This window comes from Prochlorococcus sp. MIT 1318 (assembly GCF_047304505.1).
Classification (GTDB): Bacteria; Cyanobacteriota; Cyanobacteriia; order PCC-6307; family Cyanobiaceae; genus Prochlorococcus; species Prochlorococcus marinus_D.
This window is the reverse complement of record NZ_CP138958.1, coordinates 2,451,542-2,566,884: the sequence shown is the minus strand read 5'-3', so window position 1 is coordinate 2,566,884 and position 115,343 is coordinate 2,451,542. Positions and strand designations below refer to the sequence as shown.

Below are 115,343 nucleotides of genomic sequence, written 5' to 3'. Positions count from 1 at the left end.
GCCTTGAGTCGTTTCTGACCAGTCATCCCAACCTCTGGCAGGGTGAGATGACGAAAAAAATGCTCTAACTCATCTGGGCTCAGGTCAACACATATCTATTGAGAGAAACATGCTATCTGATCATTGATGTTAATTCCATCTGGTTACCTACACTCAAAAAGCTTCTAAACAGCCCCACACCGGTGGCTATTGCTTGACGATCTCTATATCAGCCTGAATCTTGAACTGATTCCTAGCTGGTCTTTCTTCACCCCTTGCTACACAAACCATTCGATACTGCAGCAATGATCACGCGCTGAGTATATCTACCTAATTGCACTTATGGGTCTGGTGTAATTGCAGGCATGCTTAAAACGCACTGCAGCAAAAGCCAGCAGTACAGAGACCAGGCCCTGGCTAACCTATCCATCTAATCTCTGTCAAATCACTTCAATGTTCTGACGAGTTTCAAGCTCTGATAGCGACGAGAATATACATCTTGAATCTGTTTTAATGTAATATCGAGCTTTCTTGCCCTCACATGCTTTCTTTTGGGCAATAAGACCAGGCCAAGCCTTAAACACTCGCCCCTATTTGCTGATGGAGACAACAGCTTTTGTAACAGTTTGAACATTGACAGCTAACCAGCCCTGTCTATTTGGATTCTCCAGCGCGAACTGCTAAAGTTTGATAAAATAGAGATAAAAGCTATTGAGCTTCCCTTGGGAGAAAAAGGATGGCCGAATTCACTGCTAGTACAGCCTTTAAGCATGAAATAAAGGGCGATCGTTTGCTTGACAGGGACTTCATAGATATCGATGGGGATGGGGTTGATGACATAAAGATAGACCTAGGCTGGGCACCAGGACATCCACATAATAACGGAGACAGATACCCAAAACACGCCCCCCGACTTTCTGTCTCCGGGGGGGCGTGGTTTAGTACTAATGCACCTCAATATACACAATATACATATAAGTCATACGACGCTGATGTAAACTTATCCTCAGAGGATTGGAGCAACTACGACGAAAGTTTATTTGATGATTACGATTCATATGCTGCTTCGACAACTGATTGGCATACGGTGTATGCTACTCTTCCAAATAATGACGAATTTGGTAATAGTGTAAGCCAAGAAAATTATATTCTCTATTTTGCTAATCACGATAAATCCGTTGTCACAAGGTTTGTTGGTGACCATGGTTTTGGTGACAGCCATGATGCCGTACAGGTCGGTTACAACGCCCAAGGAGGAAAGGATACCCCCGAGCAAGCAACATACAACACTTGGACTATGTTAAGCGCTACAGAGTCTGGAGGAGAGAGCACTACTACACCCGCTTCACAGGGAAGTACAGAGTCTGGAGGAGAGAGCACTACTACACCCGCTTCACAGGGAAGCGACAAATTAGAAGTTAGCTATGAACTTAGGAAAGCAAAGCGAAAAGATGGGAGCAGCTCAACGGAAACTGACGGCATAGCGCTTGAGACAGATGTAGATACAACAATTAGAGAAGATCCTTTAAAAAGTACGGCCATCAAGGGTATTGGCGCTACAGATAATGATGCCTATATATTAGACATTTTAGCGAAAAATGTAGCCCAAGGTTATACACTTGAATCCACTGATATCACTTTAAAATTCAACACAGATCTTTTCGGCTCAATTGATAAAGATCAAATCCAATTATCCTCTCTATTTCCTGTCGCCAATGCGATACATATTGATAACACTAAAGGCGAAATACGTATCGCTGGTGCTGGTTTAAATCATCTCACCGATGCAGGCGCTGGCATAGCATCAGGTGAAAACAAGGTATTCGCTTCAATTGCTCTAAATTTTGACGAGACTGCGTTAGCCAAATACACAACAGGAAGTGCCACTGCTGGCAAATTGCTCACCTATGACGGGGCTGAATCCGGTGTGGATGCATTTGATGGAACATTAGAATTTGATCTTTCTGTTAATCGAGATTCTACTGTATTTTCCAAGAGCATTACAGAGACCAGCGGCCTTGAAAATGCAGAAATCAGTACCTTGCGAGACTTAAACGGTAGCGTCAAAGCAATCAAGGACTCGATAGCCCTCTATGAAGGCCAAGTTGACTTGAGTCAAACTGGTGACTTGACTTTCGCCTCCAATCGAACCATTGGCGTTGCATCAGGAGGAATTAAGACCAACCTGATACGAGCTGGTTCAACTGTTTACAGCGATGTCACTTGGAAAAATACTGGCAATGTAGCAGCTACAGATATCACAATCAAAAATCTTGCCACTGAGGATAGTGCTGTTGGCAAGGTGATTTCGTCGAAATCTGGATTCTTAAAAACAGCTACCACCACATCAACAGACTACAGTAAAAATGGAATCCTTGATCAAACAGCACTCGATCAGATTGATGCCACTAATAATAAACTTAAAGGTGGCAGCTTTGTTACTACATCGGCAGAAGAAGTTAATGGGCTGAAAATAGGAGACTACGATCCAAATAAACAAGAAGAAAAGACAGTCAGGATTGCTGTAGAAATTGGCGACGATCAAGCTGGGAAAGTGTTTAATGCCGGTAAAAATTTATACAGGATGGAAGTCACTAGGAAAGACCAACATGGTAAGGATCAAACGGATGAATACGATGTTGGTACTAACGTTGGATCAAAAAACCTGATTACATTTCAGGGTGATCTCAACTTTGACGGCACTGTAGGAATGAAAGACCTTGCATTCCTCAATGCAGGAGCAGCGCGTCAGACCCTTAAAGATGTAACCTCTGGGATGAAAGATAATTTGGGCAATGATATAGGCACTCAGACCAAGCAAGCAGAAGCTAACACTTATGCCAGTGATGTCGATGCTGATTTCAATGGAGTCATCGATATCGCTGATCTCAAGATATTAGATAAAGATTGGGGCAGAACCCTTCATCTAAGTGATAAAGATTTTCATGGAATGTCGAATGGAACAACTGTAGGGGACAACCAAATGTCATGGACAGAGCTAAATGCACAAAATGGTATTAATGAGTCCTGGGATAATACATCATTTGAGAAGCAGAATACCCTCGAAGCCTTAGCCTCGTCTGGTGGATATGATGCTCCTCTAGAACATGTGCAAAATACGAATACTTCCAATTCAAATATAGATTCTGATAATGCACCTCGGGACGAAGTGGTTACAGGAGGAACAAATAACCCTAATCCGTCAGTATCAGGTGGGGGAGGTAATTACACAGAGGACATTACAGGCACCGGCCTGAATGATGACATCATCGGTGGGTCAAGTACTTAATCAACTAATCGATTATAGTATCGCAGATCATAGTAAATATTAACGCTTAGAACTAATGAGCTAAATATCAAAATACTGTTTTCCGTGACTTTAAACTTTGGAGAAGGGCCATTTTTTCTACTGTGACCACTCTTTCGTCATTCTTTTGTTATTGTGTGTGAGTAACTTCATTTCTTTCGCCTATTCTCTTATGAATAAGCTCAGATTTGGGCAGTATCTAGCTCTGCTGATATAATTTTTGTCTATTAGTTTTTTGATTTTATAGGCGAGGACCTTTCGCCTTTATTTGTGACTCTATAATTGATTCTAAATGTGATTTTCTGCTCTTTTTAGTCTGTAGTATCCGATTTTCTCGGTTCAAGTTTCTCTACGCTCTTTACTAATAGGCCAACTTTAACCCCTCTTTTTTTGGTCAGGCGAAGTCAGAAGTTTTTAGCCTCCTTTAGTAAGTTTGCTAATAATGTATTCATTTGTTAGAGCCTTTTCTCGTTGTCTCCCAAGGTCTTTTGTGGAAATCATTTTACCCTAGTGAAGGTGTGTCTTTGTCTTAAAGAGGTCTTGGTTTTTTTTGATTCATTCTCGCAGGTTTGATTTTAGTTGATAACCATCTCGTGACTTTTGCCTATGAATAAGTCATCGTTAACTTTGAGATAACTCCCGTTTGCATTGCCTTGTACAGGATTGAATGTTCATTTCTTGACTGTTGAGACTTTTGTCTTAGTTCAGAACAGGGCTGACAATGGAATGCTTAATAATCACATTGTCTGTCTAATGATTCTGATGGTTGAATCGCAGGCGACTTTAGAACAGATTAAATATTCTTCGTAATTTCTCTATTTTTATGTACTTTCTTATATCGCTGCCGGTAAAGAAGATGTGATCAAAGGGTTGCTTGATCAGTGCTGCAGCAATGGCCCCATCCCCCTCGATCACCTGTATGACCTCGCTGGAGAAATGTTGAGGGATCAAATGGGCGATCAGTTGAGAGGTGGCAGGTGCATGCTCGGAAGGTTTGAGCACTGCTGTATTGCTGCTGCCAGAGCACTAATCAGTGGTTGGAGGGTTAGAGAGAAGGGGTAATTCCAGGGGCCGATGATCAGAACGCAACCCAGGGGGTCGAGGATCACCTCGGCTTGACCTGGCTGATGGGCTAAAGGCACTTGTACGTGCCTGGCTTGCATCCAGCGGCTTAGCTGCCGTTGAGCCAGTTTGAGCTCCCCACGCAGAGCGATCAGCTCAAACAATGCCTCGGTTGGTGGTTTGCCTAGATCCGTTGCCAGGGCATCAAGCACTTCTTCTTGGTGCTTTTCGATTAGGGCCTCAATTTGCTTGAGTTGCTGTCTGCGCCAGGCTTCTGGTCTTGTGAGGCCCGAAATGACTGGGTTGCGCAGTTCACTTAGTAGAAAGTTTTCAGGAAGCAAGGTCTGACAGGATTGTTACTCGTGTCTAGGTGTCTAGCAGTGGTGCCGGCGCTGTTGGCGGATGGGCACAAGCGTTGGCGATCGGTTGACCTGCGGGGTTGATGACGGCCGCCCTGGAGCTGCTGGTGCCCTGAGTGTGAGCCAGGCTAAGGAGCTGATCATCCATGGCTGTTCTCTTGTTCAAGTGCTAGCGGTGGGAACTTGGTATGCAATGGGGCATGCACCAGATCGATGGGCTGACCAACACTCCCCGCTGGGTTGCCCAGGCGGTGGTGTATCAGATCTTCCCTGATCGTTTTCGTTGCAGTGGCCGTGTCTTAGCTCATCAGCATTTGGCTTTGCGCTGCTGGGGCAGTGATCCTTCTGAGCAGGGTTTTCAGGGGGGAGATCTCTACGGGGTGATCGAGGCCCTTGATCATCTCCAGACGCTTGGTATTAGCTGCCTTTACTTGACACCCGTCTTTAGCTCTGCCGCTAACCATCGCTATCACGCTTATGACTACTTGCAGGTGGATCCGCTTCTCGGTGGCAATGCAGCGTTAGAGGCTTTGATTGAGGCGGTGCATCGCCGCGGGATGCGCATCATTTTGGATGGCGTGTTTAATCACTGTGGTCGGGGTTTCTGGGCGTTTCATCATCTTTTGGAAAATGGTGAGGCTTCGCCCTATCGCGATTGGTTTGTGGTGCGGCAATGGCCGCTTCATCCCTATCCACGGCGTGGGCAGGATTGTGGTTACAGCTGCTGGTGGAACGATCCAGCCTTGCCAAAGTTCAATCATGCCCATGCTCCTGTGCGTGAGTATCTGATTGCGGTGGCGCGTCATTGGCTCGAGCAAGGAATCGATGGTTGGCGGCTGGATGTGGCTGATGAGGTGCCTGCTGATTTTTGGCTGGAGTTTCGGCACATGGTTAAGGCAGTGAATCCAGACGCTTGGATCTTGGCTGAGATCTGGGGTGATGCGAGATCGTGGCTACAGGGGCAGCACTTTGATGGGGTGATGAATTATCGGATCGGTTGGAGCAGCCTTTGCTGGGTTGCTGGTAAGCGTTTACGCCGTCGGTATCGCAATCCTGCCTATCCCCTTGACCCTCTGAGTGGGGAGGCTTTTGTGGAGCTATTGGCAACAACGCTGGGTTGGTATCGACCTGAGGTGAACCGCAGCCAGTTGAACCTGCTTGATAGCCACGATGTGCCGAGAGCTCTGCACACACTTCAGGGTGATCTTGCGGCGTTGAAGTTGGCCTTGCTGTTGATGTTTTTGCAACCGGGGGCGCCTTGCATCTACTACGGCACAGAGGCGGGTTTGCAGGGTGGCCCTGAACCAGGTTGCCGCGAAGGGTTCCCTTGGCATACGCCTTGGCCTGCAGATCTGCGCGATTTCATTCAGTCGTTGAGTGATCTGCGCCAACGTTGCCCAGCGTTGGCTGATGGCGGTTTGCAATGGCAACCCATTGGAGCTGATGCACTTCATGCTTGCTGGATGCAGCCCGAGCCAGCCACAACGCAAAAGGAGACGTCGATTCATGTGTGGGTCAATCGCAGTCGCAGGTCATGGTTGCCGATGAAAGGCTCATCGACAGACCCTCTTTGGCTGGAAGGAGCATTTGAATGCAATGGCCGGGGATTAGGCCCTCAATCAGCAGTGTTGTTGAGCTGATCAAGATCACCTCTACGTTTAGCCCTCTTCAAATTGGTAGTTTTTGGAGAGGCGGAAGACAGTGCCTGAGAGTAATACCAGTGCAATCAAGTTAGGAATCGCCATCAGCCCATTAAGTGTGTCAGCTACGTCCCACACCACGCCGCGATTGCCCGCAACAGCACCGATCACAACCACAGCGACCCACACCAGGCGGAAGGGAAGAATGGCTTGCACACCAAAGAGATATTCAGTGCAGCGTTCGCTGTAAAAGCCCCAGCCAAGCACTGTTGTTAGCGCAAACACCACGAGGCCAGCTGTCACGACCCAACCTGAGCCTGCAAGGCCACTGTTGAAGGCAGCGATTGATAGATCAGATCCTGACTCACCACTCTGATAGGCACCGGTGGTGATGATCACCAGAGCCGTCATTGTGCAGATGACCAAAGTATCGATGAAGGTTCCAAGCATGGCGATAGTGCCCTGACGAACTGGGTCATTGGTGTTGGCGGCAGCGTGAGCGATAGGCGCACTACCGAGACCAGCCTCATTGGAGAAGATGCCGCGCTTGAAGCCCATCAGGATCACTTGGGTCAACGTGCCGCTGGCAGCGGCTTCTCCTGTGAAGGCATTGGAGAAGATCGTTGAGAACGCTGCTGGCACTGCGCTGATGTTGCTGAGAATGATCACCAGGCAAGCAATCACATAAAACAACGACATCAAAGGAACGATGGCGGATGCAGCCTGGGCGATGCGTTTAATGCCGCCAATGATGACTCCAAAGACAAGCACTCCAAGCACGACACCCGTTAAAAGCCGAGGGATGCCGATCGTGGCTAAGGCACTGGAGACCTCAAACGATTGCACTCCATTGCCAATGCCAAAGCCCGCCAGCATTCCAAACAGGGCAAAGAATCCGCCCAGCCAGGCCCAGTTTGGACCTAGGCCATTGCGGATGTAGTACATCGGACCTCCGACATGATTGCCGAGGGGGTCCACTTCGCGGAAGTGAACTGCAAGTAGGGCTTCGGCGTATTTGGTGGCAATGCCAAAAATGGCAATTAGCCACATCCAGAACACCGCCCCAGGGCCGCCCATGGCGATCGCAACAGCGACACCGGCGATGTTGCCCGTGCCGATCGTGGCCGCCATCGAGGTCATCAGTGCCTGGAATGGACTGATTTCGCCCTCGCTAGAGGAGGTTGGATTGCGAAGCAGCATGCGCAGGCCATAGGGGATGCGCAGTAAGGGCATAAAGCCCAGCCCAACCATCAGCAAGATGCCGGTGCCTGCAATCAGGATCACTGTGGGCCAACCCCAGGCAAAGCCGTTAATCGGATTATTGATGGCTTCGACTGCGTCTTCCAGTCCGCTTGGGAACTGTCCGAGTTGTAAGGATAAATTCGTCAAGAGCGACGCTGGAAACATATCCATTTTGGCAAAGGCTCCCAAAGATGGTCTCAGAGGCTTCTGCTGAGGGCAATGTTCGTATCAGCTTGCCTTTGAGGTTGTTACATCAGCAGTAGAAAGCGTTGTTTAAAAGTTGGTCCTTTTAGTCTTGCTTTGGAGTGTGGTGGTGAGCACAGTATTGAGTTGTGGTCCATCCCAGGTTCTTTCCTTTTGTGGCTTCAGCTATAAGAGTGACTTAGATTCTTCCCCATGCCTATTGAAGGACAGAGCAGTGCTTGACGGTTGATACACACTGTTCCCACTATCGGTTGCGGCGATGTCGAGGGAGCTTGTACCGGTAATGGAGTCATAACTGTCGCTGCTGTCTGAATCTTGCTCAAGACTGCTTGCAGCAGAGTTATTTTCAATAGAGCGACTTGTCAGCAGAGCTGGAGCTATCAAGGCTTAAATCTGTAGAGGTTGCTGCGATAGACGCTGCTGCTGAAGGTGTTGTTGTCGTTGCAGGATTGTCTAGTGGCATTGCAGTAGACGTTGTTGCTGCTTCCAGCCTTTCTAGATCGGCGTAGTGGTGTGATTGAATTTTCAAAGAAATGATCAATGCCTACGTGCTTGGTTGCGATATCTAAATTAATGTCGACGTTTATTGAGGAGACGGCGATCGAGAAGGGGCTGATCGCTAGAGGCGTGCATGCGCATGGCTGCGCATGAAATGTTGTTTGTAGCTGATGGATTCAATGTTTGGCCGATGTGACATCTTGCGCCAACTTTGCGCTTGAAAGTCAGTTAAGGCTTTGCTAGGTGCATCTTCTGGCAGCTGTTGTGATCGGGGGGTTCTCTCGTCTTGTTTGCTTCTTCTATGACCGTCAGCTCAGATAAGTTTGAGCAATCGAACAATGAAACATTGGAACAATGAAAAAATTGAACAATAGAACAATGTGACAACGCTTGCATATTGATCGGGTTCCATAGGTTGGGCGCCGCCTTAAAAAAGACCTCCTCGCTTTCTTAAGCTGGCATTGACTTCCCCGGGCCAATGAAATGGAGACACTGAAAAGCGTTGTGCTTCCTGTTGTTACGGCAGCTGCTCTGCTAATAGCTGCTTTGTCTCTTGCTTTTATTGGCTTCAGTTTGGCGCCTGTCGCGCACTGGGCAAATAATCAAAACATCTGTGTTGAACAAGAAATCACGAAGTCGAAGGCTCCTATCTCGTGGGGTGTGAGGAAGTGCAATGGCCGCTCAAAGGTTTATCAAGTGCAGCCAACTTGATTTTGCGGGGGCCTGTGGAAAGGCCCCCTGAGCCACAACGGGTCTCCATCGTGCCCGTATCCCAGTTGTGCAAGATGAGATCTAGTGGCTTTCCCTAGCAATAACCCAAGGCTTTTGGGATGTCATTGGGGTGAACCAGACAGTGCTTTTACTTGACTTGGTTGATTGTCAAAAGTCTTTTGAGCGAACTAGCAAGGCTGGGCTCGCCTGTTGATTGCTGCCCTTGAGGTTGCATCGCAAGAGGTATTGGGTAGAAAGCAGATCAGCATGCAGTCCAGTCACCATGTCTTTGATCGAGCGTTGGGATGCGATGAGCGACGAAACAAAGACAATCGTCAAGAAATTCGGTGCGTTCTCTCTGCTTCTCTTTGCCGCTCTCTCGGTTCTTAGAGCTCTTGTGCCTTTGGCGATCATTGCCGCGGGTGGCTATTGGGCTTACAAGGAGCTGGCAAAGAGGGCTTGACACACTCCCTGCTCCTGAAGTAATACATACTTACTACTGAGGGGTTCTATGGGTGGCAGTTCAGCATGTGAGCCAGAAGGTTGGTTGATTGATCCAAACAAGCACTGGTCCCTTCGTTTTCATCGCGATCAAAAGTCTTGGAGGAATGATCTATTTGTGTTTATGGATAAAGGGCGAGCAATGCCTGACGGGTCTCCTGCTTTGCTCAAAAGCAGGAGGCACTTAGCGAAGCGTGATGCCGTTGAGATCTGGAACAAGTTGAGGGCAGATGGATGGCACCGTGTGGAGCCGCAATGGGGGGTTGGCTTAGACCCTTGACTCATCAAGAAAAGACCTGAACACTTCGCCCTAAAAACCAGCAAAAAACCAAGCCATCCTTTTGCTTGTTTGAAAGGTCTTGAAAACAGGAGAGGGGTTTTATTTCAGGAGAGGGGTTTTATTTCTTTCAATCGCCTGCATCGGCACAAAAAAAGAGACTTTGGCCGTCTCTTGACCGCTCTTGGATTTCCTTCGTCTTCGGGTTCAATGCCCTCGCCGGGATTTGAACCCGGGACCTCTCCCTTACCAAGGGAGTGCTCTACCACTGAGCTACAAGGGCATGTGGAAGGTGGGCCGGGTTGGATTTGAACCAACGTAGGCAGAGCCAGCGGATTTACAGTCCGCCCCCATTAACCACTCGGGCACCGACCCGAACCACACCTGCAGACATTACCAGCAGATCGCACCTTTGTGGCTGAATGTCTGGGAAGGTCTTGTGGGGATCGATACGATCCTTTCACCCTCTTCATGCTTCAGGGCCATGCGACTGCTGCTGCTCAACGGCCCCAATCTCAACCTTCTGGGTCAACGAGAGCCTGGTGTTTATGGCGTAATGACGTTGAAAGCGATTGAGGCAGACCTGCTCGCTCAGGCGGAGGCAGAAGCGGTTCAGCTTGAGTGTTTCCAGAGCAACTTTGAAGGTGCTTTGGTGGATCGCATCCATCAAGCCATCGGCCAGGTGCAAGGAATTCTGATCAATGCTGGGGCCTATACCCATACCTCGATTGCTTTACGGGATGCTCTGCTCGGAGCAGCGATTCCATACGTGGAGTTGCATCTCAGCAATACCCATGCCCGTGAGGGCTTCCGGCATCACTCTTATCTCGCTGATCGCGCTGTGGGTGTGGTGAGCGGTTTTGGTGCATTGAGCTATCGCCTTGCTTTGGAAGGGCTGTTGGCTCATTTGCGTCAGCCGCAGCAGGCCCTATGAGTGCTCTTGCTGCTGCTAAGACGTCAAACGCCACGATCAAATGGCTGGCTGCTCCCACCAGTGATGCTTGGTTGGAGCAGGCGATTGCTCATCCGCTCGAGCTGCTGATTGATCACGCTCATTGCGAGCGCAAGGCGGCGGGTGCCGTCGTGCAATTGATGTTTCGCTACTTGTGTGAGCCTGGGCTTGGAGAAGTTCTCAGCCCCTTAGCAAGAGAAGAGCTGGAGCATTTTGAGCGTGTGCTCACGTTGCTTAAGGCCAGAGGGCGTTACCTGGAGCCTCTGGCAGCACCCCCTTATGGAGCAGTGTTGGCCAAACAGATCCGTAGGGATGAACCGCAGCGCATGCTCGATAGTTTTTTGGTGGCAGGGCTGATTGAAGCCCGTAGCCATGAACGCATGTCGTTGCTTGCCACCCACCTAGCTGATCTGGAGTTGCGTCAGCTCTATGCAGATCTCCTGGCGAGTGAGGCGCGTCATTTCGGCCTCTATTGGAGGCTCTGTGAGCAGCGCTTTCAGCGTGAGCTGATCATTGTTCGTTTGCAGGAGTTGGCAGCTGTGGAGGCAGGGATCCTCGCCAACTTGCATCCTGAGCCACGCATGCATAGCTGAAGCCGACTTCAGCCTCATGGCAGCTTGGCGAATCTCTCGGCGATCACATCCCCTGTGAAGTTTGCAATCCAGCCTTCTGGGTTATCGAAGAATCGCACAGCACAAAACTGTGGCTTGCTGCCCATATCGAACCAATGGCGAGTTCCGGCAGGCACGTTGATGCAGTCGTTTTGTTCGCAGAGCACTTGCAGCACTTCCGCGCCGATGTGTAAGCAGAACAAACCACGGCCTTCTACAAAGAAGCGAACTTCGTCTTCGGCATGGGTGTGTTCGGCTAAGAATTTTTGGCGCAGCGCTTCACGATCAGGGTGGTCTGGCGTGATTCGGATTGCATCCACCGTGGGGTAACGGCCATCAGCCTGCACTCGGGCGATCTCGACGGCATAGGCCGCAAGGATGTCGGACTCGCTTGAGTTCTGATTGAGCTTGACTTTGGCTGGCCAACGCTGGAATTCAATGCCCCGTTTGGCCAGCTCGGCTTTGATCACTGCAGGATCATCGCTCTCCAATAAGGGTTCCGCCGGGCTTGTTGCGTTGGTGCTGCCTTCGGGGTGGATGCTGAGGCGACTCATTCCCAGAGGTTGAAGGGGTCTTTGCAGCCATCTTGATCGTGGCGTCTTAGAACGACGGCTGAATGTTTCGTTCGGCTTTGTCGAGCCCTGCTGTTTCAACTACAGCTCTCACCTTGGTCGGGGTGGGCCCTGGTGATCCTGCCCTGTTGACCCTGGCTGCCATTGAGGCGATTGAAGCGGCCACTGTTGTGGCCTATCCCGTGGCACAGCAAGGGGGCAAAGGGATGGCGGCGAGCATTTCCTCGCGATGGATTCGTGCTGAGCAACGCCAACTGCCATTGCTGTTTCCGATGGTGGCTGCCGCTGAACCGCGCCAGCAGGCTTGGCGAGAGGCCAGTGATCAACTGGCAACTGCCGTTGCTGCAGGAGAGCGAGTGGTGGTGCTTTGTCAGGGTGATGTGTCTCTGTTTGCCACAAGCTCTTACATCTTGCTGGCTCTCAAGAAGCATCATCCTGATTGCCAGGTTCGGCTGATCCCAGGAGTCACGGCCGTTGCCGCCGCCGCTGCTGCAGGTAACTGGCCCTTGGCGATGCAGCAGGAACAACTTTTGCTTTTGCCGACCCCAGATCAATCCAGCGAGCTCGAGGTTCTACTAGAGGATGCTGTTGGTTCTGGGCGTGTGCTGGCGTTGCTCAAGTTGGCGCACCGCTGGGCCTGGGTGAGACCCTTGCTCGAAGAGCGGAATTTATTGCAATCAGCACTCTTTGCCCAGAATTTGGGCTGGCCCGATCAGCAGGTGTTGCAGGCCAGCGAGGTGCCCGCAACAGCTAAGCCCTATTTTTCGTTGTTGTTGGTGCGCCAAGGCTGGCCGGAGGTGATGCCCTGATGTCTAGTGCTCTCTCTTTGACCGCCCTGCAGTGGTTTGGCTTGTTGCACCCCGTGCTGATCATTTTGTTTGTCTATCCAGTGGTGGGTGCCACGATTCGGCTTGGCACTTTGGCTCGCGAGCGGCGCTTGCAGATCAATCCGCTGCCTGCCTCGGTGCCTGTTGAACATGCCGAGCATGGCCGCTGGGTTGCTGGAGGGGTGTTGGTGGCAGTGTTGATCGCCTTTTTTCATAGCTATTTGTCCGCTTGGTTCGAGGCGGCGCCCGGGGGCTTGGCTGGGGTTGGTCGACTCGTGGCCTTGGCCCTTGCCGAGTTGGGTACTGTGGTGATCTACATCCGTCTCCTCAAGGTGAGGCGCCCTGCTGCGCGTGCGTTGTTGGGCCTCGCTTGCTGGTTGGCATTGCTACTGCTGGGAGCACAACCGGAGATCAATCGTCTCACAGACAACCCTTTCGATGCAGACTTTTGGCGTTCCCACTACTGGAGCGGTGTGTTGCTGAGCGGGTTGTTGCTCGCATCGGTGGCAGCCAAACCTGAGATTGCTCGTCATCTCTCGATGCGACGACTGCATGTTTACGCCAACGTGTTGGTTGCTGTATTGCTTGCAGTGCAGGCGATCACAGGCACACGTAATCTCTTAGCAGCTTGAGCAGGCCATTGATCGCAACTGGATGATGAGCCGTTGAGTTGATGACGGCGATTGATTAGTGATATTGGCTGGGTGATTGGATGTGGCTTGGTAGCGGATTGATCGCAACTTGAGGCTGGATTAGGCGTTGGTCGCTTCAGGCCATGCCGTTATGAGTTCTGCGCTGGCTTGCTCTAACAGTGAGATGGCTTCCGTTGGCGTTGGTGCACGCATCAGGGCATGGCGCAGTTTTGATGCGCCCGGGAAGCCGCTACAAGTCCATCCCATGTGTTTACGGGCAATTAAGAGGCCATGTGCCCCCTTTGCTTGAACCAGCGCTTCAAGTTGTTCACGAGCAATGGTGAGTCGCTCTGCCGCTCCAGGCGTTGCAGGCACTGGGCGGCCGGATAGTGCTGCATCGATTTGGCCCACAAGCCATGGCGCTCCCAGCGAGCCTCTGCCCACCATCACGCCATCGGCTCCAGTGATCGCCAGGCAGCGCTTGGCATCCATGTCGCTCTTGACATCGCCATTGGCAATCACGGGGATTTGTAGTGCGCTTTTGACGGCAGCGATGGCGTGCCAATCAGCTGAGCCTTTGAAGCCTTGCTCTCGAGTTCGAGCATGCAATGTCAACATCTTGGCGCCGGCCTGCTCGAGTGATTGGCACCATTCAATTGGTTTTGCATCGCTGCCACACCAGCCCAGCCTTGTCTTCACGGTGACTGGGATTTTGACCGCTGCAGCAACAGTGCTCACGATTTTTGCCGCCAGTTGTGGGTCACGGATCAGACCAGAGCCACCGCCCTTGCGTGCAATCTTGCGCACAGGACAGCCCATGTTGATGTCGATCAGGAAGGCACCAGCAGCCTCTGCTCGCTGTGCAGCATCGGCCATTGCTTCTGGGCGGTGATCGAACAATTGCACGCCAATGGGCCCGGCTTCATTGGAGAGTTCGTCGATTTTCTGTAGGCCGTGGCCCAGCTCCAGGCTGGTGGCATTGACCATTTCTGTGAATAACAATGCATCTGGCGCCCAGCGCCGAACCAGGCTTCGGAAGATCTGATCACTCACGCCTGCAAGGGGCGATTGCAGCACTCTGCAGCGCAGTGCCCTTGTTGTTCCCCTGCCGGGCAGGCTGAGTTCAGGCAAAGCTTGGTAGATCACTTCCGTCCGATCAACAGCTTAAAGAGCTAGACCTGTTCTTCAGCGCAAGGGTTGACTGGCCGAAGAAGACAACATCTTGTTGGTGCTTTTATTGCTGATGGTGAGTTGAATGAGGAAGAAAGGGATTGAGATCAACATCATCATTCATGGATTGCCTTCAAGGAGATCGAGGATCTGATGCCTATTGCCTTAGCAGTAGTAGAGATATGATTGAATCCTTTGCCTTGGAGATCTATTGAGAGATTTAGAGATCTGATGTGGTTTCAATAGAACCATGAGCTACATTTTAAATCCCTGTGGAGTAACAATAGGGCTTACTTCTCCTAATGTTGTGATCGAGCTATAGACAACGGGATTTGTGTCTTGTGATTTGGGATGCTCTACCGGCTGCACCTGCAGTTGAGAGACAACCCCTACAATTGGAAAGGATGAGTAGAGATCCCTTACAAGCCCTTCATTGAGAACTTCCCAATATTCATCTTGCGGATGTGAGGGTCGAACGCGCAGAAAGTTCACAGCAGCAGTACGAACTTTTGCCCAGTCTGGGTATTCTGTGGAAGCTAGATCTTGGCGATAGCGATAGCGAAGCAAAAGATTGATTTTTCTTCCCTCTTGTCTTGGTGTTTGGTGATTGATGACTTGAAATTGAAACTCTTGTACGACCGGTGCTTGAACAGGCTTTTCAGTGATCTGGTTGGAACAGCCTCCCACAAGGCCTAGTAATAGGACTGCAGCCGTTGGGCGAATAGCCCATCGAACATGGGCTAAATGGAATAATTTGCATGACGTCAACCGATTCATGGAGCAATAAATGGTTGGTTGATTGTATCCAGGATACTCTTCTAGATCCACTTGTCTTTGCAGTAGTACTTCTAATATTCTTGCTTCTATTCTAAGTAGATCAATCCTTGTCTTTAAATAGTATTTTGCATGCCAGATGTTGCATGTTGGCGATTGAATGGCATTGGTGAATTTGATTAACGAACTCAGCTCTCAATGAATAAAAGAAAAGACCTGCTTCAGGCCCAGAAAGCTTTAATTTAACTTACTCTTATGCTTGAATAATCTCATCTTCTCGAGGCTTGTTTCTTGATCAGGTTCGAAGAGATTGATTTGCTAGATCATTTTTACCAATTTGTAAAATCCTGCACCTTTTGCTAATCATGACCGCAAGCTATCCTGGTCAATGCTTTTTGAGCCTCAGAACACACCACTAGCTAAGACGAGTTGCTTTCTTGAGTTAAATAATCTTGCAGGCATGCCTATGCTATAATCATTACAAGAATATGTAGCCTTTGTGACATGTCTGAGCTGGTAATTAAGTCATTAAAGGATCTCGATGGTCTCCGTTCGGCTCCTGATCTTGATGCGACACAATCGAAGCATTTGCTTGATCAGCTTTGTGCCTCTATGGACGATGCTGATTGGTTCACAGTGGGAATCATGGCCCCTTCCTCTAGCTTGGCAATTTTTGTTTTAAGAGAGATGGAATCACATTTTAATTGGTCTGCCATGAATGTCGTTGATAAGCCTGCTGGCGAAGGGCCTGTCTTTCTTAAGGCGAATCAAAAGACCGGTGATATCCATGTACGCATCGAGCATGGTTTAGGTGAAGGTGTCCTGCTCAGTTGCCAACATAACAATGAAGAAAAAGAAGCAGATACCCTAGGCCCTTTCCCATTAGACTTTTTTAAAATTAAGGATTGAACTTGTTCTCATGTTGAATTAAATTCCTTCGGTTTCATGATCAACAGAAGGGATGCACGATTAGCAAATTAGAGGAATTAGCCATTATAATTTGTCTAAACGTTTTTTGTAATGCCTCTTCCCTTCTTTTTCGATGTCCCAGTTTCGTATTTTTACTATCTATTGGCGGGTACGCTGCTGGGCTTTGTCTTATTAATTGCTTTTATCTTCTTTAAAATCAATCAAACTCGTTCCTGAACGCTGTATTTGTGATTACTGCCCTTTTTCTTTGCTGCTGCTAAAACTTGATCTGGCATTCATCCATTCATTTCTTTTCTATAGCCACTTCTAAAATATCCACGCTCATCATTTGAAATCTCTGTGCCTGAGTAGTCACAGATGCCTTTCTCTAAATCTTCCATCGTTACCGTATATCCAGCAGCTTTGGCAAGCATTAATACATCCGTTCCTTCAGCTTTGAGCTTCTGCTCTAATGATGGGCACGCACGCAGCATGGTCATGAATGCTTTGAGATGTGCTTCAGACATACCGTCTTTTGGTAGTTAAGCTGCATCATCATATCGACGAATTTAAATTGATCAAGTGCCAATAGTGGAGCTTTTGGCTTTGCCGATGTTGGCTGTGGCGAGCGATTGATTTGGTTGATGAATCCTTATTTCTCGCGTAGGTCTTCCCGATTTTGCCGATGGCTTGACTCTTAACCTCGATTACTCTTGACAGTAAACCTAAAATAAAATTTATGCTTAGTTCTCTTAACGCTTCTACCCTGCTTGTCGTTGGTGGGATGGCAACCTTGATGCTGCTTTATTGTGGTTTCATCCTGCTTAAGATACGGCAGCGCACTCCTTAGCAAGCATCTCTAGCCTTGATTTGAGCTAATATGGATTGCGACCGTAAGGTTGCGACTTTCAATTCGGTGATGACACCTTTATAAAGGTGATCGTGGATCTAATGCCTACAAGCTGAGTCGTGGTAATGATCTGATTATCGGTTTTTCAGTCGCTGAAAATGATCGCATCTCTGTAGCAGAGCGAGTTGAGCTTTCTTTGACGCAAATCGGAGATGATTTAGTGATCACAGCAGATGGCATTCACACCACATTGCTGGATGTTGACAAGGGTGAGCTTCTCGCTGCTGATGTGATTGACTACATCTGATAGAAGAAACCTTGGCCTGGTTCCACATACACTTATTGTGACCGGTGAAATTGGCTTTGCTTCTCATTTAAGTCTTGAATTGCTCTTAAATTTCTTTGCAGCAACCCTCTCTAACTTGGCCTCTTAGTCGCGCCTTATTAATCCAGATTCTCGAAGATCGTCTGAGCGATCGGTTTGTTGCCGAATTGATCTGGGAGCGGCTTGGCTATCAACCCAGTGCTGATTCAGCGTCTGTTTGGTCTGCCGGGCCCCAAACACCTCAGCTCTGGCGTGATGCCTTCCCCACTGCCCCGCCTGTGATTGCGCAGCGGCCGGCAGCTGTACAGCTCACCCGCTCGATCGCAAAAGAACACAAACAGCTGTTAAAGCAGCAGCTTGATTTCGCTGGCTATCGCATTGATGAGCTCTACCCTCGTCGCACCCGTCGTGCCACGGCTGTGAATTGGTTGCTGGCCTGGTTGGCGCAACGGGGAGACGCTCTTCCCGCCGAAGGCCCCTTGCCGCAACCTCTTGACCCTCCGCTTGACCCCGTTAAAGGGCATCCTGGCGATCCGATTGTTGAGTGAACCCTGATTGCAGAGCTGCATCACCCCGTCTCGGTTTGATGCCTCTGTAGGGTCGAGAATGATTGCAAGGATTCAGCCAAGTGGCGCGTCCGATTGTCGCCATTATCGGTCGCCCCAACGTCGGTAAGTCCACGCTGGTGAATCGACTTTGTCGCAGTCGCGAGGCGATTGTTGATGACAAGCCTGGCGTCACCCGCGATCGCACCTATCAGGATGGTTTTTGGGGAGATCGTGAGTTCAAGGTGGTCGACACCGGTGGCTTGGTCTTCGATGACGACAGTGAGTTTTTGCCCGAGATTCGCGAACAGGCCAACTTGGCTCTGGCGGAAGCCTCTGTAGCACTGGTGATTGTTGATGGCCAGCAGGGTGTTACGGCTGCAGATGAGTCGATCGCTGAATGGTTGCGCACGCAACCATGCCCCACGCTGGTGGCAGTAAATAAGTGCGAATCGCCAGATCAGGGTTTGGCGATGGCGGCCGAGTTTTGGCGTCTTGGCCTGGGAGAGCCTTTCCCGATTTCTGCAATCCATGGGGCTGGCACAGGTGATCTGCTCGATCGTGTGCTTTCTCTTCTGCCGCCAAAGCATGAGGAGCCAGAAGAGGATGAACCGATTCAGATGGCCATCATTGGCAGGCCCAATGTGGGTAAATCAAGCCTGCTCAATGCCATTTGTGGTGAGCCACGCGCGATTGTTAGCCCGATTCGTGGCACCACCCGCGACACCATCGATACACGTCTTGAACGTGAAGGCCATCCTTGGAGACTGATCGATACAGCTGGCATACGCCGACGGCGCAGTGTGAATTACGGCCCTGAGTTTTTTGGTATCAACCGGAGTTTTAAGGCGATTGAACGCAGCGATGTGTGTGTGTTGGTGATTGATGCCCTTGATGGGGTCACAGAACAGGATCAGCGCTTGGCCGGCAGGATTGAAGATGATGGCCGCGCATGCGTGCTGGTGGTGAACAAATGGGATGCGGTTGAGAAAGATAGTCACACCATGCCGATGGTTGAAAAAGAGCTGCGCGCCAAGCTTTACTTTCTCGATTGGGCCACGATGTTGTTCACTTCTGCACTCACTGGGCAGCGGGTCGAAAGTATCTTTGCTTTGGCCTCCTTGGCAGTTGAGCAGCACCGTCGTCGGGTGAGCACCTCGGTGGTGAATGAGGTGTTGAAGGAAGCCTTGAGTTGGCGTAGTCCACCCACGTCCCGTGGGGGTCGCCAGGGACGCCTTTATTACGGCACTCAAGTGGCGAGCAGGCCGCCTAGTTTCACCTTGTTTGTCAATGACCCGAAGTTGTTTGGCGATACGTACCGCCGCTATGTGGAACGGCAGTTACGAGAAGGGCTTGGTTTTGATGGCACTCCCTTGAAGCTGTTTTGGCGCGGTAAACAGCAACGGGCTGCCGAACGCGAGCTAGCTCGTCAGCAGAACCGTTTGGGATAGGTCATGGACTGGTTGCGTCAGCTTCCGATCGGGCAGTACGTGGCTGGCAACTCCGGTTGGTTGCGTCGTCTTGATCCCCGTTTGAAGCTGGCCTGGGTGTTGATGTTCCTGCTCACGCCAGTACTGGCTGGCTCGTTGTGGCGGATTGGTTTGGTTGTTGCGCTTCTCTTGATCACCTTGGCCAGTGGTCTGCCGGTGCGGATCTGGTGGCGATCGTTGCTGCTGTTGCTGTTTCTGGGCGCTCTTGTGGGCTTGTTCGCCATGATGTTGCCGACGGGGGAAACCGCTGCCACCCTTGCTGTGCGCTCGCCGCAAGAACTGCCGGGGGCGAGTGTGACCAGTCTGTCTTGGGAGTTGCTGCGGCTTGGTCCCCTGCGCCTTGGTCCTTTGGCATTGGGGCCCTTTGTGGTGAGTCGTCGTTCTGCTGAGTTGGGATTAAACACCTCCACTCTCATCTTCACTGTGGTGCATAGCGTCAACTTGATGTTGCTCACCACCCAGCCGGAAGATTTGGTTTGGGCTCTGAGCTGGTGCCTGGCACCGCTGGCCTTGATTGGTGTACCTGTCGATCGGCTTAGCTTTCAGTTACTGCTTGCCTTGCGCTTTCTACCCCTGGTGCAGGAGGAGTTACAGAACCTCTTACGGTCTCTCGCTAGCCGAGCCGTGAACTTGCGGCAGTTGGGTTTCAAGGCCTCCTTTGCTTTGATTCTCTCAGTGGGCGAACGCCTTTTAGCCAACATCCTCTTGCGAGCTGAACAAGGAGCAGAAGCTTTGCTCGCTCGTGGAGGTCTTTTGTTGCCGCCCGATCAGTTCCGCCCTCAGGTGGTATTGACTGGAGCGTCCCTTTGGCTCAACATCGCTTCGGCAATGTTGCTGCTATTTGTGCTTGGCTTGCGTGGGAAGTACGGTGCTTTGTAGATGATGAACTGTTGCAGGTGAGCGCCGAGCGCTATCTCAATCACCCCACGTTCGGAATGCTCTATCTCGTGGCCCCCGCCGGCGATGGTCGAGACGTTTACGCCACGCTCTATGCCCAGAGGATGTTTTTTCTCGTCACCCTGCAACCTCGAGGGGCACAGTTTGAGGTGATTCCCTATCAAGACGCGCGCCATTACGCCGAACTTCATCTGACCCATTGTCGGCGTGATCGCTCCCCTGAGTACGAGAGTTGGCAGCAGTTGTTTGCTCAGACCTTTATCTGAGGTTGATGTGACGTTGTCTGCTCGTTGGCACGATCTGGTTGATCGGCTTGCTGATGGAGTTCATCTTTTGGCTGTGAGTAAGGGGCATCCCGCAACTTTGATCCGCCAACTTGCCGAGCTTGGTCAGCAGGATTTTGGCGAGAGTCGCTTGCAGGAGGCTTTGCCCAAGTTGGAGGCCTTGGCTGATCTCAAAGGTCTGCGTTGGCATTTCATTGGACGTCTACAGGCGAACAAGGTGCGGGGAGTGGTGAGATCCTTTGCCGTGATCCATTCCGTGGATTCTCTGGCTTTGGCAGAACGCATTTCCAGAATTGCTGCTGAAGAGCAGTGCTGCCCGCAGGTGATGTTGCAGGTCAAATTTCGCGATGATCCCTCTAAGGGTGGTTTCTCTCAAGAGCAGCTCAAGCAGGCCTGGCCCGATCTGATCCAGTTGTCTCATTTGCAGTTGATTGGTCTGATGACAATGGCTCCGATAGGGCTTTCACTCGAGCAACGTCATGAGCTTTTTGGGCAGTGTCGTGAACTTGCCGATCAGCTTGGTTTGCCTGATTGCTCGATGGGAATGAGCGGTGATTGGCTTGAAGCTATGCATGCGGGGGCTACCTGGTTACGGCTGGGGTCAAGTCTCTTTGGCGCGCGTTCAATGGCTAAGTCTTCTTCCGTAGATGACATTAATGCTGTCTAAACCCTTGCCCCGGCCTGCTTAGAGCGCTATTTAGGTGTCAGGTTAAGCAGTCTTCCTCTAAGGGGAACTTACCTTCAGTCGGTTTTAAGCCGATTTACGTTCACATCATCGCGAGAGGATCCCAACGGTGTCGCTTATTTCCCGTCTTCGTGCTGTCGTCGCTGGTGATGACTATCTCGATAGCGATTACGACGACCTCGATTACGACACCGATGACCATATGGATGCTGATCACAGAAGTGATCATGCCAGTGGCGGTGCTTTGGCGACGCCATCAGACTCCAGCCCTTTTGATTTAGGTGGGGGTTTCTCCGGTTCCAATGTGATTGGTATGCCAGGGGTTGGTTCGGCTGCTGCTGAGGTGAACCTGATGGAACCAAGGAGTTTTGATGAAATGCCTCGTGCCATTCAGGCCCTGCGAGAACGCAAGACTGTGATCCTTAATCTCACGATGATGGAACCTGATCAGGCGCAGCGTGCGGTGGATTTTGTTGCTGGTGGCACCTTTGCGATTGATGGTCACCAAGAGCGGGTAGGAGAGAGCATTTTTCTCTTTGCTCCTAGTTGTGTCACGGTTTCTAATACCAGTTATGAGGAGGCTTCTGCACAATCGATGGTGAGTCAGAATCACGATTCGGTTCCGTCATCGTCTCAACAAGCTGGTGCGGCGCCTGTTCCGGCCTGGGAGGCCACCAGCGCTGGTGGCCTCTAATCACTCCATGCCCTGCTCTTTGGGGGTAATCGGCCTGGGTCGAATGGCTCAGGCTCTTGTTTTGCCGCTGTTGAAGCAGGGTGAGCTTTCTCCGCAGCAGGTTGTTGCGGTGGTAGGCCGTGCCGCAAGTGTCGAACGTCTCGCAGACCAGCTGCCAATCGGTCTGCCTTTGAAAGCTGCAGATGATCCCACTGCGGCAGAGGCATGGATGGCGCCCATTCAATTGCTAGCGGTGAAACCGCAGCAGCTTGATCAGATAGCGGCTTCAGCAGCTCGTCTTAAGCAAACTGCTGATAGGCCGCAACTGTTGATTTCTGTGCTTGCTGGCGTGAGCTTGGCTCGTTTGCAGCAGGCTTTCCCCGCTCATGCCTGTGTGCGTGCCGTTCCAAATACCCCTGCCTTGGTAGGAGCTGGGCTCACTGGATTGTCTTGGGGAGAGGGAGTCACGCCAGAGCAACGCCTATCGGTTGAGCGATTGTTTTTGCCGGTGAGCGAGGTGCTGGAATTGCCGGAGTCGCAGCTGGATGCTTTTTTGGCATTGACGTCATCCGGCCCTGCCTATGTGGCACTGGTGGCTGAGGCGATGGCTGATGGTGCGGTAGCGGCAGGCCTGCCGCGGTCCTTGGCCCATCATCTTGCCCATCGCACCCTTGCTGGCACAGCAGCCTTGCTTAAGGAGCAGAAACTGCATCCTGCGGAGCTTAAGGACATGGTGACCTCTCCGGGTGGCACCACGATTGCTGCACTGCGCAAGCTTGAGAGGGCCGGGGTTCGTTCTGCTTTGATTGAGGCGGTTGTTGCAGCTGCTCAACGTAGCCGTGAACTGGCTTGAGTTAGGCCGCCATCTTTGTCGCTCCTAATAAGCCGCGGTAGAGCGTTTCCAGGTCATTGATGTTGCGGGTGATGGTGTATCGCTCCAGCACGCGCATACGGGCGCGGCGGCCCAGTTCGGCTGTTAGTACGGGCTGATCGCGGAGCACCGGCAGCAGGGTGCGCAATTGGCTGGTGACACCCTGTGTGCTTAAGACGATGCCCGCACCGCCATCCAACACTTCCCCATCAGCCCCGGCGTCAGTGGCCACGCAGGCTGTACCTGTTGCCATCGCCTCTAGCAGTGCCAGAGATAGACCTTCGACCAGGCTTGGTAGGAGGAAGACTTCAGCGCATTGCAGTAGGGCCACCTTGGTATTGAGATCTGACTCATAGCCCCACCAGAGCACGTCGTTTTCTTTTGTTGGGGTTGAGTTGTTTTGCAGGGTCGAACGCAGAGGGCCATCGCCAACGATGACCAGTCGGCAGCCCTTGGTCTCTATAAGCCGCCAAGCGCGCAGCAGTGCCTCCACATTTTTTTCTGCTGCGATGCGTCCCATATAGAGGAAAATTCGTTCATTTCCCACACGTCCAAGCACCTCTTGCTGCATTGGGTTGGTGCATTGTGGACTTGTTGGTGCCCAACATTCAGGATCGACGCCATTGGGGATCACGGCGAGTCGTTGTTCCTGTACTCCAAGTTTGGTCAGTACCTCAGCTTGCAGCTCGGAGAAGACGATCACCTTGTCATAGCGAGCCAGGGCAGGGGCGTAGAGCTGATACGTGAGCTGTTGTGTGCCAGCTGTGAGGTGGCGCATGCCGCTATCAAATGGTGGGTGGAAGGTTGCCACCAATGGCACACCGATTTGTTCGCAGAGTTCTGGCAGTCGGAAGTCGAGGGGGGAAAGGGTGAGGCTGGCGTGAACGAGATCGGGTTGTAGTCTTTCTAATGATTCCCTGAGTTCTCGCTGCGCTCCTGGGAAGGGAATGGTGTAAACCTGAGACTTAACCAGGTATGGCAGGCTCACTTCTGGGTCATTGGCCAACAGTGCGCTTTCGCCGTTGCTAAGGCCGCCTGGATTGTCGAAGTGAATAAAACTGGTCTGATGGCCGCGTTGTCTTAGGGCCTCAGTCGTGTTGAGACCGTAGGTGACGTTGCCGCAGAACGGTGTTTTTTTGCCTAGCCAGGCAATGTGAGCCACCTGCTGCAATCCTCCTGCCGAATGTGAAAGCTAGCAGCGCTGCCAAGGGCGCTCTAATAAAGCTGCTATTAGGGCCAGTGCAGCAAGCAACCACAGCACTGGCACGAGCCCATAGCTGCTAACCAGAGCGCCAGCCAGCACAAGAGGCAGACTCAGGGTGATATTGATGAGGTTGTTTTGTAGACCAAACACCTTGCCGCGCTGTGCTTCTGGCGTGTCTTCTTGAATGGTGGTTTGGGCTGGAATCGCCACAAGGGCTGCTCCCACGCCCAGCAAGCCGCATAGCAAAAGAGTTGGTCCCAGAGAACCAAGCACTCCCCCAAGCAGCACCAGGGTGCAGGCGATTGTGCCTAGGCCGGTTGCGCACAAGTTGCGGCGGTTGAAGCGGTGGCCGGTTTGGGCCATCACCACAGCCCCCAGGGCCATCCCAATCCCACTCATCGCCAAGATCATGCCGAAACCAGTTGGCCCCAAACCTTTGATCGAACCTGCCAAGGTGATCGACAGCACGTACATGGCGGCTAGCAGGCTATAGATCACAACAAGGTGGAGCATGGCCCCTCGCACAGCAGTCTGTTGATGAAGCACCTGCAGACCATCGCCGATTTCCTTCCAGACACTTTCTCTAGAGCTGTCGCGGTGCTGCTCCTGCATGTGGATCGTGCTGAGGCTGATCGCTGCCATGCCGTAGCAGGCCGGTAGGAGCAGAAATTCCCCTCCATTTAGTCCGAGGGAGAGGAAGGCTTGTTTGAGTAGACGCAGGATTGGATCACCAAGGGCAAAGCCCACAATCGTGGCGCCCATGCTGGTTGCTTGATACAGGGAATTGGCAGCTAGGAGATGTTCCTTTGGTACCAGTTGAGGGATGGTTGCTTGCTCGGCTGGCGCGAAGAATTGGGTGAGAACTGACTCCAGCAAGGTCATCACCAGCAGTGCCCAGTACCCCCAGCTCAGACCCATCCAATGGGGACCTGGCAAGAGACAAACTGGGGCCAAGAGCACCAGCAGAGCACGCAGCGCGTTGGAGGCCACCATCACGCGACGTTTCGGCCAGCGATCAGCCCAGACACCCGCCACGGTTCCCAGCAACATTGCTGGAATGGTGTTGGCGACATAAATGCCTGTGGCAAGCAGGGTGATCTTTTGGGCGCGGGTTTCGAAATCCATCCGAATCGCCGCCGCCACCTCTGCAAGCGCCTCATTGCTTTGAGGGGTACTGCTCACCCAGTACTGGGCAATCAGGTACACCATCAAAACGATGTAGAACTTGTCGGCCAGTTGTGAGAAGATCTGACCGATCCACAGCCGGCGAAAGCCATCCAGCTTGATCACCGCTGCCAATCCGCGGCGTCCTTCTGGATTCGAGCCGGTTGGGAGGGCCGGTTCGGGGCTGTTTAGAGTTGGACCGCTCAAGATGCTTGTGGTGCCGCGGTTATGATCGCCCATCGCCTGAGCTGATGATGGCCTCGCGCAACATCCCTAGAGCTCGCATGTGATGTGGCAGATGGGTGCGGGTCCAGCACTCCACTACCGCGAGCAACCGCAGCCACACCTCTGGCGGACCCATTAACTCGCCATCGCGTCGCATGGGCAGGGCAGGGCGAAGCAGCCGCTGCAATAGGGCTAGCTCTGAGGGATTCAGTTGAAGTGCTGCGCCGGGTAGGGCGCCGATTGCAAAACCCTCTTCTGGCATCAAACTGCAGCGCCATTCCCATTGGCCCAGGGGTGGCTCCAGCGCTGTGCCGTTGCGACAGCATTCCTGTACTGGCAGGCCATAGCCGCCTAGAGCAAGCAAATGCACGCACGCTTGCACGCTGCAGGCCAGGGTTGTGTTTGGCTGCGCTGGCTGGGCTTGGCTGAGGGCCTCGAGTCGTTCGAGATGCATCAGCAGTGTGTTGAGCAGTCCAGGGAGAGGATCGTTGCCTGCTACCAACATCAGGCTGAGCTCTGCAAGGGCCTGGGCAGCCGCCAGTGTCTCTAGTTGCTTCCCCACACTGTTAAAGCTGCGCAATACCTTGAGTTGCCGCACCCTTGCTAGGCCTCGGCGTCCTGCCACTTGCAGCTCCAGCAAGCTGAGTGGCACTGCTGCCGCAAGGCTGCTGCGTGGTCGTCGCGCCCCAGGTACGGCAAGACGGGTCACTCCTTCTTGATCGCTGAGCAGAGTGAGAAGTCGATCATGTTCCCCGAGCGGTCCCACCTTCAAAGAGAGGCCGTTGAGGCGTCGTTCTCCACTCACGTTTGGCCACGGCGTAGTGCCTGCATGAGAGCTGGGCCTTGGCTGGTGCCAAGACGGGTTGCGCCTGCTTCCACCATGTCGAGGGCTTGCTCGAGAGTGTGTAACCCCCCGGCCGCTTTGATTCCGCAACGGCCACGGGCCAGGTTTGCTAGCAGACGAATATCAGCTGCAGTTACTGCTGGGCCGAAACCATTCCCACTTTGCAGCCCGCTGACATCAGCATCGATGGCGGCGTCGACGGCCAAGCTCAGGCGATCCGCCGGCAGGCGGGCCATGTTGAGGATGACGTGGACAGGCAGCCCTAGTGCACAGATCTCGGCGAGTTCTTCGGCAAAGAGTTCTGCTCTGCCTTGGCTGAGGGCCCAGAAGTCTGGAACCACATCGAGCTCTTCAGCTCCATGATCGGCGGCCCATTCCGCTTCAGCTTGTTTGAGCGTGCTTGGTATGGCACCGAAGGGAAAAGCGATCACGGTAATCAGCCGCGTTGGACCTGGTGGACCGAGTCGTTCGCGCGCCGCCTGCAGGCGATTGAGGTTGGTGCATACACCTGCAAAGCCGAAGTGGCGTGCTGCATCACAGGTCTGCTGCAGGACGTCTTGATCAAGGTGGGGATCGAGCAGTGCCTGATTGATCAGTGGTGCTAGATCCGGTAATTCACGCTGCTGGGAGGGTCCAGGCATCAAGATTGCCCACGCTTAATCGCGAGCCTGTATGACCCCGTAGCCGCCATGGTTACGTCGGTAGATCACCTGCAATTGGCCACTTTCTTGTTCGCGGAACAGGTAGAAGTCGTGGTCGATCAGATCTAATTGATGCCGGGCTTGTTCGATGCTCATTGGCGGCATGGCGAAGTATTTGCGCCTAACGCCTGGGCTGGGGAGGTGGGCCTCTTTGCCATCGAGTAGTGAACCGTCGATCGGGGCTTCATCGATCACCGCTTCAGTGGTTGGCGTTGACGAGGCTCGATGCCCGGGGCTGTGGTGGTGATCGCTGTGGCGTTCCTTGTAGCGGCGTAGCTGACGGCAGAGCTTGCTGGCTACCAGATCAATGCTGGCGTAAAGGTTTTCACTGCGTTCTTGAGCGCGGATCACCGTGCCGTTAGCAAAAACGGTGACCTCGGCAGTTTGTTGAGGCACGCTCGGGTTTCGGGCGACTGAAAGGTGCACATCAGCTTCCTTCACCATGTCTTCAAAATGTTGAATCGCCCGTTCCAGTTTCGATTGTGTGTATTCGCGTAGGGCAGGCGTTAGTTCAAGATTGCGACCATGGATCAGCAGCTTCATGGCATCCCTCCGGTGCCGATTGATATCGGCAAGTTAGGTACTACCTCTACATCGGCACAATCCCAATCGACTTTTCTGTTTGAGTGCAGTGAGCCAGTGCCCTTCGAGATGGCTTGGCTTTGGCAGCAGCAGTGGCAGCAACAGTTGTTTGCCAACCCCCTTGCTCCGCAGGCGGTTTGGCTGTTGCAGCATCAGGCTTGCTACACCCTCGGTCGCGGTGCAAGCGAGGCCAATCTGCTTTTTGATGTCAACAATCCGCCTGCTGCGTTGCATCGCATTGATCGGGGTGGTGAGGTGACTCACCATTTGCCTGGGCAGTTGGTGGTCTATCCCGTGTTGGATCTTCGGCGCTATCAAACCGATCTGCATTGGTATCTGCGTCAGCTTGAGCAGGTATTGATTGATGTTTTGGCTGTTTTGGGATTGGCAGGTGAGCGCTTGCAGGGACTCACCGGGCTATGGCTGGAAGGTCGCAAGGTGGCTGCGATTGGCGTGGGGTGTCGTCGCTGGATTACTCAACATGGTTTGGCTCTCAACGTGGATTGTGATCTTGAGAGCTTTTCCGCCGTTGTCCCCTGCGGCCTGATGGGTCACCCGGTGGGTCGGCTGAATCAATGGATCCCTGGGCTCACGGTGGCGGAGGTTCAACCTCTGATGCGTCAGAGCCTTAGTGACCGCTTCGGTTTGGTATGGCAGATCCCAGAGCCTCTAGCCAAGCCAGGGGCATTTGCGTCCGATGCTTAGCGCTCTTAGCCCTGTTTGCATTGAAGATGTCAGATGAGGTAGCAGCAGGTAGCAGGTTGAAAGACGACAACCATGAGGGTTCTCTTGCTAAGGCGGTTTGGCGCCCTTCTCCACATGAAGAAGATGGATTAGCGCATCAGGGTCATGTCGCCCAGATGGGCCGCGTTGATCAGATATGGCTTTGGTTGGCGCAGAAGCATGGCCAAATCCTGGCGGTTGATGCTCCTCATGCGACTCATCCTGAACGCTTTCGCTATGGAGAGCTTGCTGAGCAGATCGCTTTGGCTGCTGCTGCGTTCAGCCATCTCGGCATCGGCGCTGGAGATGTGGTCGCGTTTTTTGCTGAAAACAGCCCCCGTTGGTTGATTGCGGATCAAGGCTTGATGCGCACTGGTGCTGCTAATGCAGTGCGAGGAGCGACTGCTCCATTGGAAGAGCTGCGCTACATCCTCGCGGATTCAGGCGCTGTTGCCTTGGTGGTACAGAACGCCGAGTTGTGGCACAAGCTTGCCCTTACCGATGCGCAGCGCAGGCCTTTGCGCTTGGTTTTACAGCTTGAAGGTGAGCCCGCTGATGGCGTGATGGGGTGGCAGGAACTGCTTGCTGCAGGAGCGGGTCAGCCTGCACCAGATCCGTTGAAGGATCGCGATTCGGGCTCAGCGGCAACAGTGACGGCCACGATTCTCTACACCTCTGGAACAACAGGGCAGCCAAAGGGTGTGCCCCTTAGCCACGCCAATCTCCTCCATCAGATGAGGTGCTTGGCTTGTGTAGCTTTCCCCTCTCCGGGTGCGCCGGTGTTGAGTGTGTTGCCGATTTGGCATGCCTACGAACGCAGCGCGGAGTATTACTTCTTTTCGTGTGCATGTACCCAGAGCTACACCACGATCAAGCAATTGAAGCGGGATCTACCGCGGGTTAGACCGATCGTGATGGCGACGGTGCCGCGGCTTTGGGAGGCGATTCAGGCGGGCTTTGATGAAGCGGTTAAGGGTATGCCAACAGGACGGCAACGCTTGCTGCGGATGGCCCTTGCTAACAGTGGCTCGCAACGAAAGGCTTGGCGTAGGTCTCGAAATCTGCTGCTGGAGCCGCTGCCTTTGACCACCCGTACGCTTGCTTTGCTTGAGGCAACGCTGCGCTGGCCTTTGCATGGTCTGGCGGGTGCTCTGCTCTGGCCCAAGGTGCTGAATCAGCTCTGTGGGGGGCGGCTACGTTTTCCCATTAATGGTGGTGGAGCGATTGCACCCCATGTGGATGCCTTCTTTGAGGCGGTTGGGCTGGAGCTGCTGGTGGGCTACGGCCTCACTGAGACAAGCCCAGTCGTCAGTTGCCGAAGGCCTTGGCGCAACATTCGTGGCAGTTCAGGACCGCCTCTGCCTGATACTGAGTTTCGGATCGTGGACCCTGAAAGCGGCGTGGACTTGATGTTCCGTCAACGTGGTCGTGTGTTGGTACGGGGGCCTCAAGTGATGGCGGGTTACTTGAGGAAACCAGAGGCCACAGCCAAGGTGCTTGATGGGCAGGGTTGGTTCGATACCGGTGATTTGGGAATGCTGTTGCCCGATGGCTCCTTGGTGCTGACTGGTCGCGCTAAAGACACGATCGTGCTCAGTAGTGGCGAGAACATCGAGCCTGGTCCGTTGGAGGCGGCATTAGTGGCGAGTCCACTGTTGGAACAGGTGATGCTTGTGGGCCAGGACGAGCGGCAGCTTGCTGCACTGGTGGTGCCCAGGGAGGAGGAAATGCTGGCTTGGGCAGAGGATCAGGGATTGTCGATGCAGGCTGGCCTGAGTGGATCTCCTGGGGATGAGGCGTTGCGGCGCTTGCTGCGCGGCGAACTCAATCGATTGCTGGCTCAGCGCTCAGGGTCTCGGGCGGATGAACGCTTGGCGGGTGTCGCTCTGGTGGAGGCGTTCACGATCGAGAACGGTTTGCTGACTCAGACTCTCAAGCAGCGGCGCGATCGGATCACGCTCCGAGATGGGGCATTGATTGCCGCCCTTTATGGTCGCAGTTGATTTTGTTTTCAGCCGGCAGTTGACCTCATGGTCACAGGCTGAGACCCTTAGCCCTTACTCATCACTTTCATGTCCGAAGGCACGACCCTGTCGATTAAGCGCTCGATTACCGTTCGCGCGGTAGTTACACCAAATTGGAAGGAGGAGGCTGAGCGTGAGCTCAGCAACGCCATTGCTACCACCGATCAGCAGTTGGCCCAGTTGGAGCAGGAAGGTCAGCAGGTGGTTGATGAGGTCCGTCGCCAGAGTGCTAATCCCCTCGACCCACGCGTGCAGGAGCAGGTGGCCCAGGTGCAGCAACAGGTGGCTGGCAAGCGTAGTGAGTTGGAGGAACAGAAGCGCAACCTGCTTCAGCAGCAGGCGCAGGTGCGCGAACTAGAGATGGAGCAGATTGTTGAGCAGGGTCAGATTGAAAGCTTTTGTGACCTGAGCGTGGGTGACAACCTGGTGAAGAAGATGCAGGTGTCTGTGGTTGTACGCGACGGTGTTGTGGAGGAGATAGAGGGGGCCTGACCTCCTTTGAAACTGGGCTTAAGTGTTGAAAATAATGTTAGATATAAACTTTGGAGTTAACTCAAGCCCCCTTTGCCTTAGGCCATAGGTCTTTGGATTGGATTGGATTTTTTCAGATACGTCTTGTCTGAATTTTGATGATTTAATGCCTAAGAGCTACTTCAAGCAATTGCCTCTCAATTGTGAGGCATTCCTTCCTTAATTGCTTATGTGCATCGGTAATATATTGATCTAAGGATTAAAAGTCTGATAGAATTATTGATGCCTTCTGCATATCTGATGATGGGTGGATGTTGTTTTTGCGAGGTGAATTTTAGTAAATGCGTCGCACTTCACTCCTTGCTGGCTACACACATTGCATATCATTTAGCGTCTGGATACAGTGCAAGTATGTTGCAGGAAATGCTGAGAACTCTCAGACAGAGTTCTGGAGAACATGCTAATGCTTGGCCAATATTCTTGATTCAGTAGAAAAGCACTTTTATCTTTTGCCCTTATTGTCTATTGCGGCACAGGCAGCTGCTTGGCTTGTTAACCATTTTATTCCGCCTTCATGACCAAGAGATGCGGCTATGCTTATTGGCTTGCATGATGAAGCATTTTGTACTCTTCGAGCCCATTAGATGCATGATATGGCTCTTTTTTGAACGTCCGTATTCTAAATATACTTTATGATCAAATTCCAAGCTTCCTTTTAGGGAAGGTTGCTGCCGCTTAAGTATTGGCTTTAGAGGTTCTTTTTTGCTTGTCTTAATCAAGCCTCTTTTCTTAAATAGGAGAGCTTATATTGAGTAGGCTTGGTCTTGCCAGGAAACTGATGCTCCTGAAAAATCGGAAGGCGACTATTCTTTACTTGCTAATTATATGCTGCGCATTTGTTTCAGTTCCATGGGTGATGAATAGAACAAATAGCCTCGAAGAAGGCCGCAGCTGGAGATTGTCTAGAAAAGATCAATTAAAAGAAGACCGTGCATCAGAGATAGACAGCGTCTTAAACGGAGAAGTCTCAAATAGCAATATCCATAAGTTGCTTAGAATGGATCCGACGCCTTTGATCTTTGCCCAATCACTTGTTCTTAGTGGCCCTGCACGTGAGCTGGGTAGAAATTTTATAAAAGGCATTGACCTTTATCTTAAAAAGGTCAATGATCAAGGTGGTATAGACGGTCGCCCGATCATGATATGGAGATTAGACGATGGCTATGAACCAGAAAATGCTTATAATAATACAAGTCAATTTGTTAGTTACTCGCAACTACTTGGATTATTTGGTTATATCGGCACACCAACGACAAAAGCTTCACTCCCACTAGCTAAGGCTGCTGGAATTGATATTATTTCACCATTCACTGGAGCAAGTGTATTGCGTGGAGAAAATAATTCCTACACAATTCATCATCGCGCTAGTTATGCGGATGAAGCGAAAAGGATTGTTGATTATTTGGTTAATGATGGATTTGTGCGCATCGCAATAGGATATCAAAATGATTCTTATGGCAAAGATGTATTAAATAGTCTTCTAAATGAATTGGCTGATACTCATCGGCTATCGCCAGTGATAAGTGTTCCTCTCGTAAGAAATTCAAGAGACACGAGTAATGCAGCAAAAGAAATTAAAGCTCATAATCCCGATGCTCTTATTGCGATTTCAACTTACCAGACAGTCGCCAGTCTTATTCAGAATCTTAATTCACAAGGTAGCGACCCCCAAGTTATGACGATTTCATTCACAGGTACGAAGTCACTAATCAAAGAGTTGCCCCGTCATACTTCATTTGGGATAGGCGTTACACAAGTCGTTCCTTTCCCATGGGACCTTAGCAATCCCATAGTGCGAGACTATCAACATGATCTACGTCATGTTGATTCAGATGCTGAATTTGATTTTGTGAGCCTGGAAGGCTATCTGATCGCGAGGAAGCTTGTATCGGCCTTGCGAAAAGCTTCGCCTGCCATCAATCGATCAAGCCTGAGAGAAGCATTGCTGGAGGAAAATGATGGTCTTATTTCTGGGGGTGTAGAAGTAGACTTGGTATTTCTTGGCACCGATCCATGGCAACCATGATAAACAGCTAGATTTAGTTATTGATGGCAATCCAACAAATTGCCATGGATATTAATAGCACTAATAGAGAGACTGGAGGCCAGCTTCTTTCTAGTAATGTGAGTCTTTTTGCAATCCTTAGGCTAGTCTCCTGGTTTGATTCCTTCATTCTAACTCTGCAATCTTGTGTATATAGAACAAGTGCAAAGCTAAGAAGTGAAGCGATATAGCAGAGTACAAAGATCTGATCTAAGTAAGTTAAATAAGGAAGTTCAGGTAGTCCAGAACGATAACCTTCCTGCATAAAAACAAGAGTTAGTAGCACGGCCAGGGGTATTTCTAGGTTGTATTCTGATTTAACACGAGTAATTAAAATAATTGATGCCATAACAACTAGCAATGGCTGTATTAATTTCCAGAAGGATGACCAGGGTGATTTTCCATAGGTAACATCAAAAATTAATTGGCTATATTCCGCACTACTTTTGTTTTTGCTTCCGAAGCTCGTGGCTAAATGATGACGGTATTCTCCAATTGACCATCCATCTAAATGCCAGCCTATTACATTCGAATATCCTCCGATTCCACTGTCTCTTATGTCAGGGATTAGGCGTAAGCTATCATAAGTAAGTCTTCCATCTGGGTCATCAGTCTCAAGTACTATTGGCAAGCTTAGTGCGTCAAAAGGGTAGCGTGAAATATTAAAGTTATCGATATAGAATTCTCCTGTGTAAGAAAAAGTTTGGCCGTAGTTTCCATCTTCAAGTCTTGTCGGAGCTGCATCTCCTTTGGGGGCGATCTCAGTAATCTCTGGATTGATATCGTTTTTGAATTTGATTATACTTAAGATTGACATGTCCTCCGATTCTAAATACTGTTGCAGCTCCTTATTCCAATTCATAAAGATATAGCCCTTGCTTGAGAAGCCTGGAGTTGTTAAATCGATGTCATAATTATTCACTACGTATACCCCTGCGTTGATTTGATATTTGGTTTTGGCCAGTAATTCAGCGTCATTAATCACTTCTAAACCACTAAGAGGTTTGCCACGATTCAAGGATGGCTTTGATAAGTTGACGATATGTGGAGAACTTGTAAGCCTGAGTACCTCACGAGTGGATACGGCTTGTTCTTCTGAATTTAAAAATAAAGTAACTAATATTACGGCAATGAGAAAGCCTGAGATGAGAACTGAGTTCCAGCTATATTTTTTTTCCCATAAGCGAAGTGTCCAGGGGTGTCTTCTGGTTAAGTGGCGAATCAGTCTTATCAGCATTTAAACTTTCGCAAGAATAACAAATTGTTTTTGAGCTTAGCAAGCTAGACTCTTGAGATCCTCACCGTTAAACTTTAGCATTTCTAGCATGCTTTGCATTAACGACTTTTTCTTATATACAATCTAACTGCACAAACAGCTCCTAGAGCTTTTGAAAATATAACTAGTAGAATGAAAAAGTAGATTTATGAGAGGTCCCATGTGACCATCAATTGAACGTCTGATTGCATGGCTTCTTGCAGGATTGGCTTGAGATTATGATTGTTGGCTATCACCAGCAGGCCAACTTATGCAGTACATCTCCGGCGATCCAGGAGCATAATTCTATTCGTTTACTTCATAAAACTCATGCGACTTTGATTGAAATGTTCAGCAATTGGTTGTTGGTTGTGTAGCATCTATTTGATTGGCCTTTGGATTATTCGTTTTACAAATAAATATTTCGCCCCCCAGCGGTGACGCTGAAACATTGCATTAATCTAATACTAGAAATCGCTTCAGCCTTTCTGAATTAGTCAGCTTTTGTAGAATGATGTGTTCATACTTGCATGGCTTTTGAGTATTTGCCTATCCCTAATACTCGTTCGCAATCCATGATTCTGTCGAATGCATCACCGATAGCGTAATCAGTTTTCTCGCCCTGCTCTTCCAGTCTCTTGATTTTTTTCTCTAGTTCAAGCAGAGGGCTTTGCGCCTTGATGCTTTCAGTTGGGCCATGACTTTTGGCTTCAGGCTCTAAAGCAGCATGATTGAAAAGGATCGATCCCTCTGATTGCAGATATAACGTTGCCAATTGTTCCAGGACCTTTGTGTATTTTTCACCCTTCTGCTTACAGCGTGATCTGAATGCATCCAGCAAATCGGGATGAAAGTTTGCCGAGAATTGCCCTGCTCTCACGATCGATTGACTGTGTATGGGCAAATTTAACAGGCTTGCCTATACATAGTGGCTCTTTTGTATAGGCGAGGCTGCCGCGAGGGATCCTTCGCTTTAAAATTTTGATTGATGAACCTCAGCCAACTCCTGATATTTGCCTTAGGAGCGTTGCAACGAGGTTTGAGCACCCCTCAAAATTCAAGTCGAGGACAGGACTATCGCAACTCACGACATTTTCATGCCTGCTCTGAGCTCAACGATGACGGAGGGCAAGATCGTTGAGTGGCTTAAGCAACCTGGCGACAAGGTTGGGCGTGGTGAGTCGGTGCTTGTGGTGGAGTCAGATAAAGCGGATATGGATGTTGAGTCATTTCAAGATGGCTACTTGGCCGCGGTCTTGATGCCTGCTGGTCGTTCGGCTCCAGTCGGCGAAACGATTGGTTTGATCGTTGAAAGTGAGGCCGAAATCGCGGCTGTTCAGGCCAATGCCCCTGCTGCGCCAGCGTCTGACTCTGCCCCTCTCAAGACTGCTGCAAAAGTTGTCGATGACCCTGCCCCAGCATCTACTCCAGCGCCCGTCGTGGAGAGCCCCCCTGTTGCTGCTCCGCCGCCTGTTGCCAGCCAAGCAGTAGACACTGACAAACGCATCGTTGCTTCACCGCGGGCTAAAAAACTTGCTGCGCAGATGGGTGTTGATCTGGCCAAGTTGAGGGGTAGCGGACCCAATGGCCGTATCCAGGCTGAAGACGTGCAGCTGGCTGCAGGTCAGCCGATCATTGTGCCTCAGGTTGCTGAAGGAAACGCTTCTTTCGCAACGACGCATGCAACTTCTGCAGGCGTTGCTCATGCAGTGTCATCTCCTGTAGGTCAGAGCTTTGGGGCCCCGGGAGAAACCGCAGCCTTCAACAACCTCCAACAAGCGGTCAACCGCAATATGGAGGCCAGTTTGGCCTTCCCCTGCTTCAGGGTTGGCTACACGATCACGACTGATCAGTTGGATGCTTTTTACAAGCAGGTGAAGCCTAAGGGCGTCACGATGACAGCCCTTCTGGCCAAAGCCGTGGCCTTGACGCTAGTGCGTCATCCCCAGGTGAATGCTGCCTACAGCACCGCTGGGATGGTGTATCCAGAGCAGGTGAATGTTGCTATTGCAGTGGCGATGGACGATGGCGGTCTGATTACACCGGTTTTGCAGAACGCTGATCGCACCGATCTCTATGAGATGTCGCGGCAGTGGGCCGATCTTGTGAAGCGGTCACGCAGCAAGCAGCTGCAACCCGAGGAATACAGCACTGGTACTTTCACACTCTCCAATCTGGGCATGTTTGGCGTGGATCGCTTTGATGCAATCTTGCCCCCTGGCACGGGCGCAATTTTGGCGGTAGCTGCATCGCGGCCTGCTGTGGTGGCAGGAAAGGATGGCTCGATTGCGGTCAAGCGCCAGATGCAGGTGAACCTCACTGCCGACCATCGCGTGATTTATGGCGCCGATGGGGCCGCCTTCCTCAAGGATCTGTCAGAGCTGATTGAAACTCGGGTAGAGAGTTTGGCGCTTTAAACAGGATTCAGATCCAGGTTTGACAATCTTTTGCCGCTCGCCAAAAAGTGATAGCGAGCGGCCTTGATTTTATTCAGGACGCCTAACCACACCGAGTAGAGGGTTCTTGACCGGGCCGGCGACCCCGTAGGTCACCACGAACCCTTGACCACCAGCAAACGTCGACGTCCGACCTAAATTACTTTTGTTGATGACGGCATTTTCGTCATACCAGTTGTTCGCACTCCAGATATTACCGGCATCATCGATAATCACATCGGTGTTCATTTGAATAACACCACTCTGATAATCATGAATCACATCACCTGTCGTTTTCCCCTCAGGGCAATTTGATGTATTGGTTCCACAGATGTGCATCAAGCTGCTACCAAAAAGATTTGCAACCCATACATTGTCATTGCCATCGATGCTTACCCCCCAGGGAATATAGACATTTCCTTTCGCAATGTCTGATTTAATCATCTTCAAATCAGGTGAGATCAGCGCAATCATTCCAGAGCTTGTTTGCTGCGGATTTGCTTTTGCATATTCAAGCCCTTGCATGAACTCCTGCATGATTGTTGTTGGGCGTGGAGGTGCCTTGCTGACCCCAGGTGGTAAAACTAGCGTTGCTGAATCAGTTTGCTGGGCGACCCAAGCATTGCCTTTGGAATCGATTGCTACACCTCTTGCGCCTAAAGCGATATCAATCGTTTTCACTGCCTCAGGGTTTCCTCCAGGGAAGATGGTGAGTTTATTGTTGTAGCTGCTGGTTACCCAGACTCTATTTTGCTGGTCAACAGCAATGCCGAAAGGAGCTTGTAATCCTTTGATTGTTAATCGCTCGCCATTCTTATAGTCACCATTGGGGAAGCGAATCATGTGATCCTTGGTGTTATCCGCGATCCATACATCTCCATTCGCTGCGGTTGTTACTGCCTGCAGTTGGCCGATCTCGCCATCAACAGTCGCGGGGCCAAGTGGTTTGCCATCTTCAAGATCAAAGACCCCAATCTTGTTGTTAAAAGTGCCTACCCAGGCATAATCTTTCGAGACTCCTGTTCCCCAGCCCACGCCATTCAGCCCTTGTCCGTTGTACCCCTGGGGAGAGGGAGATAAGGCTTCTCCGCTGGCGTTGAACCTGGTGAGGCCTCCGCCAATGGAGTTGATGACACCAGATTGGGAACCAGGCATCCAGTTGGCACCACTCCACATATTGGCGTTGTCGTCAAACATCATTTTCCCGAGTGCCATGGCGCCGCCACCCTCTAGACGGATCGAGAGTGAAAAACTCTTGGGTTCAAATAACAGGTAGGGAAGGGTTGCGCCTTCACGAATTTGTGCTGCCTTGTTGAGTGGATATTGTTGAGTGAACAGTTTGTAGAGCTCACTGGCTTTTGCCCACGGCTCTTTGGCGATAGAAATCAGTGCGTTGAGGCTGTTATCTGAATTGGTTAGATTGAGGAACTGACTACAGCCATCGGCTGTATTGCTATTGCCACAAAGGGCCAATAGGTTGGAAAGAACGTTGAGACGAACCATCGTCTCGGAGTTGGGTAGGTTTAAGCCATTCAGAAGTGTTTCGCCATATTTGCCATTGCTTGTATTGACTAGGTGCCTTACATGCCCCGAACCAATGGCTAAAGCTGTTTTGCTGCCATTGATCTTATTTCCGTTGATCAGTTGAGCATTGGGCCACACTGATCCCACGGATGTCAGTTCGTTGATGACGACAGACTTGTTGGAATTTGAGTCAAGAACACTGAGCATTTTCAAGTTGCCAGTATCTTGCCCATCGATACTTCCTCCTTCGGAAATTAAATAACTAACCTTATCCTTATTGCGGGGTATGGACAATTTGAACGCCCCATCTTTAGAGGTTTTGGTCTCAACGATTTTCTTCGCTCCATCCTTGGCGGAAGACTGCCAGAGCAAAACCTTGGCTTCACTAACGGGCTTTCCTAATACGGAAACCCTTCCTGAGAACCTTGACGCATTACCCGTGATGCTGGAGACCTCGCAGGAGGCAAGCAAGACCGATAGCGAGCCCAGCAATGCACCTCCAAGGATGGGAAAGGAAATGGGTTTCATCGCTTCAGATCGTTCTGTTGGTTCTTCTAGTTGTAGTACGTAAGTAGTGCAAGCTCTTCAGTTCTCGGTGTTACGTCATAGACCTGTGAAAGTGCCGTTTGCTTCCTTGCGTGCATCCTGAAGAAAACGATTCCAAGACGACTTGAGCTTTTTCCAGAAACTTCTTGGGCATCCACTCCTCCGCAATAAGGTTGACGATGAGCGGCTGCCCAGTGTTCAGGCTTTGCCGATCCTCTCTTCGGACGCCTTGTCGTCAGTGGCTTATGCCACTGAAGCTGCACTTGGTGTTCTGATTCTTGGCGGCAGCGGTGCCCTTGGCCTTTCTGTGCCGATCACCCTGGCGATTATTGCTCTGGTTGCCATCGTTGTGCTCTCCTACCGCCAGGCGATTGAGGCTTATCCGAAAGGGGGCGGCTCCTACGTCGTGGCACGCGACAACCTTGGCCGCAACGTTGGTTTGATCGCAGCTGCGGCATTGCTGATCGATTACACCCTTACCGCGGGGGTGAGCTTGATGGCTGGCACTCAGGCTCTCTCCTCCCTAGTGCCATCGATGCTCGATCACGAGGTTTCGCTCGCCTTGCTTTTGTTGGCGCTGATCGGCTGGGCCAACCTGCGAGGCCTCAAAGAGACTGGACGTCTTTTTTCTTTGCCCACCTATGCCTTTGTGGCGATGGTGGCTTTGTTGATCCTTGCCGGTTTGAAGGATCTGATTTTTGAGCATGGCTTCGTGCCGGATATGCCACCAGCTGTGCAAGCCGTTCAGCCGTTGGGGTGGTTTTTGATCCTGCGGGCCTTCAGCTCAGGTTGTTCAGCGATGACTGGTATTGAGTCCATTGCCAATGGCGTGAAAGTTTTTCAGGAACCTGCGGTGGTCAATGCCCGACGCACGTTGTTGGTGATGGGTGTGTTGCTAACCGCCATGTTTTTGGCGGTTAGTGGGCTGGGTTACATGTATGGCATCGCTCCGAATGATCGGGTCACTGTGTTGGCTCAAATCGGTTCGCGGGCTTTTGGTTCGGGCAGTGTTCTGCTTTGGGCTCTGCAGCTTTCCACTCTCTTGATCCTTGTTTTGGCGGCCAACACCGCCTTTGCAGGTTTCCCTCGTTTAGCGGCGATGTTGGCAGAAGATCATTGCCTGCCACGGCAGTTGAGCTGGATTGGTGATCGCTTGGTCTACCAGAACGGTATTGGCGTTCTTTTGCTGGTCACGGCGCTGATCATCGTGATCTGCAAAGGCGATACCACTGTTGCTGTGAACCTTTATGCCCTGGGGGTCTTCACTGCCTTCACCCTTTCTCAGCTGGGATTGGTCCGTCGTTGGTGGCGGTTGCGGGGGAATGGTTGGCAGGGTCGACTGTTGATGAATGCTCTTGGTGCAGTCACCACTTTTGTGGTGCTTGTGGTGATCGTGGTGAGCAAATTCCAGGAGGGTGCCTGGACTGTGGTGATTGCCATCCCTGCATTGGTATGGGGTCTGGCGCAGATTCGACGCCGCTATCGAAAGGCTTATGCAGCGCTCGCTTTGGAGCCTGACTTTGGCCCATTGCAGGTGGCGCCTCGCCAACCTCCTTTGGGTAATCACTGCATCGTTTGGATTCCGGGTTTGTGGCGTGCCTCCATGGAAGCGTTGCGTTATGGATGTTCCATTGCTGATTCCGTGACGGCTGTCTTTGTGCTTGGCGATGATGATGATCCAGACGCAATTCGTACCGCCTGGGACAGACTTGTTGGTGATCATCCCGGTGAACTCGAGCTCCGCCTTTTGGAGAGTCGCTTTAGTTCTGTGATTGATCCTTTTTGTGATTATGTCGTGGAGCAGGAAGAGCTTCATCCGGAGCGCACGACCACTGTGGTGATGGCGTTAGTGATCACTCGCGATTGGCTCGATCAGACGCTTCTCAATCAGCGGGCTGTCTATTTGTTTAAGGCCCTGTCTGGCGACTACAGCCGAGTCTTTTGCGTGGTGCGTTATTACCTAGCGGGATAGTTGATCAGAGACGTCGTTTGGGTTGACAACCTTTCTCTACACACTTTGGCGTTTCAGCTTGAAAGAGGGCGTAGAGGGCTTTTGGGAAAACATCATCGCATTGCTGCTATCTATTCGCTCCTGCAGTAGGCCTGAGGCTCAAATGAGAGCACCACAATTGCACTTGCCATCCATGGATCATGAGAAGGGAACTAGAGATTGGATGGGCGACTGAGGTTTTCTAAAGGTCAGAATTGAGTTGACGTAGAGCAACACACTCAAGCAAGCATTAAAGATCTCCCATTCCACCCATTACACATCTCCCTTGCGTACAACTCTTCTTCACCCATCCCTCTTTTGTGCAACTGAATAGTCCATTGGTTGATGTTGCTCTCTCGAGAGATTCATTCCTGCAGAAAAAAAGTTCCCTTTCGTGTTTGCATGACTTCATCACTAATCCGTTGCCACTTGCCAAGATTGATGTAGGTTTTCTTCTCGCAATCTTCAGGAAATCTTGACATGCAGGGATCAAATTTATAGCCATCCTTGTCAGCATAAGCCCCAGCATCCCCAGGACTCCATGGAGAGTAGTAATAATAGTTATTGGTGATACCTTTACTTGGCTGTGCTTTAATTGATTGAGGCAAGGATGCAGCGAGAATGAAAAGAAAACAAGCAGTGAAGAGATTTATGCCTTTAGTCATTTTTAATCGTGTGCTATTAAAAAATACTAGATTAAAGGGTGAAACTGGTCGGGCGATGCAATTGATCCTGTTAATGCCCATGCCCATGCCCATGCCCATGCCCATGCCCATACAAATATTTTGAACTCTGTATTTCCACCTACAATTCTATTGCCTATCAATAGTGAGCGTAGATGGGAAAGAGTCGAGTGCACAATATTCAACTTGGCGGTTTGTTTCTATAAGGGATCTGATGCAAGAAATGACAAGATATTATTTCTCCTAAGAGTGATAGGTAGGGATCGATTTTGTCAAGATCATGATTTTAAATTTGTATTCAGATGTAGTCCTCCGGAAATCGTTGAATACACCCATGAATTGCGTCTTGGGTCACACAAGTTTTTGCTTAATCCCAATAGAGGCAGGCTTTTGTATGATTTTTGTGAGAGAAAACTTCGAGCTTTAAATCAATAGTTTTCACTCTATTCACTTTAATCTGAGCAGTATCAAGTGCATGGTGCCGCAATGTGCGATGAGGATGATCCTGAGCGCTCTCAGCAGAGAAGATTGAAAACCTATGCTGATTCCCAGGGGATTTGCTTTGGTTTGCTCCCACCCCTTTTGCAAGGGCTGCTGAACTGACGCTCTGCTCGGGTGGATGCTCTTCTCTGCTCGAGCATTAAAATGGATAGGGATAACCAACGGACCAACAAAATTGGTGGTTTGTAAACCAAGAACTTTTTGAACGGTTTTTTGAACGTCACTCATAAAGCAATCCCTAAAGAATGGTTCTAGATCCAAGAGATTCTCTGCTCAGTTCTTATGACTATCCGCTTGATCCTGAGCGCATAGCTCAGCGGCCTGTGGAGCCAAGGCATGCGGCGCGGCTTTTGATTGTGCAGCCATTGGGGATGAAGCCTCCCATCGCTCGACATGCCGAGGTTTGGGATTGGCAGGAGGAATTGCGCGCTGGTGATCTGCTTGTCATCAATGACACTCGCGTTCTTAAGGCTCGGCTGCGGGTGCGGCGATCAGGTGGTGGATTGGCTGAGTTGTTGGTGCTTGAGCCGCGTGGTGAGGGTCGCTGGCTGTGTTTGGGCCGGCCTGCTAAACGTTTGCGCCCAGCTGATCAGCTTTGGCTCGAGGCTCTAGGAGAGGAGCCCATTGCTTTGCAGGTGATTAGCAAAGACAGCGATAGTGGCGGACGGATTGTGCAGTTCCCGAGCCATTACGCCAATGCCGAGCAGCTTGAGTTGCTGCTTGAGCGCTACGGCGAAGTGCCATTGCCGCCTTATATCCAACGTCATGATCCAAGTGATAGCGAGCGTTATCAGACCCGTTATGCATCTCGCCCCGGTGCCGTTGCGGCGCCAACGGCTGGGCTTCATCTTAGTGATGAGTTATTGGAGGCTCTCAAGCAGCGGGGAGTGATACTGACCAGTGTCACCTTGCATGTGGGCTTAGGCACGTTTCGACCTCTTGAAACTGAGGATCTGAGGCATTTGCAGCTTCACAGCGAGTGGGTGGAGGTTCGCGACGAAGTTGTTGAGGCGGTGATGGCTTGTCGAGCACGAGCAGGCCGGGTGATTGCTGTGGGAACCACCAGCGTCAGGGCCCTTGAAGGTGCTGCTTTGGCAGGTGGCGGATTCCTGCAGTCGTTTTGTGGACCAGTGGATTTGGTGATTCAGCCGGGTTACCGCTTTGCCGTGGTGGATGGACTGCTCACCAACTTCCATTTGCCCAAAAGCTCTCTATTGCTGTTGGTGAGTGCCATGGTTGGTCGTGAACGGCTGCTGGCGTTATATGCCGAGGCCATTGAGCACCAATATCGCTTTTTCTCTTATGGCGATGCGATGTGGATTGATCCAGAGGCGGTGTTGCCAGCGGCCCGCCCCTGTTGATCAGTTTCTAGCTGGAGGCGATTTAGGCAGCTACAGGGGCCTGAATGATGCCTGTGGGCACACTCTCAAACATCACTGAGGAGAGATAACGCTCGGCCATGTCTGGCAGCACTACCACGATGGTTTTGCCCGCAAATTCGGGTTGTTCTGCCAGACGAATAGCCGCTGCAACTGCCGCACCACTGGAGATGCCCACCAGTAGACCTTCTTCATTTGCCAAGCGCAGGGCCATGGCGATGGATTCATCATTGCTGACCTGCTCAACACGATCCACTAAAGAAAGATCGAGGTTTTTGGGAATGAAGCCGGCTCCAATGCCCTGGATTTTGTGAGGACCAGGTTTGACCTCTTCCCCGTTGAGGGTTTGGCTGATGACCGGGCTATGGGTTGGTTCGACGGCTACAGAAATGATGGCTTTGCCTTTCTCCTGCTTGATGTAACGGGAGACACCTGTGATCGTGCCGCCGGTGCCTACGCCAGACACGAGCACATCAATGGCGCCATCACAGTCGTTCCAGATTTCTGGACCGGTTGTTTTGCTGTGGATGTCGGGATTGGCCGGATTCTCAAACTGACCGGGCATGAAGTATTTCTGGGGATCGCTTTCGGCGATCTCTTTTGCCTTGGCAATGGCGCCTGGCATTCCCTTGGCGGCTTCTGTGAGAATGAGTTCTGCACCAAGCACTGCCATCACCCGCCGCCGTTCTAGCGACATTGATTCGGGCATGGTGAGGATCAGTTTGTAGCCGCGGGCTGCTGCTGTGTAGGCCAGAGCGATGCCGGTGTTACCAGAGGTGGGCTCAATGATCGTGCGCTCTTTGCTCAGTAAACCGCGCTTTTCGGCATCCCAGATCATGTTGGCGCCAATGCGGCATTTCACGCTGTAGGCGGGATTGCGGCCTTCAATCTTTGCGAGAACAGTTGCCTTGGCGTTTTTGCTGACGGCGTGCAGTTTGACCAGTGGAGTGTTGCCGATTGCCTGGCTGTTGTCTTCGTAAATGCGGGACATGCGTGCATATGAATCGACCACATCATTAGCTGGAATTTGGCTTGATTGGTGAGGACGATGATCTGTTGTGACGACCATGTGATGGGTTGCTTACGGTTAGGCCTTCAACGCCATCTCAAAGCGTTGCCAAAGGTTATCGGGATCTTCAAGCCCTACGGATACGCGCAGCAGATGGCTGGGCACTCCACAGGATTCTGCCCAGCTCAGTTCGTTGTAATGGGCGAGCAGTACATAGGGGCACACCAGCGTGAAGCTTGTGCCGAGACTTGGCCCTTTGCAGACCTGCAGGGCGTCATACACCCGCTTGGCTTGCTCTATCCCCCTCCATAGCTCAAACGAGAGCAGGCAGCCGTGGCCGGCGCCAGGGCGCATCAGGGATTGGAAGTTGGTGCATTGGCCTGGGTGGTGTACTCGAGCAATAGAGGGATGACAGGCCAGCTTGTCTGCCAACCTTTGGCAGGCGTTGTTGAGCTGCGGCAGCCGCTGGGCCACATCTCGGCTGGCTTGTTCTAAGGCGATGGCATCAGCATCCCCCAGGGGAGCAAGGGCAGTCGAGAGCTCTCTGGACAGCTCCTCTCGCCAGGGGGAGCTAGTGCTGACGACGAGAGAACCCGCCAGGATGTCACCACGGCCGGCGAAGCTTTTGGTGAGGGAGCTAAATACCAGATCTGCATGGGGCAGAGCATCAAGATTGAGCGGTGAGCCGATGGTGTCATCAGCGATCACGGGGATACCTCGAGCCTTTGCTAGGCGGGCTACCGCTGGCAGATCGACGCACTGCAGCATGGGGTTGCTAGGGAGCTCAACGATCACAGCGGCTGGTTGTCTGCGATCGAGTTCCAGGGCCAATCGGTTCAGATCTGTTGTCAGTAGAAGGTCGCAACCTTCAAACACCACCTCAGGCAGCTTGAGCACATCCACATAGGGGAAGCCAAGCTGCAAACAGGGTTTGCCGGGGCGTAGCGCCGTAATCGCTTGCAGGGCTTTGGAGAGAGCAGCCATCCCTGAGGGATGGAGCTGCACGAGCTCTGGATCGCAGCCATAGATCTCTGCGAGCCGTCGTCTTAGCAACGTCTGGGCGTCAGCGCTGGCTTGCAGTGAGGGGAATGGTTCGTGCCCAAGTGCGCTAGCAGCCTGACGTGAGGATGCACCAAGGCCGCTGTGTTGCCAGAAGGCCTTTGCAGCGCTGCAGCCTTTTGCGTCGGTGAGCAAACATGGCAGGCCCAGTACGGTTTTGATGCTTGTTTTTGCCATCGGCTCACTGCGCTGGCAATGAAACTTGGCTCGTTCAGCGGCTGCAGCAGTGGGATAGGGCCAGGCACTGCCATCTGCACAGCCATGCTCTTCTCGTGCTTTTTGGGCGATCTCTGCCACCAGTGGATGGAAGCCGAAACGGGGGTAGATGGCCTGCAGGGCCTTAAGACAAGCAGGGTCTTTCTCCTCATAGGCGACCACGTCTTGCCAGCGGGGTAGGGCTACCGAAACGGCATGGGGACTATCTGGTAGAGCTTTGCCGAGGTCATCAGCGTGCCAGCAGGGATCCTGCAGTAGGTCGCGTGGGCTCACTGCAGCTGTTTGAGGGCCTGATCTAAATCTGTGCTGAGATCAGCGAGGTCTTCGCAGCCCACGGAGAAGCGCACCAGGCCATCATCGATGCCAAGTTTTCGCTTGACCTCTGGATCGACTGAGGCATGGGTCATGGTGGCGGGATGACAAACGAGACTTTCAACACCTCCAAGGCTTTCGGCCATGGTGAAATAGCGCAGGCTCTTGCAGAAGGAGTAAGTCTGGCTTTGGTCAGCGTCGAGACTGACCGTGACAATTGCACCACCACCACTCATCTGCTTGCGGGCTACAGCCTGCTGGGGATGGTCTGAACGCAATGGATAGCGCAGCCAGTGCATGCGTGGATGACTGGCCAGTTGATCAGCGATGGCGGCAGCATTAGCGATTTGGCGTTCCAGCCTGAGTGGCAGGGTTTTGATGCCGCGAGTAATCAACCAGGCGTCAAATGGGGAAGGTTGTAATCCCAAGGCCTTTTGTGCGAACACCATCTTTTGATGCCAGTGCGGGTCGTCGCTGCAGACCACACCGCCGAGAGCATCGGAATGGCCGTTGATGTATTTGGTGGTGCTGGTCAGTGAGAGGGTGGCGCCCAGCTGCAGTGGTTGTTGCAGTAGGCCTGTGGCAAACGTGTTGTCGACGACAACTGGGATTTTTTCTGCTGCAGCGGCATCACACACGGCCGCCAGATCGATCACTTTGAGCAGGGGATTGGTTGGACTCTCCAGCCAGATCATTGCGGGTTTTTGAATTGCAATGGCATCAAGAGCTGATGGATTGGTGAAATCCAGCCAGGCAGTTTGTACACCAAAACGACTAAAAACCTGCTCGAATAAGCGCACGGTGCAGCCGTAGAGATTTTCCTCACAGAGCACCAGATCTCCTGCTTGCAGTGTGGAGGCGATGGCTGTGATGGCGCTCACCCCTGAAGCGAAGACAGTGGCAAATTGACAGCTTTCCACGGCTGCCAACACTGATTCGAGGATGCGGAAATTGGGATTGCCTGAACGGGTGTAGTCGAAGCCCTGAGGATTGCCGTGGGCAAAGGTTGAACTGGTGAAGATCGGTGGCATTACTGCGCCGGTCTCTGCTGCAAAGCTTTCGCCGTGGTGGATGGCGCGGGTACTGATCCCTGCAACCTGCTCTTGATCGCTTTGATCTGGGGCCAAGATCTAGAGAGAGCTTTGAGCAGGGTAGGCAACAGCAACAAAAAAAACTGCAAAGCAAGGGCCTGTTGAAGAAGGCATGGCTGATGTTGTTTCAAACCTTTCTGGAGTAGTATGGATTTTCCTTGAATATATAGTGATGCCAAGGGATTTACATTCTATAATCAAATAATCCACAATGTCTATACAATAATCGTCTATACTGTTTCAAGTCACCGAGGGATGGCTTGCCGAGGATTCACGTAAAAGAAAAGGTATTAGGTGGGAAAGGTGTGGTGTTCTCATACATTACCGATACAGAAAAGTTTTACTACCGTGAAATGGTAAAAGGGACGAATACTTATAGATATAAATTAATCAAGAATGCAAATACAATTGAATCAGCAGTTGAAAACTTCATAGATGCTTATACAGAACTTAGAGAAGAAATTAAAGCAATTGAAGTTGGAGTAGCATTCATAAAGAATACTAAAGATAGGGATGCTGAAAGTGATATAAGTAAATTAAACAAATATATAAAGAAACAACAGCAGAAATCTCGTGATATTAGTAATTGCATAGATGATTATCTTGGTGGGATTCGCAAGAAGGTTGATTCAGGACTAATAGTTGAAAAGACTTATAACGATAAACGTTTGATACTCCGAAATCAATTGATACCATACCTAGATTCGATTAAGATAACAAAAACAATACAGATAAATAACAACACATTTAATGGTTATCCATTTTGGAGAGATGCTGCAAAGTCTACTAGGAGATTGGAATTGATACATATTAAGGATTTTATTGTAAATTACTGTGCTCGTAATAACTTGATTGCTAGTGGAGTCGATTTGAAATCAATAACACCATTAATAAAAATAAATGAATCAGAACTTGATGCTAATCCTCCCTTAATTGAAGGAGAGAACTGGAATAATATATTGACTGGCCTAAAGGAACTGAAAAACAACAGTAAGTCTAAATCTAACATTCGAACTGATTATTTCAGTAAGATGTTTTATAGATGGTGTGTGATTGCTAAGAACAGTGGATTGAGGCCTAATAGAGAATTAAATCAATTAAGATGGTGTGACGTGAAACGAGAGAATGTGGGTAGGTGGTCGAAGACTGATCAAGTAACTAAGGATAAATGGGTTGCTGTTATTTATATTAAGAATAGGAAAACAGGTAAGCAACGAACCGTCCCTGCTAATGGGGTTGATAGTCAGCTGACTCAATGGCGAAAAGAACAGAAAGAACATATTGATAAACATTATCCTGGAATTGAAATCACAGATGAAACTTTAATCTTCGGCAATCCAGGTAATGGCATGAAACAATTTAGCTATAATAATTATAATAGATACTGGTATAAATTGATGGAAATACTAAAGGGTAAATTAAAAGCTTATGTTTTTAGTGATCGACAATATACAATCTATAGTCTCAGGAGCACATATATTTGTAATTTGATACTTCAGGGTAAGGACATATACACTACAGCAAAGCTAGCTGGTCACACAGTATCCGTTTGCGAAAGATATTATGCCAAACTTGATATGGGTTCGAAAGCTAAACAGGGAACAGACTTTCAATATGGGATTCAAGGTAGAAGGAAAACAGATACTGGCAGTTACATTGAAGATGATATAGAAGAAGGAATAACTAAACAGACGCAAAGCAATTAGAGGAATGATGATTCAAATTCATATAAACGATCTTCACGCAAAGATAGAGCTACCATTAACAGACGCCAAACAGTTACTGCTGAAGAACAGTCAATGTAAAAGCATTGTCAAAGGAGACAGAGCTGTTCTGATATACCCATTGGAGGAAATATAAACATTGAAGTCCTTACTTAATTACGACAGGCATCCAAATAAGTAGGCACAGTCATTGGCTTAGGTAGTAATGCTGTATCACTTGCAGAGGATGGTTGCTGCTAGTATCCTTTTACTAATATAATTGACTTGGCGATGACTGCAGCAACAGAAGATTGGGAGACAACAACAGCAATGGAGAGTAAAGGTAAAACGAAGAAGGTCAAAGCTGTAAAGATAAACAAGTGGGATGAAAAGCTAAATGAGGATACAATAGGAAAGGTTAAAGGCGCTTTGCTATCAATTAAGAATGCATATGTAGGGATGGTGAGACAAACCAGTGATGCATTCACCGAGATAAAAACAACAATTCCAGACGGGAACTGGATGGTATTTTGCAGGGACAATGAAACAGGAATTGCAGACAGGACGATAAGAGACTTAGTTGCTTGCAATGGCTGGCTGAAAGTAACATCAGCTACGGATGCACAGATTGCAGCTCATTCCGTAAGAACACTTGCAATAATTGCTGGAATTGATAATACTTCTGACAGAGAAAAGCTACAGCGAAAGATTGAGGCTGGAGAAAGGGTCAGCCAGGCAGAAGCATTTCAAGTCGCCAATAAAGGGAAGAAGCAATTAGAGAAGCCGAAGACGAAGAAAGAACTAGTTGGTGAAATACTTAAACTGCAGGACGACCTAGAGACAGTCAATAAAGGCAGGAAAGCTGCCAATCAAGAGGTCGAACAAATGCGGGACGAGATAGCTCTTTTAAATGGAAGGGTTGTAGAACAGCAAAGAATAATTGCAGCACTGACCAAGCTTGGTGCTACTGAATAGCATTGGACTGGCTAGTCCACGTATAGCAAGACAGCCGACTAACAACCCAGGGGCTTTAATTAAAAAAATATTTCAATGTGCTGGCTCTTAAGACCAATGGTAATTAACGAAAAAAGCTTTAGCTAGGCCTGGTCAGACTTGCATATCATGTGTTCGTGCGCGTCAATTTGGTTTATGATGCATTGAATTAATATTGACTAATTAGGCTCATACTGTTAAACTTTCTGCATTAACTTCAGCTTAGGGATTGCATTGGATAAGCTATAACCATATTACTAATCAAGCCTGGGTATGCATAAATGGTAATAAGCTCTGATTTGATAACTTGGCAATATGGCGTTAATCATCTAAACGCAAATCTAGCAGGCACAGAAACAGTTACTTATTATATCCATGATGCCACTTCTGATTACAACCTTTATCCGGTCGGAGGTGAATATATCAATACTTACTCCCATGACACTTTTGAAGAAGTTTATATAGAAGCTATATTCAGCTCTATAGACACGCACATTGATCTTGACTTCAAAAGAGTATATACAAATGATTCCTCAGCAATTGATATATATAAATCTTCTGGTTACGCATCATGGGCTAGTAATGTTGTAGGGAGCGCAACCACTAGAGGATCTGGTGCTTCTTCCTACTTTGACGTCGTATGGAAAGACAGGGAAAATTGGGACAGCGCTAAATATACAATCATTCATGAAATTGGACATTCGCTTGGCTTAGATCACCCAGGCGGTGTTGGTTTCAATCCCGCTTACAATACTGATGATACTGTGATGTCATATAATGTAAGCCTTTCTACTGGGTATCCAAGCGCCTGGACTCAGTCCGATATTAACGCATTGGTGAGCATTTGGGGAAGAGAGGATACACCTACCAATACTACTACAACTACACCAATCACTACAGTAAGTATTCCAAGCCCAACTAACTCAAATGACACCTTAACTGGTGATAGTGCAGCTAATATAATTAGTGCTCTCTACGGTGATGACAGTATTGATTCAGGTGCTGGTAATGACATTGTCTATGGAAACCAGGGCAATGATAGAATTACCGCGGGGACTGGAGCTGATTATCTCTATGGTGGTCAAGGTGGCGACACGCTATATGGAAATCAGGGTGCTGACAAGCTTTATGGAAACTTCCAGGATGATGTTTTATACGGAGGTAAAGATAATGACTGGCAACATGGTGGTAAGGGAGCTGATCGACTTTACGGTAATTTAGGAATAGATGAAATGTATGGAGGAAGGGATAATGATTGGCTACATGGGGGACAGGGCAATGACAAGCTATGGGGGAATCATGGAGCTGACAAATTCTGTCTCTCTAAGGGGCAAGATCAAGTGATGGATTTTAATGCTGCTGAAGGGGATTTGATATCTCTACAAGCTGGTACAGCATATAGCCTTGTTCAACAGGGGACAAATCTTTTATTAGATGCAGCCTTAGGAGATCTTCTTTTAGTAAATATATCTATAAACAGTTTTAATGCAGCCACCTCTATTGTTTTTGGGTAAATAAAGTATTGATCATCGTTATAGCAAAGTCAGGTTCGTAATATAGATTAAATCTTGCCAACAATATGCTATGCTCTACGTGTTCCCAGTACGGAATATAGTATTTCTACAATAGGTCAGCCATAATTTGCTTTAATTACTTATGAATCTTCTATTCATCTTAACTTGATCAGGCTATATAATTAGTGCGATATATAGACTATACATAATCCATTCTCTGTGTAATCATATAAAGTATTTGGAAGATTAACACGATGCAACTCCTAATGCACTTGCCTAATGTTACGTAATCATGTTAGATTTTATGTTATTAGCATTAATGTTTTACAGACTTTACTGCATGAGTCAATCGAACCGTAGCAACACGAACTAAATACACAACTACCACCTAGCATTAATAAGTAAATCAAGCAGATAAAAGTATAAGTAGCAAAGCTAACGAATAAAAAAGGACCCAACCGATTGTAGACTCAGTATCTAAAACCAAATCCACCCAACTTAGAAAGCCTACGTCAGCTGAACTTATAAAGCAGAAACAGAAAATGCTTGATTGGTTAAATAAGGTGAGTATTGGTTAATCTTCAACCGAGCCAAAGTCATGCCCGAGTTTATACAAATAGAATCAAAGAAAACGTAGACTAAATTTAATCAGTATTGGCTTATCTGCTAGTTATAAGCTTATAAAATCACCATTGGGTACCCCTTTTTGCCTGTTTCTTACTATTATAAAAGTTCTATAATCATCTTTTGTCATCCCAGAACCAGAACCTTCTGGTTTTGGAAAGAATGCTGGCTCATCAGAAATGGCAGACTTCGAGTCAACTTTGCTTAATTTTTGGAATGCTGGTTCATCAGATATGCCACCACTAACACTCTTCAACTCTTCAGTTGGGAGTTCCTCATTGATTCCTTCGTTTTCAGTTGGTTCAGTCATTAGGTGTAAATACTCTTCTTAAAGTATAGCCAATCTCTAAGAAATTACCGCAAATGTAATATTGGAAAATCTACATGAGATCAATCAAATAAACTTCTCTGACTAGATCTAGTTTTTATCTAAGCCAGAACTAAAAAGTATCTATTTTTTCATTCTCCGAGGGATTGCTTTTCTAAATTAAAACAACCTGTCATGATGAGGAATTACATGTTTTTTGTAATCAATTAGTCTGTAATGAGCTCTTAAATCCCTATTAAGTGTACTGGAAAGCATTGCCTGTATTTCTGGAGTTAGCTCTGGTTGCTTCTGTGGTGATTTTTGTTCCTCTTCAGCGATTCAAGGCAGTAAGGTAGGCAATATTAGAAGTAGGGGTATTTTAGTTCTATTTATCTTTAAATAGTATAGCTATCCTTGGATGATTTTTGAGAAATAATATTCGCAGATCTTGCTAAGCTTTTAGAACGCAAATGTCTGAGGTGAGATAACGTATGCAAAAGAAGCGATTTTCCCCCAACCTCTGGGCAATGAAAGCTATATACCCATAGAGAGGAGGTCAAGCTGTCCTCTATACAATAATTTCTTTAGGTCTATAGAATATTTGCATAAAACCTCTCGTATAATTGGACGAAAATATTACATATAGTATTGAATCACCAATTAAAAATCTATTTTCTCAATAAATCAAACTGTTGAGAACCAGTTGACCGTGAATTGTTGTCTGTATTGTTAGTTTTGAATAGACCTAGGGATAGGTGTTTCTACGCAAATCCAGAGGCCTATACAATATTACTACAATGTGATTCTCAAAAGCGAGAACCCTTCCAGTGGAATATATTTGGAGGAAACCTAAACCTTTCTGGAGTAGTACTCCACCACTAGCAGTTCGTTGATCTCAAGTGCGACCCATTCGCGTTCGCACTTGCTAATGATCTTGGCGCTCATTTTTGCTTTATCGAGCTCGATGTGTGGCGGCACATTGGCGAGTCCGGGGAACTCTAGGTTCGCTTCGGCCAGCTTTTTGCTGCCTTTGCGCTCTCGAATGGCAACCACATCACCGGCTTTGCATTGGTAACTAGCAATGTCGAGAACACGGCCGTTCACGGTGACATGGCCATGGTTCACCAGTTGACGAGCACCTGGAACTGTGGGCCCAAAACCGAGGCGGAAGCAGACGTTATCGAGTCTGTTCTCCAACAGCTTGAGCAGGTTGGTTCCTGTAGAGCCATCTTGGGCACGGGCTTTCTTCACGTAGCGCACAAGCTGCCGTTCGGAAATCCCGTAGTTGAAGCGGAGCTTCTGTTTTTCTTCGAGGCGGATCGCGTATTCGGAGCGCTTGCGACGGGCTTGGCCGTGCTGACCGGGGGGATGGGACCGCTTGGCGGCCTTCCGGGTGAGACCTGGTAGATCTCCCAAGCGCCGCGTGATCCTCAGTCGAGGGCCGCGGTATCGAGACATGAGTTAAGGCAGGTTGGATAGAATAGTTCGCGATCTAGATACGTCATGCTGGACCTCAAGGCCCAGCCTTCGGCTCGCCATGCGCGAATCAAATACTATATCTGGCGGCATCTTTGCAATGCTCAACAGAGCCATTGCTTCAGTGTTGCTGGCCTTGATTGGATTTTATCGAACCTGGCTTTCCCCTTTACTTGGGCCCCATTGCCGCTTCATTCCCAGTTGCAGTGCTTACGGGCTTGAAGCGATCCAGCGTCATGGACCATGGCGAGGTGGTTGGCTCACCCTGCGGCGCCTGTCTCGTTGCCATCCTTTTACCCCCTGTGGTTGCGACCCAGTGCCTGATTAATGCAGGCCTTGAAGTTGTTGCTTTACAGCCGCAATGGTTGTTGTCTCTGTGAGGGGCTTGAACAACGCCTGCGCGAGCTGGCTTTGGATCAACTCCAACCACCTTTAACGCTGCGTGTGATCGATATCGATGATGGTGCGACACCCGGCAGTATCCGCGACCATTACGACTTGCAGGTTCCTGTTTTGGTGTTGGTTGAACTGGATCAACAGTTTTCGCTAGAGCTGCCGCGGGTCTCGCCGCGGCTGGGGGGGGAAGGACTGTTCCTGTGGTTGCAACAGGCCTGCACCAAGGCGCTTGGATCGGACTAGAACGGCTCCATTCATGGGCGGGCCTGGAATGACCCAGATGCTCCATTCATTGTTGCGGGATGTAGGCCTACCTGTGCCGGAGGGATTGGCGAATCCCTGTCTAGCAATGGTTAGCTGTGATTCTCGTTCGGTTGCTCGAGGCTGTTTATTCCTTGGCTTACCTGGTGAACAGGTTGATGGCGGCAGCTTTTGGCGTCAGGCTTTGGCCGCTGGTGCAGAGGCGGCGGTGATTGGACCCGCAGCAGCAGCCTTGCAGCCGCCTGGGCCTACAGATGCGGTAGTGGTGGTACCAGAGCCGGTTGCAGCATGGGTTGGACAGCTGGCAGCGGCCTTTTGGCAGCAGCCCTCCTCGAGATTTGCTCTGATCGGGGTAACGGGGACGAATGGCAAAACCACCACCACCCATCTGATTGAGCATCTCAGTGTGGCTGTGGGCAGATCAACTGCCTTGTTTGGCACCCTCGTGAATCGCTGGCCTAACTACAGCGTTCCCGCAACGCATACCACGGCCTTTGCTGATCGCCTTCAGGCTCAGTTAGCGCAAGCGGTTGAGGCCGGTGCTGAGTTGGGAGCGATGGAGGTGAGCTCTCATGCCCTTGAACAGCAACGGGTGGCGGGATGTCGTTTCGCTGGTGCCGTGTTTACCAACCTGACTCAAGATCATCTTGACTATCACTCTTCGATGGAGGCTTACTTCGAGGCCAAGGCGCAGCTGTTTGCACCACCTTTGCTGGAATCTGGATCAGCCAAGGCGGTGGTGAATATTGATGGGCCCTGGGGTGCAAGATTGGCCCAGCGTCTCGGCGATACCTGTTGGCGCAGTTCTCTTGCAGAGGGTGTTTTGCAGCGAGCTGACGCTGAATTGACAATGACGGAGCTGACGATGAGCTCCGCTGGGGTGCAAGGTCGTCTGATCAGCCCTTGTGGTGAGGGCTGGTTTGACTCTCCATTACTGGGTCGCTTCAACTTGATGAACCTGCTTCAGGCGGTTGGGGTCTTGTTGCAACAGGGCTTGCCTTTGCCGTTGTTGTTGAAAGCGATCGCAGACTTCCGCGGCGTACCTGGGCGGATGGAGCGCGTGTTGATCCCTGCAGCTGATGCCAGTCAAGTGCCCACTGTGTTGGTGGATTACGCCCACACCCCGGATGGCCTGGAGAATGCCTTGAAGGCTTCGAGGCCGTTCACCAGTAAAAACTTGTGTTGCGTGTTTGGTTGTGGAGGAGACAGAGACCGTGGCAAGCGTTCTCAGATGGCTGCGATTGCAGCGCGGTTGGCCGATCGAGTGGTGGTGACCTCAGACAATCCCCGCACAGAAGATCCCCAGCAAATACTGGTTGATGTGGTGGCTGGAATCCCTCAAGGCACAGCCTTAACTGTGGAGGTTGACCGGGCGGTGGCGATTGCGCTTGCGATTGCCGAGGCTGCTCCTGGTGATGTGGTGTTGGTGGCAGGCAAGGGCCATGAGGATTATCAGATCCTCGGAACCAGCAAGGTGCATTTTGATGATCGCGAGGAATCTGAACGGGCGCTCAGATTGCGACTGCAAAGTTGATGCACCCTCTATCGAAAAGAGGGTGCTTGATGAGGCTTTGTTCTTAGTGTTACTAAAAAGTTCACACTAAGAACAAAACAAGGCCTTGACATTGTTGACCTTATTGTGACTCTTAAAGGGTCTAGTCATCGTTGGCTGAAGTCTTATATTTTGCATCATATGGACAACTGTTTGCTTTGTTTAAAATAGAAGACTTAATTTATAAGTAGCTTGTCTTTTAAGGAATTAATAGTGACCAGGCAAAAGCGGCTCCAATGCCGATCCAAATGCCTGCGACAATGTGTTGCCCGCCGTTGCCGATGCTATCAAGAAGGCGCTTTGAATATGTTGTGACAAGTAAAAGAATACTTCCCTGGCTAATGAACAATCCTAGGAAATAAGCTGTTAGTGGAGTTGGTTCGGCTCCTATGATTGCGCCACCTAATAGATACCCATGTAGGGAAATTAAAGGGACCAAAAGCAAGGGAGATGCTTTGCCTAAAGCCACAAGGCCAGCTACCAGAAGGCTCAGTGAGACAAGTGCTTCTGCATAAACAGAGAGAGTTTCTGGGAGGGGGATGAGTAGGGAGATCGCACTACCGAGAAGACCAGCTGCGAGTAATGGTGCCAGCCATTGGCGTGGTCTGTTCAAACCCACGAAACCAATCGCCAACAGAAACAAGAGGTGGTCTGGCCCCAGTAGTGGATGGCCAACCCCACTGATTAAACCCTGCAGGGCATTGAGATTTCCCGCTTCTGGCATTGCGAAGGGGTGATGGGCGAAAGCTGGACTCACCAGCATCGCTAGTAATGCTGGAGTGGACAGGATGGCTGCAATGAGCCAGCTGTCTCTGCGTAATAGTTTGGAAGGGTGCCGATGGGCAAGCTTGGTAGGAATGATTCGATCCTCGTCGATGGAAATTCGGCGGGTGTTCTGACTCGCGCAAGTGCCCTAAGAAGGGCGGTTGCGCTTTACAGCTGCGGGACAGCGCCGGACTTTCACCGAACTTTCCCCGTTTCCTTCAGTAGCTGATCCCTGCTGAAACCGATTTGACGATTCAATCATAGCAATTTTGAGATCATCGAAGATCTAGCGCTTTAACGGCTTGGGTAAGTGCTAATTAAGTGCTGAATAAATCCACCTCTCTTGTCTAAGTATCGGCTGTTTTTCCTTTTAAATCTATTTAATTAATGGCTTTATGATTTGATGCACATCAGGCATGCTCTTAGAAGGCTGGATTTGACTTTGCTTCTGATTCATAGGCTTGCTTTGTCGTCGATAATGGAACTTTTGAGATCGATTATTGATCTGCTTTTTGCAAAGAAGATAACTTGGCTAAAGATTAATTGCTTGGCTTCCCTTTGCTAGCTAGCTGCTTGAGTGCGGTTGTAAGTGTGTTGAGTTCTTGCTCTTCAGTGGTGATGTGCACGCAGGCACGTAGGCAAATTGGATCTTCGAGATGCCGAATCCAGAGCTGAGCGTTTCCTAATTGTTGAACCACATCAGGAGGCGGGGGGCCTTGGGGTAACTCAAAGCTGACAAGACCAGCTGCGGGGGCACTGTTGAGCAGTGCTTCAACGCCTTCGAGCTGTTGTAGTTGATTCCATAGTTGTTGGCTGCCTTGGCGAATCTGGCTCAGTCGTTCCTGCTGCGAACCTGCGGTTTCGAGCAGCTCCAACGAACAGCGCAGGCCTGCCATCAGCGGCACGCAGGAGGTTGCTACCTCAAAGCGGCGACTGTCGTGATGGAAGAGTTCGGCTAGGTTGTTTTGAAGATGGCCTTCGTTCTGCAAGCTGCGCCAGCCAATCAGGGTGGGATTCGCTTCGACGAGCACCCGTTCTGAAAGGGCGACTCCACCAAGCCCTTCAGGCCCGCAGGCCCATTTGTGCCCCGTAAAGGCATAGATATCTGAAGCGACAGCGGCTTCCTGTACCGGAATTTGGGCGAAGCTTTGTGCCGCATCGACGAGCAAGAAAGGCTGTTGTGGATGATGGCTGAGAGCTGTTGAAACAGCCGAGATCGGCATCAGTTGGCCTGTATTCCAAAGCAAATGGGAAAGCACCACCAGCCTTGTGCTTGGTTTGAGGTGTTGCTCAAGTCTTTCCAGCACAAGGCTGTCGCTAGTCGCTTGATCGTTAGCACCATGACGCAAGTTTTTTACAGGCAGCGTGTCTATTGCCAGGTGTTGTCTGCGGGCCAGTTCGATGCATGCAGCAACGATTCCCGGATGTTCACAGTCGCTAATGAGTAAGCGATCGCCTTCTGAGAAAGGCAGGCCACAGAGCGGTAAGACACAGCCAGTAGTGACATTTTCAGTGAGCGCAATGCGATGGGGAGCAACGCCGCAGAGCTTGGCTAAGTGTGAACGAGTGGCCTGGATTTCTTTTGCCACATAGGGCCATACGCTGTTGGTAAAAGGGCCTAGCTCCTGAATTCTCTGCCAGCTTGCGGTGATTGCTTCTAGTGATGGCGTTGGCAGTGGTCCTTGGCCGCCGTAGTTGAAGTAGGTCTTGTTGGCGAGTGCTGGGCAGAGATCTCTAAGCATCACTAGAATAGCGTTGGTATAGCTGTTGGTATAGGTGCCGTTCAGAAAGGTCCCGAACTACATCACTAAGGCTCGTCAAAGCTACGTGCTGCAACGGGCAGTTCCTATGGATTTGAGGAGCGTGATCGGCAAAGCAGTGTTTAAAGAGCCAGGAGGGAAGACTCTGCATGAGGCAAGAGCCCGCCAGAAGGCTTTCTTGCAGAGAACTGATGCGCTGATTGCGGAGGCACGGGGGCAAGCTGCCCTGACTACTGATGAGCTGTTAGAGGTTCTGCCTGGGCTGACTCCTCAGGCTGAGAAGGGTGATATGGCAGTCGGCCTTGAGATGTTGAGAGTTCAAGGCCTCTTAAGTAGTGAACAGGCCAAAAGAGGTTTTGATCTGCTCCAAGGCATCGAAAAGTCTGAGAGCTTGTTGATGCCAGAAGACTTGCTTGAGTTACGACGTCAGCAAAAAGAACCTGCCTCAAGAACCTACGTGCAGTGGGTCAAGGCTCTAGAAGCGTTCATGAGTTTTTGCCAAGTAGCGAGCCCTCTTTCGTGTACGCGCGAAATGGCTGAGGCCTACAAGCAAAAGTTGTTAGGCAGGGGATTAAGCAAGAACACTATAAAAGTGCAGCTGGCTTATCTCTCAGGCCTATGGACCAGCTTGAGTGAAGCACGAGGTGTAGCGCATATTTTTAAGGGTTTGCCAGCTTCAGTGCGATTGACTCCTGGAGAGGTTGCTAGGCAGTTGCAAAAGAAAGGTTCGTTTATTTGTCGGCCCATTAATGAGTGGGATCAAAGTAACAGTCAATATCTCCCGATCTTTCAAATCCTTTATTACAGTGGTTGCCGTCTTTCTGAAGTATGTGGTTTAAAAGGAGAAGATATCAATGATGATCGCTTCAATGTTACTTGGTCTGATGAGAGAAGTTTAAAGACCCATTATTCACAACGTCAAATCCCTTTGCATCCACAGATCTATGAATTAATGCAGGAACTGCGTAGAATTACTGGTCTGATATGGCCAAGTCTAAAAACGATTGATCGCAAAACAAATGAAATTCGTTGGGGGCATAATCTTTCAAAGCCATGCAAACAAATAACAGGTCTATCACCCAAGGATTTCAGAGATCGAGTAACTGCCCAGCTCGTTGAGCTGGACTATTCAGAAAAGGTCATAGGTTTGCTTCTAGGCCATAGCCCTCGATCTACGACACAAATGTATGGAGGCTCGGTATGGAAAAAGGTTGTTGAGGCAGTTCATTCGTTGTCTTGAAAAGAGACAGTCGATTTACTAAAAATATTTAAAGGTTAACTATGGACAACAATAACCGAAACAAGTTCAATACAACATCAAAGTCCAAGGCCTTCTTTCCCATCAAGCAGCATCGCTTTGACTCTTCAAAGCATCCAATTATTCAATCAACTCAAAAGTGTGCAGCACGCATGACAACGATGCTATCTGCGCAAGAAGGTCAAATGCTAGAAGGTCTGATTAACTCGCTTCAATGCAATCAAAGGGAAGCCATTCGCATCGCCTTGCACGAGGCATCTAGAAGCGGCTTTAAGGCTCTGCAAAGTACTTCTAGATGCGCAAGAGCGTCAGCAACAAGCAAGGGCCATGCAGGGCGCTCTAGGCCTCTCTCGGTGAGTCTTCCTAAAGCAGAAAAGCATCAGGCAATCTGCTTAGCCGATCAACTCGCACTTACAGACAAAGAAATCCTCAGGCTTGCAATCATCTGGCTAGCTAAAGCCATCAAAGATGAAACCATCACCAAGCTGCAAGACACTCCCAAGCTCTCTCAAGATTCATTAGCTAAGCAATGGAGCCAAACCCACAAAGGCGAGCCATCAAAACTCATAAAGCTCAAAGCATCAGCTAAAGCTGCTTACAGCAAAGCAGAAGCATTGGGCCAAGACAAAGACAAGCAGCTCTACGAGCAACGGGGTTTGATGATGCAGCAGCTTGGCGATCAAGCTGAGCTCTCAACCATCGACGCCATGCTGCAGCAAGAAGCAGACGAACTTATCGATCAGATCATCAATGACTTCAAAGACACAGAAGCTCTCAATCAAAAAGAAGAGCAGATCTTCCGCATCATGCTTTCTTACCAGATTTGGGATGAGCAGCTCGCAACTGAGATCTGGCAACAAGAGCAACAACGAAAACAAGCAGAAGCCTTAGAACCTGAAATGACAGATGACATGCTCGATCAATGGCTAAAGGGGATTAGAGAAGAGACTCAAGACAAAGCAAATCAACCAACGACTACTCCCTTACAGCTCACTCCTCAACAACCTCGAGAGCGCCTCACACCAGAAGAGCTAATCATCAAGCGCTTCTTTGATGCTCTTGACTGAAAACCCTTGCTAGCACTAGAAAAAGACACCTACCCCCCTACTCTAAGAGGAAAGACAACATAGACATACCAACACCATGACCACACTCACGACAGCCAAAGAAAAGCTTTGCCGCTCCATGCTCAGCAAAGTCGGCATCTACGAAAAGATGTTGCTAACAGCACAAGAAGAGAAAGACACAGAGACAATCAAACACCTCTACCTACATCACACTCATCTGATGAACAGGCTTGAGAGGTTGCTCTGCTCATAAGGACCACACACCATTTACTAAAGACACAACAGTTCCTTAGCTCCCTATTTCTGATGGTGAGGTGAACGAGCGAGCAAAGCGAGCGAGTGAACCCCCATCTTTAATACAACTTCCTTAACTAGCTCTTACTTGAACAGAAGGAGTTGACAAATGAAGATCTCACTTGGCTTAGCCACTGACGACAAACCAATTGCTGTAGTTGATGTGGGCTAGTTGCTGAAACCAGCAATTAAGCAGATAGTGAATGACCTTTTAAGCGTTCAATCCCAGTGCTGCGTTCCCTCCGCCTTCGTCTATCGCTTGCTGGTGCTGCGGGGCTTGCATTGGCTAGTGATGCAATGTAGCCAGGTGCTGTTATCAATAATGGTAGCTTTCTAAAAGGCTCCACTCTCCCAGTCTTGAGCGTTTAAGTATAAACACTCAAGTGTTCATACTTAAACGGATCCCTATTGTTTGAGTGTGTGTTCATTCAATTGAAGAAAAGGATTAATTCGGCTGGTTTTGATAAAATTGTACTAATAACTAGCTAAAGCTAGGCCTTATAGGTCTGAGGGAGCAGGGGCATGAGCAATCAGGCAGGCATAAAGCTAAATGCAGATGGAAATGTATACCTGAGAGGCGATAGCCTTTATGTGCTTAATTATATAGACCATCTTCGAGCGGAACATCCATCCTTAGCAACGGCTGCTAGCACTGCTTGGTTCTCATGGGATGCAGAGTCAAAAGAAAATTACAAACAAGATCATCTTCAATTAGCACAATCACTCGGCGGCAATTTAGCCTCTATTGACAATCAAGATGAGTTCATATTCCTGGCAGATAGTTTTGCAGAAAATGTAGATATCAGTGCATTCATCAAAGGAACATCTACAGATTATGGAGTTGCACTTATAAATAACCAGGGAATAGAGAACATTGCAAAAGGCTGGAATGACTGGAATGACGGAGATCAAAAATCTGGATATGCTCCAGAGTTTTCTATTGCCGAAATCCCAGTCATCCGGAATGGAGATTCTGCTTATGTAGTTGTTGAAGGCCCAAGCTGGAAAGAAGCAGAAGCTAATGCTCAGAAGTTAGGCGGAAATTTAGTCTCAATTAATAATGAGGAGGAAAATGAATGGCTGAAAAATGAATTTTCAAAAGAGAAATATTACTATGATGGAGATTCAAATACTTTGGATCCAACAACATGGACACATTTTTATCTGGGGGCGACCGATAGTGAAACAGAAGGATCGTGGCAATGGCTTGATGGTACAGATTGGGCATTAGGAAGCTTTCCCGGCTATGGATCACAGCCAGAAGAAGAAGATCATTTATTTGCTATTTATAACAATCCTGGATCTTATATATTCAATGGCGAAAGTATAGCATGGGATGATATTTCACTCAACCATTCAGATGCCAATTTCAAAGGCATAGCAGAAATCACGCCAGATAAAATTGAAATCAGCTATGAACTAAGGAAAGCAAAGCGAAAAGATGGGAGCAGCTCAACGGAAACTGACGGCATAGCGCTTGAGACAGATGTAGATACAACAATTAGAGAAGATCCTTTAAAAAGTACGGCCATCAAGGGTATTGGCGCTACAGATAATGATGCCTATATTTTAGATATTTTAGCGAAAAATGTAGCCCAAGGATATACACTTGAGTCTACTGATATCACTTTAAAATTCAACACAGATCTTTTCGGCTCAATTGATAAAGATCAAATCCAATTATCCTCTCTATTCCCTGTCGCCAATGCGATTCATATTGATAACACTAAAGGCGAAATACGTATCGCCGGTGCTGGTTTAAATCATCTCACCGGTGCAGGCGCTGGCATAGCATCAGGTGAAAACAAGGTATTCGCTTCAATTGCTCTAAATTTTGACGAGACTGCTTTAGCCAAATACACAACAGGAAGTGCCACTGCTGGCAAATTGCTCACCTATGACGGGGCTGAATCCGGTGTGGATGCATTTGATGGAACATTAGAATTTGATCTTTCTGTTAATCGAGATTCCACTGTATTTTCCAAGAGCATTACAGAGACCAGCGGCCTTGAAAATGCAGAAATCAAAACCCTACGAGACTTAGGCGGTAGCGTCAAAGCAATCAAGGACTCGATAGCCCTCTATGAAGGCCAAGTTGACTTGAGTCAAACTGGTGACTTGACTTTCGCCTCCAATCGAACCATTGGCGTTGCATCAGGAGGAATTAAGACCAACTTGATACGAGCTGGTTCAACTGTTTACAGCGATGTCACTTGGAAAAATACTGGCAATGTAGCAGCTACAGATATCACAATCAAAAATCTTGCCACTGATCCTACTGCTGTTGGCAAGGTGATTTCGTCGAAATCTGGATTCTTAAAAACAGCTACCACCACATCAATAGACTACAGTAAAAATGGAATCCTTGATCAAACAGCACTCGATCAGATTGATGCCACTAATAATAAACTTAAAGGTGGCAGCTTTGTTACTACATCGGCAGAAGAAGTTAATGGGCTGAAAATAGGAGACTACGATCCAAATAAACAAGAAGAAAAGACAGTCAGGATTGCTGTAGAAATTGGAGACGATCAAGCAGGCAAAGTGTTTAATGCCGGTAAAAATCTATACAGAATGGAAGTCATTAGGAAAGACCAACATGGTAAGGATCAAACGGATGAATACGATGTTGGTACTAACGTTGGATCAAAAAACCTGATTACATTCCAGGGTGATCTCAACTTTGACGGCACTGTAGGAATGAAAGACCTTGCATTCCTCAATGCAGGAGCAGCGCGTCAGACCCTTAAAGATGTAACCTCTGGGATGAAAGATAATTTGGGCAATGATATAGGCACTCAGACCAAGCAAGCAGAAGCTAACACTTATGCCAGTGACGTTGATGCTGATTTCAATGGAGTCATCGATATCGCTGATCTCAAGATATTAGATAAAGATTGGGGCAAAACCCTTCATACAGGCGAGGAGGCTTTTCATGGAATGTCGAATGGAACAACTGTAGGGGACAACCAAATGTCATGGACAGAGCTAAATGCACAAAATGGTATTAATGAGTCCTGGGATAATACATCATTTGAGAAGCAGAATACCCTCGAAGCCTTAGCCTCATCTGGTGGATATGATGCTCCTCTAGAACATGTGCAAAATGCGAATACTTCCAATTCAAATATAGATTCTGATAATGCACCTCGGAACGAAGTGGTTACAGGAGGAACAAATAACCCTAATCCGTCAGTATCCGGCGACGGCGGAAATTACACAGAGGACATTACAGGCATCGGCCTGAATGATGACATCATGGGTGGGTCTAGTACATAAACTATAAGGAGGAAGATGGACCTAAGATAAATAAGCTTATGGTAGCTTATGGTAGCTTATGGCTTGATAAGCATAATTTTCCATCAAGCTTCCATAGTCCTGGGCAATTTTATCGCAACTTGATGTCAATCTTCTGTCAATTGATAGAGCCATTCATCAGAAATAGAAACTTGCATTCTGCAAATTAGTTACATGCCTTCCAACAGAAACATCGATATTAGAGCCGGTATAGATACGTTTAGTGCAGAAGGGTGGGCTTACTACTCTTGATATGCAATTCATCGTCGGCTCATTACCCAAATATAATTACCAAATGGCACGTAACCAATTAAGGACTAATGTTGGTCAGCAGTTGAAGGTAGTACAGCCTTCACTTCATGACTCATTACTACTACAGCAACAGGAGCTTCAAGCACAACAACCACTTAGCATCAATAAGTCACTGAACCGTAGGTCTAAGCCAGCACCAAAATCAAAGGTAAAGAGTAATAGCTTAGAAGCTCCATATAAAACACCTCAAGCTAAACCTAGCAAGCCAACCCAACAGAACAAGGTTAAACCTCAAGTTAAGCAGCTAACACTTGAAGCTGAAAAGAAACCATCCCTAGCCAAGCGAAAGCAAGAGATGGTGGAGTGGCTAAAGAACGTACAAATTAACTAAATTAAACTCAACAGGGCCCGTCGTGCCCACTCAAATTACCATACTGACATGGGTTCGAATCATAATCCCAACAAGAACCATCTAAGTCACACCACACTCCAAATTCAATAGCTGAATCGTGCACCCTTACATCTCTATTACGTGGGCTTGAGAACATAGCCCGTATAACTGGTGTTAGTTCTGGTTGCTTCTTTGGTTTCTTTTGTTCCTCTTCAGCGATTGAAGGTAGTGATACAAGGAATGTTAGAAGTATGAGGATGCCAGGTGTTTTCACTAGACTTATGTATGTTTATATAGTATAGTTATCCTTGGAAGAAATTACCAGAAAAAATAATTTCAGATCGGGCTTAGGTTTTATGACACAAATGTCTGAAGCGGATAACGATGTGAAAAGGAACCATCCCTAGCCAAGCGGAAGCGAGAGATGGTGGAGTGGCTAGAGAACGTACAAATTAACTAAATTAAGCTATTGAGATGTGGCTACCTGATCACCTAAACCCTCCGACTTACAGGTCCAACAATAAATCCAACTCTATGATTTACAGGTCCTACAACAAAATCAACTTTATGAACAGGATCAATAATAAGATCTGGATGGATAACCACTCTCCGTTGATTTGATCGTGAAATTGTTGAACGATAGCCGTCCAACTTTGCAAATACACCACCACCGTTGATGGATTGTAGCTCTTCATTCGTAAGTTCGTTGTCAGTCATTGGTTTGAATGGTTGTGAGGGACTTATCCCTCTGATGTACACATCATCTACCAAATCAGCAACAACTCTGATAATCTGAGTCATCTTCAACTGTGATCTTAATCACAAGCTGAAAATGGTATAAAAAACCCCGCTCGATGGCGGGGTAATAAAGATCTCATTAAAGTAATCTGCATTTGCCGTAGACATGCATATGAGAATATATTCTATCTATAAGGATCAGCCTTAAATCAAAGACCAGGTCTTGGGTATGGGTCAGTAGGACCTGGGTTTGGGTAAGTAGGAATCTCGCTGATGATGATGATGTCGTTCATGATATGTCTAACTTTCCATCACCCCAAATGATGATGATGTCTTTCCAATCAAACTTTCCATCACCATCGCCAAACTTACGGTCGGCCCAGCCGCCTACTTTGTTGGCTACTTTTTTAGCCCAAGCCAATAAGCCACCACCAGTTATGAATGCCAGCTGTTCAGGAGTCAGCTCCATGTCTTCAAGCTCACTCATAACGAGTGCTTCAAATTCAGCTTCGGTGATCTGATTTTTAAAAGTAGTCATGATTAAAAATGAGTAATGTGTTTAAGTTCGTTGGAATCTCTTCCGCCGACAAACACACCATCTCCCAATTTCTCTACTACGTCATTGATTCCAATCATTGCTGGTTGTGACCTTGGTCACAGGTCCTATTAGGAATTACCAGAACTAGAATATTGGAGGAATCTACAGGATATTAGTTAGCGATATGCCGATGCTCAAATTTATTCTCGCCCTAGCGTTCCCTGCTCTTTCATTCTTTCATAAAGCTCATCTCCCTTTTGAGATTCACTCGCACCAGCTTCATTTACTCGAGGTAATTTACCTGTTTTAATTCTATGTTTTAATTCTTGCATCTTTTTAACTCCTCCTGATACAGCTTCCAGCTTGTCAATTGATAGTTCCTCGTTGATTCCTCCGTTTTCAGTTGGGTCAGTCATTAGGTGTAAATACTCTTCTTTAAGTATAGCCATCCCTTGAAGTACTCATCAGAACTGAAATATTGGAGAAATCTACCGGATATTAGCTAGCAGCGTTTACCGCCCCATTAACTACCAGTCTCGTTTACGCCCGACCCGCCGCTTACTGCCGCCAGTGTTGCTTCATCCAGTTCAACATCATCAAATTCATCTTCTGCATCAATCTCCATAACAAATTGCGATACTTCTTCCTTAGTAATTGACTCACCTAGCTCAATTGCTAGTTCAATAATCGCTTCAATACCCTTCTCTGGACTCTGAAGAAACAAGTTATAAAGTTCAACTTTCTTTTCCTTGCTTAGAGTTGCTTATACTTCCTTGAATTGTTCAAGAGTTGCTATTGGTATAAATCTTCTTTAATTAGCATATCCACCCTTTGATGAAATTGCCTGAAGAAGATAAAGTTCTTGTTGAAGCGAGGTTTTAGAGCGCAAATGTCTGAAGCGATATAACGTATGTAGACGGCCCTCATTGTCCCCATAGCCCCCCTGCAACGCACGGCTATATCTTTTAGACATGATCTGTTAGGGAAAACAAGGTGCGTTGAGTCTTGATCACCAGAGCAAAGGAACCTGCTTGATATTCACAAACCCCTATCCCTCATGGATTTTTCTTGTAGGGATTACTGCTGATTTGTGCGGATAACGTTGGTATAGCTGTTGGTATAGGTCTGATTCTCTATTCCTGAAAAGCTTTGCACTGCAAGAGATTTTAGAGACTGTTAGGGTAGTGCTCTCTAGTTGAAGTAGGTCTTGTTGGCGAGAGCTGGGCAGAGATCTCTAAGCATTATTGGATTGGTTTGATATAGCTGTTGGTCTAGGTGCCGTTCAGAAAGGTCCCGAACTACATCACTAAGGCTCGTCAAAGCTACATGCTGCAATGGGTAGTCCCTATGGATTTGATGAGCGTGATCGGCAAATCATTTTTAAAGAGCTAGGAGGGAAGACTCTGCATGAGGCAAGAGCCCGCCAGAAGGCTTCCTTGCAGAGAACTGATGCGCTGATTGCGCAGGCACGGGGGCAAGCTGCTTTGACTACTGATGAGCTGTTAGAGGTTCTGCCTGGGCTGACTCCTCATGCTGAGAAGGGTGATATGGCAGTCGGCCTTGAGATGTTGAGAGTTCAAGACCTCTTAACTAGTGAACAGGCCAAAAGAGGTTTTGATCTGCTCCAAGGCATCGAAAAGTCTGAGAGCTTGTTGATGCCAGAAGACTTGCTTGAGTTACGACGTCAGCAAAAAGAACCTGCCTCAAGAACCTACGTGCAGTGGGTCAAGGCTCTAGAAGCGTTCATGGATTTCTGCCAAGTAGCGAGCCCTCTTTCGTGTACGCGCGAAATGGCTGAGGCCTACAAACAAAAGTTGTTAGCTAGGGGATTAAGTAAGAACACTGTAAAAGTGCAGCTGGCTTATCTCTCAGGTCTATGGACCAGCTTGAGTGAAGCACGAGGTGTAGCGCATATTTTTAAGGGTTTGCCAGCTTTAGTGCGATTGACTCCTGGAGAGGTTGCTAGGCGCACAAGAAGATCAAGACACACAGACAACCAAAGACCTCTACATGCATCACACTCATCTGATGAACTCATTAAAGCATTTACTTTGCCTTGTTTTCTCGTCAAAAGGAATATTGTGTTGATGAACTAGTTCAATTATCTTAGCTTTGGCGACCAGTGTTCCCAAAGATTGACACATGAATCCTCAATCATTAGCAACTTAAATTGACTGTGAAATAAATCTGCAAATAAGGCTACCCTGGGGATTTTGGAGTGATTGATTCCTGCAGCATGAATAAGTCTATGGTGCCAAAAGATCAAATCACCCTTGTGAGCTAGAAGCTCTAATGGATTTATTTGATCTAATGTTTCTCTAAGTATAATTTTATGATCAAAGGTTTTTTGTTCACCGACTTTATTTATAAAAGAATAGTTCATTTTAAGGTGGCTTTCAGGCCAAACAGTGAATGCTCCTGCCCCAGGTGATGATATATCCATCAGGTACGTAACAACCCCAAGACTGAATGGATGGGAATCAACATGAGGGTAAAGAGGAAACTCTGATTGTCCTTGCGATGGTAAGGTCGCATATATACCTCTGATTTCTGTAGGTGTCAGTAAATTATTGAATCCGATCAATTGTTCGGCACTTAATATCAAATTAGGGTCCAAAAGAAAACCTTTGACAATCCAATCTTCTTTGGACTTTCTTCTGTCGAGCCATCTATATCCGCTGCGAATTAGACCATTACCAGAGCACTCTTCTTTGGGATTGAAAGGCCCATGCCAATTTCGTCCATTTTCATCAAGGCTCTTGCTTCTCGGCCATGACTCAAGAAAGCAATTTAATGCTTTATCGACCAAATCCTTTGAAAAGAAATTGCGCTTGACTAAAAAACCGTTATTAGCAAATTGCTTAATATCGTCTTGAGTTAGAATAAGAACTCACCTCAAAAAATATCCAGAGGGCAATTATATGGCTGGTAGAATTTATTACTTTCAAGATACTCTTTATCTTGATTTGTTAGTTTTATTGAAATTAGTGCCGACACTTCAACCACTTCACGAATTAAATCGCACATTTCTGGATCTGGTCCGTGAACGTCTCCAGTCGCACCCATATTGTCATGGTGGCATCCTCCTGAACAGACGTACTTGGCAAAGCAACTAGAGCAGTTATTACCATTATCTTTATGTAGAGTGGTTTGATGGTACTTACTCCGATTTAACTCGCCTTTGAAAATAGAACCAATTTTAGTAGATTCAGCTCCGACAAATCTATGGCATGGATATATGTCGCCAGAAGCAGATACGCCAACATAATGACGACCTGCTCCACAGGGGAAATGTGTTTTTTGTTGCTGTACAAATTGCTCTGAGTACCGAATGATTTTTCGGGCCCATGCTCCATTTACTATCAACTGATTTAGTTGTAGAGAGTCACGACTTTTTATTGCTTTGAGAATTTGATATGCTTCATCTTTTGCCTTTTGCATTGAGTAATGAAAGCGATGTAGGCCTTCTTCAACTTTTGACGAAGTATTGATTTCTTTTTCAGGTTGTTTTAATAAAGAGGGCGATGCGACAGTCAGATAAACTTGCTTGAATCCGAGTTTACTCAGATCTTGTTCTGCTTGGAACACATCTGCGTCATTAAAAACTGTCCCTCTACAGACTGTTTCAGGTATTTCCTTCAATAAGGCCTTTACTTTTGGTTCAATTAATTCATATGTTCCTCTTCCATTTGGTAATGGCCTTTGAGAGTCTTGAATGCGACGCCCTCCATCCATGCTGACCGTTACATGTACATCATTATCCTTTAAAAAATGTATTTTATCTTCGTCTAGAAGAGAGGCATTGGTGGTAATACTGTACTTGATCTTTTTATCATGTTTATTGGCTTGTTTGTTTGCATATTCTACAATATCTTGCATACCTTGAAAATTCAAAAGTGGCTCTCCACCGAAAAAACCTATCGCAATTGTATCTAATTCACCTGATGCAGTTATCAGCCAATCGATTGCACTCCTTGCCGTAATCGCAGACATATGACCTCTTTTGCCATAGGTTCCTCCAACTGGAGAACCTTCTTCTGCGCCATAACAGTAGACACAATTAAAATTACAATCCTGGCTTATAAAGAGAGCTATCTTATAAATATCTACTTTACTTGTAAGTTCTTCGAAATCCTGGTTATCTCTATTGGTAATCATATTAATTTCATTCAAAACTTTGATTTCTTCAGCTGAAGCCGTCTCTAGGCTCCTTGACTGAAGTGAGTGCAAAAGATTTATTTGTTTTTCGCTAGCAGCAAATGCACTCATCTTATTTGGCAGAATAACCAAATTACAATCATCATGTTTTGAAATATGATGTTGTTCTAGCTTGAGCATTTTAGGTATCGTGAAAAGTGAGTGGGAAAATTATATTAATATTCTTATAGATTGACATATGAGTCGTCAACAAACGCATTCATCTTCGCTGCCTGACCCGTCACATTTTATACCACGGCCGCTTGTAAAGCCTGTCTTAAAACTTTTAATAGCTGCAGTGAAAAATCTACCTCCTGAAGCTCTTCTTCGTGCTCCCCCAGCTACGGCGGTAAGCTCATTAGACGTTAACTCTCTCTCGTCATCTGACAAACCAAACTCAGAGATTGCCGCTTCTAGCTCTTCTAGTGAAAATTCGTAGCCTCGCTTGTTAAGCAATTCACGGCGCTCTTCTTTTGATCTGGCTTCTACAACTGATTGTGCATAGTCCTCGTCTGCATACATATTGGATACAAAAGCCTCAGCAGATTCTTTGCTCATCTCATCAAATTCTAAACATTTACTATAAAGCTTCTTTCTGTTGGCCTTACATTATTCGCAACAAAAAGTTACTCATATTGCTCTTTGAGTAATATGTTTAGAGAATGTCAAATCTTTATTTTGAGCCATCAAAGTTATGTTGAAGAGGGTTTTTGGTATTCCAAGCGTCTTATTGACCTTGAAATGGTTAATCATATGCTTCAATTCACTCGGTCAATTAGTGGGCTCGATGATTCTGACTCTGATCTAGTCTCAAATGGTCTAAAGCAAGGTTTTCTATCTCCATGTTTCCTTGTTAAGGAGCCCAGTATTTGGCCATTCCTATCATACCCGAAACTCATTTCAACCATCCGAAATTTGATTGGTCCATCAATACGGTTTTGTCATGGAGGTGATATTTTGTTTGCTCATAGATCTGGTTTTCCATTCCATCGAGATCTATGGTTTGACTTCTCTGAGCCGCCTAGTTGGGACTCTGGATTGAAAAATTTTAAATTTGTTAGAGCAATTACTTTCTTTCATGAGTATCGGCCTATAACATTTGGCTTGTACCCAGGCAGCCATCTAGTTAACAGTTGTTCCCGCAAGGCGATTTGGATTGATGTTAATCCAGGTGATGTTGTTTTTTTTGATCCACGTTTACTGCATTCTGGGTTGGCTTGCGACTTCCCTAAGTATGGTGCAATTCTTACATTTGCTTTTGAAAATAAGCATGCATATGATTATCACTTCTATAGGCAATTTGTTCAGATTCCCGATCGATATACTCCTCCTAGTAAATCATTTGTAGACTTTCTTTCAAAGTTATCTCTGTATTCACCTTCAATTATGGATCTGGCTCTACAAAATTTTTACAGGCAGCAGCTTGCTCATATCAGTCCTGCTGAACCGCCACAAGGTTATTTGTATACGCACTTCAACAATCGTACAGCATGTACTTAAACCATTAAGAATACTCTTCCATGAAGTTCTTAAGATGCTCACCCATGCCACTAATAGCTATTATCTTCAGACAAAGAGGTACTAATATAAATCTTGTTAATATATTTTAGGCACAAACAAGTAGAAGTCAATGACAGATGACATCCTCGATGAATGGTTAAAGGAGATTAGAGAAGAGACTCAAGACAAAGAAGATCCCCCAACGCCTACCCCCTTACAGCTGACTCCTCAACAACCTCGAGAGCGCCTCACACCAGAAGAGCTAATAATCAAGCGTTTCTTTGATGCTCTTGACTGAAAACCCTTGCAAGCACTAGAAAAAGACACCTACCCCCCTACTCTAAGAGGAAAGACAACAAAGACATACCAACACAATGACCACACTCACTACCGCAAAAGAAAAGCTTTGCCGCTCCATGCTCTGCAAAGTCAGCATCTACGAAAAGATGTTGCTAGCAGCACAAGAGGACAAAGACACAGAGACAATCAAACACCTCTACCTGCATCACACTCATCTGATGAACAGGCTTGAAAGGTTGCTCTGCTCAAAAGGATACACACCATTCACGAAAGACACAACAGCTCTTTAGCTCCCTATTACTGATGGTGAGGTGAACGAGCGAGCAAAGCGAGCGAGTGAACCACCATCTTTAATACAACTTCCTTAACTAGCTCTTACGTGAACAGAAGGAGTTGACGAATGAAGATCTCACTTGGCTTAGCCACTGACGACAAACCAATTGCTGAAGTTGATGCTACCTAATCGCTGCAAGCAAAAACATGCCAGATAATGAATGACCTTTTAATCGTTCAATCCCAGTGCAGCGTTCTCTTCGTCTTCCTCTGTCGCTTGCTGGTGCTGCTGCACTAGCCCTTTCCAGCACTCCCATCCAACCAGTAGCTGCTCAAGAAGAAGACGGCAGTGCAGCAGATCTAGGCGTGATGGAGATCAACCTTAAAGACGCTGTGCAGCACAAGTGGCGCTTTGAAGGTGCATTACAAGGAGCAGGAACACCTAATATGGTGGGTTTAGGCTTCTTTTCACCAATAGCTAAGACTGAAAAGAGCTTTTTATATATTGATGGAATTGTAAATGCTAATTTTTCAGACAGAGATATGGACAGCAGTATCGTTGAGACAACTGTTAAAGGTACTACTATCAGTACATCAACAAGAATTGGTTATAGATGGTTAAATAGTGACAAAAGATGGATTTATGGAGTAAATGCTGGGTATGACTCAAGACCTATTGCGACAGGGTATATGACAAATGGTATTGCATTATTGGATTCAGAACTTACGGCCTTTTTTCAACAGTTAGCTGTTGGATTAGAAGCCAAGTCGTCTAATTACCTTATGGATGCATATGCATTAGTGCCTATAGGCGAAACTGAACAATGGTTGAATTGGTATGCGGCAGGGGGGGCATTGAATACCTATGGTTTAGACATTGGTATTGTGATAGATGATAAGACAAGTGTTTATGCTGGTTATTATTATCAGGAGGGGGATCTTGGTGCTGGCAATAGTTCTGGCGTCAGAGGGAAGCTAAGGTATGAGCTAAATGATTATCTTTCGACATCTTTGAAAGCTTCCTATGATAAAGCTTTTGATGCGCGCATTTCGGCAAATATTATTCTTAAGTTTACCCCTAATCAAGGCAGTCCCAAATTTAATACAAGTCCCCTCAATGCCTTGCTAGAACAATCGCCAGGCAATCGGCAAGTAAGGGTGCATGATTGTCATTGGTATGATCCGGAATGTGATATTCACGTTATTGAAAGTGGTGGGAAGCATGCTGTCAATTGGGTTCATCATCATGTCGTTCAACCAGTCATCAATGGGGTTAAGTCGGATACGGAATCGACAAAGCAATGGCTGAAAAGAGAAACTGGATTAAGCATGGAAGAGATAGACCGAGCATTTCACGTGCTTGGCAAATCTATTAAAAAGGGAGTAACTGAAAAGGTGGCACAAAAAATAATGAAGAAAATAGCTCAGAAGATTTACAAGTGGGCAGACAATGTTGAGGAGGATAATGAGGCATTTAAAGAAATGACTGCTCAATTGAGAGAATTTGCAGAAAAAGCGGTTGAAGATGAGTATTATTACGGTAGTGACGCTATTGATGAGTTAATTCTTGAGGATCCAGAATTAACTCTTGAAGCTCTTGGAGAGGCTTCTGCTATTGCTGCGGAGTAGCCATATCGAATGAATCCTCTAGCCCCATCAGCCTGAATTTGTATTCACTGTCAGCGGGCGGCTCATCACCTTGGATGATCAGCACACGGCTTTTAGTCGCTTAACAATGGCTGAGCAGAATAGCCTCGACGACACTAAAAGCTAATCAGAAAGACGTATTAAAACAACACCTAGCTTTGGTGCCATACAGTTTCCTAATAATACGCCGACAAGTTCATAGGTTAAATACTTAGCGTAATTAGCTTATAGAGCCGGCATAGATGCAAATAGTTCAGAATGGTTAACTGATCTACTTATGATTTGCAAATCATCTTGAGTTGCCCATAAAGCGGCAATCATGGATGCTATCAATTATCCTATCCACTGAGCCCTTTCAAACCATAGACATTGAATGATCATTCATAAAGTCATGAGAAAACATTTTTTAGACAAAAACCTGCTAAAGAGATCATGATATCTGGCCTCAATGGAAAGGCGCTTCAGGTTTCCAAAGACGATATACCTGATCTGGCTGCAATTAAGGCTGTTTTGCCTCGTCAATGCTTGAATTGCAGCACCAACACTTCCCTTGCTTATCTAGCGCAGTCTCTGATTATACAGGCCATTGTGATTTTCATAGGGCTCTCCATTCCTCTTCGTGTTGAAATATTGCCTGTTTGGCTTCTCTACTGGCTTGTATCTGGCACAACAGCAATGGGCTTATGGGTCATCGCCCATGAATGCGGACACGGTGCTTTTTCGAAAAATAGGAAATTAGAAACATTCGTTGGATATGTGTTGCATTCGATGCTTCTTGTTCCTTATTTCTCATGGCAGCGTTCACATTTAGTTCATCATACCTATACAAACCATATCGCCAATGGTGAGACCCACGTGCCTTTGGTTATTCGTGGCAATGGAATTGATGAGCAAGCTGGTGGAGAAAAAGATATTGCCATGGCAAGCAAATTAGGAAAAGTTCAATATGGTTTAGTTCAGCTTGTGCTTCATCTGATTTTTGGCTGGCCAGCCTATTTGCTTATTGGGAAGACTGGAGGCCCAAAATATGGCCTATCGAATCACTTCTGGCCGATCGCACCTTTCTCTAAAAAATTGTGGACAAAAAAATGGATAAATAAAGTATGGCTTTCTGATTGGGGGATCTGCCTGACTTTGTTTGCTTTGATTGCCTGGAGCCTGCATGATGGCTTTGTTACTGTTTTCGCAATTTATATAGCTCCTCTGTTAGTAGTTAATATCTGGCTAGTGACCTACACTTGGTTGCATCATACTGATACTGATGTTCCCCACCTTGGAAGTTCAGAATTTTCCCAATTGCGAGGTGCATTCCTATCGATCGATAGGCCATATGGAAAAGTAATTGATTTCCTCCATCACAAGATAGGCTCTACTCATGCCATTCATCACATCGCACCTTGGATGCCTCATTACCATGCGAGCAAAGCTACTGTTGCCCTGAAAAATGCTTTCCCAAAGGTCTACCTTTACAATCCCACGCCAATTCTTCAGGCTCTTTGGCTTATTTCTACTAATTGCATAGCTGTCACTCGGGAAGAGAGCAGTGGGCGCTATCTATGGAAAAATCCTTGGTGAGAGCACGTGGATCGGAGAAGATCCATTGACTGGCTTAATATCTATCTAGTCAATTTTAGACGGATTATCTATAGCCAATAGATACTCATGCTCCATGGCTTTTTTATAGGGATTATTCCTGATATCTGAGGATAATGTTTGTAAGGCTTTTGCTAAAGGCTTGATACTCTATTTCTGAAAAGGATTGCACTGCAAGAGATTTCTTAGGGTGTTGGAGTAAAGCCGATTTGTTAAATTAGATCTTGTTAGCGAGTGCGGTGCAGACGTCTCTATGAATCACATCAAGACCATCTATTGTTTTGTAGTGCATGTCAGTGAATAGAATTTGTATAATATCTGATCATAGGATTCTCCCTAGCCAGGGCTAAGATGCTTCAGATGTAGCGGTAATCAATCATCTACGGAGACGTAACGTGTCCATTCCTCCTTTCTATGTTGTTGATGGTAGAAAACAACAAAGGGAAAGTTGAACTTATAATGAGTTTTGTTCAAGTGTTTGTTCACCCAGTAACAGCCTATCTGATAGTTATTTCTAAACATCTCGTCGTTGTCTGAATAAATGTCTACGATTGAAGTGTCACCATTTAGGTGTTCCTCTATGAAGGTCTCTTTGTCTTCGAAGACGTCGATCAGAAAAATCTCATAGGTGTTTCTGGTTATACCAACCCTCATTAGTTCTTCGATAACCTCATCGTCCATATAGTCAAACCTCCAGCTACCATTATCCTCATCAGAAGGTTTAATTTCTTCATCCTTAGACAAAAGGATTGCCAAGTCAGTTTTGTCCTTAGTCATGCCTCTCTAAGCGGGAGAATAAAAACGGTTGTTTTAAGGAGCTTCTCACGATGTCAACCTGTTGACCATCATAACCATCACCTTCTAGGACATCATCAGTTAATGATTCACTCAAGTGTAGCTGAGTGTGATTCTTCTTAGGGGTGGGGTGGTTGTCACTACTAGCAATAGTCTCCAACCCGCCATCTTCGATACATTGCTTTTCGTTAGTTTCTATTGATCGTTAGTTATCAGTCTAAAGCTGATCGAAAGCTAGCCTGATCGGGCTACATGCTGCCATCCAGGGATATAGATCCTAGTTGACCTCACAGTGCTTTTGATAATCCTGTTTGGTTAAACCTGAGCCTGAGCCTTGAGGGTTTTTATTCTTTAACTTATGTTGTGCTAATTCTGGAGGTAATTTAAGTTGATCTCTCAGATGATCTAGCTCTTCACCTTTTAGATACTCATAACCACCATCACATTTCACTTTGACCCAAGATTCACCATCTAAGCAAATGACCTTGCTTCTCGAATGATCCTTTCTCATAGGTGTTTGTACTTCGAAGATATTCTAGTACTTCGCAAGTATGTCCATGGAACAATAGAAAAATACTTTAAGGCAAGCATCGTGTGTAGAAGTGCCCATTTCCCCTTTGGCAACTCTTTTGACAATAGATATACTGGTCGAAAGCCGAATAGAAAGAATAACTATTTAGACCTAAAGCTTCTCTGCTTGTTTTATAAACCGAATTTTGGCACTATTCCTCCCATGCCAATTAGATAGGATAATGCGGCCAAAATTATAAAAGACACTACTATTTGCAGAGGAAGCTGCAGCAATTCTTTTGAGGTCGGTAGCGGAGAGAGGTTGGGCATTTGGTCACGGGCATCCTCTTCTTCGTTGGGCATGGAATGTTTTTCTCGGAACGGTAATAATTCATCCTAACCAATCCATGCTTGCGCTCGATGACTTCTTACAATTCTTCTAACTTCTCACTTTTTTTCTTGCACTCCTATGCTAAGGATGTTAATACGAAAACAGTTGTTTTTCCCTTTTGTCTTTACCTAGCGCTGTCTTCTTCCTATTCGCAACCTTGCTAATATTTTTTGTAGTGGCAGTGATGTTTAATTCACTAGTCGCCAAAAAGAACCGAGTTAAAAACGCCTTTGCATCTGTAGATGTTCAACTCAAGAAGCGATATGACCTTGTCCCGAACCTCATAGCAATAGTTAATCAGTATATGCAGCATGAGCAAGCTACCCTCACCAAGTTAACTGAGCTTCGAGGCTTGGCCCAGAGTGGCAGGCTCGGCACACGTGGCCGGGTTGAGCTGGAAAATCAATTCTCCCAGGCCATGGAGTCAATTATGCTTTCAGTTGAGAATTATCCAGATCTTAAGGCGAGCCAAAATTTTCTTGTTCTTCAGGGATCCTTGAATGAGATCGAGGAGCAGCTTTCTGCCGCTCGACGTACCTTTAATGCCGCAACCACTGACTACAACGACGCCATTGAAATGTTTCCTAGTAATCTTTTGGCTGGGCTGATCGGCTATCGACTTCGCCCTCTTTTTGAAATGCCTGCTATCGAAAGAGAGAACCCTAACGCGGCTAAACTATTTGCTGGCTAATGGTGAATCAACGATCCTTTTTTGCTGGTCAACCTTCTTATTTCCGCCAGGAGATTATGCCAGTTTTACGGATATTTGAAGACAGACGAAAGCTCATTCTGCAGAAAATATTGAAGATTATATTCTTAATCGCCTTGTTGATAATTGCTGTTGTCACTCTGCTAACTTTTCAGCTAATCTCGCAGATAGAAGCTTTTATTTTGCTTCCCGTAGTGGTGGTTGTCTTTGTCATCGTCTACAGGCAACTGACCAAGCAATATAAGATGCAGTTCAAGCTGCAGGTTATTACAGCGATCGTTAACTTCTTTGATTCAACTCTTCAATATGATCCACACGGTCGAGTGTCTAAGTCTCAGTTTGTGCAAAGTGGGTTATTTAATACTTCTCCTGATCGTTACCGTGGCGAGGATCGGGTTTTTGGTACTTTGGGAAAGACCCTTATAGAGTTTAGCGAGGTTCATGCGGAATATCAGTCTCAGATCAGCGATTCTGATGGATCTACGCAAACCTCATGGCGCACGATTTTCAAGGGTTTGTTTTTCGTCGCAGACTTCAATAAGCAAATTAAAGGTACCACGGTTGTGCTTCCAGATGTAGCCGAACGTCTTTTTGGGGGTGTTGGAAAATTTTTTCAAAACATTCAAAAGATTGGCCGACATCCCGAATTGATCACTCTGGAAGATCCTGCTTTCGAGAAGTATTTTGTGGTTTACGGGGATGATCAAAATGAAGCGAGATACATCCTCACCCCGAACCTTATGGAGCGGATTGTTTCATTTCGGCAGCGAACCGGACAAAGACTTCGTCTTTCTTTTTGTGGACAGAACGTTTATGTGGCCATCCCGAGCGACCATGACATGTTCGAGGCCAGAGTTTTTCGCACCCTTTGGAGCAAGACACTGATCAAGAGCTATGTGGACGACATGGCTATGGCGATAGGTTTGGTTGAAGAGCTCAATCTCAACCGTCGTGTTTGGACGAAGCCATGAATTTTTAAATGTTAAAAATGCTCATGCGGAAGAGTTGTTCTGGTTACAGCCTTTAAAGCACCTGCACCACTTCACTGACTTCGGGGATCATTTCGCGCAACTTGCGTTCGATACCCATTTTTAGGGTCATGGTGCTACTAGGGCAGCTGCCGCAAGCACCTTGAAGACGCACTTTCACTACAGGCCCATCAATTTCGACGATTTCTACATTGCCACCATCTGCCATAAGAAAGGGCCGTAATTCATCGAGAACGGTTTCTACGTTCTCGTTGGTGAGGGCCATGGCTTCTGTACTCATGGATGTTCTATACGTTTGGATTTAGTCAGCCTAGGGGGTTCGCTCATAACCTGGCCAGCAGGGTTACTTTCAAGTTGTGGCCGTCTCTGATGTTGCTGGATCCCAGTCTCGCTACGACGCGGTGCTTGTCGGGGCTGGAATTATGAGTGCCACTTTGGCGGCCCTACTTCATGAGCTCGATCCTGAGCTGCGCTTGTTGATGGTCGAGCGTTTGCAGGCGCCGGGTCTTGAGAGTAGTGCGGCTCAAAACAATGCAGGCACTGGTCATGCGGCTAATTGCGAACTTAATTACACACCTCGTCAGCCTGATGGCAGCGTGGCTACGGCTAAGGCGTTGGCCATTAATGCCGCCTTTGAACGCTCTTTGGAGTTCTGGGCTTCGTTGACGGAAAAGGGCAAGTTGCTACCGCAGCAATTTCTACATCTGGTTCCTCATATCAGTGTGGTTTTTGGCGATGCTGATTTGGCTTTCTTGCATCAGCGCTTTCAGCAATTGAGTGCGCTACCTGCCTTTGCCTCCATGCAATGGAGTACTGATGCCGCTGAGCTTGCCGAATGGATGCCATTGGTGATGGAAGGGCGAGCCAATGCAGAGTCTGTTGCTGCAACCTGCATTAAGCGGGGTACGGATGTGGATTTCGGGTTGTTGACACGGGCCTATTTGGAGTCATTGCAGACAAGCGGAGCTTTGGAATTGAGTTGCGGCTGCGAAGTCGTTCATTTGCACCGCCTTGGCAAGCACCAGTGGAATCTTGATCTCAAGCACTCTTCTGGAAGTCGCTCTGTGCAGACATCTTTTGTGTTTCTTGGTGCAGGAGGGGGCGCGTTGCCTTTGTTGCAGCGATCGGGCATTCCAGAGGCAGCTGCCTATGCAGGCTTTCCAGTAAGCGGACAGTGGTTGGTTTGCTCTGAGCCAGCTTTAACTACAAGGCATCACGCCAAGGTGTATGGCAAGGCCAAGGTGGGTGCTCCGCCAATGTCTGTGCCCCATCTTGATAGTCGTTGGATTGATGGATGCCGTTCGTTGCTTTTCGGGCCTTATGCGGGCTTCAGTAGCAAATTCCTCAAGCAAGGCTCCCGCTTGGATCTCTTGCGTTCGGTACGGCGCAGCAATTTTCGCTCCATGTTGGAGGTGGGTTTTAAAAACTTTGATTTAGTCACTTATCTCCTCTCAGAGCTACAGCAGAGTGAGAAAGATCGCTTTGAAAGCTTAAAGCAATTTCTTCCCAATGCGCAGTTGAATGATTGGAAGCTTTCAGTCGCTGGTCAAAGAGTACAAATCATCAAACGCACAGCCGAAGGGGGGCGGTTGCAAATGGGTACAGAGGTGGTATCCGCTGAAGATGGATCCCTAGCTGCCTTATTAGGGGCTTCGCCTGGGGCCAGTACGGCCGTAACGATTATGTTGGAAGTGTTGCAGCGATGCTGGAGCAAGCGTATGGCGAGTGAATCGTGGCAACAACGCTTGCGCAAGTTGTTGCCAAGTTATGGCCGGGATCCTAATTTTGACCCTCTACTACTGCTTGATATGCGTCAGCGCAGTAATGATCTTCTAGGACTTGGCTAAAAAAAACTGGGCTTGTAATTAAGAGCAGCTCCAAGATTATTAAAGTTATTTTAAAGGCAACCTTCTGATTGGAAGTTTGGGCTGATTTCTAATACTCTGCTTTCAGCAGATATGTTGCTCTCTGGTGGGATATTAAGATCAAAGGTGATAATCGCAATATCGGGAATAGAAGTCGCATCGATCGTTCTGTTGATCAATATATTATTTGACTCATCTTTTAGCTGAGGTGGTTCAATAAACAGGCTTCCGCCTTCTAAATCTAGCTGTTGTTGTAGATAAAGAGCAGGATTATCGCAGGCCGCTAACTGTTGCTCATTTTGGTTGACATCGCCTTGGCCAATAGAGTCATAGGTTAGTAGGGAGTCGGCTCTTTGGATTAGTTGGATGTTGTCATTGATTGCGGCCTCAATGCGTGTTCGTTCCAATTGATTACTGCTTGATTGCATGCTGGAAATAGCAAGTCTGGCAAAAGCAGTCATTGCCGAGGCCATAAGTACACCTGCAATAATAACTTCCACCATTGTGAATCCCACAGGAAGTATTTTGCGGTTAATTTTTTCGGCGGGATTGGATGTGCCAGCGGCTACATTCGTAAGACTTTTTAGGCTAAGTTCAAGATTATCAAGTTCTCCATTCTCATCCATCTCCCTGCGAAAAGTGTCAATCTCCTGATCGGAGATAACAACTCCATTCTCTGAGCATATCTCAATGATTTGACAATAGGCTTTGCCTGGTCCGGCAACTAATAGCTGGTAGATTTTGTTCTTGACCTCAGGTTTTACATCAGCTAAAAGATCACGGAATTGTTGGAGATTCGCCATGGGATTAATTAGATAGTAGGGATTCTTTGGTCTTTAGATGCATGCCCTTTCTTCATGAATTTTCTATAGCGATTTGATTGTGTTGCCATTAGGGATTGTTTGGATATTGATAGTTTCTCCAAGCTAAGCCTGTTAAGAGGTGACTTGGGTCGATAATTGATGTGATTTTACTCACAGCGATTAAAGGGTACTTGATTTTAACTGTTCTTGCCACATATCAGCGCTGGGAATGCATTGTTAGTTCTTGTGGCCAAAAGGATTGCGTTGTACCCACTTTGTGGGGGCAGGGTAGAAATTTGGGCACCACCAATTCCTCTGTCGTTGGTGGTGCCTGTTTCGATGTTGGTGATTAAGCCCATCTGACTGACTTTTACAGTTCTTCTGAAAAGACTCGCTTTTGTGGAGAAGCAGCCTTGATCTTTTGATTAACTGCACTTCTGGTACCAATGTGGACTAACAATGCATACTCACTATAAAATTCGTCATTCCTTTGATGTGCTATTGTAAAATCATTGATTCCTGATCAGGCCTTCTGATTTTGTCTAGGATTGGGGTTAGTGGTTCATCGAAACAGCTAGGGGCGTTAGGGATGCTCTCAGGGTTAGAGCCCCTGTCAAAAACTAGTTCGCAATTGCTCTTGTATGTGTGCGCCATTGCTATTAGCTAGGGTTTAAGGGCGCGGTTGTTAGATAATTAGCGGCTGTTGCCCTCGTCTGGTGACTTGGTGGTGATTAATGATTGGTTGATTAATAGACCAAAGCTTTCTACAAATTGCCGAAAATGCTTTGTATAGAGCTGATACCTATTTTCAAACTTTACTTGCCGAGTTGGATGTTGGCCTGCTGATGCTCGCTAGCTGCTTTGATGTTGATCGGTTCAGTTTGTTGCTAGGAATTGTTCATATACTTTGGCATGCTTGTCTTGGTCTTGTGCTGGCTGCTTCTATGCAAAAGCAAAAATATTTTCAAGTGACAGTGTGTATGCATTAGCTTGAAATAAGCACTGCCGGGCATTCCTTTTCCCTGCTTGTTCTTTATGAGTTTATAGAGAGCTTCTGCTGCAATTGATTTTTTGATTTATTATCGCAGTAGCTCGGTTAATATGTAGGCTTTAGTCATGATAGCCTAGAGCGTTAACTTTTGTACTTTTGGGTAAGTCAAGAGACTATCTTTTGATGGTTTATGTATTTTCGCTAGGTAGCCGCAGTAGAAGTTGGCGAGTAATCCACCTGGCTGGTCAGATCAGCAGGATCCTTAGAATCTGGCTTCTGACTCCAAAGCGCCCGAGAGGGGAATTCGCCAACGCATGACCGACGTTCCCGTTTCTCGCTTGAGGAACTTCTGCATCATTGCCCATATCGATCACGGCAAGTCGACTTTGGCTGACAGGCTGTTGCAGGACACTGGCACGGTGGCTGGTCGAGATATGCAGGAGCAGTTTCTCGACAACATGGATTTGGAAAGAGAGCGGGGCATCACGATCAAGCTCCAGGCTGCCCGGATGAACTACACGGCTGCCGATGGCGAAAGCTATGTGCTCAACCTGATTGATACCCCTGGCCATGTGGATTTCTCCTATGAGGTGAGCCGCTCCTTGCAGGCCTGTGAAGGGGCCCTGTTGGTGGTGGATGCCAGTCAGGGTGTTGAGGCCCAGACCCTGGCAAATGTCTATTTAGCGCTGGAAAACGATCTAGAGATTATTCCTGTGCTCAACAAGATTGATTTGCCGGGCTCTGATCCAGAACGGATTAAAGAGGAGATCGAGGCGATCATTGGTCTTGATACCTCAACAGCAATTGCCTGTTCTGCGAAAACAGGCTTAGGAGTACCAGAGATTATGCAGGCGGTGGTGGATCGCATTCCGCCCCCTGCAGATTCCCTTGATGAGCCAACGAAGGCGCTGATCTTCGATTCCTACTACGACTCCTACCGAGGCGTGATTGTGTATTTCCGGGTGATCAGTGGCCGGATCAGCACGAAGGACAAAGTGTTGCTGATGGCCAGCAAGAAGAGCTATGAGCTTGATGAGATCGGTGTGATGTCACCAGATCAGTGTGAGGTCAATGAACTTCATGCCGGGGAGGTGGGTTATCTGGCGGCTTCGATCAAGGCGGTTGCTGATGCACGGGTTGGAGACACGATTACCCTCCTCAATGCCCCAGCAGATGAGCCGCTACCTGGTTACACCGAGGCAAAGCCGATGGTGTTTTGTGGTTTGTTCCCTACGGATGCAGATCAATATCCAGATCTAAGGGAAGCGCTTGACAAGCTGCAGCTTTCAGATGCAGCACTGAAGTATGAACCTGAAACCAGCAGTGCGATGGGTTTTGGCTTTCGTTGTGGCTTTCTAGGACTCCTGCATATGGAAATTGTGCAGGAGCGGCTTGAACGTGAATACGACTTGGATTTGATTGTTACTGCTCCTTCAGTGATCTACAAGGTGAACATGATTGATGGGCAGATGTTGATGGTGGATAACCCTGCAACATTGCCAGATCCGCAGAAGCGGGAATCAATAGAGGAGCCTTATGTACGGATGGAGATCTATGCCCCTAATGAGTACAACGGCACTCTGATGGGCTTGTGCCAGGAACGACGTGGTGAATACATTGACATGAAGTACATCACTACTGAGAGAGTTACCTTAATTTATGAGCTGCCCTTGGCTGAAGTGGTGACGGACTTCTTTGATCAGATGAAGAGTCGCACAAAGGGTTATGCCTCAATGGAATATCACTTGATTGGCTATCGCCGCAATGATCTGGTGCGCTTGGATGTGTTGATCAATGCAGAAAAGGCTGATCCACTTACCACAATTGCACACCGTGATAAGGCTTACAATATTGGTAAGGGTCTGGTGGAGAAGCTCAAGGAGCTGATCCCAAGACAACAGTTTAAAATTCCCTTACAGGCTTCAATTGGAAGTCGAATTATTGCCAGTGAGAGCATCAGTGCCATGCGCAAGGATGTGCTTGCTAAGTGTTATGGCGGAGACATCTCAAGGAAAAAAAAGCTGCTGAAGAAGCAGGCTAAGGGTAAAAAGCGGATGAAGGCAATGGGCAAAGTAGATGTGCCTCAGGAAGCATTCATGGCGGTATTGAAACTGAACCAGTAAAGCTAAGTCTGGTGACTTTATTCACTGGAGTTTGCTGTTACGTAATCCTTGTCGATTTGTAGATGATCACCTTTCATCTTAGTTGATAATTTCTCCATCCAAGGTGATTCTAATCCAAGGGCTATTGTGTTTGTTTTGAGTGCCTGCTCTCGTTTGTTATTCAAGTTTGAATAGTGATTAACTGTAGGGTCGTGATCATTGGCTCGCCAGCTACCACCCATACGATCGCGATTAGGCTCACCGTCTGACAGGAAGTAAAGTGTGTCCGTCTCGTTGTCTTTGAAAGAGGCCTCGAGTCCTTCCCATGGATCAGTTCCGCCCCACTTTCTGGGAGGACTATTGTCTAGTGAATTAACGAATGCGATTGCGGATTCGCGCATACCATCATTTCCAATTTTTACCAAACCATCCCTTGACTCTCTCCATGTTTTGTGGTTGCTGTACCCTGGTGAGCTGAAGGATTGGATGCCAACTTTTGTACTTTTAGGAAGAGCTGTTAGTAGGCTAGTTAGTTCTGACTGTAGCGATTCCATCCTCGTTAAGGCGCAGTTTTGTTTTGTCGATTCATAGCTTTTTCCATTCCAATATTTTCTCATTTGTCCAGATGTGCTGCCCCAAAGTATGCAAGCACTCATCGAACCTGAGCCGTCAACGAGGAAACGAACTTTTTGGCTGCTTACATTGCGGAAGTAAGCGCCATTAATAACGCTGTTTTCTCCATAGTTGGCTGGTCGTTTATCTGCTCGAGCAAAGGCTGCTAGGTAAAGTGGATACCTAGTGATACGCTTATTTGCAGCATTTAGGCTTTCAAGGTAACTCTCTTTTTCATTGGCACTATCAGGGTTTGGATCTATAAATTTAATCAGCTTCCTTTGCTGGTCAGTCATGATTCGAAGTGAAGGCTGCATATAAGTGGTTACCGGTGTTGTGTCATCTGTAAAGGTGACATCAAGGTCATCAATGATTTCTCTAAGGCTTTTAACATTACCTTCATTGTTTGTTAATGGCTCGCAATCACCTTGTGGTTTTGTGCAACTCATAACTCCAATATCTTCAATGGCTTTAGAGATAAATACATCGTATGTTTCGCTATAACGCCCATCAAGGCTGAGTGGTGCACCACATCGTAGTAGTGCATATCCAGACGCCTTTCCTCCCTCATAGTTTATCTTAGTGGTGTCATATCCAGACGCTTTTCCTTGCTGAGAGTTTATCTTAGTGGTGTCATATCCAGACGCTTTTCCTTGCTGAGAGTTTATCTTAGTGGCGTAATTATTTGCCTTTGCCTTGAATATAAGGTTGTTAGAGCTGAGACCTAAGCCGTAGATCACTGGCTCATTTAGATCGGCCATTTTGATGCCGAAAACTGGCTTGAATACTTGAGAGCTATCCTCTGCTTTGAGTCGACAATCTTCAAGTGCTGCTTCATATTGGCTATTTCCCATCTCTGTATGCTCCATTTCACTCATCACAGCTTCACTGTTATTCACGAGGATGTGCAAGCTGCGTTCGACTTCTGATCGCAGCAACCGGAGCCCATTGGTTGTGTTTTGCCTTAGGGTTGATGTGCTTTTTGACTTACTTATCAAGTTTTGTGTTGAACGCAGCGCCAGAGTAGATGCTGCGATTAAAAGAATGCCAGCCCCTGCTGCAACAACGGTTTCAGTAGTTCCAAATCCTTTGGTTGAAAAAGGATGAGAGAAGCTTTGCTTTAAAATGTTTTTGTTGTGTTTCATTGTGCTTGGGCCTTCGATGAATTGGCCTTGGTTGGTTTAATTGTGGCAGACTTGAGCACTAGTTGGCTAAAATAGTAGTTAACATTTCATGAGAAATGTCTGAAGGAACGACTAACTGCTATTACAGGAAGTAGTTTCTTCATTCCAGGTTCCGCTGAACAAGTTGCCACTACCTGAGATCTCTACACATCGAGTCCTAAGCCGTGGATCTGCAGCTGCAACACGTGATCGGATAAGGATTGTGAGAGTACCTCCGCTTGTACTGATACCAGCTGTACTTATTTCGTATTCAGGTTGAAGGGCAGAAACCTGAACTTGTTTAGATTCTGGGGTGCCCTCTATTTTTAGAAAACGATAACTTGGCTGTCCATTAAGCTCTGCTGCAGTGCATTGTATATTTTCAAAAGTATCAGGGTCCTCGCAACATCTTAAACGTATTGAGTTGCTTTGAGAGCCATCAGCTTGTTGGAATTCGAGGATTTCTCCAGGTTCACCCCATCTATTAGTTGCTAGATCTGTGTTTAGATCTAATACACAGGATCGTTTATACTGTGTTAGTCTTGCTCGCAGGTTAAATAAGCCAGATTCAACAAACTGTGTGTAGCGATCTACTTCTCCTTGGGTAATGCTTCGCCAAGTTGACATCAAGCCATAGGTAGACAAAATACCAACAATAACGATTGTAACTAGTAGTTCTAGCAGGGTGAAGCCTGTTGATCGATTCAGACTTGTCTGAGAGCTAGACATTTTTATCTTAGAATTGCTAATCATTGGCTACTCCCTTTGAAGATTATATTTTCCTATGCTGCTAGCGATTACGTATTGATTCATATCAAGAGCTGCTGTGATTTTACTCACTTTGACCAAAGAGGCATTCTCATTGATTTTGTAGTAAGTCTTCGCTTGCATCATTTTTTTAAGAAAGATAACTTCTCTTAGTGACTTTTCTGGCCACACACAATTGCTTCTTAGCTGGCACTCCATGCATGAATGATGCCAATCTGATCGGTTTAGTTTTATAAAGGGCATGTCTTTCCTTACCATCTTCTGAACATATCCAGACCACTGCCGCGGATTCCGCGGGTTACTGTGCGGCCAAGCATTCCGTAATTACCATCTAAGACCCCATTTTCACTCCACCGCCAAAGTTCATCAGCTGCTTTCACAATAGAACCTTCACCACCATCAACCCTACGCGTGCTTAGAGAGAGCTGATTGTTTTGTGAACAGAAACTATTTGCCCAAATTACTCCAGTTAATTGTGCATCACCGCTTAGGGTGAATGTTCCTGTCTGTAGATAAACCCATGCTGCTGGTAGGCTTGTGCCTTCAATACTTACAATTGGCTGTAGCTGAGCTCTATTCTGTTGAGCTCCTTTTAATTGGTTCAGATCGCATTTTGAGCTTTTATTTTCATTGCCTATTACTTGGCCTATTACTTGATTGATAATAAACCTTTCAGGTTTGTTGTTGCATTTGGTCTCCCCGGAGTTAACGCCACAGAGGAGGCTATTGTTAGACAATTCGATCCGTCCACTGCTTAGACCTGTAACATGCTTGGAATCTTTAGGAGGTAGTTCAAGGTGAAGTACAACAGGTCTCTTGTCATTTTCAATTAATATTTTCGTATTTTCTAAATTCATATGCTCTATATACATATGGCAGGCAGTGTTTTGATTGCTTTGCTCTTTGCATATATCATTTTGCTTGATTCGTACAGTCCAGCTCTTTATTTCATCCTTTTGAACCCTTTTTGTTACTGCCCACGCATTGAATCTTTTAAAATAATCTTTTTCGCTAAACTCCCATGTTTGTTTTCTACCCCCTTCGCGAATCAATCGCTTCCAACCAGCTCCACGTGAGTGCGACTTGCTTAAATCTCTCTCAAAGCAATTAGCTCCATAACAATAGAGATTAAATTTATCTATGTTGGCTTTGTAAGTGCTGTAAGGTGGATAGATTTGCAGATAAGACTTAGATATGCCCTCTGCAGAGGCTAGGACAGGCTCTCCAGTCGAATCTTGCTGTCCAGACCGATCTTTCTGTCTTGTCTGAGTGTTGCTTGTTTGATCACCATTCGCGGGATCTTTGCGTATTGATTCACTCGTAATTTCAATATCAGGTGCTGTTTGATCTCCTGTATTTTTCGCTCTAGTACAGACTATTTCTTCTTCACCGCAGTAAAATTCTCCCTGCTGATTTTTGGTATCATCCTGCTGATTTTTGGTATCATCAAAACTCCATACACGCTCAACATTTGAACTGCCTGGATAATAGTCAATATTATTCTTGTTATTTCTATTGTCACCAAACAATATAGCAGATAGAGAACTTTGCTTATCTCTACCCAAAACAGGCCAAATGCGATTGGTATTTGAACTTGTAGTGCCATTGATCCTGCTGAGAAGATCATCTTTACAACCACTACGATCTGCTTTAAGGATTTCAGCGGCCTCATCCTCATTTATGTGCCAGAGGATTTTCCCACCTCCTGTGATTTGCGTGGGCCCTAGGTCTAAATGTTTTGCAGCAATCACTCCCCAGTCGTTATCGCTTTTCATCTTTGACTTTACGTAGAATGAGCGAATCAGCAGAGCCCTCCCTAAAAGATCATCATTTTCAGCTTCTTCTCTTTTTACCATACCCTCAATTTCGGCAACCCCTTCACCAACACCAGACGCAAAGTTTACGGAATAGCTCCTCAACCGGTAATAACTTTGAATATTGCCCCTACCGTCTTCACGTTCAGTTCTAGGATCTGCACCTTTAACAGTAAATGGTAATGCAGTTTTTGATGTTGAATCGTCAGCCTTAGTATGGCCGGTAGGCCATTGTGCTCCATCTGTGAGAATGGGTAGGCCCTTAGATGTATCGGTGCAAATTTGCTCGAGTAATTGAGTCCTAGAAGAAGGATCAAGCTCCCAGTTAAAGTCTTCATCTTCGTTGTTCACCAGGTTGTATAGATACCCTCTGTATTTGCTTGGATCGTTATTGTTCAGTACACTCAGAATGCGGTTGAAGCCATTGACCGATGCAGCCTCAGCCATTTGTTGATAGCTTTCAGAAGATCCCAACTTCCTGGCCATCAGTTGACGGATCAGTAGCCCGCTAGCTCCAATAATAAGGGTTGTGCCCATTAGCAATGCCAAAACCATTGCTAGGCCCTCCTCACCATTAGCGCTTACCCTTTTCAGTAGGTACTTCCTCGTAGGATGGATGGAATGATTTTTCATTGGCGCTCTGCTTTGATAGCCATAGTCTCTTTTGATCGATCTTTTAGAGTGGTGTTTTAGATCAAGATTTGATGTGATTTCGCTCACAGTTTTAAGCCATGACAATTTTGTTTTTTGTTTGTCTAGGTAACCTCTGGTAATTTTTCTATTATCTGGTTTCATGATGTGTGAATTTAGATCTTTGTATTTTTGCAGAAATTTCATGTATTGCTGCAATAAATCTAAGTTTAGTGATCTTTATACTGGGCAAGCTCCACAGACAAGATCAGACGACTCAACTTGATCTTCGCTGTCTACAGTTCCTTTCTTTAAATCGCTAGCTCCTGTAGAAAGACATACACATGCCATTACGTTATATTCAGAAACCTTGTTGTTGGTTGAAGTTGCTGTAAATTCATAATAATTATTAGCGACATTTGTACGGCGTACCGTGTATTCATTCCCTGGTAAGGTTATCTGAGTTGTTAAAGCACCATTCCCCGCAGATGCAGGTCCCTTGTTTGTCATGATCACAGCAACATTATTCAGATCAACCCAGTTTACAGGTGATAAGTTAAATTCATCGAGATAACTCGCAACTGTAGTTTGAAATTGTGCAAGCGTGGATGCGGCTTCATTCTGTTTTGTGCGTTGTACCTGGCGCCAGTAACTTGGTAGAGCAATAGAACTTAAAATTCCTACAATCACTACGGTGATCATTACTTCAACAAGTGAGAAGCCATTTGCTTCTTGCCTTCTAGGGGGTAGCCTCATCATCACAGCTTTTCTTAAAGACTACAAAACCCAAGATAGCATTGATTGTTTGTTTTTCAACTTTAGAGCAGCCTGAGCTAATACTGATAACCTCTTGTTGAATCTAATCCATCTGCTCATTTTATTTTTTCCTGAAAATACCTGCTCGGTATATTGGTGATATAAGCCTATGTATAGTTTGTCTATTTGCTATTGTTTAAATTTAATTGCCTGATAATACTTTCAATTTTCTTCACTAGTTTTATGTCGTAATTTTGCTTTATAGTATCGAAAATAGAGTTGATTGTTTTGATTACGATGATTCCGGTGAATTTTCTGTTTGTTCTGCCAGTTATCAGTTGCGGATCGATAGCTTGGTGATGACATAGATATTGATTTGACTAGTCATTTCATTGGTAATCAGGAGCATCAGCTTCTAAATCTTTTTGGGTCTCTATTAGCCCTGTGTAAAAGTCTGCGGAGCTAGCAATTGTTTCTCCTGCAATGCCAGCATTTTTGTGTTCTCCCTGCCCCAGTTAAAGTATAAAATGGCGAGAACCCTATGGCTGTGTAGTTGAAAAGGCAGAATTGGCAGCAGTAGAAATGAATTATTTTATTAGAATTGCTACTTACGTTGCTAGATTAATATTATTTTCTGCATAAAATGCTTGAGGTTGTTGGGTTTGGCTTTGGCCATGAGTTTGGCTTCTGATGGTTTGATTTAACTGTTTGGCCTATAAAATTTTTAGGTAGTGTAGCGACGCAAAGAATACCCACTCAAGCTATAATCAGTTCCGCAATCGTGAAACCCTGCTTGCGGACAATGCCACAATTTTTTTGTTTTTAACAGGGCGATTGATATGTGATAATTAGGCGTTTAGTCTTCAGCAAAATCTAGACACATTCTCATAGATGAATGTATCTAGATATTGATGAAGTAAACTAATATTATAGAGAACCCCGGCAATTATGCGCAGTCAGGTCCAGGATTTGGTGCTGTGCCGTTGTTCGTAGTTTCCTGTTCTTTTTTGCCTGTTGCGAAATCCACACACCAAGCACCGTCAAATTTACTTGTATCACCATCTTTCAGATCTCCTTTTCCGGTTGCGGTTAATTTAAAAACATTACTGCCATCGCCTGGTAGATCTCCAGCGGTGAAATCACAAAGAGTGGAATTAGTATTTGCATCTTCGACAAGAGCATCTAGGGTCGCCTTTCCTGCTGCCTTACTAGTCAAGGCATCCGCCATTACCAGTCCCATTATCGTTCCGCCTTTGGCCATGCATTCTGTGGCTTTCGCTTTAGATGTTTGATTCAGGAAGTTAGGCAGCGCAACTGCACTCAGGATGCCAACGATCACAATCACGATCATCAACTCCACCAGGGTGAAGCCTTGCTGTAAGGCGCTAGCTCGCTTCTGGCGGCTCAACAGTGCAAGCTTTAGCCGTTGGTTGATGATGCTCATGGTCGTAGGCGATATCAATAGTGGCTTTCCTATAATGCCCTGAAATGGCAATTTTGTGGTGAAGGATCGTCTAAGGCTTCTCTGAGAGTTCTCTTTGAGCTCGCTTAGAGGATGGTTTGACTGTTGGCGCGAGATGCTCTTTTCACCCTTATTCCCCTTGCGCTGGTTTGTTCTCGCGTCTAGAAGCTCAGGCTTTTAGCAATCCGAAGCTTGCGAGCTGATTGCTATTGCCATTCATTGATTTCAACGCCTTGTTGAGCAGGCTTGGGCAGGATTGATCTGTTGGCTTCTTGTTGATCAAGGTCAGCATCGTTTGCGATTGTTGCTTGCCTGCGATGGCGGGGAATCCTTGTAGCAGCTGTTGTTTGGAGATGCCTTCCTATCGCCAGCGGGGCTGTTATCAAAGCCCCTCCTCTGGCTTTGTGCTGCCCCTGGCGCTTTCGGCTTCCTTTTTGATTTTACTTAGCAGCACTTCTCTACATTCGCTTGCGCTCCTGAGCCTTAGTCGTACGCGCATCAGCACGGCTGAGCGCATGCGCGCCGATCAGCTTCGCTCCGCTGCTCAGCACTTCGCACAGTTGGCGACAGATTCCCACGCCTGCCTTCTTACTTGGCCTTCTGGCAGTTGGAACGATTTTGGCTCTCAATGCGCTGATGCTGATCCCAGTCGTCTTCAACAAGGCTTGATCGGCGAGGACGTTTGGTTTTTGATTGATTGGATTCCCAGTGGTGACACAGGTCGATTGAGTCTGCGTCTTGCCGCTGGTGCTCGAGCTGTTTTTCTGCTGGCAATAGACCCTGATGGCCCTGCTGTGCGTGAGGTTGGTGCAATGCGATCTCTGGTCACCCTTGAACAGGAAAGGCCATGAATTTGATCGAGCTGATCGTGGCTTCACTGTTGTTAGCTGGCACGGCAATGAGCGGACTGCACCTTTGGGGGCAGGCCCGCCTGGCTGCTCATCTTGGTTGGCTCAAAGAGGAGCAGCTTGAGTCTGTTGAGTTGCAGTTGTTGGCCAGCCAGCGCTGGTTGTCAGCTGTTGGCAATGTCTCTGAGCTGCTTACTGCTAACAGGAGTTGCCGTTTTGATCTTGCCGCCGTGTCTCGTTCAGGAGATAGGGCTTTGCCTTTGCCGGAGGGGCTTGAGCGGCATTGGCAAGCTGATGGGGTTGGACTTTGGCTTCAGATTGACGCTCATCCGCCTAAGGGCGCGCCTGTTGAGCCGCTTCGCCGTCGTCAGTTGCTTACGCCCGCGGGTACTGGTTGGTGCAGGCCCAATCTGACGGCGCAGCAATGAGGCGTTTGTCCTATGCAGCCCCTGCTGAGCAGGGATTCAGCTTGTTGGAGTTGTTGCTGATTCTCTCGATCCTGGCAGTTTTGGCTGGCATCAGCCTGGTGAATGCTGATGAGTACCGCCATCGTTTGCAGGTGGATGTTGCTGCTCGACGACTGCAGCTTGGCTTGGAGCGCGCTCGACTATTTGCTTTAAGTCAGCGGCAGCCTTGCGGGTTGCGTGTTTCTGCTGAGGGTTGGCAGAAGCCGCTTGTTCGTGAGTTGCCAGCTTGTGTGTCCTCTCGATTGAGCCTGCAGGAACCATTTGCGGAACTGCCACTGACTTGGCAGAGCAACTTGCCTCAGCTGATGCGCTTTGCGGCGAATGGTTTGACGTTGGATGGTGGAACCGTTGTTTTGGGCAGCCTTCACAGCCCTTATCGACGCTGTTTGGTGATCAGCCTGCCCTTGGGCGTTAGCCGTGTTGGTCGTTACGACGGTGATCCCCTCGATCCAGCAATTGGTCTTAGCAGTTCACGATGTTTACCTGATGAAGCGCTCTAAAGGCAATGACGGTTTTGATGGCTTCACCTTGGTGGAGCTGATGCTGGTGATCAGTGTGGGGATGGTGTTTGTTGCGATGGCCCTTGGCGTGATAACTAGAGATCTTTCCCTTGGTCAGGCAATGGCCCAGCGCCTGCGTGAGCGGGGCCTTCAGCAACGCACCTTGATGTTGATCAAGGCTGACTTGGCGCGTGGCTATGGCTGGTTGGCTGATCCGCCAATCTCCAGCCTCTGGCCTTGTTCCTTGGCGGGGCGTCAGGCGGTATTGGCTATCGCTACAGCGCCAGATGATCCCGAAGCCCGTCGAAGGGCCATCGTCTACTCGGTTGGCTCTGCTCCATCGTCGATCTGGCGCAGCAGGGTGTTGATGCGCTGTGGCCCGGCGTTTGACATCAACGGCGAGCCTAACTTCGCAGGAAGCTTCCAGAATCGTGTGTTGATCGATGGCTTGCCTTCCTCGCTCAGTGATGGCGAGCTTGGTTTTGTGGCTCGGCCTGACCCTCTTCTGCCGGTGTTGCGCCTTGAGCTGGAGCAGCAGTTTCAGGCTCCTAACGGGAAGATGCAGCGCATCAGTTCAGCGGCCTCTGCTTGATGCCCTGCACGTTGATGCTTGATTGGGGTATGCAAAAGCATGTAAGGCTCAATCAACCTTGCTTGTGTCGATGCTGTATTCGGACTAGATATAAATTATTGAGACGCAAATATTTGACACTAATGATGCATAAGTCGCTCGCAATATAGCTTTGAAGTAGTACTTTTTATGCGGTATTTAGGATGTCAGTAAGCAACTGTTATGCGATGGAGTCCCGCGCGTGCTTATTTTGACAGCAGAACAGCAGATGCCATCAATATCCTTCATTTGAAGGGTTGTATCTAGGGGGTGGAAATCAAAAATTAGATAATGAGTTTTTTGTAGAAATAATGCTATAAAGTTTCTCTCCATGGATTCTTGATTGTTTGGGTATGTGAGCTTAATCACCGGGATGAATGATCTAGGCCACAGCTTTAGTCGCTAGAACTGTGCAAGTATGTAACGCTAAGCAAGGAGCACTTGGTTGGACATTAACCGTCTTGGCAAATCATTGCACGCAAGAGGTGCCTGGATCAATTTTAGGCATCCGCCTTATTCGATCCGCCGCGTTCTAGAGCGCACCAGCTTGATGGCTGTGGGGCTGTGATATGGCTTGTTGTTGTTTAACCTGAAGCTTCCCGCTGAACAGCGCCGGCAGGCTCAGCGGGAAGTTTTTGACTGTGCCAAGGCTATTTTCGTTAGTCGAAGGATTTGATCCTTCGCACCGATTCAGTATCGGCGTCTGAAAACAGTTTGATCCACTTTACTGAAGAGATTGCTGAGCAATTTTTCATCTTTTCGTCTTCTGATTTCAATGCACCCCAAGGGGTTTGAAGCTGGTTTTGTGGTGCCTGACGTGAGTGGCGGTATCAATCTTGGCAAGGTTCTAGCTTTTTATGGTTTGCAAAAATATCAGGGTGATGCCAAGTATGGTCCTGCTCTTATTGATATTGATTCAGTTTATTATTTAATCATTAAAGATGAAATTGAGCTGCATGGAAATACTTGGAATATTTATCTGGTTGAAGATATCAGTAGGCAGATTCGTCAGCAAGAAGTTCTTGCCTGGGTTCTTATTCTGGCTGCTTTGCTTGCTTCGATGGTGACCTTGCTCCTCACTCGTTCAGGCATTCGACGCGGTTTGGATCCTTTGCAGCACTTTGGCGGCGCAATCGAATCAGTCTCGTCTGGATCTCTCGACGATCATCGCTTTGATCCGAAATATGAACCTGTGGAACTTAAGCCGCTTGCCGGTTCGTTTAATGCGATTTTGGATCGTTTGGCTGAGTCTTGGAATCGTCAGCGCAAATTTGCTAATGCTCTCAGCCATGAGCTGCGCACACCGATCACATTGATCATTGGTTATACCTCTAGAGTGTTACGTCGCTCAGGCTCTCTTAGCGATGCTCAGCGGCATAATTGACGATTATTGATGATGAGACTCGTCGTCTCGGAAGGTTAATCACTGATCTATTAGATATTGCGCGTGAGGAATCTGGCACTCTGGTGATGACGTCCAAGCCTTTTTCCGCATTTGAGGCGTTAGAGCAGGTTTTCTTGCTGCATAGAGCTGATTATGAGACTCGCTTGAACATGCAATCGTGTTCAAACGGTGTTGATCAGATCTGGCCTCTTGGTGATCACGACAGGGTCGTGCAGTGTCTTAGCAATTTGATTGAGAACGCTTTCAAGTACAGCCCAGAAGACAAGCGAGTTGAATTGAGCTGCATTACCACGCATGAGCATGTGAGATTGCAAGTTCGAGATCATGGCCCTGGTGTGCCAGAGGCTGATCAGGCGCTGATTTTTGAGCAGTTTCAGCGTGGCAGTAACACGGCACAACAACCTGTCAGTGGCGTTGGTCTGGCCCTTGTGCGCTCGTTGGTGAAGCGGATGGTAGGCCGCGTTTGGGTTGAGAATGCTGCTGATGGTGGAGCGATCTTTGTGATTGAGTTGCAACGTTGTCAGCCGCTCTAGCAACAATGCAGAGACTGTTCTGTCTCCTTCCTCAGCAGTGAGTTTTGATCTTTCGTCTTTGCGTCTGTCACGAGTGACCTTGTCGACTCGCATGGCGCGCTGGGGGATGGTGATTGTTGCCATCTATCTGTTGGTTGCCTTAATCACCCCCTTGTTGGTGATGGTGGGTGTTTTGCCTGAGGCCAACGCTGGTCTTGATAATCCCATTTATGCGCCTCCTTCATGGGGGCATTGGTGCGGAACTGATCGTCTCGGACGGGACGTATGTGTTCGCACCATGGAGGGCAGTGGCGTGGCTTTGCAGGTGGTTCTTCTTGCGGTGACCTTGGCTGTGTTCGTGGGGGTGCCCCTAGGGATGATGAGTGGCTACCTCGGAGGTGCTTTTGATCGCATGTTGGTGTTGGTGATGGACACCCTCTACACCTTGCCGGTGCTCTTGCTTTCTGTGGTCTTGGCTTTTTTGCTTGGACGGGGTATTCCTAATGCGGCCGCAGCCCTTTGTGTTGTTTATGTGCCCCAGTACTTCCGCGTGGTTCGTAACCAAACAGCCCAGGTAAAAGCAGAACTGTTTGTAGAGGCTGCCCGTTCCCTCGGTGCTGGCCCCATTTGGATCTTGCGCAAATACCTGCTTCGCAATGTGATCACATCCGTGCCAGTCCTGCTGACCATGAATGCTGCTGATGCTGTTTTGGTGCTTGGTGGCCTTGGTTTTCTCGGCCTGGGACTGCCGGAAACTGTGCCTGAATGGGGGAGTGATCTGAATATGGCTCTGGCAGCAGTGCCAACTGGGATTTGGTGGACTGCTCTCTATCCAGGCTTGGCCATGTTCGTATTGGTGCTGGGACTCTCATTCCTTGGTGAGGGGCTGGAGGCATGGGTGAGTGGTCTCGATGAGTCGACTGCCTGATTTCAGATCACTCCCATTGCATCCTTTGGAGGGCCACACTGGGGGAAGTCCTTGCTTCAAGCCATGCCCTGGTGGATCACATTGATCTTGCTGGCGCTGATGATCTTCCTTTGGGTCTCCGGGCGCCGAAATCCTGATGATGTGATCGGCCTGCTTGAGCAGATGCTCGCGATCGGCTTGGCCATGATTGTGCTGTTTATAGGCCAAAACATTTTGCTGGAAAGTATTGTCTTGCTGATTGGCTTGCGTCTTCCCGCGGCACGTCAAAACCAACTTGGGATCAATTGATCGCATCCAAGCAAAGATGTTCTGATCTCATTTTGAGTGTTAGCTGGTTGCTTAACAGCGCAATCTCACGTTGCGGGGGAGGCTCCCTTGGATTTCGCCTTGATCGTTAAGGGCAGGATATGACCTGCCTTCCTGCTGGCACCAAGCTGCTACTTCGGGATAGGCCCATTCAAATAGGCGCTGTTGATAAAGCGCTGGTTCTAGGCCTTCGCCGGCTTGAGGTGCGATACCAGCCAGTCGTCGTTGACGTAGGGCCTCAAATAGCAAGGTTGCTGCTGCTACCGAAACATTCAACGACTGCACCATGCCGCACATAGGGATGAAGATCCCTTCATCCATCAATGGCGTCGCCAGCTCACTAAGGCCCCATTTCTCAGCTCCCAGGACGAAGGCTGTAGGTTCGCAGAAGTCGCAGTCTCGGTAGTCGCGTGCGTTTCCACCTAGATGGGTTCCATAAAGGCGAAAGCCACTTTCCTTGATGGCCTTGACGGCAACTTCGATGCTGCTGTGCTCTTTGAGCGGTATCCACTTTTGGCTTCCCTGAGCGGTACTGTTGAAGGTGGGCAGGCGTCCTGAATAGTTCACTGCATGGGCTTCCAGGACACCCACCGCATCGCAGCTGCGCAGAATGGCTGAGAGGTTGTGGGGCTTTTCTACGTGCTCAAGCAGAACCGTCAGATCTGCCATTCGGCAATCCAGAACAGCCTTGAGACGATCAAATCGGCGAGGCAGCAGAGGCATGGGCCAAGCGTCTTTTGACTTGAGGGTATGGGATGCTGTGTCCCTCATCCCTTTCGGCCAGTTAGCTACCTATGGTCAGATTGCCGAGATGATCGGTGCCTATGGATGTGCCCGTCAGGTGGGTTGGGCTATGCGTCGATTACCTTTGCCATCCAAAGTTCCTTGGCATCGAGTGGTGAATGCGAAAGGGATGATTTCGATGAGTTTGAGCCGCGAAGGATCTGACTGGATGCAGCGGCAGATGTTGATCGCTGAAGGAATCCTTGTGGATGCCGAGGGTCATTTGCCCTTACGACGGCATCTTTGGCGGCCGCAATTGAGTGATGAGGGCCTTTTGTTGGGAATGGCTCAGGAAGGCGTTAGCTCTGGAAGGTTCATCTCAGCCCAGGACAACCATTGATGTTGTCTTCGTCTTCCGTTGCTGCCGCTGATGGATCTGTACCTGTACCGGGACTGCTGCCGCGGCGGGTGGCATGGGAGCTGTTACAGGCAGTGGCGGCAGGGGCCTATGCAGATGTCGCTCTCGAACGAGCTCTTCGTCAGAACCCCATGAGCGGTGCCGACCGTGGCCTGGTGATGGAATTGGCTTATGGCGCAATCCGTCAGCGGCAATGGCTTGATGCTTGGTTGGATCGTCTTGGCAAGGTGCCTGCTTGCAAACAGCCACCAGTGCTGCGCTGGTTGCTGCATTTGGGGCTCTATCAGATTCTGCGTATGCAGCGGATTCCAGCTGCAGCGGCAGTGAACACCAGCGTTGAACTTGCTAAGACCGGCAAGCTTGCCCGATTAGCTCCGGTGGTGAATGGCATTTTGCGGGCGGCATTGCGTGCACGCGATGCCGGTATGGTGCTCCTCGAGCCGGAGGACTCTGCCGCTCGGTTGGCGCAAGCGGAATCTTTACCGTTGTGGTTGGTGGAGCAGTTACTTGCTTGGCGAGGCGAGGTGGGAGCTGAGCTGTTTGCTCGTGCCAGCAACCAGGTGCCAACACTAGATCTGCGGATCAATCGACGTCGTACAAGCCGTGAGAACGTAAGGCTGGCGCTTGAGGCTATTGGAGTGGAGAGCACTCCGATCGAGAGCTGCCCTGATGGTTTGATGGTGACTGGTAGTGCTGTTGACCTAAGCCAGTGGCCTGGCTATCAGCAAGGACATTGGTGTGTGCAGGATCGCTCTGCACAGTTGGTCGCACCGCTTTTGCGGCCACAGCCTGGGGATCGGATTCTTGATGCTTGCGCTGCACCAGGGGGTAAGGCCACTCATCTTGTTGAGCTGATGGGTGGTTCGGGAGAGGTGTGGGCTGTGGATCGTTCCGCTGGTCGACTCAAGCGCTTGGCGGATAATGCTGCTCGCTTGGGGGGTGACTGCCTCAATGCTCTAGTCGCAGATGCCACGAATCTGTTGGCGGTGAAGCCAAGCTGGCGAGGATCCTTCCAGCGCATTCTTGTGGATGCCCCATGTTCTGGTTTAGGTACTTTGGCCCGTCATGCGGACGCCCGTTGGCGAGTTACTCCGTTGCAGGTTGAGGGGCTGGTGATCTTGCAGTCCAAGCTGCTTGAAGGCCTTCTGCCTCTGCTTAGCTCTGGCGGCCGGTTGGTGTACGCCACTTGCACTATCCATCCGGCCGAGAACTTTGATCAGATCGAGGCCTTCCTTGGTCGACATCCTGAATTGAGCTTGTCTCAGGAACAGCAACTATGGCCTGATCCTGAGCATGGTGGTGATGGTTTTTATTCAGCCGTGTTGGATCTCAGCTGAGCCTGATCAGGGAATAGGCATTGGCTCGAAGTTTTCATTGAGCGGCGGTCCCCCTGGCGGTGCGATGTATCTGGGTGGAGGGCCCTGGGTTTGATCTTGCTCTTTGGCAGCATCCTCGCTGCCGTTCTTTGGTTTGCTCCTCGTTTTGCCTGGTGGCCTAAAGGTGCGGTTCATAACTGGTTTTGGGGGGAAGGGTTGCACCTCAAAATTGTCTTGGATCTTGGTCATGAACTGCTTCCAGGCCCATGCAGCATCACCACTGCCGCCAGATGTCTTTCGGTTGTTGTCGTAGCCAAACCATACGGCGGTTGTTAGTTGAGGTATTGAGCCAATGAACCAGAGGTCACGGGCACCTTCCGATGTGCCGGTTTTGCCCGCCACCGGCCGGTCACCGAGGGATGCCGCAGCTCCAGTGCCACCGCTGACAACGCGCTGGAGCATCCAGTTCAGGGTGTCCGCTACATCGCTATCGAGAGCTCGACGACCTTTGTAGCCTTCGAACTGGTGGTTCCAGATCACCTCGTCGTCTGGGCCTCGGATCTCTTCAAATGGCGTGGGCTTCATGTAAATGCCCCGGTTGGCTACTGCGGCATAGGCTGCAGTCATGTCGAGCACGGTTTGCTCGTAGGCTCCAATAGCGAGCGGATAGTACTTGCCCAATGGGCGGGTGTTGCCGATGCCAAGATTATTGGCCATGCTGATCACGGCATCAAAGCCCACCTTGTCTAGTAGTTGGACTGCAACAGTGTTTAGGGAGTATCTAAGGGCATCAGCGAGTGCCACTGATCCCAGGTATTTGTTGCCGAAGTTCTTTGGGCAATACCCTCTCCAGCAGCGTTTCGCGTCCACAACCTTGTCCTCTGGCTTGATGCCGGCATTGATGGCTGCTGCATAGGGAAAAAGCTTGAAGGTGGAGCCAGGTGAACGCAGAGCCTGTGTTGCTCGATTGAATTGGCTGGTTTTGAAGTTTTTGCCTCCTACCATCACCCGCACTTCACCGGTGCTTGGTTCGATAGACACCATGGAACCCTCTGTGTTCCCGGGGGCATATTTGCGGATCACCTCTTGGGCTTGCTTTTGCCAAGCCAGATTGAGGCTGGTGTGAATCTTGAGTCCACCCACTTCTAGTTGCTCTGGGGTGAGCAGATTGGGGAGTTGCTGGGCTACCCAGCTGGTGAAAAATGGTGCGCTGCTGTTGAAGTACTTCGGGATCGCTGGCTTGAGATTGAGGGGGCTGTTGCGAGCTGCATCGGCTTCTCTGGCAGAGATAAATCCGGCTTGCTGCATTCGTTTAAGGACAATTGCGCGGCGTTCTAGTGCGATTTTCTGGTTGACTAGTGGTGAATACACTGAGGGAGCAGGGGGCATGCCAGCGATTAGAGCGGCTTCCGGCAGTGTGAGTTGATTGGGGGATTTAGAGAAGTACACCCAGGCTGCATCGGCTACGCCGTAAGCACCTGAGCCCAAGTAGACGTAATTCAGATACTGCTCAAGGATTTGGTGTTTGCTGAGCTGTCGCTCCAGCTTGTAGGCCAGAGCAGCTTCTTTGAGTTTGCGCGGCAGGGTTTGTTCCTGACTCAGGAATACGGTTCGAGCAAGTTGCTGAGTGATGGTGCTTGCACCTTCCCTAACGGAACCTTGGCGGAGGTTTGTCACCAGGGCTCGGCTGATACCCCAGATATCCAAGCCATTGTGGTAGTAAAAGCGGCGGTCTTCTGCCGCTACGAAGGCTTGCTCCACAAGCAGAGGCATCTTGTCTTGCTCAACCTTCTCGCGGGTCGCGGGACCAAGCTTTTGGATCACCTGCCCATCAGTGGAGAGCAGCGTGATGGTGCCTGGCCGGTTGAAGTTGGCAATCCGCCGGGCATCGGGCAGAACCGAATCCAAGGCATCAGTGAGAGTCCTTTCAGCCAAGGCTGCGACACACCCGATGGCGACAGCACTAACTGCAATAACAATCCAGTGACGGCGCTTGCGAGTCACATCCCCTGTGTTAATGGGCTATGGCCTATGGCTAGAGCAGTAACCAGCATGCCAAGGATTAGAAACGGTTGAGCACTGGTCTGATATCTCACATCAAAGGCCAGGGGATCACGCAGTAACCAGATGTCTTGGAATGTGATTTGGGGAATGATCAATAAGATCAAAACGACTGAGGCAAAATGCTGGCCAATGGCGATCAGAACAACAACCATCGCGAGTTGGAAGATGTCGATCATTCCTGCACTGATCCAGCTGGCCTTTTTGATTCCAAAGACAACTGGAAGGGATTGAAGACCGAGGGCTCGATCTCCCTCTACACTCTTGAAATCGTTAATGACGGCAATACCAAGACCAGCCAAGCTATAGGCAAGTGTCAGCAGTGCTGTGGTCCAAGTCAGTTGTCCGAACAGCGCCTGACCAGCCCACCATGGCAGGGCGATGTAGCTGGCCCCAAGCGCGTAGTTTCCTATCCAACCGTTCTGTTTCAGCTTGAGAGGTGGGGCTGAATAAATGAAGCTCACAAATGAGCCGCCTAGGGCAAGAAACAGCACAACCGGAGTGGTGTGTTCAGCCCAACGATCTAAGCCATAGGCAACTGCAAGACCACCGAGAAGCAGCATCCAGATCTGAAGCTTGACTTGTGTCAGCGGGATGGCCCCGGAGGGAATCGGCCTATAGGGCTCATTGATTGCGTCGATCTCGCGATCGTAGTAGTCGTTGATGGTTTGGGTGTAACCGGTTAGAAGCGGGCCACTCATGACCATGCAGGCCGATGCTGCAAGCACATCTGGTAGGCGCCATTGGTATTGACCACTGGCAGCGGCTCCACAAATCACCCCCCAGAGCAGTGGGATCCAGGTGACAGGTTTCATTAGCTGCAGACGCAGCTTCCAGATGTTGGTGGTGCCAGTGGCACCTTTGATGCCAAGGAGTTGGCGAGCGTCGCTCACGGCAGGCGTCTCAGGCGGAGGTAACTTCGTCGTCAAAGAACCAGCTGACAGTGCCATCGCTAAGTTCTACGACCAAGCCAATGCCCATGCCGTCAGTCATTTTGTAGCCGGTGACCCTGCCAACGTCAGATTTCTTGAGCAGTTCTACCAGTTTGGCTGGAATGCGATCACGAACGCGAGAGACTCGGACCTTGGAGCCGATTCTGTAGGAAGTGGCAGCCTGGGACATGGCCTGCAAGGCTTAGAAGGTGGCGCAACCTTAACAGTCGTCACTGCTTTATCCCAATGGTCGCGCTTCGTTTGATTCCTTGCCTTGACGTGGCTGATGGTCGCGTTGTGAAGGGCGTGAACTTTGTGGGCCTTCGTGATGCGGGTGATCCCGTGGAGCTTGCCTGCCGCTATAGCCAGGCTGGAGCTGATGAGTTGGTGTTTCTTGATATCGCCGCAAGCCATGAAGGTCGGGCCACGCTGGTGGCGTTAGTTCGACGTACTGCTGAGGCCGTGACCATTCCATTCACAGTTGGAGGGGGTATCAGCTCTTTGGATGGCATCACAGAGTTGCTTCGGGCCGGAGCCGACAAGGTGAGCCTTAATTCCTCTGCGGTGCGGGATCCAGATCTCGTAGCGCAGGGAGCCGACCGTTTTGGCTGTCAGTGCATTGTGGTGGCCATCGATGCTCGACGTCGTCCTGAGGGCTCGGGCTGGGATGTTTTTGTCAAGGGTGGCCGCCAAAACACCGGTTTGGATGTTGTGAGCTGGGCTCGGCAGGCAGCGGAACTTGGTGCTGGCGAAATCCTGTTGACCTCAATGGATGGAGATGGAACTCAGGCTGGTTATGACTTGGAGCTCACGCGAGCAGTCGTGGAAGCGGTGCCGGTGCCTGTGATCGCTTCGGGAGGTGCAGGTTGCCTGGATCACATCGCAGAAGCCTTCACGGTTGGCAAGGCCTCAGCTGCATTGTTGGCCTCTCTGCTTCACGATGGCGTGCTGAGTGTGGAGCAAATTAAGACTGATCTGCTGATGCGAGGTTTGTCGATTCGGCCTCTTGAGGCCTGAGGCTTTGTCTTTGTGTTCAGCAACACACTCCTAAATTTGGGAGAAGTTCTGTTGGCAAGAGTGCTTTTGGATGTGTTGCTCATCGATCACCCTTGGGCGCAGCAGTTGCTCCAAGCAGTGTTCACGCCCTTGGATGGGATCTTCTGATGAGGCCTGGTGACCCCCAGGCGGTGGAGCAGTTGTTTGATGCGGTCGCTCCTAATTACGACCGGCTTAACGACTTGTTGAGTCTTGGCTTGCACCGCATCTGGAAACGCCAGTTGTTGGCCTGGTTGTCTCCGCTTCCAGGTGAACATTGGCTAGACCTTTGCTGCGGTACTGGTGATCTGGCACTGGCATTGGCCCGCAGGTTGCGACCTGGAGGGTCTGTGTTGGGGCTAGATGCGGCTGCGGCGCCTCTAGCCGTGGCAAGGCGCCGCGCCGCGGTTGAGCCCTGGTTGCCCCTCTCCTGGTTGCAGGGAGATGCTCTGGATACTGGCTTGCCTTCCCATCGTTTTGACGGTGCTGTGATGGCTTACGGCCTGCGCAATTTGGCGGATCCAGGCGCTGGGTTAATAGAGCTTCGACGCCTTTTGCGGCCTGGTGCTCGGGCAGGAGTCCTTGATTTCAATCGCATGGGCGAGGGGTCCTTGGCAGCACGTTTTCAGCGGTTTTATCTGCGAAGGTTGGTGGTGCCAGTGGCTGCCCAGGTGGGTCTGCGCGAGCATTACGCCTATCTGGAGGTCAGTTTGCAGCAGTTCCCAAAGGGAGAGGCTCAGGAGCGACTGGCTCGGGACGCGGGATTTGCCGCAGCGAGCCATCGACCTCTGGCTGCGGGACAGATGGGTGCCTTGCTGCTTACCGCTTGATGAACTGATCGAGCAAAAAGACTCTTGCGAAAAGACGGATCGATGACTTATGAAGAAAATATTAAGACGCAGTTCGCTGTGGCCTTCCCTCTCCCTTCTCTTCTCTCCTCAATTAAGGACTTGCTTTTGGAGGTGCAGTGGCTTGATGGCTTGATCTTGGTGACTGATTCTCAGCAGGCCACCTTTGTGCCCTTTTCGCAGGTGGATTCTTTGTTGCGCATGGTCCGGGCACGCCCCAATGGTCAGATTGTGGTTGAACGGTTGTGCATGGCACTCCTTGATGACCATGATGGTGGGGGAGCGAAGCCTGTGCTGGTGTTTCAGGGTGATGACAGGTTTTGGCTGGGAATGATGGGCCTGAACGGCAGTCACTCGAACCGTAATGGTGCTGTTGCACACCTCGATCGCTGTTTTGCTCTTAGCAGTTGAGTTATTCACGCCATCAAGGAAGGCCTTGATGAGGGAAGTGCCTCTTCTGAGCATGAGCATGTCTGCTAGTTGGCTTAACTAGTAGTTGACTTGTTGGCAGAGAGATCAGGTTTTTTATCTCGTTTCAAATCAGCTTTTACCTTAAGGGGCTTTACATTCTTAAATCAGACGAAGAAAACCTCTGCCAGGTTAAAAATCCTAATATCTTCGCAACTTAAAATTGCCGCTTCCTCAGAGTAAGTGTCCAAACTAAATTAGCAAGATCTTCCTATTTCGAGGAGCAGAAGAAAACTTTAATCTGGCATGAATAGGCTGATTGCAGTAAAGATAACAAGACTTCCATTTTCACGCCTGTTGATACCCACAAGATCATTTGAAATCACTAAAAATAACCATCATGAAAGATAGTAATCACTTCTGCTTGCAGGATTTGCTCATTTAGCAGGGCAAATTAATTGGTGCATGTGATGGTAATAACAAGCTCCTGTAGTGACCTTGCTGCGCCATTCATCTTGATTCGCGTCAATTGGTGTTGGTGTGAATAAAATGCTTATGAATAGCAACACAAGATGTTTTATTGGCTTTTTCGTTAGACAATAAAAAACCTTATTGTAGTGAATGAATTGTGCTAAAAATAGCCTCAGTTGATTATTGAAGCAGCACACCTTGCTAGAAAGGTGTTTAAGTTATGCTCTGATCTTGAATGTATTGGCGGCATAGGCTAAATTAATCTCCATGGCCCTAATATTATTACCATCATCATTTAATTGGCAAAATATGTGATGGCTTTTGGGAATTCTGAGTGATAATCTGAGTGATAAATATAGGATCAACCATTCCAAAGTATGGTCAATGTTGAGAAGAGATCTTTAGTGGTTTGCATATTAACGCTTGTTCAGAACAAAGGGATCTGTTGCACTTATGAGCTGATCGAATAATGAAGAGAAGGATTTCAATGAGATCAATAACTTGACCTAATCGATAACTTCTATGATGCCCTCGGCAACATAAACTGCTAAATCCTCGATGTTCTCTGCCAGCTCTTCTCTAGATATATCCCATTTTTCACACATTTTTGTTGATAATTCATGTTGTTTAGCATGTTCTATCATTGTTTCTACCATATGTTGAGTTAAGCTCATTCCCATTCTGATTTCTAGGTAATCCCATACAGATTTTTCTAAGCGACTAATAAATTGAATATCATCACTACCAGTGTAGTCATATAGACCCATCAACCCTATATGGCAAAAAACCTGCCCTAATTCATCGTAAGCACTTTCAGAGCCTTCTGCATGTTCATATTCTGCCAAGATCCACTCTAATTTCTCTCTCTCCTTTTTGTTACCATTCTTTGCTGCCTTGAGAAGCTCGTAGAATTCTTTGAACTCTATTGGTTTTGGCATGAGGATCATCAAATTCCATCAATCATCCTACTCGTAGCACTAGAGCTGATCACCAAAAGCTGGTGTGATGAGTAGAGAAATCATTGCAACTCTATCAAGACCTTGTCAAAACAAATATCAAATGGTTTTTGAACTTATCATTTATGTTAGAAGCTAGCTCACGGATTTAGGCAGCTCATAGTCGTCCTCCTCCCTCTCTAATACTCTTGAACAGAGCTTTATAGCCTACATCAAAGCGGGTGATATATACCCTGCAAAATCTTATGCTTTTCTTTTCTCTATTGACGTTCGCCGAGTTCCTTCATTTCTTCAAGAAGAGTTTGGTTTAAGTTCTCATTACATCTCATGAGCATTAACGGATAGATCGTACCTTGGCTGTATGGAGCATATGCTTCGGCGCAAACCTCTCCGATCGCACTCTTCCAGGCCTCAAATGTAGAAGCTTTTAGTTGAGACTCTAAACGGCTGTTTGATCGTTTAAGGGCTTGGGAGTCGCAATAGCTCAGCTCATAGTTGTTGTCTCCTGGGCACTTGAACTCATTTGCCTTGGATGGGACAAGTACTGTCCATATAATTAAGGGGATTAAGGGGAATACTTGCTTCAATGTCTTGACTGTTGCTTTTGGCAATTATGTCATGCCATTGACGCATTCATGTCAATGAATTGGCAGACTTTAGTTGTCGATGATCTCCTTGAAGCAACCTCAATATGACATTTTCGGTTCTTCTGAGGTCCAAGGATTCTTGCCCCTCTTTTGACGATCTCTTGCCTATCAAAAAAGTCCATCGTTTCATGCTATTACCTTCAAGGTTCAAAAATTTCTTTGGCGATTAGATTAAAAAAGAATATCTCGTTGTGAACATGAAAGGATTTGGAGAAAAGAAAAAAATAAAAAATAAACAACCCTCCAAGAAGTTTGCCCGAATACCGCCTGATCAACTCAAGGCTATCGCTTTTAAATATCACCAACAAGGCAATATAAATGAGGCACAAAAAGCCTATCGGGAATTTATTAATAGTGGTTTAAGTGATCCAGATGTATTCTCTAACTTCGCATTAATCTGTCAATCACAAGGAGAGATTGACAAGGCAATAAACATCTATAAGAAAAGCGTAAAACTATTTCCTGGTCATGCTTTTTCACATGCAAACTTGGGATATCTTTTCTTTCAGATAGGAATGTTAGATGATGCTGATGTGGCGATCCGCCAGGCGATTGTTTTACAGCCTAACCTCGCCAATGCTTATTCATACTTGGGTTTAGTCTTACGAGAAAAAGGAAGACTAACCGATGCAGAAGATGCAACCCGAAAGGCCATTGAACTTCAGCCAGATTTGACTGATGCATACGTTAATCTTGGTCAGATCCTACAGAATCAAGGCAAACTAGATGAAGCAGAACATACAACACGCAAGGCAATTGAATTGCAAGATGATTCAGCAAGTATTTATCTGAATCTAGGTGCTATCTTACAAGACCAAGGTGATTTAACTGGTGCAGAAGCGAATACAAGAAAGGCAATGCACCTACAGGCCGATCTGCCTGATGTCAATTTAAACCTTTCTATAATTTTAAAGGACCTTGGCAGAATTGAGGAGGCTGTATTTCATGTAACAAGAGAAATTGAGCTTTACCCACAAAAGCAATCATCATATTTGCTTCTTAACTCTCTGCTTGAGGAATCTGATCTTTCATTCTTAACTGAACGACAGTCTAGAGTTTTGCTTCGTAGCCTATTAAAGAGAAATGATATTGCACATAAAAATCTATTTTCAGCAATTAATCTCTTGATCTCAGAAAAAACACTACACAAAATTTCAGGCATTAGTCATAATTTATTTGACCACCCATCTTTTCAACATATTCTTGCTGATGATGAGATCATCAGTGCTCTTGGTTTGATGTTATTCACCACAATGGCCTGGGAGAAGGCGTTGACTAATATACGCAAGCAAATATGCATTTCAATCCAAAATAATGTTTTCAATAAAAGGATTATTGATTTAACTATTGCTCTTGCGGAGCAGTGTTTCCTAAATGAATATATTTTTACATTTACCAAGCAAGAATTTGATGCAATCGAACAGTTTAAACTTTCTTGCTTGAGAAGTGACTTTGATCTGAAAACTCTTTCCATCTTAGCTTGTTATATACCCATTACTCATCTTTGTGAACAGATCCCTTCATTAAGAGGATTCATCGATGCAAATGAGAAATTAAATAATTTAAAAATAATGCAACTCGTTGAACCAGAACGCGAACATGAGCTTGCCGCATCAATTCCTAAATATGGATCTATAGATGATGGTACTTCTATTCAGGTTAAAAAGCAGTATGAAGAGCATCCCTATCCGCGTTGGAGATATGCTTCTTATTCACGAGAAAATATTCAAACTATATCTTCAGCGATTAACAATGAAATAAACCCTAATCGGGTCTCAATCATATTGCCCAAGCAGAGATCTCGAGTTTTAATAGCTGGCTGTGGAACCGGACAGCAAATATTCGATGCCCTCTCTTATTCTAACTCTGATTTAACTGCTATTGATCTCAGCTCTTCTAGTATCGCTTATGCAAAGCGCAAGGCTCAAGAATATGGAATTGAGCATATAAGATTTATAGAGATGGACATTCTTGATCTTCCAAAACTAAATGAAGAATTTGATCTCATAGAATGTACGGGCGTTCTCCATCATATGAAGGATCCATCTGAAGGCCTGCAATCTCTACTTAAAATACTCGCAGCCGATGGAATGCTCAAATTAGGATTTTATAGTGAGCTAGCACGCCAAGATATTATTGAGGCTAGAAAAATTATTAAATCTGAATCTTTTGAGGCTAGTAATGAAGGCATTCGTCTATTTAGGAATAAACTAATTAACGGTGAATATCCGAACATTAGTTCAATCTCAAACTGGCCAGACTTTTACACAACTTCTATGTGTAGAGATCTTTGTTTTCATATTATGGAACATCGTTATTCACTAGAGATGATAGCATCGCTGCTTGACCAATTTGAACTTAGATTCTTGGGTTTTGTGTTGCCCAGTATTGTTAAAAAAGATTATGGCAGAGCTTATCCATCTGATGAAATGCAGACTGACCTCGGCTATTGGTCCCAGTATGAACAAGCCAATCCCAACACCTTTCGACAAATGTACCAATTTTGGACGAATCAAAGATAATGGCTTATGCCTAAATATTCTGCATAAATATTGATCATTTTGGTGTTGAACACCATGCTTATATGAGTGGATTGCCTGGCAACCAGTCCAATGGTATAATGTTAGCTCATAATCAATACAATGATCATGGAAGATTCTGAGAGCAATGCAAGTTCGAGTAACGACCAAACGGAAGCCTTCGAGCCGCCAAAAAATAGATTTGGAATACCATATTTGCTCGCAACTGATAAAGAAGAAAAAGATATGCCTAAAAAAGAGGTGCTTAATGTGTTAGGCCTACAATTATCGGCACCAGCGGGAATGCAGAACCCGTTGTTGATCTTCTTTGGATTAATTGGTGTTAATATTGCAATTATTGGATACTTTACGTACATGCTAAATAAATAGTAGTATCTTAATCTTACTGTTTGCTTTCAAAGGGTATGGTTTGTTCGCTCGTTGTTAATGTATTCACCAAGACTCCTTGAATCAGACAGTGTAAATACTTCTCACTAGAACTTCCTCGAATTTTTACTGTTTTATATCTTGAAAATTCTATAGATTTATAGTTCTAATTTCTTTAGGTGTTTACCATCCTTTGACTGAGTTACTACAAGCAGATATGCTTTGGAGAATAGAATAATGACTTTCTGCGTTTCGAATTCTTCTAATCTAATCGGACTATGGCATCAAAAGGCTATAAACGAGCCTTAGCCTTGTTCTGATTTGATGATCTCGAAATGAGATGCTAAATGAAATAATTTTAAAGATTCTCTCTTTAAGAGTAAATCATTGACTGGCTGTTCTTTTGATATTATCTTGTCTTCTTTGTAGGACTATATTGATTATTGCCAGAGAAAATATTACCGTGATAGAGGCAATGAATATTGCCAGAGGTTGTCCTTGGAGTGCCTTTATATTCCCATTAATAATTTCTTGAATTTCAATGCCGCCGAGGCGTTTTAGTGCATATCCACTTGCAACAAATGGGGCATCTGATATTATGATGCTAAAGAATAAGGCAGGTAAAAACTTTTTCCATGTAACTTTCGTAAGCCCTAAGCCATAACAAACAAAATCAAATAAATTCGACATTAAAAAACTTGTCATCAAGAAAAAGTTTTGTTCTAAATGTTTTTTGCTAAAATTCTCAACACGATTCATCAGATTCTTGCCTACGAGTTTCTCAATTACGGCTCTGCCAAATTTCCTGGAAAGGGTGAAGCAAGAACAACAAGCGACCAGATCTGCTATGAAAATAACCAACAAGCCTTGTTGGAATCCAAAGAAATAACCAGAGAGAACAGAGCAGTATGTGCCAGGAAGTATTGGAATGATGATACTTATTGACCGTAGGGCAAAAATAATCCCAATTGCCCATAGCCCTATCGATTCAACTCCGCCATCGATAGCTTTTAGCCAACTTCCTATCGTTGCCATATCTAGAAATTGAGCAATATAAATCATTAGAGCTACTAGGAGTATGCTGATTATTAAATAAGAGTATTTTGTCCGATTGAGCTGTATTCTGATCACTTTTTAGTGGATTTAACTAACTGACTATAGCATTTACATGTTTTCGAGTCTATTCGAATTAAACAAGCTTCTGCTTAGGTAATGGATGATAGGAATACCATACAATTACAATCAAAGCCCCTTAGAACAGCGCTAGTGCACTTCCAGGACATCATCACGACCCTGAATTCCTTTTGGGCTGATCAGGGCTGTGTGCTGTTGCAGCCTTATGACACCGAAAAGGGTGCCGGCACGATGAGTCCCCATACCGTTCTGCGCGCTATTGGACCAGAGCCCTGGGCAGTGGCTTATCCAGAGCCCTGTCGTCGCCCCACCGATGGTCGCTACGGCGACAACCCCAATCGTGCTCAACACTATTTTCAATATCAGGTATTGATCAAGCCCTCTCCAGATGGTATTCAGGAGACTTATCTTGCATCGCTCGAAGCTTTAGGTGTCTGTACGGCCGAACATGATATTCGCTTTGTAGAAGATAACTGGGAATCACCCACCCTTGGAGCCTGGGGTGTTGGTTGGGAAGTGTGGCTTGATGGCATGGAGGTCACACAGTTCACTTATTTTCAGCAATGTGGTGGTCTTGATTGCAGCCCTGTGCCGATTGAGATCACCTATGGCATTGAGAGACTGGCCATGTATTTACAGAATGTTGAGAATATTTGGGATCTCAGCTGGAACAACAAACGAAGCTACGGTGATATTTGGCTTTCTTTGGAAAAGGGTCAGTGCCATTTCAACTTTGAGTCATCTGATCCAAGCCGCCTCAAGCACTTGTTCGATCTTTATGAAGCGGAAGCCTCAGACCTGATCGCCAAGCAGCTTCCAGCACCGGCACTTGATTTTGTTCTTAAATGCAGCCATACTTTCAACCTTCTGGAGGCTCGTGGCGTGATCTCCGTCACGGAGAGAACAGCCACGATTGGCAGGATTCGCAGCTTGGCTCGCGGGGTGGCAGAGGCTTGGTTGAAAGAAAGGGAGGTAATGGGATTCCCATTGCTTAATAACAAGGCACTTGCTTTAGACCAGCCATTGCAATCTTAAATGGCTCAATAATTTCAAGGGCCTGGCTCCAAGTACCTACTTTACGCGTATCAATTGATACTTAGACCTGTTAATTGTGTTCGTTGTGAGCACTCATCTTTTCACTAACCTTTGCAGGCCCATGTTTTGGGCTTTTTGTGTGAGGAACCAAATGAAACTCTTCCAGCAATTGCTGGTGGCACCTGCTGCCTTGGGCCTGATGGCCCCTATGGCTGCTAATGCCGCAGACCTAGACATCAAAGGTGTGTCCGATTATTCGGCCTCCAGCGAGCAGGTCACCAGCATCTCCCAATTCCAAGATGTTTACCCAACCGACTGGGCTTATCAGGCTCTAAGCAACCTGATTGAGCGCTACGGCTGTGTAGCTGGCTATCCAAGCGGTAGCTACCTGGGCAACAGAGCAATGACCCGCTTTGAAGCGGCTGCTCTATTGAATGCCTGCCTCGATCGCATCACTGAAGTCACCGACGAACTACGTCGCTTGATGCAGGAATTCGAGCAGGAGCTCGCCATCCTCAAGGGCCGTGTTGATGGCCTAGAAGCCCGCGTTGGTGAACTCGAAGCCACTCAGTTCTCGACAACAACCAAGCTGAAAGGTAAGACTCATATGGTTCTTGGCGGAACCAGCTACACTGGCGACGAGACCGATGAGCTTAAGGATTCTGATGGTGATTACCTTGGAACTGATGCACTTACTTTCAACTACACCCTTCAGCTTGATCTAAATACCAGTTTCACGGGTAAAGATCTTCTCTATGCTCGCCTTAAAACTGGCAACTTCAAAGAGAGTGCATTTGGCGGCAAGGGTTACGTTCCGCAGGCTTATTTGAGTGTTGCCAATAGCAACCAGGACGTCGTTAAAGTTGATAAGCTCTGGTACACCTTCCCGATTGGTGACGACTTCACTGCTTGGATTGGCGCCAAGATTGAGAACTACTACATGCTTGGTAGTGCTCCATCGGTTTACCAGCAGATCTTGAAAGCATTCAAGTTGGGTGGTAATTATGGTGTCTATGGAGCAAGTACAGGTCAAGGCTTAGGTTTGGCATGGAAGTCGCCAGTCGACGATCCGATGGATGCCAGGTTTGGCATTAGCGCCAATTATGTTGCCAAAAATGGCTACAAAGGTGATCCTTCAGACGGTGGAGTTGGCAACGGCAATTCCAAAGGTAAGTTTCTTACCAAGATTGATTACGGCAATCCTCAGTGGCAAGTCTCTGCTGCTTATGCCTACACCCAGCAAGGTATGACTCAAGGCTTTGGCACAACCAATGGTGGTGCCAGTGTCTACAGCAAGTGCATGGGTACAAGTTCTTGCGGTGCTGATTCCAATGGAGTCGCTTTTAGAGCTTTTTGGCAGCCTGATGAGCCAGGCATTGTTCCTTCATTCAGTGTTGGTTACGACTTCACTTCTTACAACCTGCCAGATGAGGCTAAAGATGGCACACGCGACCAAAGTATGGCTTGGTTCGCAGGCATGGTGTGGAAGGATGCCTTCATTGAGGGCAATGCCCTTGGCGCAGCAGTCTCTGAGCTTCAGTGGGTGACCCAACAGAAGGGCGATGACACCCCTGATGACGGCAACATGGCCTTCGAGCTGTGGTACAAGTTCCAGGTCACAGACAACATCTCTGTGACACCAGCTGTTTTCTATCTGAGCCGTCCGTTTGGAGAGAAAACAGGTACATCTTCTAAGTACGGTGGCAAAGGAGCTGATACTTTCGGGGCATTCGGTGGCCTAGTTCTAACCACATTCAAGTTCTGATCGCAGTGAGGCAGGAGATTTTCTGCCCTGGTTCTTCAGACCATCAAGGCGCCCCTGAACCGGGCGCCTTTTTTTGTCTTTAGAAGTTATTCAAAAGCAGAAGAGAGTAATGCAGAACACTTCACCAAGGAAATATGCATTGGTTCTTTTCTGAATAAATCTACGATCAAAGTAATAGGCGTCTGAAACTACTTCTTCCTCTTTCTTCGGGGGTTATATTGTCTCTTTTCTGAGTAGATTAGTTTTATTGGCCCTAACAAAAAAGGCTTCTTCTTTATTAGAAGAAGCCTTATGATTGAGCTTGCTTGTCTTTGTTTAGAGCGTTGCTCATGAAATCTATTTCAGAATAGTATTACCAGCAGTTTTCTCCTTCGCCGATCGGGACGCAAATATTTGATTTCTTTGCCTTTTTGGCAGCTTTCTTCGCATCTTCATCAGGCTTGCTTTCAGCATCGATGTCTTGATCAGTGGTCCACTCTTTAAGTCCTCCCATCTCTCCTTCACCGCCTTCGCCAGCGTGACTCAGATTTGGCTGAAGTGCGTTTGCCGCCAGCAGTGCAGAAGCTGCAAGAAATATTGCTACAGGAGACTTTTTGCTCATGCTGAGAGGCTCATTTTGAAATTCATTTTGGCTGCTCCACGCCACCATTGTTTGGCGATTCGTTACTTGGCTTGGTATCAAATGATTCCGGCTTCAGTTGCCGAGGCGTCTGAGCAGGTTGGTGTAGGCCTGAAAAATCAAGTCCAGTTCTGGTGAACGGCCATGCTCGGCAAGAAGGGCGCGGGCACCAGCATTGAGGCCAAACAGAATGGTGCGGTCTTCATTGCTGCTGATATAGCTCTGGATCCAGCCAACACAAACCAGCCGCTCACCAGCAGTGACTGTTTCCACTGCATGCAGGCTTGTGCTGGGATAAATGATCACCTGGCCAGCTGGCAGCTTTACTTGTTTGCTGTGTTGCAACGTTTGAATGCAGAGAGCTCCTCCTTCGTAACTTTCTGGCTCGTTGAGAAACAGCGTGAAGGAGAGGTCGCTACGCCCTGAGCTCATGTAGGCATTGTCGACATGCATTCCATAGCCCTGGCCAATGCCGGATCGACTGAACATCACCCCGTGGATGTGCCTTGGCAAGGCAAAGCTCTTCACAAGCGGATCAGATTCAAGCT

109 protein-coding genes, 2 tRNA genes, 2 pseudogenes and 1 riboswitch (2 of these 114 running past the window's edge) are annotated in these 115,343 nt (G+C 47.8%); of the genes and pseudogenes, 63 read left to right on the top strand and 50 right to left on the bottom strand.

The features are described 5' to 3' along the window. Positions 1–95 (bottom strand): annotated as a pseudogene (locus tag SIB66_RS12875) (ThiF family adenylyltransferase); its annotated part reaches 460 nt to the left of the window's first position; the annotation flags it as partial. A 620-nt stretch (positions 96–715) separates the two neighbouring features. On the opposite strand from SIB66_RS12875, the gene SIB66_RS12870 reads away from it, so the two are divergent. Next, the gene (locus SIB66_RS12870) at positions 716–3,268 is read left to right on the top strand and encodes a hypothetical protein (protein ID WP_413681328.1); all 2,553 of its coding nucleotides are present in this window, start codon (positions 716–718) and stop codon (positions 3,266–3,268) included. Between the two features lie 861 nt (positions 3,269–4,129). Here the strand turns inward: SIB66_RS12870 and SIB66_RS12865 are convergent. Further along, positions 4,130–4,689 (bottom strand): annotated as a pseudogene (locus SIB66_RS12865) (aldehyde dehydrogenase family protein); the annotation flags it as partial. Positions 4,690–4,750: 61 nt separating this feature from the next. On the opposite strand from SIB66_RS12865, the gene SIB66_RS12860 reads away from it, so the two are divergent. Beyond that, positions 4,751–4,981: a hypothetical protein gene (locus SIB66_RS12860; protein WP_236070121.1), complete on the top strand. Its 231-nt coding sequence runs from the start codon at positions 4,751–4,753 to the stop codon at positions 4,979–4,981. Next, on the top strand, positions 4,896–6,347 hold the full coding sequence (locus SIB66_RS12855) for a glycoside hydrolase family 13 protein (RefSeq protein ID WP_074164557.1): 1,452 nt from the start codon (positions 4,896–4,898) through the stop codon (positions 6,345–6,347). The genes SIB66_RS12860 and SIB66_RS12855 overlap by 86 nt, the downstream gene beginning before the upstream one ends. Before the next feature lie 18 nt (positions 6,348–6,365). Here the strand turns inward: SIB66_RS12855 and SIB66_RS12850 are convergent, their stop codons facing one another. After that, the gene (locus SIB66_RS12850) at positions 6,366–7,760 is read right to left on the bottom strand and encodes an alanine/glycine:cation symporter family protein (protein ID WP_413410219.1); all 1,395 of its coding nucleotides are present in this window, start codon (positions 7,758–7,760) and stop codon (positions 6,366–6,368) included. A 392-nt stretch (positions 7,761–8,152) separates the two neighbouring features. Between SIB66_RS12850 and SIB66_RS12845 the strand changes: the two genes are divergently transcribed. The 3 genes from SIB66_RS12845 (at position 8,153) to SIB66_RS12835 (ending at position 9,783) form a co-directional block, all read left to right on the top strand. Beyond that, the gene (locus SIB66_RS12845) at positions 8,153–8,302 is read left to right on the top strand and encodes a hypothetical protein (protein WP_236070122.1); all 150 of its coding nucleotides are present in this window, start codon (positions 8,153–8,155) and stop codon (positions 8,300–8,302) included. 983 nt (positions 8,303–9,285) lie between these two features. Next, positions 9,286–9,465, top strand: a complete 180-nt coding sequence (locus SIB66_RS12840) for a hypothetical protein (protein WP_063405804.1) — start codon at positions 9,286–9,288, stop codon at positions 9,463–9,465. A 48-nt stretch (positions 9,466–9,513) separates the two neighbouring features. Next, positions 9,514–9,783 (top strand): DUF1651 domain-containing protein, encoded by a 270-nt coding sequence (locus SIB66_RS12835; RefSeq protein ID WP_063405805.1) that lies wholly within the window; start codon positions 9,514–9,516, stop codon positions 9,781–9,783. A 208-nt stretch (positions 9,784–9,991) separates the two neighbouring features. Here the strand turns inward: SIB66_RS12835 and SIB66_RS12830 are convergent. Together SIB66_RS12830 and SIB66_RS12825 are read right to left on the bottom strand one after the other, a co-directional pair. Continuing rightward, positions 9,992–10,063 (bottom strand) — tRNA-Thr (locus SIB66_RS12830). A gap of 10 nt (positions 10,064–10,073) precedes the next feature. Next, positions 10,074–10,155: transfer RNA gene (locus SIB66_RS12825), tRNA-Tyr, on the bottom strand. A 109-nt stretch (positions 10,156–10,264) separates the two neighbouring features. On the opposite strand from SIB66_RS12825, the gene aroQ reads away from it, so the two are divergent. Then, positions 10,265–10,714: a type II 3-dehydroquinate dehydratase gene (gene aroQ / locus SIB66_RS12820; protein WP_041375201.1), complete on the top strand. Its 450-nt coding sequence runs from the start codon at positions 10,265–10,267 to the stop codon at positions 10,712–10,714. Then, positions 10,711–11,325, top strand: a complete 615-nt coding sequence (locus SIB66_RS12815; RefSeq protein ID WP_063405806.1) for a tRNA-(ms[2]io[6]A)-hydroxylase — start codon at positions 10,711–10,713, stop codon at positions 11,323–11,325. Before aroQ ends, SIB66_RS12815 begins: the two co-directional genes overlap by 4 nt. Before the next feature lie 14 nt (positions 11,326–11,339). Here SIB66_RS12815 and SIB66_RS12810 read toward each other — a convergent pair whose 3' ends face one another. Beyond that, a complete protein-coding gene (locus SIB66_RS12810; RefSeq protein WP_063405807.1) occupies positions 11,340–11,897 on the bottom strand; it encodes a 1,2-dihydroxy-3-keto-5-methylthiopentene dioxygenase in 558 nt (185 codons plus the stop codon). Positions 11,898–11,959: 62 nt separating this feature from the next. On the opposite strand from SIB66_RS12810, the gene cobI reads away from it, so the two are divergent. After that, positions 11,960–12,724 (top strand): precorrin-2 C(20)-methyltransferase, encoded by a 765-nt coding sequence (cobI, locus tag SIB66_RS12805; RefSeq protein WP_063405808.1) that lies wholly within the window; start codon positions 11,960–11,962, stop codon positions 12,722–12,724. Further along, positions 12,724–13,374: a DUF4079 domain-containing protein gene (locus SIB66_RS12800; RefSeq protein WP_063405809.1), complete on the top strand. Its 651-nt coding sequence runs from the start codon at positions 12,724–12,726 to the stop codon at positions 13,372–13,374. Before cobI ends, SIB66_RS12800 begins: the two co-directional genes overlap by 1 nt. A 120-nt stretch (positions 13,375–13,494) precedes the next feature. On the opposite strand, the gene dusB is transcribed toward SIB66_RS12800, so the two are convergent. After that, positions 13,495–14,505: a tRNA dihydrouridine synthase DusB gene (gene dusB, locus SIB66_RS12795; RefSeq protein ID WP_063405849.1), complete on the bottom strand. Its 1,011-nt coding sequence runs from the start codon at positions 14,503–14,505 to the stop codon at positions 13,495–13,497. A 294-nt stretch (positions 14,506–14,799) separates the two neighbouring features. Beyond that, a complete protein-coding gene (locus SIB66_RS12790) occupies positions 14,800–15,312 on the bottom strand; it encodes a hypothetical protein (protein ID WP_236070123.1) in 513 nt (170 codons plus the stop codon). A gap of 510 nt (positions 15,313–15,822) precedes the next feature. Between SIB66_RS12790 and SIB66_RS12785 the strand changes: the two genes are divergently transcribed. Beyond that, entirely contained in the window at positions 15,823–16,227 is a 405-nt protein-coding gene (locus SIB66_RS12785; RefSeq protein WP_063405811.1) for a DUF1824 family protein, read from the top strand. A gap of 296 nt (positions 16,228–16,523) precedes the next feature. On the opposite strand, the gene SIB66_RS12780 is transcribed toward SIB66_RS12785, so the two are convergent. Next, complete coding sequence (locus SIB66_RS12780) at positions 16,524–16,754, bottom strand: Nif11-like leader peptide family natural product precursor (protein WP_063405812.1); 231 nt, start codon at positions 16,752–16,754, stop codon at positions 16,524–16,526. Positions 16,755–17,479: 725 nt separating this feature from the next. Between SIB66_RS12780 and SIB66_RS12775 the strand changes: the two genes are divergently transcribed. From SIB66_RS12775 to proC, 7 genes are all read left to right on the top strand, one after another. Further along, positions 17,480–17,950 carry a DUF1823 family protein gene (locus tag SIB66_RS12775; RefSeq protein WP_236070124.1) on the top strand — a complete coding sequence of 157 codons (471 nt, stop codon included), beginning with the start codon at positions 17,480–17,482 and terminating at the stop codon, positions 17,948–17,950. Between the two features lie 80 nt (positions 17,951–18,030). Continuing rightward, a complete protein-coding gene (der, locus tag SIB66_RS12770; protein WP_011129582.1) occupies positions 18,031–19,398 on the top strand; it encodes a ribosome biogenesis GTPase Der in 1,368 nt (455 codons plus the stop codon). 3 nt (positions 19,399–19,401) lie between these two features. Next, positions 19,402–20,316, top strand: a complete 915-nt coding sequence (locus SIB66_RS12765; RefSeq protein ID WP_063405814.1) for a CbiQ family ECF transporter T component — start codon at positions 19,402–19,404, stop codon at positions 20,314–20,316. 17 nt (positions 20,317–20,333) lie between these two features. After that, complete coding sequence (locus tag SIB66_RS12760; RefSeq protein WP_011129584.1) at positions 20,334–20,600, top strand: PipX family protein; 267 nt, start codon at positions 20,334–20,336, stop codon at positions 20,598–20,600. A 7-nt stretch (positions 20,601–20,607) separates the two neighbouring features. After that, positions 20,608–21,285: a YggS family pyridoxal phosphate-dependent enzyme gene (locus SIB66_RS12755; protein WP_063405850.1), complete on the top strand. Its 678-nt coding sequence runs from the start codon at positions 20,608–20,610 to the stop codon at positions 21,283–21,285. A gap of 127 nt (positions 21,286–21,412) precedes the next feature. Next, positions 21,413–21,997: a cell division protein SepF gene (locus SIB66_RS12750; protein WP_063405815.1), complete on the top strand. Its 585-nt coding sequence runs from the start codon at positions 21,413–21,415 to the stop codon at positions 21,995–21,997. Then, entirely contained in the window at positions 21,987–22,829 is an 843-nt protein-coding gene (proC, locus tag SIB66_RS12745) for a pyrroline-5-carboxylate reductase (protein WP_063405816.1), read from the top strand. Before SIB66_RS12750 ends, proC begins: the two co-directional genes overlap by 11 nt. Position 22,830: 1 nt before the next feature. On the opposite strand, the gene SIB66_RS12740 is transcribed toward proC, so the two are convergent. The 5 genes from SIB66_RS12740 to hpf are packed head-to-tail and all read right to left on the bottom strand — an operon-like array spanning position 22,831 to position 27,528. Next, entirely contained in the window at positions 22,831–24,009 is a 1,179-nt protein-coding gene (locus tag SIB66_RS12740; protein WP_063405851.1) for a glycosyltransferase family 4 protein, read from the bottom strand. Between the two features lie 30 nt (positions 24,010–24,039). Further along, positions 24,040–25,455 (bottom strand): MFS transporter, encoded by a 1,416-nt coding sequence (locus SIB66_RS12735; RefSeq protein ID WP_063405817.1) that lies wholly within the window; start codon positions 25,453–25,455, stop codon positions 24,040–24,042. Continuing rightward, complete coding sequence (gene recO, locus SIB66_RS12730; RefSeq protein WP_063405818.1) at positions 25,442–26,245, bottom strand: DNA repair protein RecO; 804 nt, start codon at positions 26,243–26,245, stop codon at positions 25,442–25,444. Before recO ends, SIB66_RS12735 begins: the two co-directional genes overlap by 14 nt. Further along, a complete protein-coding gene (gene deoC / locus SIB66_RS12725) occupies positions 26,242–26,925 on the bottom strand; it encodes a deoxyribose-phosphate aldolase (protein ID WP_063405819.1) in 684 nt (227 codons plus the stop codon). Before deoC ends, recO begins: the two co-directional genes overlap by 4 nt. A gap of 15 nt (positions 26,926–26,940) precedes the next feature. Next, positions 26,941–27,528, bottom strand: a complete 588-nt coding sequence (gene hpf, locus SIB66_RS12720; protein WP_063405820.1) for a ribosome hibernation-promoting factor, HPF/YfiA family — start codon at positions 27,526–27,528, stop codon at positions 26,941–26,943. Between the two features lie 12 nt (positions 27,529–27,540). Between hpf and lipB the strand changes: the two genes are divergently transcribed. From lipB to SIB66_RS12700, 4 genes are all read left to right on the top strand, one after another. Then, entirely contained in the window at positions 27,541–28,272 is a 732-nt protein-coding gene (gene lipB / locus SIB66_RS12715) for a lipoyl(octanoyl) transferase LipB (protein ID WP_063405821.1), read from the top strand. After that, entirely contained in the window at positions 28,218–30,293 is a 2,076-nt protein-coding gene (locus tag SIB66_RS12710; RefSeq protein WP_413681326.1) for an AMP-binding protein, read from the top strand. Before lipB ends, SIB66_RS12710 begins: the two co-directional genes overlap by 55 nt. Before the next feature lie 69 nt (positions 30,294–30,362). Next, positions 30,363–30,806 carry a YlqD family protein gene (locus SIB66_RS12705; protein WP_063403467.1) on the top strand — a complete coding sequence of 148 codons (444 nt, stop codon included), beginning with the start codon at positions 30,363–30,365 and terminating at the stop codon, positions 30,804–30,806. 895 nt (positions 30,807–31,701) lie between these two features. Next, entirely contained in the window at positions 31,702–32,871 is a 1,170-nt protein-coding gene (locus SIB66_RS12700; RefSeq protein WP_236070126.1) for an ABC transporter substrate-binding protein, read from the top strand. Between the two features lie 13 nt (positions 32,872–32,884). Here the strand turns inward: SIB66_RS12700 and SIB66_RS12695 are convergent, their stop codons facing one another. Together SIB66_RS12695 and SIB66_RS12690 are read right to left on the bottom strand one after the other, a co-directional pair. Then, positions 32,885–34,126, bottom strand: a complete 1,242-nt coding sequence (locus SIB66_RS12695) for a hypothetical protein (RefSeq protein WP_063405824.1) — start codon at positions 34,124–34,126, stop codon at positions 32,885–32,887. Between the two features lie 538 nt (positions 34,127–34,664). After that, the gene (locus SIB66_RS12690) at positions 34,665–35,024 is read right to left on the bottom strand and encodes a hypothetical protein (protein WP_063405825.1); all 360 of its coding nucleotides are present in this window, start codon (positions 35,022–35,024) and stop codon (positions 34,665–34,667) included. A gap of 217 nt (positions 35,025–35,241) precedes the next feature. Here SIB66_RS12690 and SIB66_RS12685 point away from each other — a divergent pair, with 217 nt between their 5' ends. Next, entirely contained in the window at positions 35,242–36,561 is a 1,320-nt protein-coding gene (locus tag SIB66_RS12685) for a dihydrolipoamide acetyltransferase family protein (RefSeq protein WP_063405826.1), read from the top strand. Positions 36,562–36,630: 69 nt separating this feature from the next. Here SIB66_RS12685 and SIB66_RS12680 read toward each other — a convergent pair whose 3' ends face one another. Further along, positions 36,631–38,631 (bottom strand): hypothetical protein, encoded by a 2,001-nt coding sequence (locus SIB66_RS12680; RefSeq protein ID WP_063405827.1) that lies wholly within the window; start codon positions 38,629–38,631, stop codon positions 36,631–36,633. A gap of 142 nt (positions 38,632–38,773) precedes the next feature. On the opposite strand from SIB66_RS12680, the gene SIB66_RS12675 reads away from it, so the two are divergent. Beyond that, entirely contained in the window at positions 38,774–40,621 is a 1,848-nt protein-coding gene (locus tag SIB66_RS12675; RefSeq protein WP_063405828.1) for an APC family permease, read from the top strand. Between the two features lie 383 nt (positions 40,622–41,004). On the opposite strand, the gene SIB66_RS12670 is transcribed toward SIB66_RS12675, so the two are convergent. Then, positions 41,005–41,403 carry a hypothetical protein gene (locus SIB66_RS12670; protein WP_413681323.1) on the bottom strand — a complete coding sequence of 133 codons (399 nt, stop codon included), beginning with the start codon at positions 41,401–41,403 and terminating at the stop codon, positions 41,005–41,007. Positions 41,404–42,068: 665 nt separating this feature from the next. Here SIB66_RS12670 and queA point away from each other — a divergent pair. Further along, entirely contained in the window at positions 42,069–43,184 is a 1,116-nt protein-coding gene (queA, locus tag SIB66_RS12665) for a tRNA preQ1(34) S-adenosylmethionine ribosyltransferase-isomerase QueA (protein ID WP_063405832.1), read from the top strand. Positions 43,185–43,206: 22 nt separating this feature from the next. Here the strand turns inward: queA and cysK are convergent, their stop codons facing one another. The 3 genes from cysK to SIB66_RS12650 form a co-directional block, all read right to left on the bottom strand. Next, a complete protein-coding gene (cysK, locus tag SIB66_RS12660; protein WP_011129603.1) occupies positions 43,207–44,193 on the bottom strand; it encodes a cysteine synthase A in 987 nt (328 codons plus the stop codon). Positions 44,194–44,289: 96 nt separating this feature from the next. Further along, positions 44,290–45,759: a PLP-dependent transferase gene (locus SIB66_RS12655; RefSeq protein ID WP_063405833.1), complete on the bottom strand. Its 1,470-nt coding sequence runs from the start codon at positions 45,757–45,759 to the stop codon at positions 44,290–44,292. After that, positions 45,756–46,925 (bottom strand): trans-sulfuration enzyme family protein, encoded by a 1,170-nt coding sequence (locus SIB66_RS12650; RefSeq protein ID WP_063421341.1) that lies wholly within the window; start codon positions 46,923–46,925, stop codon positions 45,756–45,758. The genes SIB66_RS12655 and SIB66_RS12650 overlap by 4 nt, the downstream gene beginning before the upstream one ends. 224 nt (positions 46,926–47,149) lie before the next feature. Here SIB66_RS12650 and SIB66_RS12645 point away from each other — a divergent pair, with 224 nt between their 5' ends. The 3 genes from SIB66_RS12645 (at position 47,150) to SIB66_RS12635 (ending at position 51,099) form a co-directional block, all read left to right on the top strand. Further along, positions 47,150–48,595 carry a tyrosine-type recombinase/integrase gene (locus SIB66_RS12645; protein ID WP_063421339.1) on the top strand — a complete coding sequence of 482 codons (1,446 nt, stop codon included), beginning with the start codon at positions 47,150–47,152 and terminating at the stop codon, positions 48,593–48,595. A 288-nt stretch (positions 48,596–48,883) separates the two neighbouring features. Next, positions 48,884–49,567 carry a hypothetical protein gene (locus tag SIB66_RS12640; RefSeq protein WP_063421337.1) on the top strand — a complete coding sequence of 228 codons (684 nt, stop codon included), beginning with the start codon at positions 48,884–48,886 and terminating at the stop codon, positions 49,565–49,567. Positions 49,568–49,866: 299 nt separating this feature from the next. After that, positions 49,867–51,099, top strand: a complete 1,233-nt coding sequence (locus SIB66_RS12635; protein WP_236073597.1) for a zinc-dependent metalloprotease family protein — start codon at positions 49,867–49,869, stop codon at positions 51,097–51,099. Between the two features lie 670 nt (positions 51,100–51,769). On the opposite strand, the gene SIB66_RS12630 is transcribed toward SIB66_RS12635, so the two are convergent. Continuing rightward, positions 51,770–52,033, bottom strand: a complete 264-nt coding sequence (locus tag SIB66_RS12630) for a hypothetical protein (RefSeq protein WP_063421335.1) — start codon at positions 52,031–52,033, stop codon at positions 51,770–51,772. An 846-nt stretch (positions 52,034–52,879) separates the two neighbouring features. Further along, positions 52,880–53,488 carry a 30S ribosomal protein S4 gene (gene rpsD, locus SIB66_RS12625; protein ID WP_011129606.1) on the bottom strand — a complete coding sequence of 203 codons (609 nt, stop codon included), beginning with the start codon at positions 53,486–53,488 and terminating at the stop codon, positions 52,880–52,882. A gap of 79 nt (positions 53,489–53,567) precedes the next feature. Here rpsD and yidD point away from each other — a divergent pair, with 79 nt between their 5' ends. Genes yidD through SIB66_RS12610 form a run of 3 tightly spaced genes read left to right on the top strand, consistent with a single transcriptional unit; the run spans position 53,568 to position 55,697 of the window. Continuing rightward, entirely contained in the window at positions 53,568–53,834 is a 267-nt protein-coding gene (yidD, locus tag SIB66_RS12620) for a membrane protein insertion efficiency factor YidD (RefSeq protein ID WP_063405841.1), read from the top strand. Then, entirely contained in the window at positions 53,834–54,145 is a 312-nt protein-coding gene (locus SIB66_RS12615) for a glutaredoxin family protein (RefSeq protein WP_063405842.1), read from the top strand. Before yidD ends, SIB66_RS12615 begins: the two co-directional genes overlap by 1 nt. 28 nt (positions 54,146–54,173) lie before the next feature. Next, on the top strand, positions 54,174–55,697 hold the full coding sequence (locus tag SIB66_RS12610; protein WP_063405843.1) for a UDP-N-acetylmuramoyl-L-alanyl-D-glutamate--2,6-diaminopimelate ligase: 1,524 nt from the start codon (positions 54,174–54,176) through the stop codon (positions 55,695–55,697). A gap of 217 nt (positions 55,698–55,914) precedes the next feature. Here the strand turns inward: SIB66_RS12610 and SIB66_RS12605 are convergent, their stop codons facing one another. Further along, on the bottom strand, positions 55,915–56,478 hold the full coding sequence (locus tag SIB66_RS12605) for a HupE/UreJ family protein (protein ID WP_063405854.1): 564 nt from the start codon (positions 56,476–56,478) through the stop codon (positions 55,915–55,917). A 104-nt stretch (positions 56,479–56,582) separates the two neighbouring features. Further along, positions 56,583–56,741: riboswitch (cobalamin riboswitch) on the bottom strand. 278 nt (positions 56,742–57,019) lie between these two features. Then, positions 57,020–58,222, bottom strand: coding sequence for an aminotransferase class V-fold PLP-dependent enzyme (locus SIB66_RS12600; RefSeq protein ID WP_063405844.1), 1,203 nt, complete (start codon positions 58,220–58,222; stop codon positions 57,020–57,022). A gap of 34 nt (positions 58,223–58,256) precedes the next feature. Here SIB66_RS12600 and SIB66_RS12595 point away from each other — a divergent pair, with 34 nt between their 5' ends. From SIB66_RS12595 to SIB66_RS12575, 5 genes are all read left to right on the top strand, one after another. Continuing rightward, positions 58,257–59,480: a site-specific integrase gene (locus SIB66_RS12595; protein WP_236070131.1), complete on the top strand. Its 1,224-nt coding sequence runs from the start codon at positions 58,257–58,259 to the stop codon at positions 59,478–59,480. 371 nt (positions 59,481–59,851) lie between these two features. Next, complete coding sequence (locus tag SIB66_RS12590) at positions 59,852–60,565, top strand: hypothetical protein (RefSeq protein ID WP_236070132.1); 714 nt, start codon at positions 59,852–59,854, stop codon at positions 60,563–60,565. Positions 60,566–60,641: 76 nt separating this feature from the next. Next, positions 60,642–60,818 (top strand): hypothetical protein, encoded by a 177-nt coding sequence (locus SIB66_RS12585; RefSeq protein WP_236070133.1) that lies wholly within the window; start codon positions 60,642–60,644, stop codon positions 60,816–60,818. A 563-nt stretch (positions 60,819–61,381) separates the two neighbouring features. Further along, a complete protein-coding gene (locus SIB66_RS12580) occupies positions 61,382–64,138 on the top strand; it encodes a lectin-like protein (protein ID WP_413681322.1) in 2,757 nt (918 codons plus the stop codon). A gap of 271 nt (positions 64,139–64,409) precedes the next feature. Beyond that, positions 64,410–64,799, top strand: coding sequence for a hypothetical protein (locus SIB66_RS12575; protein WP_236070176.1), 390 nt, complete (start codon positions 64,410–64,412; stop codon positions 64,797–64,799). A gap of 492 nt (positions 64,800–65,291) precedes the next feature. Here SIB66_RS12575 and SIB66_RS12570 read toward each other — a convergent pair whose 3' ends face one another. The 4 genes from SIB66_RS12570 to SIB66_RS12555 all read right to left on the bottom strand — a co-directional run bounded on the left by SIB66_RS12570 (position 65,292) and on the right by SIB66_RS12555 (position 66,799). Next, on the bottom strand, positions 65,292–65,516 hold the full coding sequence (locus tag SIB66_RS12570) for a CCRG-2 family RiPP (RefSeq protein WP_236070177.1): 225 nt from the start codon (positions 65,514–65,516) through the stop codon (positions 65,292–65,294). Between the two features lie 310 nt (positions 65,517–65,826). Next, a complete protein-coding gene (locus SIB66_RS12565) occupies positions 65,827–66,075 on the bottom strand; it encodes a hypothetical protein (protein ID WP_063406056.1) in 249 nt (82 codons plus the stop codon). 200 nt (positions 66,076–66,275) lie between these two features. Then, positions 66,276–66,524, bottom strand: a complete 249-nt coding sequence (locus SIB66_RS12560; protein ID WP_063406057.1) for a hypothetical protein — start codon at positions 66,522–66,524, stop codon at positions 66,276–66,278. A 74-nt stretch (positions 66,525–66,598) separates the two neighbouring features. Beyond that, complete coding sequence (locus SIB66_RS12555; RefSeq protein ID WP_063406058.1) at positions 66,599–66,799, bottom strand: hypothetical protein; 201 nt, start codon at positions 66,797–66,799, stop codon at positions 66,599–66,601. 610 nt (positions 66,800–67,409) lie between these two features. Here SIB66_RS12555 and SIB66_RS12550 point away from each other — a divergent pair. Then, on the top strand, positions 67,410–68,171 hold the full coding sequence (locus tag SIB66_RS12550) for a phage integrase N-terminal SAM-like domain-containing protein (protein ID WP_063406059.1): 762 nt from the start codon (positions 67,410–67,412) through the stop codon (positions 68,169–68,171). Positions 68,172–68,176: 5 nt separating this feature from the next. Here SIB66_RS12550 and SIB66_RS12545 read toward each other — a convergent pair whose 3' ends face one another. From SIB66_RS12545 to SIB66_RS12535, 3 genes are all read right to left on the bottom strand, one after another. Beyond that, on the bottom strand, positions 68,177–68,884 hold the full coding sequence (locus tag SIB66_RS12545; RefSeq protein ID WP_063406060.1) for a phytanoyl-CoA dioxygenase family protein: 708 nt from the start codon (positions 68,882–68,884) through the stop codon (positions 68,177–68,179). 86 nt (positions 68,885–68,970) lie between these two features. Then, on the bottom strand, positions 68,971–70,413 hold the full coding sequence (locus tag SIB66_RS12540; protein ID WP_063421492.1) for a radical SAM/SPASM domain-containing protein: 1,443 nt from the start codon (positions 70,411–70,413) through the stop codon (positions 68,971–68,973). 66 nt (positions 70,414–70,479) lie between these two features. After that, positions 70,480–70,830 carry a Nif11-like leader peptide family RiPP precursor gene (locus SIB66_RS12535; RefSeq protein WP_063406062.1) on the bottom strand — a complete coding sequence of 117 codons (351 nt, stop codon included), beginning with the start codon at positions 70,828–70,830 and terminating at the stop codon, positions 70,480–70,482. Between the two features lie 480 nt (positions 70,831–71,310). Here SIB66_RS12535 and SIB66_RS12530 point away from each other — a divergent pair, with 480 nt between their 5' ends. From SIB66_RS12530 to SIB66_RS12510, 5 genes are all read left to right on the top strand, one after another. After that, the gene (locus SIB66_RS12530; RefSeq protein WP_413681321.1) at positions 71,311–71,772 is read left to right on the top strand and encodes a hypothetical protein; all 462 of its coding nucleotides are present in this window, start codon (positions 71,311–71,313) and stop codon (positions 71,770–71,772) included. 130 nt (positions 71,773–71,902) lie between these two features. After that, positions 71,903–72,070 (top strand): hypothetical protein, encoded by a 168-nt coding sequence (locus SIB66_RS12525; protein WP_236070180.1) that lies wholly within the window; start codon positions 71,903–71,905, stop codon positions 72,068–72,070. Positions 72,071–72,146: 76 nt separating this feature from the next. After that, positions 72,147–72,362, top strand: a complete 216-nt coding sequence (locus SIB66_RS12520; protein ID WP_063406063.1) for a hypothetical protein — start codon at positions 72,147–72,149, stop codon at positions 72,360–72,362. 229 nt (positions 72,363–72,591) lie between these two features. Beyond that, the gene (locus SIB66_RS12515; RefSeq protein ID WP_063421494.1) at positions 72,592–73,974 is read left to right on the top strand and encodes a hypothetical protein; all 1,383 of its coding nucleotides are present in this window, start codon (positions 72,592–72,594) and stop codon (positions 73,972–73,974) included. Positions 73,975–74,424: 450 nt separating this feature from the next. Further along, positions 74,425–75,567 (top strand): fatty acid desaturase, encoded by a 1,143-nt coding sequence (locus SIB66_RS12510; RefSeq protein ID WP_063406065.1) that lies wholly within the window; start codon positions 74,425–74,427, stop codon positions 75,565–75,567. Positions 75,568–75,957: 390 nt separating this feature from the next. Here SIB66_RS12510 and SIB66_RS12505 read toward each other — a convergent pair whose 3' ends face one another. From SIB66_RS12505 to SIB66_RS12495, 3 genes are all read right to left on the bottom strand, one after another. Further along, positions 75,958–76,362 carry a hypothetical protein gene (locus SIB66_RS12505; RefSeq protein ID WP_063406066.1) on the bottom strand — a complete coding sequence of 135 codons (405 nt, stop codon included), beginning with the start codon at positions 76,360–76,362 and terminating at the stop codon, positions 75,958–75,960. 295 nt (positions 76,363–76,657) lie between these two features. Continuing rightward, positions 76,658–76,891, bottom strand: a complete 234-nt coding sequence (locus SIB66_RS12500) for a hypothetical protein (protein ID WP_063406067.1) — start codon at positions 76,889–76,891, stop codon at positions 76,658–76,660. 191 nt (positions 76,892–77,082) lie between these two features. Further along, the gene (locus SIB66_RS12495) at positions 77,083–77,253 is read right to left on the bottom strand and encodes a hypothetical protein (protein ID WP_236073692.1); all 171 of its coding nucleotides are present in this window, start codon (positions 77,251–77,253) and stop codon (positions 77,083–77,085) included. Positions 77,254–77,465: 212 nt separating this feature from the next. Here SIB66_RS12495 and SIB66_RS12490 point away from each other — a divergent pair, with 212 nt between their 5' ends. Both SIB66_RS12490 and SIB66_RS12485 read left to right on the top strand, forming a co-directional pair. After that, a complete protein-coding gene (locus SIB66_RS12490) occupies positions 77,466–77,972 on the top strand; it encodes a LemA family protein (RefSeq protein ID WP_063406068.1) in 507 nt (168 codons plus the stop codon). Beyond that, positions 77,972–78,961 carry a DUF3137 domain-containing protein gene (locus SIB66_RS12485; RefSeq protein WP_063421496.1) on the top strand — a complete coding sequence of 330 codons (990 nt, stop codon included), beginning with the start codon at positions 77,972–77,974 and terminating at the stop codon, positions 78,959–78,961. Before SIB66_RS12490 ends, SIB66_RS12485 begins: the two co-directional genes overlap by 1 nt. Before the next feature lie 52 nt (positions 78,962–79,013). Here the strand turns inward: SIB66_RS12485 and SIB66_RS12480 are convergent, their stop codons facing one another. After that, the gene (locus SIB66_RS12480) at positions 79,014–79,259 is read right to left on the bottom strand and encodes a NifU family protein (protein ID WP_011129633.1); all 246 of its coding nucleotides are present in this window, start codon (positions 79,257–79,259) and stop codon (positions 79,014–79,016) included. Positions 79,260–79,335: 76 nt separating this feature from the next. Here SIB66_RS12480 and SIB66_RS12475 point away from each other — a divergent pair, with 76 nt between their 5' ends. Beyond that, positions 79,336–80,826 carry a malate:quinone oxidoreductase gene (locus tag SIB66_RS12475; RefSeq protein WP_063406070.1) on the top strand — a complete coding sequence of 497 codons (1,491 nt, stop codon included), beginning with the start codon at positions 79,336–79,338 and terminating at the stop codon, positions 80,824–80,826. Between the two features lie 50 nt (positions 80,827–80,876). Here the strand turns inward: SIB66_RS12475 and SIB66_RS12470 are convergent, their stop codons facing one another. After that, on the bottom strand, positions 80,877–81,647 hold the full coding sequence (locus SIB66_RS12470) for a hypothetical protein (protein ID WP_063406071.1): 771 nt from the start codon (positions 81,645–81,647) through the stop codon (positions 80,877–80,879). A 1,305-nt stretch (positions 81,648–82,952) separates the two neighbouring features. Between SIB66_RS12470 and lepA the strand changes: the two genes are divergently transcribed. Then, positions 82,953–84,761, top strand: a complete 1,809-nt coding sequence (gene lepA / locus SIB66_RS12465) for a translation elongation factor 4 (protein ID WP_063406072.1) — start codon at positions 82,953–82,955, stop codon at positions 84,759–84,761. Between the two features lie 17 nt (positions 84,762–84,778). On the opposite strand, the gene SIB66_RS12460 is transcribed toward lepA, so the two are convergent. From SIB66_RS12460 to SIB66_RS12440, 5 genes are all read right to left on the bottom strand, one after another. Further along, positions 84,779–86,497: a hypothetical protein gene (locus SIB66_RS12460; RefSeq protein ID WP_236073694.1), complete on the bottom strand. Its 1,719-nt coding sequence runs from the start codon at positions 86,495–86,497 to the stop codon at positions 84,779–84,781. A gap of 111 nt (positions 86,498–86,608) precedes the next feature. Continuing rightward, complete coding sequence (locus SIB66_RS12455) at positions 86,609–87,244, bottom strand: type II secretion system protein (RefSeq protein ID WP_413410367.1); 636 nt, start codon at positions 87,242–87,244, stop codon at positions 86,609–86,611. Positions 87,245–87,534: 290 nt separating this feature from the next. Beyond that, on the bottom strand, positions 87,535–89,934 hold the full coding sequence (locus SIB66_RS12450; protein ID WP_063406076.1) for a hypothetical protein: 2,400 nt from the start codon (positions 89,932–89,934) through the stop codon (positions 87,535–87,537). A gap of 33 nt (positions 89,935–89,967) precedes the next feature. Next, a complete protein-coding gene (locus SIB66_RS12445; protein ID WP_236070182.1) occupies positions 89,968–90,486 on the bottom strand; it encodes a type IV pilin protein in 519 nt (172 codons plus the stop codon). 943 nt (positions 90,487–91,429) lie between these two features. Then, entirely contained in the window at positions 91,430–91,927 is a 498-nt protein-coding gene (locus tag SIB66_RS12440) for a type IV pilin protein (protein ID WP_063406077.1), read from the bottom strand. A gap of 371 nt (positions 91,928–92,298) precedes the next feature. On the opposite strand from SIB66_RS12440, the gene SIB66_RS12435 reads away from it, so the two are divergent. The 8 genes from SIB66_RS12435 to SIB66_RS12400 all read left to right on the top strand — a co-directional run bounded on the left by SIB66_RS12435 (position 92,299) and on the right by SIB66_RS12400 (position 97,503). Continuing rightward, on the top strand, positions 92,299–92,796 hold the full coding sequence (locus tag SIB66_RS12435) for a hypothetical protein (RefSeq protein WP_063406179.1): 498 nt from the start codon (positions 92,299–92,301) through the stop codon (positions 92,794–92,796). Then, positions 92,793–93,221 carry a hypothetical protein gene (locus SIB66_RS12430; RefSeq protein WP_063421502.1) on the top strand — a complete coding sequence of 143 codons (429 nt, stop codon included), beginning with the start codon at positions 92,793–92,795 and terminating at the stop codon, positions 93,219–93,221. Before SIB66_RS12435 ends, SIB66_RS12430 begins: the two co-directional genes overlap by 4 nt. After that, a complete protein-coding gene (locus SIB66_RS12425; RefSeq protein ID WP_063406079.1) occupies positions 93,218–93,760 on the top strand; it encodes a GspH/FimT family protein in 543 nt (180 codons plus the stop codon). Before SIB66_RS12430 ends, SIB66_RS12425 begins: the two co-directional genes overlap by 4 nt. Next, on the top strand, positions 93,747–94,352 hold the full coding sequence (locus SIB66_RS12420) for a type II secretion system protein J (protein WP_063406080.1): 606 nt from the start codon (positions 93,747–93,749) through the stop codon (positions 94,350–94,352). The genes SIB66_RS12425 and SIB66_RS12420 overlap by 14 nt, the downstream gene beginning before the upstream one ends. A gap of 793 nt (positions 94,353–95,145) precedes the next feature. Then, positions 95,146–95,754: a histidine kinase dimerization/phospho-acceptor domain-containing protein gene (locus SIB66_RS12415; RefSeq protein ID WP_236070183.1), complete on the top strand. Its 609-nt coding sequence runs from the start codon at positions 95,146–95,148 to the stop codon at positions 95,752–95,754. Continuing rightward, on the top strand, positions 95,751–96,308 hold the full coding sequence (locus tag SIB66_RS12410; protein WP_236073696.1) for a sensor histidine kinase: 558 nt from the start codon (positions 95,751–95,753) through the stop codon (positions 96,306–96,308). Before SIB66_RS12415 ends, SIB66_RS12410 begins: the two co-directional genes overlap by 4 nt. A gap of 91 nt (positions 96,309–96,399) precedes the next feature. Beyond that, positions 96,400–97,215: an ABC transporter permease gene (locus SIB66_RS12405; RefSeq protein ID WP_074160828.1), complete on the top strand. Its 816-nt coding sequence runs from the start codon at positions 96,400–96,402 to the stop codon at positions 97,213–97,215. 63 nt (positions 97,216–97,278) lie between these two features. Further along, positions 97,279–97,503, top strand: coding sequence for a hypothetical protein (locus SIB66_RS12400; protein ID WP_063406081.1), 225 nt, complete (start codon positions 97,279–97,281; stop codon positions 97,501–97,503). A 51-nt stretch (positions 97,504–97,554) separates the two neighbouring features. Here the strand turns inward: SIB66_RS12400 and trmH are convergent, their stop codons facing one another. Beyond that, positions 97,555–98,244 carry a tRNA (guanosine(18)-2'-O)-methyltransferase TrmH gene (gene trmH / locus SIB66_RS12395; RefSeq protein ID WP_011826683.1) on the bottom strand — a complete coding sequence of 230 codons (690 nt, stop codon included), beginning with the start codon at positions 98,242–98,244 and terminating at the stop codon, positions 97,555–97,557. Here trmH and SIB66_RS12390 point away from each other — a divergent pair. Beyond that, on the top strand, positions 98,243–98,644 hold the full coding sequence (locus SIB66_RS12390; protein ID WP_063403426.1) for an MGMT family protein: 402 nt from the start codon (positions 98,243–98,245) through the stop codon (positions 98,642–98,644). The two genes, trmH and SIB66_RS12390, sit on opposite strands and share 2 nt — an antisense overlap. Then, positions 98,644–99,999: a 16S rRNA (cytosine(967)-C(5))-methyltransferase gene (locus SIB66_RS12385; RefSeq protein WP_063406082.1), complete on the top strand. Its 1,356-nt coding sequence runs from the start codon at positions 98,644–98,646 to the stop codon at positions 99,997–99,999. The genes SIB66_RS12390 and SIB66_RS12385 overlap by 1 nt, the downstream gene beginning before the upstream one ends. Positions 100,000–100,005: 6 nt before the next feature. Here SIB66_RS12385 and SIB66_RS12380 read toward each other — a convergent pair whose 3' ends face one another. Genes SIB66_RS12380 through SIB66_RS12370 form a run of 3 tightly spaced genes read right to left on the bottom strand, consistent with a single transcriptional unit; the run spans position 100,006 to position 103,161 of the window. After that, the gene (locus SIB66_RS12380; RefSeq protein ID WP_063406083.1) at positions 100,006–101,982 is read right to left on the bottom strand and encodes a transglycosylase domain-containing protein; all 1,977 of its coding nucleotides are present in this window, start codon (positions 101,980–101,982) and stop codon (positions 100,006–100,008) included. After that, positions 101,979–102,932, bottom strand: coding sequence for a chlorophyll synthase ChlG (chlG, locus tag SIB66_RS12375; RefSeq protein WP_063406084.1), 954 nt, complete (start codon positions 102,930–102,932; stop codon positions 101,979–101,981). The genes SIB66_RS12380 and chlG overlap by 4 nt, the downstream gene beginning before the upstream one ends. Before the next feature lie 10 nt (positions 102,933–102,942). Next, positions 102,943–103,161: a DUF2862 domain-containing protein gene (locus tag SIB66_RS12370; RefSeq protein WP_041374878.1), complete on the bottom strand. Its 219-nt coding sequence runs from the start codon at positions 103,159–103,161 to the stop codon at positions 102,943–102,945. Between the two features lie 56 nt (positions 103,162–103,217). Between SIB66_RS12370 and hisF the strand changes: the two genes are divergently transcribed. The 3 genes from hisF (at position 103,218) to SIB66_RS12355 (ending at position 105,265) form a co-directional block, all read left to right on the top strand. Then, positions 103,218–103,988: an imidazole glycerol phosphate synthase subunit HisF gene (gene hisF / locus SIB66_RS12365; protein WP_063406085.1), complete on the top strand. Its 771-nt coding sequence runs from the start codon at positions 103,218–103,220 to the stop codon at positions 103,986–103,988. 146 nt (positions 103,989–104,134) lie between these two features. After that, positions 104,135–104,836 (top strand): bifunctional demethylmenaquinone methyltransferase/2-methoxy-6-polyprenyl-1,4-benzoquinol methylase UbiE, encoded by a 702-nt coding sequence (gene ubiE, locus SIB66_RS12360; RefSeq protein WP_063406086.1) that lies wholly within the window; start codon positions 104,135–104,137, stop codon positions 104,834–104,836. 78 nt (positions 104,837–104,914) lie between these two features. After that, complete coding sequence (locus tag SIB66_RS12355; RefSeq protein ID WP_063406181.1) at positions 104,915–105,265, top strand: hypothetical protein; 351 nt, start codon at positions 104,915–104,917, stop codon at positions 105,263–105,265. A gap of 974 nt (positions 105,266–106,239) precedes the next feature. Here the strand turns inward: SIB66_RS12355 and SIB66_RS12350 are convergent. Then, the gene (locus SIB66_RS12350; RefSeq protein ID WP_063406087.1) at positions 106,240–106,680 is read right to left on the bottom strand and encodes a hypothetical protein; all 441 of its coding nucleotides are present in this window, start codon (positions 106,678–106,680) and stop codon (positions 106,240–106,242) included. 853 nt (positions 106,681–107,533) lie between these two features. Here SIB66_RS12350 and SIB66_RS12345 point away from each other — a divergent pair. Continuing rightward, positions 107,534–109,858 carry a class I SAM-dependent methyltransferase gene (locus SIB66_RS12345; RefSeq protein ID WP_063406089.1) on the top strand — a complete coding sequence of 775 codons (2,325 nt, stop codon included), beginning with the start codon at positions 107,534–107,536 and terminating at the stop codon, positions 109,856–109,858. Between the two features lie 126 nt (positions 109,859–109,984). Further along, a complete protein-coding gene (locus tag SIB66_RS12340) occupies positions 109,985–110,245 on the top strand; it encodes a hypothetical protein (RefSeq protein ID WP_155724614.1) in 261 nt (86 codons plus the stop codon). A gap of 381 nt (positions 110,246–110,626) precedes the next feature. Here SIB66_RS12340 and SIB66_RS12335 read toward each other — a convergent pair whose 3' ends face one another. After that, on the bottom strand, positions 110,627–111,277 hold the full coding sequence (locus SIB66_RS12335; protein WP_236070186.1) for a TVP38/TMEM64 family protein: 651 nt from the start codon (positions 111,275–111,277) through the stop codon (positions 110,627–110,629). Between the two features lie 231 nt (positions 111,278–111,508). Here SIB66_RS12335 and glyQ point away from each other — a divergent pair, with 231 nt between their 5' ends. Further along, on the top strand, positions 111,509–112,411 hold the full coding sequence (gene glyQ / locus SIB66_RS12330) for a glycine--tRNA ligase subunit alpha (protein WP_063421534.1): 903 nt from the start codon (positions 111,509–111,511) through the stop codon (positions 112,409–112,411). A gap of 151 nt (positions 112,412–112,562) precedes the next feature. Further along, positions 112,563–114,176, top strand: a complete 1,614-nt coding sequence (locus SIB66_RS12325) for an iron uptake porin (RefSeq protein WP_063406092.1) — start codon at positions 112,563–112,565, stop codon at positions 114,174–114,176. A gap of 352 nt (positions 114,177–114,528) precedes the next feature. On the opposite strand, the gene SIB66_RS12320 is transcribed toward SIB66_RS12325, so the two are convergent. Together SIB66_RS12320 and SIB66_RS12315 are read right to left on the bottom strand one after the other, a co-directional pair. After that, positions 114,529–114,777, bottom strand: coding sequence for a hypothetical protein (locus SIB66_RS12320; RefSeq protein WP_063406182.1), 249 nt, complete (start codon positions 114,775–114,777; stop codon positions 114,529–114,531). Positions 114,778–114,870: 93 nt separating this feature from the next. Then, a protein-coding gene (locus tag SIB66_RS12315) for a Fe2+-dependent dioxygenase (RefSeq protein WP_063406093.1) crosses the window boundary here: on the bottom strand, positions 114,871–115,343 show its 3' portion. 193 nt of this gene lie beyond the right edge of the window; 473 of the gene's 666 nt are visible here — the last part of the coding sequence; its start codon lies off the right edge, out of view; it ends in the stop codon at positions 114,871–114,873.

Excerpts from the sequence above, each read along its gene's own strand:
- SIB66_RS12870 (WP_413681328.1), top strand. The coding sequence starts at position 716 with ATGGCCGAATTCACTGCTAGTACAGCCTTTAAGCATGAAATAAAGGGC.
- SIB66_RS12860 (WP_236070121.1), top strand. The coding sequence starts at position 4,751 with ATGGGCACAAGCGTTGGCGATCGGTTGACCTGCGGGGTTGATGACGGC.
- SIB66_RS12855 (WP_074164557.1), top strand. The coding sequence starts at position 4,896 with ATGCAATGGGGCATGCACCAGATCGATGGGCTGACCAACACTCCCCGC.
- SIB66_RS12850 (WP_413410219.1), bottom strand. The coding sequence starts at position 7,760 with ATGGATATGTTTCCAGCGTCGCTCTTGACGAATTTATCCTTACAACTC.
- SIB66_RS12840 (WP_063405804.1), top strand. The coding sequence starts at position 9,286 with ATGTCTTTGATCGAGCGTTGGGATGCGATGAGCGACGAAACAAAGACA.
- SIB66_RS12835 (WP_063405805.1), top strand. The coding sequence starts at position 9,514 with ATGGGTGGCAGTTCAGCATGTGAGCCAGAAGGTTGGTTGATTGATCCA.
- aroQ (WP_041375201.1), top strand. The coding sequence starts at position 10,265 with ATGCGACTGCTGCTGCTCAACGGCCCCAATCTCAACCTTCTGGGTCAA.
- SIB66_RS12815 (WP_063405806.1), top strand. The coding sequence starts at position 10,711 with ATGAGTGCTCTTGCTGCTGCTAAGACGTCAAACGCCACGATCAAATGG.
- SIB66_RS12810 (WP_063405807.1), bottom strand. The coding sequence starts at position 11,897 with ATGAGTCGCCTCAGCATCCACCCCGAAGGCAGCACCAACGCAACAAGC.
- cobI (WP_063405808.1), top strand. The coding sequence starts at position 11,960 with ATGTTTCGTTCGGCTTTGTCGAGCCCTGCTGTTTCAACTACAGCTCTC.
- SIB66_RS12800 (WP_063405809.1), top strand. The coding sequence starts at position 12,724 with ATGTCTAGTGCTCTCTCTTTGACCGCCCTGCAGTGGTTTGGCTTGTTG.
- SIB66_RS12785 (WP_063405811.1), top strand. The coding sequence starts at position 15,823 with ATGTCTGAGCTGGTAATTAAGTCATTAAAGGATCTCGATGGTCTCCGT.
- SIB66_RS12780 (WP_063405812.1), bottom strand. The coding sequence starts at position 16,754 with ATGTCTGAAGCACATCTCAAAGCATTCATGACCATGCTGCGTGCGTGC.
- SIB66_RS12765 (WP_063405814.1), top strand. The coding sequence starts at position 19,402 with ATGGACTGGTTGCGTCAGCTTCCGATCGGGCAGTACGTGGCTGGCAAC.
- SIB66_RS12735 (WP_063405817.1), bottom strand. The coding sequence starts at position 25,455 with ATGGGCGATCATAACCGCGGCACCACAAGCATCTTGAGCGGTCCAACT.
- deoC (WP_063405819.1), bottom strand. The coding sequence starts at position 26,925 with ATGCCTGGACCCTCCCAGCAGCGTGAATTACCGGATCTAGCACCACTG.
- hpf (WP_063405820.1), bottom strand. The coding sequence starts at position 27,528 with ATGAAGCTGCTGATCCATGGTCGCAATCTTGAACTAACGCCTGCCCTA.
- SIB66_RS12710 (WP_413681326.1), top strand. The coding sequence starts at position 28,218 with ATGGCAGATCCCAGAGCCTCTAGCCAAGCCAGGGGCATTTGCGTCCGA.
- SIB66_RS12705 (WP_063403467.1), top strand. The coding sequence starts at position 30,363 with ATGTCCGAAGGCACGACCCTGTCGATTAAGCGCTCGATTACCGTTCGC.
- SIB66_RS12700 (WP_236070126.1), top strand. The coding sequence starts at position 31,702 with ATGAATAGAACAAATAGCCTCGAAGAAGGCCGCAGCTGGAGATTGTCT.
- SIB66_RS12695 (WP_063405824.1), bottom strand. The coding sequence starts at position 34,126 with ATGCTGATAAGACTGATTCGCCACTTAACCAGAAGACACCCCTGGACA.
- SIB66_RS12685 (WP_063405826.1), top strand. The coding sequence starts at position 35,242 with ATGCCTGCTCTGAGCTCAACGATGACGGAGGGCAAGATCGTTGAGTGG.
- SIB66_RS12680 (WP_063405827.1), bottom strand. The coding sequence starts at position 38,631 with ATGAAACCCATTTCCTTTCCCATCCTTGGAGGTGCATTGCTGGGCTCG.
- SIB66_RS12670 (WP_413681323.1), bottom strand. The coding sequence starts at position 41,403 with ATGGGCATGGGCATGGGCATGGGCATTAACAGGATCAATTGCATCGCC.
- queA (WP_063405832.1), top strand. The coding sequence starts at position 42,069 with ATGGTTCTAGATCCAAGAGATTCTCTGCTCAGTTCTTATGACTATCCG.
- cysK (WP_011129603.1), bottom strand. The coding sequence starts at position 44,193 with ATGTCCCGCATTTACGAAGACAACAGCCAGGCAATCGGCAACACTCCA.
- SIB66_RS12640 (WP_063421337.1), top strand. The coding sequence starts at position 48,884 with ATGACTGCAGCAACAGAAGATTGGGAGACAACAACAGCAATGGAGAGT.
- SIB66_RS12635 (WP_236073597.1), top strand. The coding sequence starts at position 49,867 with ATGGTAATAAGCTCTGATTTGATAACTTGGCAATATGGCGTTAATCAT.
- SIB66_RS12630 (WP_063421335.1), bottom strand. The coding sequence starts at position 52,033 with ATGACTGAACCAACTGAAAACGAAGGAATCAATGAGGAACTCCCAACT.
- rpsD (WP_011129606.1), bottom strand. The coding sequence starts at position 53,488 with ATGTCTCGATACCGCGGCCCTCGACTGAGGATCACGCGGCGCTTGGGA.
- yidD (WP_063405841.1), top strand. The coding sequence starts at position 53,568 with ATGCGCGAATCAAATACTATATCTGGCGGCATCTTTGCAATGCTCAAC.
- SIB66_RS12615 (WP_063405842.1), top strand. The coding sequence starts at position 53,834 with ATGCAGGCCTTGAAGTTGTTGCTTTACAGCCGCAATGGTTGTTGTCTC.
- SIB66_RS12610 (WP_063405843.1), top strand. The coding sequence starts at position 54,174 with ATGACCCAGATGCTCCATTCATTGTTGCGGGATGTAGGCCTACCTGTG.
- SIB66_RS12605 (WP_063405854.1), bottom strand. The coding sequence starts at position 56,478 with ATGCTGGTGAGTCCAGCTTTCGCCCATCACCCCTTCGCAATGCCAGAA.
- SIB66_RS12600 (WP_063405844.1), bottom strand. The coding sequence starts at position 58,222 with ATGCTTAGAGATCTCTGCCCAGCACTCGCCAACAAGACCTACTTCAAC.
- SIB66_RS12585 (WP_236070133.1), top strand. The coding sequence starts at position 60,642 with ATGACCACACTCACGACAGCCAAAGAAAAGCTTTGCCGCTCCATGCTC.
- SIB66_RS12580 (WP_413681322.1), top strand. The coding sequence starts at position 61,382 with ATGAGCAATCAGGCAGGCATAAAGCTAAATGCAGATGGAAATGTATAC.
- SIB66_RS12575 (WP_236070176.1), top strand. The coding sequence starts at position 64,410 with ATGCAATTCATCGTCGGCTCATTACCCAAATATAATTACCAAATGGCA.
- SIB66_RS12570 (WP_236070177.1), bottom strand. The coding sequence starts at position 65,516 with ATGACTGACAACGAACTTACGAATGAAGAGCTACAATCCATCAACGGT.
- SIB66_RS12565 (WP_063406056.1), bottom strand. The coding sequence starts at position 66,075 with ATGACTACTTTTAAAAATCAGATCACCGAAGCTGAATTTGAAGCACTC.
- SIB66_RS12560 (WP_063406057.1), bottom strand. The coding sequence starts at position 66,524 with ATGGCTATACTTAAAGAAGAGTATTTACACCTAATGACTGACCCAACT.
- SIB66_RS12550 (WP_063406059.1), top strand. The coding sequence starts at position 67,410 with ATGGGTAGTCCCTATGGATTTGATGAGCGTGATCGGCAAATCATTTTT.
- SIB66_RS12540 (WP_063421492.1), bottom strand. The coding sequence starts at position 70,413 with ATGCTCAAGCTAGAACAACATCATATTTCAAAACATGATGATTGTAAT.
- SIB66_RS12535 (WP_063406062.1), bottom strand. The coding sequence starts at position 70,830 with ATGAGCAAAGAATCTGCTGAGGCTTTTGTATCCAATATGTATGCAGAC.
- SIB66_RS12525 (WP_236070180.1), top strand. The coding sequence starts at position 71,903 with ATGACAGATGACATCCTCGATGAATGGTTAAAGGAGATTAGAGAAGAG.
- SIB66_RS12520 (WP_063406063.1), top strand. The coding sequence starts at position 72,147 with ATGACCACACTCACTACCGCAAAAGAAAAGCTTTGCCGCTCCATGCTC.
- SIB66_RS12510 (WP_063406065.1), top strand. The coding sequence starts at position 74,425 with ATGATATCTGGCCTCAATGGAAAGGCGCTTCAGGTTTCCAAAGACGAT.
- SIB66_RS12505 (WP_063406066.1), bottom strand. The coding sequence starts at position 76,362 with ATGACTAAGGACAAAACTGACTTGGCAATCCTTTTGTCTAAGGATGAA.
- SIB66_RS12500 (WP_063406067.1), bottom strand. The coding sequence starts at position 76,891 with ATGAGAAAGGATCATTCGAGAAGCAAGGTCATTTGCTTAGATGGTGAA.
- SIB66_RS12495 (WP_236073692.1), bottom strand. The coding sequence starts at position 77,253 with ATGCCCAACGAAGAAGAGGATGCCCGTGACCAAATGCCCAACCTCTCT.
- SIB66_RS12490 (WP_063406068.1), top strand. The coding sequence starts at position 77,466 with ATGTTTAATTCACTAGTCGCCAAAAAGAACCGAGTTAAAAACGCCTTT.
- SIB66_RS12485 (WP_063421496.1), top strand. The coding sequence starts at position 77,972 with ATGGTGAATCAACGATCCTTTTTTGCTGGTCAACCTTCTTATTTCCGC.
- SIB66_RS12480 (WP_011129633.1), bottom strand. The coding sequence starts at position 79,259 with ATGAGTACAGAAGCCATGGCCCTCACCAACGAGAACGTAGAAACCGTT.
- SIB66_RS12470 (WP_063406071.1), bottom strand. The coding sequence starts at position 81,647 with ATGGCGAATCTCCAACAATTCCGTGATCTTTTAGCTGATGTAAAACCT.
- lepA (WP_063406072.1), top strand. The coding sequence starts at position 82,953 with ATGACCGACGTTCCCGTTTCTCGCTTGAGGAACTTCTGCATCATTGCC.
- SIB66_RS12460 (WP_236073694.1), bottom strand. The coding sequence starts at position 86,497 with ATGAAACACAACAAAAACATTTTAAAGCAAAGCTTCTCTCATCCTTTT.
- SIB66_RS12455 (WP_413410367.1), bottom strand. The coding sequence starts at position 87,244 with ATGTCTAGCTCTCAGACAAGTCTGAATCGATCAACAGGCTTCACCCTG.
- SIB66_RS12450 (WP_063406076.1), bottom strand. The coding sequence starts at position 89,934 with ATGAAATTTCTGCAAAAATACAAAGATCTAAATTCACACATCATGAAA.
- SIB66_RS12445 (WP_236070182.1), bottom strand. The coding sequence starts at position 90,486 with ATGATGAGGCTACCCCCTAGAAGGCAAGAAGCAAATGGCTTCTCACTT.
- SIB66_RS12440 (WP_063406077.1), bottom strand. The coding sequence starts at position 91,927 with ATGAGCATCATCAACCAACGGCTAAAGCTTGCACTGTTGAGCCGCCAG.
- SIB66_RS12435 (WP_063406179.1), top strand. The coding sequence starts at position 92,299 with ATGCCTTCCTATCGCCAGCGGGGCTGTTATCAAAGCCCCTCCTCTGGC.
- SIB66_RS12430 (WP_063421502.1), top strand. The coding sequence starts at position 92,793 with ATGAATTTGATCGAGCTGATCGTGGCTTCACTGTTGTTAGCTGGCACG.
- SIB66_RS12425 (WP_063406079.1), top strand. The coding sequence starts at position 93,218 with ATGAGGCGTTTGTCCTATGCAGCCCCTGCTGAGCAGGGATTCAGCTTG.
- SIB66_RS12420 (WP_063406080.1), top strand. The coding sequence starts at position 93,747 with ATGAAGCGCTCTAAAGGCAATGACGGTTTTGATGGCTTCACCTTGGTG.
- SIB66_RS12415 (WP_236070183.1), top strand. The coding sequence starts at position 95,146 with ATGCACCCCAAGGGGTTTGAAGCTGGTTTTGTGGTGCCTGACGTGAGT.
- SIB66_RS12405 (WP_074160828.1), top strand. The coding sequence starts at position 96,400 with ATGGCGCGCTGGGGGATGGTGATTGTTGCCATCTATCTGTTGGTTGCC.
- SIB66_RS12400 (WP_063406081.1), top strand. The coding sequence starts at position 97,279 with ATGCCCTGGTGGATCACATTGATCTTGCTGGCGCTGATGATCTTCCTT.
- SIB66_RS12390 (WP_063403426.1), top strand. The coding sequence starts at position 98,243 with ATGGGCCAAGCGTCTTTTGACTTGAGGGTATGGGATGCTGTGTCCCTC.
- trmH (WP_011826683.1), bottom strand. The coding sequence starts at position 98,244 with ATGCCTCTGCTGCCTCGCCGATTTGATCGTCTCAAGGCTGTTCTGGAT.
- SIB66_RS12385 (WP_063406082.1), top strand. The coding sequence starts at position 98,644 with ATGTTGTCTTCGTCTTCCGTTGCTGCCGCTGATGGATCTGTACCTGTA.
- SIB66_RS12370 (WP_041374878.1), bottom strand. The coding sequence starts at position 103,161 with ATGTCCCAGGCTGCCACTTCCTACAGAATCGGCTCCAAGGTCCGAGTC.
- hisF (WP_063406085.1), top strand. The coding sequence starts at position 103,218 with ATGGTCGCGCTTCGTTTGATTCCTTGCCTTGACGTGGCTGATGGTCGC.
- ubiE (WP_063406086.1), top strand. The coding sequence starts at position 104,135 with ATGAGGCCTGGTGACCCCCAGGCGGTGGAGCAGTTGTTTGATGCGGTC.
- SIB66_RS12350 (WP_063406087.1), bottom strand. The coding sequence starts at position 106,680 with ATGATCCTCATGCCAAAACCAATAGAGTTCAAAGAATTCTACGAGCTT.
- SIB66_RS12345 (WP_063406089.1), top strand. The coding sequence starts at position 107,534 with ATGAAAGGATTTGGAGAAAAGAAAAAAATAAAAAATAAACAACCCTCC.
- SIB66_RS12340 (WP_155724614.1), top strand. The coding sequence starts at position 109,985 with ATGGAAGATTCTGAGAGCAATGCAAGTTCGAGTAACGACCAAACGGAA.
- SIB66_RS12335 (WP_236070186.1), bottom strand. The coding sequence starts at position 111,277 with ATGGCAACGATAGGAAGTTGGCTAAAAGCTATCGATGGCGGAGTTGAA.
- SIB66_RS12325 (WP_063406092.1), top strand. The coding sequence starts at position 112,563 with ATGAAACTCTTCCAGCAATTGCTGGTGGCACCTGCTGCCTTGGGCCTG.
- SIB66_RS12320 (WP_063406182.1), bottom strand. The coding sequence starts at position 114,777 with ATGAGCAAAAAGTCTCCTGTAGCAATATTTCTTGCAGCTTCTGCACTG.